Genomic DNA, 115343 nt, shown 5'->3' with positions numbered 1-115343 from the left:
CAAACTGCTAAAGCTCCTGTTGTTGGCCCATTGGTTTATCCTTTCAGCGCATTCGGTAACACCGAAGTGCCTAAAACCGAAACTACCTTATTTAAAAACGCTACCGTTTGGACCAACGAAAAAGAAGGCATTCTCCAGAACGCCGACGTGTTAATAGAAGGTGGTAAAATTAAAGCCGTAGGTAAAAACCTTGCAGCGGGTGGTGCCAAAGTGGTTGATGCCACAGGCAAGCACATCACCGCAGGTATTATTGACGAGCACTCGCACATTGCCGCATCAAACGGTATTAACGAGGGCACACAATCGGTAACATCAGAAGTGCGTATTGCCGATGTAATTGATGCCGAAGACGTGAACATTTACCGTCAGTTAGCCGGTGGTGTTACTACATCGCACATTTTGCATGGTTCGGCCAATGCTATTGGTGGCCAAACCCAGTTAATTAAACTGCGCTGGGGTGTAATGCCCGAGCAAATGAAATTTGCAGGAAGCGATGGCTTTATCAAATTTGCACTGGGCGAAAACGTAACGCAAAAAAATCGTACACAATCATTTGGCGATGCTAACGTACGTTTCCCGCAGAGCCGTATGGGTGTGGAGCAGGTTTATGTTGATGCATTTACCCGCGCTAAAGAATACAAAGCAGTCCGTGCCGTTAAAGGCAGCACCACTCGTCGTGACCTGGAGCTAGATGCACTGGTAGAAATTTTAGACGCCAAACGTTTTATTACCTGTCACTCTTACGTACAATCAGAAATTAACATGCTGATGCACGTAGCCGATTCAATGGGCTTCAAGATTAACACCTTTACCCACATTTTGGAAGGTTATAAAGTGGCCGATAAAATGAAGGCCCGTAAAATTGCAGGGTCAACATTTAGCGACTGGTGGGCTTACAAATACGAGGTGGCAGAAGCTATCCCGTACAACGGCAAGCTAATGCATGAGGTTGGCGTTGTAACCGGCTTTAACTCTGATGATGCCGAGATGGCGCGCCGTTTAAACCAGGAAGCTGCTAAAGCAATTACTTACGGTAAACTAAGCGAAGAGGACGCCCTGAAATTGGTTACCCTTAACCCGGCTAAAATGCTGCATATTGACAGTAAAGTAGGTAGCCTAAAACCAGGTAAAGATGCTGATGTGGTTGTATGGTCGGCCAACCCGCTTTCTATTTACGCCGTAGTTGAAAAAACATATGTTGATGGCGTACCCTACTGGGATTATGCAAAAGATGCCGAAAAGCAAAAAGCCATGAAAGCCGATGCAGGCCGTATTGTTCAAAAAATGATCGAGTCTAAAGGTCGTGGTGCTGCTACCCAGCGTCCGGCATTCCAACGCCCGCGTTTATACGAGTGTGAAAGTGTTGAAGATGCCGCCTACGTTATTGCCGATGACTATAACGGTATGAACAAACAGGTTTCAGCTAAAAATCATCAATAATCCAATCCATTCAAAGAAATCAACATGAAAAAGAAATTTATATTAGGTTTTGGAGGATTGATGTTAACTACAGTCCTCGCGTTTGGTCAGGCCACCATCATGCCGGCTAAACCGCAAGCTGGCCCTGTTGTAATTACCGGTGCTACCATACATGTGGGCAACGGCAAGGTAATTAACAACGGCTACATCGCTTTTGATAAAGGGAAAATTACAGCCGTAGGCGAAGGTTCGGCTCCTAACACCACCGGCGCTACCATAGTAAACGCCAGCGGCAAACAAGTATATCCTGGCTTTATTTGCCCCGTAACTTCATTAGGTTTGGTGGAGTTCGAATCTATCCGCGCTACCGATGATGAGACTGAAACAGGTGAAATGAACCCGCATGTGCGTTCGCTTATTGCATTCAATACCGATTCGAAGGTTATTCCAACCGTACGTTCAAACGGCGTTTTACTGGCTCAGCCAACACCGCAGGGTGGTACCATTTCAGGTCAGTCATCAGTGATGATGCTTGATGGCTGGAACTGGGAAGATGCAGCCTATAAAAAGGACATTGCCGTACACCTGACATGGCCTGTTGTTCGTAACGGTCGTGGCCGCAGAGGTGGTTTTGGCACAGGCGCTGCCGGGCAAGAATCACCTGCGGAGCGTGCTCAAAAAGCCATTGATGCTATTGTAAGTTTATTTGCAGAAGCTAAGGCCTACGCACAAGCAAAGCCAGCTATAACCAATGCACGTTTAGGTTCAATGGCCGGGTTATTCAATGGCAGCAAAAAGCTTTTTATAACTGCCGACGGGGCCAAAGAAATTATCCAAGCGGTAAACTTTGGCAAGCAAATGGGAGTGCAGGTAGTAATTGTAGGTGGTAAAGATTCCTACCTGGTTACCGACGTTTTAAAAGACAATAACGTGCCGGTAGTTATAAGAGAAACCCAAGCTTTGCCAGATAAGGACGAAGATGATGTTTACCTGCCATACAAGTTGCCTCACCTGCTGCAGCAAGCAGGCGTGTTATACGGCCTAACCGGCACCGGTTTTTGGCGTCAGCGCAATTTGCCTTTTGAGGCTGGTCAGGCAGTTGGTTACGGCTTAAGCAAAGAGCAGGCTTTATCAATGATTACTCTTAACAATGCCAAAATTTTAGGTATCGACAAAACAACCGGTACCCTGGAAACCGGTAAAGATGCCAACCTCTTTATTTCGGCAGGAGATGCACTTGACATGGTTACCCTTGACGTGGAAAATGCATACATACAAGGCAAAAGCATAAGCCTTGATAACCTGCACAAGCAGCTTTACAAACGTTACAGCGAAAAGTATAGCTTAAAATAACAGAGCATGTTTAACTATAAAAGGGGCGGAGATTCTGTCCCTTTTTTGTACTTGAAACATGAGGTCTATGGTTATATGTAGCAGACTATAAATCCGATTTGCAGGGCTTTTGCTTAGTATTGATATTAAAGGTAGTTATATAACCTCCACCGTTAGTTACATAGCTGGTCACATCCTCTTGCTTGGTTTGTTGGCCAATGGTGTAATTTATAGTAATACTGCAGTCGTTCGGAATTTTTATCCAAACGGTTTTACTTTGCCCGGTATTTAACTGTTGAATTAACTTATCGTCGCAGCCGCTTACTCTTAAGTTTTCTACTATTGCTTTGTTGGGATTAACAAAAGTTATCCTCACATAATTTGATAGTGTGATACCAATCCAGAGGTATAATATAGAAACCGGAACGTTTATTAATAAAATTTCGATGGCTTTTAATGCAGTTGGTAATGGTATGGCGTGGTAGTGGGCGCGCACTATAATTGCTGTTAATACAGCAAGGTTTATGAGCATAATAAGCTCCCCATATACTATGCCTAGTATTGCTGCACTTAAACTCATTGTAAGGTAGAAAGCAAGCAAAAACAGCGTTCCTCCTAAAAATGTAATTAAGGCGGTAATCTTAGTTACCTGTTTAATTGAAGGCAAAGCCATAATAAAATTCAATAGAATATTAACAGTGCTTAAATATTTACTCCCGTTTATCAGATGCTGATTTAATGTAGATGTTACAATGCTGAGGCTTGATAGCGGTTTTAATTCAATGAAATTCTAGGTTAAATAAATACGGCCGCCTTAATATTAAGGCGGCCGTTTTGTTGAGTTTAGAAGTGTTAATTACAATACTTTTTAATAGCGTCATATGCCTCGCGTAGGCCTAGTTCACCGGCTTTACTAAAGTCTAAACAGCCATTATTCTTCTCTGCAGAAACCTGAACCCGCACCATACCCCTACGGAAGTAAGCCATGCGCAGGCGGGTATCTAAAGCTATGGCCGAGGTGTAATCATCTATAGCGCCACGGTTATCTTTTTGGAATTCCTTAAGTTCGCCTCTGCGTAAAAAAGCCATTTTATTGGCAGCATTCATTTGAATGGCGTTGTTGTAATCCATCATTGCGCCACGGTAATCCTGCAACTTATACTTGGCCAAACCCCGGTATAAGTAAGCATCTGAATTATTAGGATTCATATCAATTGCCGTGTTGTATTCTTGTATGGCGTTAATGGAATCCTGCAATGCAAATTTGGCTAAACCACGGTATACAAAAACATCTTCATCCTGCGGGTCATTCTCATAAGCCTTTTTAAAATCATCCATGGCACCTAATGAGTCAGGAAGGTTAGCCTTCGAAAGACCGCGTAAATAATATGCTTTGGCGCTATTGGTATTAATGTCAAGTGCTTTGTTATAGCTGTCAATTGCGCCCAAATAATCGTTTAAACCTGCTTTTGCATTACCTAAAAACAAATACCCTTCTTCATTAGGCTTTTGCGACAGGGCTTTGTTAATATCAGCAAGCGCACCTTCATAGTCGCCGTAGCCTGCTTTAAGGTTGCCACGGTTTTGATAGGCTTCGGCCGAACCTGTATCTATACGCAAAACCTGGTTAAAATCACGGGCGGCACCTTGAGTATCACCAAGTTTGCTTTTTGATACCCCGCGACGGATGAGGAAGGCGGTGTTTTTAGGATTGATTTTAAAGCCTAAGTTATAAGTATCAATGGCGCCCTGGTAATCGCGAAAGAGTGCCCTCGCATCGCCAAGTTTTAAATAGGCTTCTTCGCTACGCGGCGAGTTATTTAAAACGCGTTGGTAATCCTGCGCTGCTGCTGAGAAGTTACGTGTGCGGGCATACATGTTACCACGCTCCAGGTAAGCATCCATGTAATCGGGCCTTATGGTTACGGCTTGCGTATAATCTTCAATAGCACCATGAAAATCGCGCGTATCGCGTTTAATATTACCACGCATGTAATGACTATAACTATTACGCGGGTTAAGTTGTATTGAGGTATTGAAGTCTGCTAGGGCGCCGGCAGTATCTTTCATTGCAGCTTTTGAAGCGCCGCGGGTTGCGTAAGCGCTTTCGTCACTGTCATTACTTTTAATGGCAAAGTCAGCATCATCAATTGCACCGCCATAGTCTTTATTGTCATAACGGATGCCTGCACGAGTGCGATAAGCCTCAGGGTATGCTTCGGGTTTAAGCTCAATAGCCTTATTCAAGTCTGTCAGGGCTTTAACCTTATCGCCTGTGTTGTAATACGCTACGCCACGACGCAGATAAAGCTCGCCGTTTTTAGGGTTTTGTGAAATAGCTTTGGTGTAATCAACAATGGCTCCTTTATTATCAGCTGCGTTTGTTTTGGCGTTTGCCAGATACTGGTAAAGTTCGGATAGCTTTGGGTTTAACCTTATTGCATTTTTGTAATCAATAATAGCTCCCTGGTTATTACCCATATTGCTTTTGGCATTTCCGCGGTAGTAGAAAGCCTCAGCGTTATTAGGATCAAGAGTAATAGCCTTATCAAAATCAAGTATTGCGCCGTTGTAGTTTTTTAAAGCCGCTTTGGCGTTGGCTCGATAATAATACAGTTCTGAGCTGTTGGGACGCCATTTAATAGCCTTGTCATAATCAATAATGGCGGCAGCGTTATCGCCCATATTGCTTTTGGCAACACCGCGATATATAAATAAGTCGGGATTGTTTGGGGTAAGCTCAATAGCTTTGGTAAAATCAGCAACGGCACCAACATTATCTTTTAAGTTGGCTTTCGCGTTAGCCCGGTAATGATAAATATCGGCATTGTTGGGCTTGTAACGCAGTGCGGTGGTATAGTCTTGCACGGCGCTTTCATACTGCTTTAAATTGCTGTAAGCATTGGCTCTGTAGTAATAAGCGTCGGGGTAATCGGCTTTAAGCCTTATAGTTTGGGTAAAATCGCTTACGGCGCCACTAAAATCCTGCACGTTTGAGCGTGCGTTTGCCCTAAAGTAATAGGCATTAGCATTAGTGCTATCAATACGGATGGCTCTGGTATAATCCTGAATGGCGCCGTTATAATTTTTTATTTTATCTTTTGAATTACCTGCCTGAATGTAAGTGTCGGCAGTTTGAGCGATTGCCCAAATGGGTAAAATAAGTGATAAAACAAGTAATAATTTCCCCATGTAGTAAAAGTAGTTTATCTGTTATTCTGATAAATGTTGTGCATACCCAATATTCCCAACAGTTAAGAACTGTTGTTTTCAAGCACCTCTTTAAACCATTGCTAAAGTACACAATTGCCTCTGATTTAAAATCATTATGATTGTTAGCAGGTACATAAGTGCATAAATCATGTTAATTTTGGCAGTTTTACTTCAATGTATTTATAAATCAAGTAAAATTATGCAGCTCAAAATAAATTCTTTGCAAATGTACGGTTTGCCATAAATCAAAATCTAAACCTGCAATTAAACCAATGGTTTAATTTGCCGCTTAAAGCATCATGCATTAATGTTGCAAAGCTGTAAACTGAGTTACAACTATCGTGCAAATAGTGCGTACTCATACAAGCCGGCTTACTACCCGGAAAAAAAGCATGCCAAAATCAAGGCTAGCTTTTTTCTTCCCAAATTGTACAAAGGTGTAATATAGTTTCCACAGCCTTTTGCATATCCTGAACTGATACCCATTCCTGCCGACCATGAAAGGCATGTTCGCCGGCAAAAATATTTGGCGTTGGTAATCCCATTAAAGATAAACGGGAGCCATCTGTTCCGCCGCGTATACTGCATAGTTTAGCCCTAAGCCCCGTGCGGTTAATGGCTTCCATACCATATTCCACAATTTGCGGATGCTGATCAAGCACCTGCTTCATATTGCGGTATTGTTCTTTTACTACAAGTTCATAGGTAGCTTCGGGGTAGTTTTGCAGTACTTGTTCTGCTACGTACTTAATGACGCCGGCATGCTGGGTTAGTAAGGCTTCATCAAAATCGCGGATAATGAAATCGATAGTAGCTTGTTCAACGTGGCCGCTTATGTTAACCGGGTGCACAAAGCCCTCCATTCCCTCGGTTCCTTCGGGCGAAAGCTCATAAGGCAGTGCGGCAATAATTTGCCCGGCTATTTTAATAGCACTTTGCATTTGTCCTTTGGCAAAGCCGGGATGTGCGCTTACACCCTTAATAATAAGTTTTGCACCATCGGCCGAAAATGTTTCATTCTCCATGTTTCCGGCTGTTTCACCGTCAATAGTGTAAGCGGCAAATGCACCCAGCTTTTCAAGGTCAACCTTGTCAACACCGCGGCCTATTTCTTCATCGGGCGTAAACAGTATGCGGATGTCACCATGTTTAATATCAGGTTTATTCATCAACTGGTAGCACGCGTCCATAATTTCAGCAACACCTGCTTTATTATCCGCACCCAAAAGGGTAGTGCCGCTGGCAGTTATAATATCGTTGCCTAACTGGTTCTTAAGTTCGGGATGATTTTTTGGTTTAAGCACCTGTGTAGTGTCATCAGGCAAGACTAAATCATCGCCATTATAATTGTGATGTATGATAGGTTTTACACCTTGGCCGCTACAATCAGGAGAGGTATCCATGTGCGAGCAAAAGCAAATTACAGGCACGTTTTTGTTAGTTTTTGATGGTATGGTGGCGTATACATAGCCATATTCATCAAGGTGGGCATCAGTAACGCCCATTTCCTGTAATTCCTGTACCAGTATACGACCCAGGTCTTTCTGTTTTTCGGTAGATGGGTAAGTTGCCGATTCGGGGTCAGATTGTGTATCGATAGTTACGTAACGTAAGAAACGCTCGGTAACGGTAAAGTTTAATGGCTTCATAAGCAATGCATGTTTGTTGCAAAAATGAAATTTTTATTTGGCTTGACCGTGCTAAGTGAGCAATTACTCCTTACGGAACCTGACGCGAAGCTTTACTGTTTCGGGCTTGCCATTGGCATTAGGCCGCCACCTCGGGCCGTTTTTAATTAAATCAATTGCCTTTTCATCCATAACAGCACCCATGCTTTTTAATACCTCGAAATCATTTAGCGTTCCATTAGTGCCAACAATGAAGCTTAAACGCACCACACCAGTTTGGCCGTTACTTACACGTGCTTCTTTATTCAGGTAATTGTAAAGGTTTTGCCAGCCATCGGCAGGGTGCGCTTCTTGTAATACCTCCTGAGGTTCACGCGGGCGCCCGTAGCCAATAGCCATAACTTCAGATAGTGATTGATGGTTTTGCTTCAATATAACGTTTAAGCTGTCTTTACTTCCCAGTTTAACTTGTTGTGTGTTGTATCCGATAAAGGCAATGCTAAGTTCATCTTTGTCGGTTGCGGCAATTTTAAAACGGCCTTGTGCATCGGTATTAACGCCCAAACCGCTCGAATTTACTTTCACTGTAACGCCAGCTAAGGGTTGCTTGCCATCTTCATCTAAAATTTGGCCGGTTATTATTTTTGCCTGGTTAGCCTGCTTATTATAACTCGACGTGCCCCTTAAAACTATTTGAGGCGATGTAATTGGTGCCGCTTTTACCTGTATGCCTGCAATTCTGCCGGCCAAAGCCTGAGGAAGCGTTTTTGATAGTAACGAATCGTTATGAGCATTCTGTAACTCTTTTTTGGCCTTAAAAACATCAGCGGTCAACAGTTTACTTTTCATTTTTGCCGAAGTATCCTTTCCCGGAACAAGAAATCTCATTTGCACATCGTCCTCAATTGCAGAGGATGCTACAGCCTCGTTGGCTTCTGTTACAGGTGATGGTTGTACAAAGCGTTGTGTAGCCGGGGCCGACGGTTTGATTACCGCAATAGGCTCTTGCTTAAATTGTTGAGGGGCCGAAGATACCGCTGGTTTATTTTTAACAACAGTTGTTTTGTCGGCAGCAGGGAGCTTTGGTTGATTAGCAGCAGGACGATAGTTGAGAAGCCACCAGCCCCCAATGCTTAAAAACACAAGTATTGATGCAGCAATGCTAAAGGCTGGCCACAAGCTTACGCGCTTTTGTTTCGGCTCAATGCGCTGTTGCAGGGTTCGCTGTAACTCGGCAAGATTTGACTCCTGACTTTTTTCAATTAACTGGTAACCTTCCAATGCTTCAGCCAGAAAAGGGTCATTTAGCGCGCGGCGTTCCAGCTCGTGCATGGCACGTGCGTCAAGTTCTCCGTTCAGGTACTTTTGTATCAGTAATATGTCGGGTGTTTTATTGCTCACGACTATTTTCCAGACAAATTTTTAAATTACGTTTTCCGTTTTGTATGTAACTCTTTACCTCGTTTAAGGTGTAGCCCGTTATGTCGGCTACCTCTTTATAACACTTTTCTTTTATATAAAATAAATCAACGCTCTGCTTTTGCTGGGGCGATAACTGCTGCATACACTTTTCTAATTGTTGTATACCGGCTTCATTATCCATTGCGTCATCATCATCATTATGATGCAAAACAAAAGGAAATTCCATAACCTCATCTATACTCAACGTTTGGTTTTTTTTGTTAGCGCGTAGCTGCATAAGGCAAAAGTTGCGGCTTAATACAAAAAGCCAGCTCCTGAACTGCTTTACATCGTGCTTGTGTATTTTGGTGATGAGCTCCTCAAATATCTGCATAACGGCATCTTTACTTTGCTCCTCATCCTGCAGATATTTTAAACACACACCGTAAACCAGCGGCATGTATTGTTGGTAAAGTTGGCCCAGCACGCTTAGGTCGCCCGTTTGGCGGTAGCGTTGCAGCAGCGCGTCATCGTCCACTGTGTCTGGCTTAATATTTTTACTGAACCAACTCATTAGTAATGGCTGTAAAATAATTTTTTTATCCGGCTTATGGAAATTGGTATGCAACTGCATCCTAAGTGCAAAACCATACTTAAACAGCCATGAAAAAAATTCTGTTACTATTTATTGCATTGGGTATTTTAAACAGCGCCCGTGCAACCGACCGCACTGTTACCGGCCATGTTAACGATGCAAACAGCCAGCAACCATTAATGGGGGTACAGGTAAAATTAGATGATACTAAAACGAGTGTTTTAACAAACGCTAAGGGTGCATTTTCCATCCAGGTTCCGCAGGGGGTACATAAACTTTCATTTACTTACCTGGGGTATAGCACAAAAACCATTGTGCTGAACAAGCAAAGTAAGATAACGGTGTACCTAAAATCACAAAGCGGTAACCTTAACGAGATAACAGTTATGTCACGGAATGCAGACCCTGCAGTAGTGTGTGCTGAGCCTGCAGCAATCCATAACCAGTTACAGGGCCGTGTTTACGGTTTAGCTGCTACGGCAAAAAGTAAAGTTGCATCATCGCAACGCTTTGTAACGCCAATTGTGGGCAATTACCCGGTTACTCAAGAACAGGAAAGCTATAAGGGTGTTGCTGAAAATGGTTTTCAAAACCCGAAAGATAACCCGCTTTCAACATTTTCTATTGATGTGGATGCTGCTTCATACAGTAATGTGCGCCGGTTTATTAATAACGGGCAAATGCCGCCAAAAGATGCTGTGCGTATTGAGGAGATGATTAATTATTTTAGTTACAACCTGCCCGCCCCTTCAAATGGAGAACCGGTTGCCATACATACCGAATTATCAACAGCACCATGGAATTCGCAGCACCGCCTGCTTCGCATTGGCTTAAAGGCACGGGTAGTGCAAACTGATAAGTTGCCGGCATCTAACTTAGTTTTCCTGGTTGATGTTTCGGGCTCAATGGATGCGCCTAACAAATTGCCGTTATTGCAATCGTCGCTTAAAATGCTGGTAGATCAGCTGCGCCCGCAAGATAAAGTAGCTATTGTAGTTTATGCGGGTGCTGCCGGTTTAATATTGCCATCAACGCCAGGCAATCAAAAAACTACCATCAAAGATGCTATTGACCGGTTACATGCCGGTGGCTCTACCGCAGGTGGCGAAGGTATAAAACTGGCTTACCGCACTGCAAAGCAAAACTTTTTAAAAGCAGGAAATAACCGTGTAATACTGGCAACCGACGGTGACTTTAACGTTGGTGCTTCAACCGATGAGGATATGGAAAAACTGATAGAGCAGGAGCGTAAAAGCGGTGTGTTTTTATCAGTACTAGGTTATGGTATGGGAAATTATAAGGACAGTAAAATGGAAACCCTTGCAGATAAAGGTAATGGTAATTATGCTTACATAGACAATATTACAGAAGCCCGCAAAACCTTGGTGAGCGAATTTGGAGGCACTTTATTTACCGTGGCCAAAGATGTAAAACTACAACTGGAATTTAACCCGGCTAAAGTAGCTTCCTACCGCCTTATTGGGTATGAAAACCGCATGCTGAATAAAGAAGATTTTAATAATGATTTGAAAGATGCTGGAGACATGGGCGCCGGGCACAATGTAACAGCACTTTATGAAATTATACCGGCGGGAGTACACGATAGATTTACCCACAGCGTAGACCCACTGAAGTATCAAAAACAGGAAGCCAAAGTAGATTATGTTTCTAACGACATGCTTACCATAAAGTTCCGTTATAAAGAGCCTAATGGATTGGTGAGTAAATTAAGCCAGGCAATAGTTTTAGATAAGCCTGTAAGCCTGCAAAGCACCTCTGTGGATTTTCGCTTTGCCGCTGCTGTAGCCGAAGTAGGTATGCTGTTGCGGGAATCGGAATTTAAGCAAAATTCAAAGTACGACGATGCTATTAAATTGGCCCGCGCCGCCAAAGGAGACGACCATGAAGGCTACCGCGCAGAATTCATAAAATTGGCCGAAAGCGCAAGGTTGTTAAGTAAAAGCTCTTTAGCGTCTGTTGAATAGATATCATAAAATCTCCTTCGAAATGCGGAGGAGATTTTTTTTAAACGGTTATAAAGATTCAAGCCTTCTTTGATACATTTGAAAGGAATGCAATTTAAGTCCCTCTTTATAGAGGGTATGGAGGCTTTATGAATATTGAAGACGTACGCAACTATTGCCTGCAAAAGCAAGGGGTAACTGAGAGTTTTCCGTTTGGCCCGGAAACGTTGGTTTTTAAAGTAGGCGAAAGGTTATTTTTATTGATTGGCCTGGATACGGCTAACCGTTTTAACGTGAAGTGCGACCCCGAACGGGCTGTTGAATTGCGTGAGCAATTTACTGAAGTGCAGCCCGGCTATCACATGAATAAGCGCCACTGGAACACCGTTTATACGGATGGGGCACTTAGCCGCAAGCAACTGTGTGAGATGATAGACCACTCATACACCCTTGTAGCTAACAGCCTGCCCAAAAAATTAAAGCAGGAGTTGTTTGGTAACCACCAGGCAAATGAAAATGCTTAGCTTAAACAATAGTTTTTTTGTTGTTAGCTACTACAACTACGTTGGCAACAACTAAAAGGGTAATTAGGGCAATCATCATGGCTTTATAAGTTAAATTAATTAATCAGGTTAAGGCAAAACGTATTCCACAATCAAAAAGTGTCTTTCACGAAGATTTACAATGATTTTGTACTATCAATAGTAAAAGCGTGAGGAAGGCTTGCCCCAAAGAGGGTAAGAATTGAGTAATCAAAATATGTGATGCCGTTACGGACGCTTGCGTCGGCGTGGCTTGACAGGTTCGGGCGTAGGCTCCATAGGCTCGTCAAAGTTCTCATGAGCATTGTAGGTACGGGCCATTTTAGCAACTCGTTCTTCCAGGCTTTCCATTGTAATTTTCTCGCGAAGACGATCAACCATAATAGGAAAGGCAAATGGCGTGGGCCGTTCAAGTACCTTGATAACTACGTCCTGTTTTTGAATACGTTGCAAGGCCTCACGCAACCTAAATTCTTCCAGCTGAAAGGCCAGTGCCTCATTAAATGCCTGCCTTACCAGCAGGTTGTCCGGCTCATACTCTCTGAAAACATCAAATAACAAACCGCTGCTTGCCTGTAAGTGCCGGTTCTTCAATGGCTGGCCAGGGTAACCGTTGAAAATCAATCCGCCAATTTGAGCAATGTCTCTAAAACGTCGCCTCGCCATTTCATTAGCGTTAAGGCTGTGTTGAATGTCATCTAGCAAATTATGAATGGTAAAAAGGTCATCTTCCAAAGCCTCCATTAACGGTATGGGTTCATCAGTAAGTAGCTCAAAGCCGTAATCGTTCATGGCAATGCTGTAAGTGGCCTTTCGTATTTTACCCATACGGTAAGCAATCAATGACGCCATGCCCTCGTGAACCAGTCGTCCTTCAAACGGATAAACAAAAAGGTGATACCCATCCCGCGATTCAAAAGATTCAATTAACAAATCAGTTTTGCGCGGAAGATGTGATAACTGCTCCTGCAGGTTAAATAATGAGCGTAGAGCAACCACCTCCTCATCTTTTTCTAAATGCTGGGCAACCTCGTCTAACTTGTCGCGCAGTACTGATGATAGTTGCGAAGAGAGGGGCATACGGCCGCCTGCCCAACTGGGTATAAGGCCCTTGGCCTTGCTTGACTTTCTTACAATGGCCGTCATGTCTTTAAGCTGTACAAATTCAAGACTACGGCCGGCAAACCAAAAGGTATCGCCTGGCTTAAGTTTGGCAACAAAGCCTTCTTCAATTGATCCTAATGAGCCGCCATGCAACATCTTTACCCTCAATGTTGCATAGCTGGTAATGGTGCCTATGCTAAATCTGTGACGCATAGCCACGCGTCGGCTGTTAACCTTGTACAATCCGTCCTCAACCTCAACCTTTAAAAATTCATCGTACTGTGACAGCGTAGCGCCGCCGGTTGTGATAAAGCCAAGTAGCTCATTAAACTCGGTACGGCGTAAGTCGGCGAAAGCGTAGGTGGATTTTATTTCTTCGTAAAGCTCGTCGGCCCTGAAGCCGTCTGATACGGCCAGGGTTACCATGTACTGAATAAGTACATCAATAGCCAGCAAAACCGGGTCGCGGCTTTCAAACTGCTGGTTGGCAATAGCTTGTTTGAGTGCTGCACCTTCCAGTAATTCAAGCGAATGCGTAGGAATATAGTACGCCCGTGAAACCGCCCCCGGATGGTGACCGCTGCGCCCGGCGCGTTGCATAAAGCGGGCCACACCTTTAGGGCTGCCCACCTGCACCACCGTGTCAACAGGCCTGAAATCCACCCCCAGGTCAAGGCTTGAAGTACAAACCACCAGTTTAAGCGTTCCCTCGTGCAGGGCTTGCTCTACCCAGTTGCGTAAATCATTATCTAACGATCCGTGGTGCATGGCCATTATGCCTGCATACTCAGGATAGCTGTTGAGGATGGCATGATACCATATTTCAGATTGAGCACGGGTGTTGGTAAATATGAGCGTAGTTTTACTGTTGGCTACAATTTCCATAACCTCGGGCAATAGTTTTAAGCCAATGTGCCCCGTCCACGAGTAATTTTCTACGTCCTGCGGAATGACTGATCGTATATCAAGTTTCTTTTCAATATGTGCACGCACCATCTTCATCCGTTCAGGCGGAAACCTGGTGCCAAGCAATACCTCGGCCGCTTGTTCGAGGTTGCCGATGGTAGCACTTATGCCCCATGTTTGGAGTTGCATTTGTCCTGTTGGCGGTTGCAGCTTTTCAGAAGTTGGATTTTTAGCTGTTAGTTTTTTTTCAGGCAGTTGAGTTCCGGTAACCGACAGATGGCGGAGTTTTGATAGCCCCAGTTCTATTTGTACACCGCGCTTGGTTCCGAGTAATTCATGCCACTCATCAATTACAACAACGTTCAGGTTTTTGAAAACACTTGGATAATCTTTTTGAGCCAGCATTAAGTGTAAGCTTTCAGGAGTAGTAAGCAACACTTCCGGAAGCTTCTTGCGCAGGGCCTGCTTTTCGGCAGCTGATGTATCGCCGGTGCGGGTACCTATGCGCCAGGGCAGGCCAACCTCATCGCACACCTCTTGCATGGCTTTGCGTATATCATTGGTTAACGCTCGCAAAGGTGTTATCCACAGCATTAGCAAGCCGTTGTTGGTACGGGTTTGGTACGTATCAGGGTATTGATTAATATAGCCAACCAAAAAAGGTAAAAACAGGGCAAAGGTTTTACCACTACCCGTAGGGGCATTAAGCAAACCCGAGTAGCCGGCAAGGTAGGAATCCTGCATTTCCTGTTGAAATGGAAACTGCCGCCAGCCCTTTTGCTTAAACCAGTTGCCTATTATTTGCTGCCCTTTGCTCTTCATTGCTGTAATAATACAAAGCAACCTTTATTTGGTTGCAATTGAACACTAACAGCCTCAAAATTGTATAACTATATTATGGCACGATTTACTGTTTTACTCCTCGCTGCTGTAAGCTTTATGGCTTGCAATCAGCCCGCTTCAAAAAATGTAAAAGCTGAGCAGACCACTGTTACGTCAAGCAGCACTAGTAGTGAGGTTGATAAGAGTTCGGTTTCCAACAACCAGCTCATTGTTCCGGGTAAATCCATTGGGCAAACTGCATTGAATGATAACGGTGCCGATGTTACGCGGCGCTTGGGCCGCCCTGATGCAGGTGATGCTGCCATGGGCAAATCAATGTCAATATGGTATGCTAATCATGATAGTACCAGTTACGAAACCATGATATTTACCTCGCGGCAAATGGGTACTGAGGATGAAACCAGTCGTGTAAAACAAATAAGGATTACATCGCCGTGGTTTGTTACTAAAGACAGCGTTAAGGTAGGATCAAGCTTTGAACAAATTGAAGATCTATATCAGCCTAAAAAGACAGCATGGTTTAAAAAAGACTTGAAAAAGTATGAAATTTACCAGGCCAACGGCATAGCCTTCGAAATAAATAACGAGCAAAAGTGTACGGCAATAATGGTGTTCACTCCTGATGTTAAACCGGGCGCCACCTACCTGCCGTTTTATGACAACCTAAATATTTACTGACCTGGAAAGGCTTTTTTAAGCTCTTCCTGAAACTCGGGCAAATGTGCCTGCATACGGCTTTGGCCTAACTGAATACCCCGTTGCATTAATGCTGATAGCTTTTGATTTACTTTCCTACCGGTTGGGGTTAAGTAAAATTTGGTAATGTCTTTAAGTTCCTGCTCGGTAAACTCTTCAGCATAAATTTTGGCAAGGTCATTCTTTAGCATGTCATAACTCATGTATTTCTTAAGAAAGCTTGTTAAAATAAGGCTGAACTTCTCCTTGTTTTCAGCCGGTATTTGAGTACTGCTGGCGTCAATCATGCTTTTATACATGCCATCCATTTGTGTTGAAAGTCCGGTTGCCGCCAACATGTCTGCTGCTGCCTGCAGCCTTGAAGCGGGTATGGTTGTATTAGTACCAGATGGTACAGGCGCTTGTTGTGCATTAGCCGTACTAATAAATGCGCATATTATGGTAACGAACAGTATTAGTTTTTTAGTGATCATAAGGCAGGTGTTTTAGGTATACTGATATAAAGAAATATGGACTGGTAAATTATTAAACATCCAGCTCAAGTAAAACCGGGCAATGGTCTGAGTGACGGGCCTCGGGTAATATGGCGGCGCGTTTGATAGCGCTTTGTAACTCGGCAGTAACCATATTATAATCAATGCGCCAGCCCAGGTTTTTTGCACGGGCGTTAGCTCTGAAACTCCACCAGGTGTAATTATGCGGCTCTTGGTTAAGATAACGGAAACTGTCTACAAATCCCATTTCTATAAAGCGATCCATCCAGGCGCGCTCCTCGGGTAAAAAGCCCGACGAATTTGCGTTTGATTTGGGGTTATGTATATCAATAGGTCTGTGGCAAATATTATAATCGCCGCAAACTACCAGTTTTGGGTAAGCCCATTTCAACTGGTTAAGGTATTCGCCAAACTCATCTAAAAACCGGTACTTAAATACCTGGCGCTCATCACCGCTTGAACCCGAGGGAAAGTATACGCTCATTACCGAGATGTCTTCAAAATCAACCCTTATGCAGCGACCTTCATTGTCAAAATCTTCAATACCGCAACCGTATTCAACATGCTTGGGGGTATGTTTAGTAAAAATTGCGGTACCGCTGTAACCCTTTTTTTGTGCCGGATACCAGTAATGCTGATAACCCAACTGCTCAACCAAAAACAAATCGGTAAGTACTTCGGGTGTAGCTTTAATTTCTTGTAAGCAAACAACATCGGCATCAGTAGCCTGCAGCCAGGTAAGCCAGCCTTTGGTTATGGCCGAACGGATGCCGTTTACATTATAAGTAACAATTTTCATATCAACTTAATGCTTGGTTGGGTTACAATACCAACCACCAACTAAAATATTTATAAAAAAGAATGTCATGTCGACGAAGGAGAAATCTTTTCGAAGCTATTAGCTTATCAATTCGAAAAGATCTCTCGCTGTCGTTCGAGATGACATGGTTTTATTGTTTTCTTCTTCAGCCTGATATCGGTGGCAACATCGGCCGTCACCATTTACTTCTTTACCCAGCCGTCTTTCAACGTAACGGTGCGGTTAAACACCAGCTTTTCATCGGTTGAAAGTTCATCTAAAGTAAAATAGCCTTTGCGGATAAATTGGTAGCCTTTACCTGGTAAGGCCTCAGCCAAATCGGGTTCAACAAAGGCGTTTATAATTTGCAAGCTGTTAGGGTTCAGGTCATCTTTAAAATCGCCTTCTTCCGCAGCCGGATTTTCTGATTTAAACAGGCGGTCGTACAAACGCACCTCGGCGGTTTTTGCGCCGGGTACGCTTACCCAATGTATGGTACCTTTAACGTTAATGCCGCTGGTATCATTACCTGATTTTGATTCGGGTATATAAGTACAATGCACCTCTGTTACGTTGCCGTCGGCATCTTTCACAAAGCTCTCACATTTTACAATGTAAGCGTGCTTTAAGCGTACCATAAGGCCAACACCGAGGCGGAAGAATTTTTTCGGTGGAACCTCCATAAAGTCTTCACGCTCAATATAAAGCTCATTGCTAAACGGAATATCGCGTCCGCCTTCGCCACCCTCAACCTCCGGATTGTTTTCGCCATGCAGGGTTTCGGTTTGCCCTTCAGGGTAGTTGGTGATAACCAGTTTAATTGGGTCCAAAACAGCCATACGGCGCCATGCAGTTTTGTTTAAATCCTCACGGATGCAAAACTCCAGTAAGCCTACGTCTATCAGATTTTCGCGCTTGGCTACGCCAATGCGCTCACAAAACTCGCGTATAGATGCCGGCGTATAACCACGGCGACGCAAGCCGCTTATAGTTGGCATGCGCGGATCGTCCCAATCTTCAACATGGCCTTCATTTACCAGTTGCAGTAACTTGCGCTTGCTCATTACTGTGTAGGTAAGGTTTAAGCGGGCAAACTCATACTGGCGAGAAGGAAAAATCTCTAACTTATCAATAAACCACTCGTAAAGCGGGCGGTGCGGAATAAATTCAAGCGTACAAATAGAGTGTGTGATTTCCTCAATAGCGTCTGACTGGCCGTGAGCAAAATCATACATTGGGTAAATGCACCATTTATCACCTGTACGGTGATGATGGGCATGACGTATGCGGTACATCAGCGGATCGCGCAGGTGCATGTTAGGTGAGGCCAGGTCAACCTTTGCACGCAGTACTTTAGCTCCATCAGGGTATTTACCCGCTTTCATTTCTTCAAAAAGCTGCACGTTTTCTTCAATACTGCGGCTGCGGTACTGGTTTGGGGTGCCGGGCTCGGTAGGCGTACCTTTCTGAGCCGCTATTTCTTCAGGAGTACTATCATCAACATAAGCTAAACCCTGTTTAACCAGGTTTAAGGCAAATGCGTACAGTACATCAAAATAATCAGATGCATACAGCTCATTAGCCCATTCAAAGCCAAGCCAGCGTACATCTTCTTTTATACTTTCTACGTACTCGGTGTCTTCGGTAACAGGGTTGGTATCATCAAACCGTAAATTGGTTTTACCGTTGTAACGCTGCGCAAGCCCAAAGTTTAAGCATATTGATTTAGCATGCCCAATGTGCAGGTATCCATTAGGCTCGGGAGGAAAACGCGTATGTATACGGCCATTGTTTTTGCCGGTTTGCAAGTCGTTCTCTACAATTTCTTCAATAAAATTAAGTGCTCTTTCTTCAGTCATACTTTGTATGTGTACTTAGGCAAATGTAGTAAAAAATAGCGCTTACAGGCTGTATGTAGCGTTGTGAGTTTGATTTATATGCCACACCGTTTAAACCTGTTTTGTTTATTGGAAAAAAAATATTAGTTGATAGTTAAAAATATGGGTGATGCTTGGGAAAAAACTACAAATTTTATCATTTTTGTAAGCAACGCTACCAGTGAAACTAACAGATTGCCTTTAATTGAGTAAATTGCCGCTATGAAAAAAATCCTCATCATTGATGATGAAGTAAATACCGCACTATTACTGTCTAAATTCTTAACCCGTAATGGTTTTGAAGTTACCACTGCCTCAAGCGGCAGTAACGGCATGGAGCAGTTAAAAAATAGTGAATATAATTTAGTGCTGTGCGATTACCGTTTGGAAGATACCGACGGCCGCGAGATGCTGAAGTATATTAAAAATAACTACCCTAAAACCGGTGTAATTATTATTACCGGCTACTCTGATATAAAAATGGCGGTCGAGCTCATTAAAATGGGCGCTTATGACTACATAACAAAACCGCTATACCCAGATGAAATTTTAACTACCATCAACAAGGCTATTGAAACTCACTATGCTTTGCTTGAAGCGGCCGACCAGGAAGCTTCTGCAACATCGGCAGCGGTGAGCAATACCAAAGCCGGTGGTAGCAGTAAGGACAAGGGTAAGCAAGTAATGTCTAACGAGTTTGTGAGCGGTAACAGCCGTGCATCAAAAGAGCTGTTAAGGCAAATTGAACTTGTAGCGCCAACTAACTACAGTGTGATTATTATGGGCGAAAGCGGTACCGGTAAAGAATCCGTTGCCAAAAGCATTCACCTTAATAGTTCACGCCGCGATCAGCCTTTTATTGCCATGGATTGTGGATCATTAACCAAAGAGCTTGCACAAAGTGAATTTTTTGGCCACGAAAAAGGTTCTTTTACCGGTGCGCTTTACACTAAAATTGGCCATTTTGAAATGGCTAACGGCGGTACGCTGTTTTTAGATGAAGTTGGTAACCTATCATACGATATTCAGGCGGCGCTCTTACGCACCGTGCAGGAACGCAAGGTGAAACGTATTGGCTCAACAAAAGAGATTGATCTTGATGTACGCTTAATTGTAGCCACAAACGAAAACCTTCAGGATTCTATTCAAAAAGGTCGTTTCAGGGAAGATTTGTACCATCGTTTTAACGAGTTTAGTATTTACATGCCTGCACTGCGCGAGCGTGGACATGATATAATTTTACTGGCTGAGCATTTTTTACGTAGTGCCAACCAGGAATTAGGCCGTAACGTGAGCCGCCTGTCGCCCGAAGTGGTTGAGTGCTTTATGAACTACAGATGGCAGGGAAATATTCGTGAGCTTAAAAATGTTATACGTCGCGCTACGCTATTAAGTGAGGGTGATGAAATACAAATGAAGGCGTTGCCGCTGGAAATGCTTGCTTACAGCAGGATGCCTATGGATGGGCCAACCAATTCGGCAACATTTGTGGGTATGCATCAAGATCAGTCTTCGGCTCCGGCACCGGTTAAAGAAGTACGCCACGACTTAAAAAATGCAGCCCTTGAAGCGGAGTATGAAACTATTTTAAAGGTTTTGCGCGAGGTCAATTTCAACAAAACCAAGGCGGCCGAAATTTTAAAGATAGACCGTAAAACGCTATACAATAAAATGAAGGCAATTAACTTAGGCAAGTAGCATGGCATTGGAGCACGACGAAGAACAGTATAATACAGTTGACGGCCCGGCTATACGCACGTTTAAGCATGATATTAAAAATCAACTGTCTAACATTCATTTAGCTGTTGAGCAATTGCGTTACGAAGTAGAAAATCCAACTGAGGATTTTGCTTTCTATATGGATACTATTAAAATGAGCTGCAATAAAATCAATGAAATGGTTAAAGAGCTTGGCGCATAGCACCAGCTTATAAAATTATTTAAAGCGCCCCGAACATTGTGGCGCTTTTTTGTTTTATAGTAGTTTCACATTTACTTCTCCCGAATGCCTGTTTTTAGTCATAAGCAACGTAATACCATTGTATTGGTAAGCATTATTGTGCTTGGCTGCTTTTTGCTATATGCACTAAGCGAGATTTTTAGTGCTATACTGGGCGCTATTGTGCTCTATGTACTATTCAGGCCTTTATACTTGTTTTTAACCGAAAAAAGGGGCTGGAATAAAGGTGTATCCGGTATCGTGATCATTTTGGTATCACTGGTAGTAATTGTAATCCCGTTTTTACTGATGAGTTTTATGGTGATCGAAAAGATCATCAGCTTTAATACCAAAGCGCTGCCAATAGATTCATGGGTAGATAAAATTGATATGTTTACTGCCGAACACTTTGGGCAGCCACGTTTTGCCGAAGACACGCTTCAAAAGCTGGGCAGCTACGCAGCCGAACTTTTTCCATCAATATTAGGTAGCGCAGCTAATATTATACTCACCCTGCTGGTAATGTATTTTATACTATACTTTATGTTTGCCGAGTTGCGCAAATTTGAAGCAGGTATGGTGAGGTATGCGCCTTTTAGCCAGCAGCACGCACTAAAGTTTGCAATGGCATTGCGTAATGCTACATATTCAAACGTGTTGGGGCAGGGAATCATATCATTGGTACAGGGTGTTTTACTGGCAAACGGCTTTTGGATTGTAGGTATACCCGATGCCGTTTTTTGGGGTGTAATAGCAACTTTTATCTCATTTTTACCTGTTGTTGGAGCCCCCACATTATCTATTCCGGCTGGTATATACCTGATGCTTTTGGGGCGTACCTGGGCAGGCGTTGGTATTATGGCGTACGGCCTGTTGTTTATTGGCAATCTTGACCATGTTTTGCGCATGCTAATTAATAAGCGCATTGCCAACACGCATCCGGTAATTTCTATTATAGGTGTGTTTATAGGTTTGCCTTTATTTGGTATTTTGGGCCTGGTTTTTGGACCGGTACTGTTGTCGTATTTTATACTCCTTACACAGGTTTATGAAACCAACCGTATGGCAGCCGACCGCCTTGAGCGGGTTCGTAAAATACCTAACGATATATAAATTTATAACTGCCTATAAACAAACGGCTGCTTAAGCCGTTAAATAATTGAAACCTGATAATAGTAAACATTAACTTATATCACCATGAATACAAAAGATGTAACCAATCTGATTAACAAAATACCTGGTTTAAAAAAAGATACCGGTATGGGCGATGGCGCTAAAGTAGCTATTGCATTGCTTGCAGGTATTGCTGCCGGTGCTGCTTTAGGGATTTTATTTGCACCTGATAAAGGTACCGAAACCCGCGATAAGCTATCAGAGTCATTAGCAAACCTTGGCGAAAGCATTAAAGAAACTGCTGCTGCCGAAATTGACCGTTTAGCCGGTTTAAAAACAAAGGTGGTTGATAACATCAAAACCAAGCTAAACGGCGAAGAAGCCGAATATCAGGACGACCTGGAACACGCATAATTAACATAACTTTACCGGCTGTACTACACAGCCGGTAACTATATACCGAGTTATAAATGGAAGAAGAAAAAAAAGCTGAACAAGCACCACAACCCAATATACTCGACCAGCTGAAAGATTACGCAGAAACGCGCTTTTTACTGGCCAAATACAAAACCATTGAGAAAAGCACCTCAGTTGCTGCAAGTTTGGTTACCGTTGTGGTACTCGTATTTAGCCTGTTGCTAACCTTCTTGTTTGCTACGTTTACACTGGCATTGTTTTTAGGTGATGTTTTAGGTGCGGCGTGGAAAGGATTTGGCATAGTGGCTTTGTTTTATCTGCTGATAGCAATTGTTGTTATCACCGCTAAAAAAAGCATCGAGAAGCCGATTGTTAACCTGCTGATCAGCAAAATATTTAAGTAAGATGGATGCCATAACCGTAAAAAGCATATTTGACCTGCAGTCAGAAATTATACGACTTGAGAAAAGCAGGCAGGAGCAGGAAATGGTTTTGAAGCAACGCTTCAGCAGTCCTTCGGCCATTTTTTCGTCTATCCGCTCTGCATTTCCAAAAGCTCCCGAAGGAGAGGGTGGAGGCATAGGGTCATTTATTTCGCCTGATGTAATTGGACTTATATCAAGATTTGTATTGCCTATTGCGCTCAATAAAACACTCTTTAAAAAATCTAACATCATCATTAAAACTGTTGTAGGCTTGCTATCTCAAAAGGCATCAACCTATATAAGTGAAGATTCGGTAACTTCAGTTTGGGGGCGTGTAAAATCTTTGTTCGGTAAAAAGCCGTCAACAGCCCGAAAGTCATCCACGGTAAAGCAGCCGTCGGTAAGACCAGTATAATTTAATAAGGCGCTTTAATAAGCGCCTTTATTATTTACAGGTTTACCATAATCTACTTCATTAAAATTTTTAGCGTAAATTTGCCCTATGGGAGCGTATCAATTACAGGTTGAAATTGACCAGGATTCGGGTTTTTGCTTTGGCGTGGTTTATGCCATTGATATGGCCGAAGAGATTTTGGCTGAAGATGGTTACCTGTACTGCCTTGGAGACATTGTTCACAATGACGAAGAGGTGGAACGCTTAAAGGCGAAAGGCCTTCGCATTATAGACCATACCCAGCTTGCTGATTTGTATAATGAGAAAGTTCTCATACGTGCACATGGTGAGGCTCCTGAAACTTACCGGCTTGCTTTAGAGCACAATATTACGTTGATTGATGCATCATGCCCTGTTGTGCTTAAACTGCAAAACCGCATCAAAACATCGCATGATAACAAGGAGAATATTGTAATATTTGGTAAGCATGGCCATGCCGAAGTAATTGGTTTGCAAGGGCAAACTAATAATGAAGCGTTAATTTTTCAGGATATTACTGAGCTTGATACGCTTGAGTTGCCGCAGCAAATTACCCTTTACAGTCAAACAACTAAAAGCACCGATAAATTTTACCAAATAAAGGAGCATTTGTTAGCTAAAGGATATGATATAAAGGCAAATGATACTATATGCCGCCAGGTTTCAAACCGCGACAAAGACTTGCCTGATTTTGCCAAACGCTTCAATAAAATTGTATTTGTGTCGGGCAAAAAGTCATCAAACGGGAAAGTGTTGTTTGAGGTATGCCGCAAACATAACCCCGATACTTACTTTGTATCGGCAGTTGATGAACTTTCACCCGAAATGTTTAACGCCGGCGATACTGTTGGCATTAGCGGTGCTACATCAACCCCAATGTGGCTTATGGAGCAGGTAAAAGCTGAGCTGGAAAGATATTAAGATTTACTACTTACCTAAAAGGGAACATTTCACTAATACCTACGTTAGTTTAATAATGGCACTCGAAACCCCTTTCGTTAAAAAAACTTATCCGGCAGGAGGAGTGGGGGTTGCTTTGGTTATAATCGGCCTTTGGCTTACATCAACCATACTGCTTATGCAATGGCAGGTAAGTTTCACCAACCCATTACTTTATATATTTATACTGGTGCAAATGCACTTATATACCGGGTTGTTTATTACCGCGCATGACGCCATGCATGGAACCGTATCTGCAAACAAGGCGGTGAATAATGCTGCCGGTTATATCACCACGTTTTTATACGCTGCTTTTTGGTATCCAACGCTTTTAAAAAAACACCACAAACACCATAGTCACGTTCACACCAATGATGATCCTGACTATCACCATGGTGGTTTTTGGGCTTGGTATATAAGGTTTATACGTAATTACTTATCCGTGTGGCAGGTGATATTTATGGCCGCCTTATTCAACTTGCTTAAGCTATGGATTGCGCAACCTAACCTTATTTTATTTTGGGTGGTGCCATCGTTACTTAGCACTTTACAGCTTTTTTACTTCGGTACATATAAGCCTCATAAAGGCGAACATGATAATCCGTATCATTCCACGTCGCAAAAGAAAAACCATGTAGTAGCATTCTTTTCGTGCTATTTTTTTGGTTATCATTATGAACATCACGCCTCGCCAGGCACACCCTGGTGGATGTTATGGAAGGCAAAGTCATGATGGTTTGTGTTCAGTTGCGTGACTAAAATCACAACCTGCAATGCCAGTATTGCTTTAGTTTGACAAAATAAATAGGATATTTGCAATCCTTAAAATGCTCTTTAAAAGGGTTTAGGACATATAGATGAAAAAAGGAGTTTTATTAGTTAATTTAGGTACGCCCGATAATCCCGAAACACCGGCGGTTAGACGTTACCTCGATCAGTTTTTAATGGATGAACGGGTTATAGACATTAATGCATTTAACCGTTTCCTGCTCATCAAAGGTATAATTGTGCCTTTTCGCGCTCCTAAGTCGGCTAAGTCTTACCGAGAGATATGGACCGAAGAAGGTTCGCCGTTAATGATTTATACTGTTAAAACTACTGAACTTTTAAAGCAACGTCTTGGTGACGAATATCATGTGGAGATGGCTATGCGCTATCAAAGCCCGTCAATTGAATCGGCCCTGGCTAAGTTGCGTGCAGCACAGGTAACATCAATACAGGTAATTCCATTGTTTCCACAGTACGCGTCTGCGTCAACAGGTTCAGTGCATCAAAAAGTAATGGAAATTGTAAGCAAGTGGCAAACTATACCTGCCATGAGCTTTGTAAATTCATATTATGATGACGACCTTATTATAGAGGCGTTTGCGCAAAATGGTGCAAAACATAAGCCCGAAGAGTACGATCATGTGCTTTTCAGCTTTCATGGCTTGCCGCAGCGGCAAATGATTAAGGCTGATGAAACCGGTAAGCACTGCCTTAAATCTGCCGATTGCTGCCAAACTATTACCGGCGCTAACCGCTTTTGCTACAGCGCGCAAAGCCATGCAACTGCCCGCCTTATTGCAGAGCGTTTGAACATTCCTAAAGAAAAATATACACTTACATTCCAATCGCGCCTGGGCCGCGACCCTTGGATGCAGCCTTACACCAGTGAGGTAATTGCCGAGTTAGCCAAGAAAGGCGTAAAGCGCTTGTTAGTGTTTTGCCCGGCCTTTGTGGCCGATTGTTTGGAAACAATTTTCGAGGTATCGGTTGAGTACGATGAAGAATTTAAGCACGCAGGTGGTGAGCACGTACAACTGGTAGAAAGCCTGAACGACTCACCTTTGTGGATTGACGCTCTTGAGCGCATGGTGCGGGAGAATTAGTTATAACTCCTGATAATGTTTTGATAGCTAGTGGCAGCTATCAAAACATTACGTAACTTTCGTTAAACAACATTTTTCATTCGTTAAAATTTAGTATTTTCAAACCCGAAACTACTTTAAGCTCAAATGAAAAATCTTATCCTGTCGGCCACGGCTTTGCTGTTGTCGGCTACTGCTTTAGCTCAAAGCGAAATATCTTATACCGTTTCTTTTCCAAACGCCATACACCACGAAGCTGAAATAAGCATGAGGGTGCCGCAAGTCCCTGCTGGTGTTATGCGCTTCAGAATGAGCCGATCATCGCCGGGGCGTTATGCCACGCACGAGTTTGGTAAAAACGTTTATAACGTAAAAGCTGTTGGCGAAAGCAATAAGCCGCTAAGCGTTAAGCAAATTGAAGGAGATGTTTGGGAAATTGCCAGCCACGGCAGCACGGTGATTGTTACCTATACTTTATTTGGCAATCACATGGACGGTACTTATGTTGGTATTGATGCTAGTAACGCGCATTTAAATATGCCCGCCGCTTTTATGTGGGTAGTTGGCATGGATAAGCGTCCATTAACTTTCAAGTTTAACGATTTGGATAAGTATGGCTGGAAGGTAGCAACGCAGCTTAAGCCCCAATCAGGCAATGTATACTCAGCACCAAATTTTCAGTACATGATGGATAGTCCAACATCGTTGGCGCCATACAAAAAGTACAGCTGGGACATTGTGAATGCCGACGGCAAAAAGCAGGCAATACATTTAACTTCGCATAGCGACGACGATCAGGCAACTATTGACGGCTTTGGTCAAATGGTAAAAAAAGTTACACTTGAGGCCCAAGCTGTTTTTGGCGAGTTGCCTGTATATGATTACGGTAATTACGTATTCCTACATGACGTAGCTTCGAGCAATGCAGGTGATGGTATGGAGCACCGCAACTCAACCAGTATTGTACAAACTACACCTAAAATTGCGGGTAATGAAGTGCGGTTGTTAGGTACATTTTCGCACGAGTATTTCCATAGCTGGAATGTGGAACGTATACGCCCAAAAACTTTAGAGCCCTTTAATTTTACGCATGCTAATATGAGTAATGAGCTTTGGTTTGCCGAAGGTTTCACTCAATACTATGGCGGCTTAATTTTAGAACGTGCCGGGCTGATGTCTTTAACCGATCATAACCGCACAATTGCGGGATTAGTAAACACGGTGCTGATATCACCTGCGGCCAATCACTATTCACCTGCCCAAATGAGCCGTTATGCTGTATTTGCCGATGCAGGTACATCAATTGATCAAAATAATAATGCCAATGTGTTTACCAGCTATTATACGTATGGTGGTGCAACAGCGCTAGCGCTTGACTTACGCCTGCGCAGCCAATTTAAGTTAACACTTGATGATTATATGCGTGCCATATGGTTAACACATGGTAAGCCCGAAAAGCCGTATACCATAGTTGATTTACAAAATGTATTGGCCGCTTTTACCAAGGATGCCGCTTTTGCTGCTGATTTTTTTAAACGGTACATAAACGGGTTTGAAAAAAACGATTACGCTAAGCTTTTAGATAATGCAGCACTCATTTTACGTAAAGCACAGGCCGGAAAGGCGTGGGCGGGTGCGCTTAGTGGTGCCGGAGGTCGTGGGCGGTCGGGACAGGCTATTGGTGTAGACAACAACGGACTGCTTATTGGTACAAGTTTGGCTATGAATACCCCGTTTTATAAAGCAGGCCTGGATGCCGGCGATGTGCTGTTAAATGTTGACGGTAACACCATACAAGCTAACGGCCAGGCTCTTGCCGATGCTATAAATGCAAAAAGGCCAGGTGATAAAATTACCGTGAATTATAAAAACAGGGCCGGCAATCACCAAACGGTGGTAACGCTGGAAGAAAACCCGGCTTTTGAGGTTGTTACTTACGAGGCTGCTGGTAAAGAACCTTCTGCTGCGCAAATGCAGTTTCGTAATAATTGGTTAAATTCGAAAATTAAATAAAGTGATGAGAAAGTATGTAGCAGCTATTGCGCTGCTGGCTGCCGGTTTTAGCAGTTATGCGCAAGATATCAATAAACTTATTGACGAAACCGATGTGCAGCGTCTCATCAAGACGCTATCGGCCGATGAGATGCAGGGACGTGGCACCTTTACGCCCGGAATAGATAAGGCCGCAACCTTTATTGAGGCGGAGTTTAAAAAGGCTGGTTTGCAGCCCTTAACCGGAGAGAAGGGTTTTAGACAAAACTTTACAGTTTACCGCACTGCACCTGTTGAAAGCAGCGCCACAATTGAGGGGCAAAGTATTGACGCACAAAATGTAGCCGTTTATGCGGGTAGCTCTTTTAATTGGGATAACAATGCCGATGTTGAAGTTGCGCGTATTGATGCCGACAAAAACTTCAGGACAGAGTACCGTACTTATCTCCGTGGTAATAAAAAAACGCTTGTTTTAGTTGATCAGGCACATAAGGATTTATTTAACCAGTTACGTCAGCGTTTTAACAGCGGTTCAATCTCAATGAGCAAGCCTGCAGAAGCGTCGGCGCAGCAGGTAGTGATGGTACTTGGCAGTTTTGGCGAAGTAAAAAACTTTAAGGCCAGCTACAAAACCGAGGTTCAAAATCCACCGATATTTAATGTTGCCGGTATGATTCCGGGAAAAAGCAAAAAAGATGAATATGTGGTGTTTTCGGGGCATTATGATCACTTAGGCATTTTACCTGCTATGCAAGGTGATAGTATTGCAAACGGTGCCGATGATGACGCATCAGGCACAACTGCCATGATAAGCTTGGCTAAATACTTTAACAAGCTTAAAAATAATGAGCGTACGCTGATATTCGTTGCCTTTACCGCTGAGGAAATTGGTGGTTACGGAGCCCGTTATTTTTCTCAACAGCTAAATCCCGACAAAGTAGTTGCCATGTTTAACATTGAAATGATTGGTAAAGAATCGAAGTTTGGAAAAAACACCGCGTTTATTACTGGTTATGAGCGCTCTGATTTTGGAAAAATTTTGCAAAGCAACCTGCAAGGTACAGCCTTCACTTTTCACCCGGACCCATACCCGGCGCAGGATTTATTTTACCGCAGCGATAATGCCACCCTGGCCCGTTTAGGAGTACCGGCGCATACCATATCAACCGATCAAATTGATACCGATAAATTGTATCACAGCGTTAAGGACGAATACAGCTCGTTGGATGTAAAAAATATCACCGCAACCATACATGCCATCGCTTTAAGCTCGCGCAGTATTGTAGCTGGTAAAGATACGCCTACACGCATACCAAAATTGGACAGATAGTTAAGTGTTGCATATAAATAAAAGCCACAGGACAATTTACCTGTGGCTTTTTGGTTAATAGAAAATTCAGCATAATGTCAATCATTCTTGAGACCGAAAGACTGGTATTAAGAAAATTCAGCATAAACGATGCTCCGTTTATTGTTGAACTGCTTAATACACCTACCTGGAAGCAATATATAGGAGACAGAGGTATACAAACTATTGCCGAAGCTAATAATTACCTGGTTAAGGTTATTTTAATGAATTACGCCATTAACGGCTTCGGCCTTTACATGATGGAGTCAAAGGAATCGGGGCAGGCCATTGGCATGTGTGGTTTGTTAAAACGTGAATACCTTGCTTATGCAGATTTAGGTTATGCCCTCCTTCCTCAATTTGAGGGTAACGGCTATGCCAGCGAAGCCGCATTGGCAACAATAAATTATGCATTTAATGTATTTGGCTGGCCTGTTGTGGCCGCTATAACGCAACCCGATAATCAACGATCAATAAAATTATTAACCAAACTTGGCTTTATTTATGCAAAGCCCGTATGGGTTGATGGCCGCGAGTTAGATTTATATACGAAAGCAAGCGACGCTTAAAGTTCTTTGCGCATTACATGGTCATTCATCCAGTAAGGGCCAATAGGAATGTCCTCATCGCGCAGTAGGGTGAAGCCTAATTTCTGATAAAAATCTTTTGCTTTGTTGTTGCGGTTTACGTTTAAATCCAACGTTTTAATTCCAGCCTGGCGTGTGGCTTCAACTACCGCATCAACTAATTTACGGCCATAACCTTTTCCTTGTGTAGTTGGGTGGCAGTATAGTTTATGCAGCTTAATAACATTTTCGTCATCATTGCGCAAACCGTATGACGCAAAGGCAACAGGAGTACCTTCTTCTTCCAGTAAAATGTATGTTTGTTCGCCTTCGTCAATTTGATGAGCAACCTTATCTGATACATACATGGCATCAAGCATGTAGGTAATTTGCTCTGTTGATAAAATTGAACGGTAGGTAGGCCACCAGGTTTGATGTGCTATTTTCACAATGATATCGGCATCGGCCAGGGTAGCGGGTCGAATATTGAGCATAGAAATAAATTAATTTAGCAACGGCAATATACATTATAAAGCCATCTTAAAAACAACGCTTTTAAGATGGCTTTATTTTTTAATTGGCTATTATGAGTTGGTTTCGTGTACGCCCTCACCAATTTCTTCAATGGTTTTTCTGTTAAACGCATCTAAATCGGCAGGTGTACGGCTGGTTACTAACCCGTTATCCGTTACCACTTCTTCATCCACCCATTCGGCACCTGCATTTTGCAAGTCGGTTTGTAATGATGGGTATGATGTTACTTTTCTGCCTTTAATTAAGCCTGTTTCAATTAGCATCTGGGGGCCATGGCATATAGCTGCTAATGGTTTTCCCTCATCTAAAAAGGCCGATACAAATGCTACCGCATCTTTATTCTGACGTAATTTATCGGGGTTTAATACACCGCCCGGTAATACCAGTGCATCATAATCATCCGGACTTGCATCGGTTAATAACTTGTCAACATTAACCTCAATACCCCAGTTGTCTTTATCCCAGGCTTTAATAGTTCCGCTTTGTGGCGATATGATATGTACCGTTGCACCTGCTGCTTCAAGCGCCTGTTTAGGGCTGGTTAACTCTACCTGCTCAAACCCTTCTTCTGTAAGGATGGCTACCTTACGGTTATTCAATGTTCCCATAGTAGTATGTTTTAATTCGTTTAATTGAACCTTTAATACTACAAGGTTAAAAATTTAAAGTTTCAAGAAATTTAAATTAATGTTCCAACGCATAATTGATAAAGTTGGTTGTAAGCCCATAGTCTTCGGTACCTTTGCGGCGTATAAAATAAAAGTTCCTTACTATTTTCAAGTCTTCAACTGGCACTTCCACAAGGTCGCCTTCGGCGAGTTCGCGTTTTATGGATGGGCGGGGCATAAACCCAAGGCACTGATCGGCTAATAGAAAATTTTTAAGTGCTTCAGTTCCTCCCAGTCGTATCTTAACTAACAAATCGGCCGGTTTTACATGATGCTCTGCTAGTGAACGCAGCAAGGCATTCAAAGTTCCGGAGCCTCGCTCGCGCAGGGCAAGCGGAGTTTTGGTGAGCTGCTTTAAGGTAAGCGATTTACCTGCCAGCGGGCTTTTTGCCGAACAAACGGGAATCACCTCATCTGCCATAAAGGGTTGATATGATACATTAGTGAGTTTATTGTCTACTTCAATAATGCCAATATCTACTTCGTGATTTAACAGCGCATTTAAAATATACTCCGAGTTACGGTTAACCAGTTGAACGCCAACATTGGCATGTTTACGCTGATAACCCGAAAGAATAGGCGGAAGTATGTATAAGGCTATAGTAGTACTTGCCCCTAAGCGCAAATGCCCCGCCGCGTAAGATTGATTGCTTAGCAAAGCCATATCATACTCTGCTTTACGTTCAATTTCAGTAGCCTGCAAAAGATACTCTTGTAGTTTTGTGCCTGCCTCGGTAAGTACAATGCTGTTTCCTTTTCGCTCAAACAAAGGGAGCTTATATTGATCTTCCAGTGCTTTTACATGCTTGCTTATGGCAGGTTGCGTTACAAACAATACCTGCGCTGCCTTTGAAAAACTCAAATTAGCCGCAACCTCTAAAAACACACGGTGAGAAAAAGAAATCATACCAATCAAAAGTAACTTTTTTATATCACCACTGATAATAACAATGTGTTGTCGGTTAAAAAAATACAAATACTTAGTTTTGAAGCGCCACATCTACCGGCGCATGCATGCATAACAAAAAAGTATACCTTGCTTTATTAACCGTAGTTACTATTGCCTTTGCTATAATATCGTTTAACAGAGGTATGCGAGCCGACGTTAAAGGCGATTACTACATTTATTGGGAGACCGGGAAAGCTTTTTTAGCAGGTAACAAATTGTATACTCCCGGTTTAATTGATGGTGGTTTTACCTATCCTCCCTTTGCTGCGCTATTTTTCAGCCTATTTTCACTTGTGCCGTTTCATGTATCGGCGTTCCTGTTTACCTTTTTTGTTAATTATGGTTTGTGGATAAGCTCATTTGTACTGGTACATAAAATTATGCAGCAGTATTACCCCGGTCAGCATTTTAAGTGGCCGTTAGGGCTGGCAATTGCACTTTCGGCCTGCTTTTACTGGCACAACTTCATTTGGATGAATTCGAATTTGCCGGTGCTATGCCTTACTTTACTTGGTGTATTGTATTATAAGCGTAAACAGTATGGATGGAGCTACGTGTTTTTTATGGCCGGAACCTTTTTCAAGATTACCCCTGTACTGTTCCTTGTTTTTGCAGCCATTAAACGAGGACCCAAACATTGGCCACAAATAGCTTTAACAGCGTTGCCTTTTATTGTGATTCCGGCACTGTTACGCGGGGTGCATACCGGCATTACCGACTGGAAGGATTACTATGAAGCCTTTGTGGCTCCATTTAGCAAAGGGCAAATTGATGAAAACATAATTAGTTTAGGTATACCGGCATTGCTCAATAAAATGAATACCGGTAATATGGCAGTAGGTATTAAGCCGCTATTTCACTTAAACAGTGTAACCTTAAAACACTTTATACTCGTGTTTCAAATTATAAGCATACTATTGCTTACGCTAAAGGTTGCTTATGACCGTTATGTTCGTAAAAATGAAGAGCTTTCATTAGCTGATATATCCCTCATATATATGATTACGCTGTTACTACCCGGGCGGGTGTGGGCGCATCACCATGTGTGTACCGGGTTTATTTATACCTATTTGTGCTTTATACTTTTAAAAGAACGGCAAACAGCATTATTGGTAATTATATGTGTACTTGGCATGCTCACCAACCTTATAACTAAAAATGTAATAGGCCAAACCCTCACTGACATATTAAAACATTACAGCTTTGTAACCTTATTAATGATTTTTGTAAGCGGAGTTATATTGTTTTATGAGGATAAGAGGAACGTGCTGGTTGAGCATAAACGATAATATTCAAAAAAGGGATAGTCCACAAAGACTATCCCTTTCAATATATTTCTCCAACTCCCCCTTCAGGGGGCTGGGGGGCTTAAGCTTCTACAGCCTGACCTACCAGGTTTTTAGCTACCAGGTACTCTGCAATTTGCACGGCATTGGTTGCAGCACCCTTGCGTAAGTTATCTGATACTATCCATGCGTTCAATGTGTTATCTTGTGTTTCGTCACGGCGTAAACGGCCCACAAACACTTCGTCTTTTTCGTGAGCATCTAAAGGCATTGGGTATTTCAGGTTGGCAACATCATCAACCACAACAATACCCGGCGACTCGCTCAGCAGTGTGCGTAACTCGTCCAAGTCAAAGTCGTTCTCAAATTCAATGTTAACAGATTCTGAGTGACCGCCCATTACCGGAATACGCACGGTTGTTGCTGTAACGCGGATGCTGTCATCGCCCATAATCTTTTTGGTTTCCAAGATCATTTTCATTTCTTCCTTGGTGTACCCATTCTCCGTAAACACGTCAATGTGTGGCAACACGTTCAGGTCAATTTGATAAGGGTAAGCTTTAGGGCCATCAATGCCTTTACGCTCATTAAACAACTGATCAACAGCTTTTACACCGGTACCGGTAACTGATTGGTAAGTTGATACCACTACGCGTTTAATTTTATATTTATCGTGCAGGGGCTTTAAGGCCACTACCATTTGTATGGTTGAACAGTTGGGGTTGGCAATGATTTTATCTTCGGCTGTTAATACATCTGCGTTAACCTCAGGTACAACCAGTTTTTTGGTTGGGTCCATGCGCCAGGCCGATGAATTGTCGATAACGGTGATGCCCGCTTCGGCAAATAAAGGTGCCTGCTCCAATGAAGTGCTTCCCCCTGCCGAAAATAAGGCAATATCGGGCTTCTGCTTTATCGCATCCTCAACAGTTACCACCTTATATGGCTTGCCCTTATAGGTAACTTCTTTACCTACACTTTTTGCTGATGCCACGGGGATTAATTCTGTTACCGGAAAGTTGCGTTCTTCAAGAATCTGCAACATTTTAGTGCCTACCAAACCGGTAGCACCTACTACTGCGACTTTCATTGTCTCTCGAATAAATTATGTAATTAATAAAAATGTTAATTTTCAAATGTAGGCTTTTTTAAACAAAAAAAGCCTTAAACGCTTTATTTATAAGGTTTTTGAAGACTGCAGCCTTGATAAACCATGTATTTTCAACCGAATTTAATTTGGCAGTAAAAAGGATCTTTATAACTATTTGTGAATGCTTTTTGATAAATCCGATAACAGCTAAACTTTTAAATCCATATTATAAAACGTTTACAAGCATTTTTGTAAATTTGTATACATCCAAATATTATATGGCAACAAGCGAAAAGGTATTGGTAATAGGAGCTAACGGGCAAATTGGCAGCGAACTGGTTTTAGCTTTGCGAAAAAAACATGGCGCAGATCATGTTATTGCTTCTGATATAAACGCACCGGTTGATGCCATACGCAATGGCGGCCCTTTTGAAATTGCAAACGTGCTTGACAAAAACAGCTTGCAACATATATTTGAACTGTACCGCCCCACACAGGTATACCTGCTGGCCGCCATACTTTCGGCCGTTGGCGAGCAAAAGCCAAAACTGGCCTGGGATTTAAACATGAACGGCCTTATCCACGTGCTCGATCTTGCTGTTGAATTTGAAGTAAAGAAAGTTTTCTGGCCAAGCTCTATTGCAGTATTTGGCCCGCACTCGCCAAAACAAAATACACCACAGTACTGCGTAATGGATCCTAACACAGTCTACGGTTTTAGTAAGCTGGCCGGCGAACGCTGGTGCGAGTACTACCACGCCAAATATGGGCTCGATGTACGCAGTATACGTTACCCCGGCCTTATCAGCTGGAAAACTAACCCAGGTGGAGGCACTACCGATTACGCCGTGCATATTTTTCACGAAGCGTTACAAAGCGGAACTTACCAAAGCTTCTTATCGGCCAATACGGCATTACCCATGATGTATATGGATGATGCCATCCGCGCTACGTTAAGTCTTATGGATGCACCTGACGAGTGCATTACCATACGCTCAAGCTACAACCTGGGTGGAATTAGCTTTACCCCTGAAGCTCTTGCCGCCGAAATAAAAAAACAAATACCAGAGTTCACACTTACCTATGCCGATAACGACCCTCGACAAGCTATTGCAGATAGTTGGCCGCAATCTATTGATGATACCTACGCAAAAACTGACTGGGATTGGAAACTGGAATATGATATTGAACGCCTTACCAGCGAAATGCTGAAAAATTTAAAGAATAGTTTAGTTTTGTAGTCTGTTTCCGATTGTTATTATCGAGTGACAATAAGAAATCCTGTTAAAGCTGCTTTTTGGCGTATAGGTTTTTTTTCGTTCGAATGACAGGCTGGGAATAATAACTAACAACAACTAACTATTTGCTATATAATGGGAAGAGCATTTGAGTTCCGAAAAGAAAGAAAATTTAAGCGCTGGGCCAAGATGGCCGTTCAGTTTACCCGTTTAGGTAAAGAGATTGTGATGGCCGTTAAAGATGGCGGTCCAAACCCCGAAAGCAACTCGCGCCTGCGTACCGCTATGCAAAACGCCAAGGCGGTAAACATGCCTAAAGACCGTGTTGAGGCTGCTATTAAGCGTGCATCCAGCAAAGACGAGAAAGACTACGAAGAATTAGTATACGAAGGTTATGCACCCCATGGCGTAGCCGTACTGGTTGAAACTGCAACCGATAACACTAACCGTACTGTGGCCAACGTACGCAGCTACTTCACTAAAGTTGGCGGCACACTAGGCAAAACCGGTTCATTAGATTTTATTTTCAGCCGTAAATCGGTTTTCCGTTTTGACCCGGGAGAGCGTGATTTGGAAGAACTGGAGTTTGAACTAATCGACGCAGGCTTGGAAGAACTTTTTGTGGAAACCGATGAAGAAGGCAAAGACGTTGCCGTAATTCACGCTGCTTACGAAGATTTTGGTAAAATGCAGAAGACTTTGGAAGGTTTAGGTATTGAACTAAAATCGGCCAAGTTGGAGCGTATTTCGTTATCAACTACTGAAATTAGCGAAGAAGCCGCTGCCGACGTACTTAAGCTTATAGACAAGCTGGAGGAAGACGATGACGTACAGGCGGTTTACCATAATATGGCGGAGTAGTTTTTTAGAGTCAAGAGCTAAGAACCAAGAGCCAAGACTTTTGGCTATGGCCTTACTCTTTAACCATACCTGTCATTGCGAACGACAGAGAGAAATCTTTTCTAGTTGATAAGTTACCCGCTCGAAAAGATTTCTCGTTCCTTGAAATGACATTGCTTGGCAAGCAAGAACAAATCCAAAGTCAAACATCCGAATTCCGAAATCCATCCATGTTATTCGAAGAGTTTTTTAAAAAGAAGAAAATAAATCTTGCTACCCTTGAACAAGGGCAGCCGGACTTGTTTTCGGAATTTAAAGAGCACTATGCGCAGATGGGCGAGAAAAGCTTTGACCATACTAAAAAGTACTGGTTTAATAAGTTACGCCATGAGTATCCACTACCTGTAGAGGTTAAGGAAGAGAAAGTTCGCCTTGAGAACCCAATTGCCGAACAAACCGTGGCCGACGCTTTAACCGAGCCAACACCACAGGGTGAACTTGATAAGTTAGGTTTCAAGCCCAAGTTTAAAGCAGGAACAACACCAGTACCCAAACCTGCTGAAAACGCTCCCTTACCGCAAACTACAGATCAGGCCAAACAAGAACCAGCCGAAGCACCAGCAACATCGAAACCTGCTGCCGAACCTGTAAAAATGGGTTTCAAGCCTCGTTTCAAAGCAGGAGTTACCAAACCGGCAGAAGAGGTAACGCCTACACCGGCATCTGAGGCAACCAATGACAATAGCACTTCTCCTGCTGCACAACCTGCCAAATTGGGCTTTAAGCCGAAATTTAAGGCTGGCGTTACAGGCAAACCGGTCAACGAGAATTCTATACCTGTTGAATCATCAACGGAAAGCAATAGTGCTATCACGGATACTGAAACTGCAAAAGAAAATGCTTCGGTTGATGCAGCTACAGATAAGCCTGCAAGCACAACTGTCAAACCCGGCTTTAAACCACGCTTTAAGGCTGGCATAACTACAAGTAAGCCTGTTGAAGAAAAGCCCGCTAATATTGCACTAGAAAACACAACGGCTGACACGGAAGACAAACCTGCTATTGATGTAGCAGTGGAGTCAGTAGAACAGCCTACGACGCCAAAATTAGGCTTTAAACCACGCTTTAAGGCTGGTATAACTACTACCAAACCGACAGAGGAAAAGCCTGCTGAGTCCATATCAGAAAGTAGCAAGGAAACAACGGAAGAGGCTTCAACAGAAGTGTCATCCAACGAAGATGAAAAACCGGAAGCACCTGCTGCACCTAAATTAGGTTTTAAGCCACGGTTTAAGGCCGGTGTAACTACTACCAAGTCGGCACCATCTGAAGAAGAGAAAACAAAAGAAACTGCTCAACCCACTGAAGCCGTAACTCCTGCACCTAAAGCAGAAGAAAGTACTGCTCCTGCGCCAACCACACCGCCCGCAAAGCAGCCATATAAGCCTCGCTTTAATCCAGGTATGATGAAGCCTAAGCCTCCTGCAGAAGGCGATAAGGAATAATTATTAATTTACGGTAATGGCTGCCTTAACCAAATAAGGCAAAATTTCTTTTTGAAAGGATACGAAATTCTTGCGTACATCAGCGTCACTTACCGAAGTAAAGGCAAAGCTAAAAACAATATTTTTACTGCACTTAATTAAAAACCTGATGCGCTGTTGATAGCTTTCATGCTTACGCATACCTGTAAGGCGCATAAACGAGCTTACCAAAAGATCTTCTAACTCATTTGAAAGGTTACGCAAAAATTCCTGAGAGTTAGTTGACTCACGGATGAAGTCCCAGCCTATGAACTCATTACACACGGTGTAAGATAAACGGCAGGTTTTCATGATAAGGTTAGTAAGGTGTGTTTCCTCATCCATATCGGGCGTATCGGTATGAATAAGTTCATCCACACTCACCTGTATGTAATCCATTAGCAGTGAGTGCAAAATGGCCTCCTTGCTTTCAAAATACTTATAAATGGTTGCCTTGGCTATTTTAGTCCTCTTGGCAATTTCATTAACACTGGTTTTATGGTAGCCAAATTTGCGAAACAGCTCCTGGGCCGAACGCTTTATGCTTTCTCTTATTTTATCGGCTTCCATGTATCAATTATACACAAATATGCTAACATTATTAACTGACACGCTGTACGTGCGCAGTGAGCGTGTTGCCGGTGCCTTAACCGGAGAGCCATCGCTCAATAAAAATTTTGAACCGCTGCAGGGGTCTGTAGCGGTAAGGCCGGTATCATCAATGGTTACGGCGCAGCGCCTTTCAGGCTGATAGCTGCTGCAGCGGTCAAACGCAACGTAGCTGCTGGCTGAGGCCCTGTAAATAATGATACCTGATACGCCGCCCGGAACGGTTACTGAGCCGCCTATTGCATTCAAGCGGCTTAAGCGAGGGTCGGTAAGTGGTGCCTGATAGTTGACCGCAACACTAGGTATATAGCTTTGGTCTTGTTTACCACATGCGGTAAGTGTTAGTATAAGCCCTATCAGGCAAACCAATATCCTCATTAATTACACTATTTCGGTTTTAAATTGCTTTAAAAAGCGCACATCATTTTCCGAGAACAGACGTAAATCGCGTATAACGTATTTAAGGTTGGTAATACGTTCAATGCCCATACCAAATGCAAAACCGGTATATTTTTTACTATCAATGCCACAGTTTTCAAGTACGTTAGGATCAACCATACCGCAACCTAAAATTTCAACCCAGCCACTATGTTTACACATATTACAGCCGGCACCTTTACAAATGGTGCATGATATATCCATTTCGGCCGATGGCTCGGTGAACGGGAAGTACGAAGGGCGGAAACGAACCTTGGTACCTTCGCCATAAAGCTCCTGCACAAAGTGAAAAAGCGTTTGCTTCAGGTCGGCAAATGATACGTTTTCATCCACATACAAGCCCTCAACCTGGTGAAAAAAGCAGTGAGCGCGTGCAGAGATAGCTTCATTACGGTATACACGGCCCGGCATAATGGCGCGGAACGGAGGTTTGCCGTTTTCCATCATCCGTACCTGCACCGATGAAGTGTGTGTGCGCAAGGCAATACTATCCTGACCACCATCTTTGGTGATAAAGAAAGTATCCTGCATATCACGGGCAGGGTGCTCCTCTGGGAAGTTAAGCGCAGAAAAATTATGCCAGTCATCTTCTATTTCAGGTCCTTCGGCTACAACAAAGCCTAAACGCTTGAAAATGTCAATAATTTCATTGCGAACCAGCGACAACGGATGGCGTGAACCCACAGCAAAACCTTCGCCGGGCAAAGTCAAATCCTGCTGGTTGGTGCTTGTAGTAAGCTGCGAATCAAATTGCTCTTTGAGTTCCTGGTGTTTTGCTTCAGTTAATTGCTTAAACTGGTTAAGCACTTTACCTAAGGTGCGTTTCTCTTCGGGTGTAGTGCTTTTGAACTGCTCAAAAAGGTCTTTAATTAAACCTTTGGTGCCTAAAAATTTAATACGGAAAGTCTCCAATTCGTCGGCATTTGCCGGTGAAAATGCCTCAACCTCCGCGGTATATTTATCAATTAATTCCTGCATTATAGTTAGCCTTACCTGGCAAAGATACGTCTTTTAAAAGCTTTATTTAATTACACCTAATTCCTTACCTACTTTGGTAAACGCAGCAATAGCTTTATCTAAATGCTCTTGCTCATGCCCTGCCGAAATTTGTACGCGGATACGTGCTTTGCCCTGTGGTACTACAGGGTAATAAAAACCTATTACGTAAACACCTTCTTCGAGCATACGGGCAGCAAATTGCTGCGATAGTTTGGCATCGTATAACATAACCGGCACAATTGGATGCACGCCCGGTTTAATGTCAAAGCCCGCTTCGGTCATTTTTCGGCGGAAGTATTGGGTGTTGGTCTCCAACTTATCGCGCAATGTTGTGGCTTCGCTTAGCATGTTCAAAACAGTGATTGATGCACCGGCAATTGAGGGAGCCAAAGTATTTGAGAACAAATACGGGCGCGAGCGCTGGCGCAGCATATCAATAATTTCCTTACGGCCTGATGTAAAACCGCCCGATGCACCGCCTAATGCCTTGCCCAAAGTACCTGTGATAATATCAATACGATTCATTACGTTGTGGTGCTCATGGGTACCACGACCGGTTTTACCCATAAAACCAGAGCAATGGCTTTCATCTATCATTACCAGGGCGTTGTATTTATCGGCCAGATCGCAAATTTTATCTAACTGCGCAATGGTACCATCCATGCTGAATGCCCCATCAGTTACAATTATGCGGTGGCGCAGTTGCTGGGTTGCTTTAAGTTTTTCTTCCAAATCGGCCATGTCATCGTGTTTGTAACGATGGCGCTGCGCTTTGCACAAACGTATACCGTCAATGATTGATGCATGGTTCAGTTCATCGGATATAATGGCATCCTGATCGTTAAACAATGGCTCAAAAACTCCGCCGTTGGCATCAAAAGCAGCAGCGTAAAGGATGGTGTCTTCCGTTCCTAAAAATTCTGAAAGTTTTGCTTCCAGCTCTTTGTGTACATCCTGCGTACCGCAAATAAAACGAACAGAGGATAAGCCATAGCCATGATCATCAATTGCTTTTTTTGCTGCCTCAATCACTTTGGGGTGTGATGACAGGCCTAGATAATTGTTAGCGCAAAAGTTTATAACCTCCTGCCCGCCCAGCACTTTTATATCGGCAGCCTGAGGAGAGGTAATAATACGCTCTTTTTTATATAGTCCGGCCTTTTCAATCTCGGCCAATTCCTGCTCTAAAACCGGTTTCAGGGTGTTATACATGGGTGTGAGTTTTTAAAATACAAAGTTACGCATTAATGATTTATTACTGATAACTGCTACTCATTAGAAATTAATTAGCTCTAAAACAAACATTTTCAGCACAAAAGATATATACATAAATATCTGATTCATGAAAGCACCTTTATTATTCGCCTTTTTTATTGCCGCTACGTTGCAGGTATGTGCTCAAACCTACCGTTTGTCGGGCAAAATTGTTGATGAAAAGAGAAACCCTGTCTCTTTTGCATCGGTTTATATACGCAATACCACTTACGGCACCACCGCCAACGAAGACGGGTTTTACGAGTTCAAGCTTACCCCGGGCACATACAATGTTGTGTTCAGGTATGTGGGCAACCTGGAGAGGACGGAGAAAATTACGGTAACCAGCCACGATGAGGAGTTGAACATGACCCTTGCCAACGAGCCATTTGCGTTACAGGCCGAAACCGGTACAGGTGACGAAAAGGATGCAGGTGACGACATTATCAGCAAAGTAATCGATAAGCGCGAGTATTATTTAAAGCAGGTTAATGAGTATTCATGCGTAGTTTTTGTAAAGGGTGTACAACGCCTTACCAAAGCTCCGCAAAATCTTATGACCCGTGATGTAAGGCGCATGCTGCAACTTGATGTAAACGGGAGAGGCATTTTATACCAGTCAGAATCGCTTTCGAAATACAATTTCAAAAACCCCGACTATGTAAAAGAGGAAATGATTGCCTCAAAAACAGCCGGACAAAATACTGCTTTTAGTTATAACAAAGCATCTGACTTGCAGGTTAACTTTTACAAAAACAACTTTGATATTGAGGGCCTAAGTGGCCGCGCATTTGTATCGCCGTTTGCATCAAATGCACAACGCTTTTATAACTACAAGCTAGTTGGCCGATCGGTAAAAAGCGGCAGGCGTATTGCCAAAATACAGGTGATACCAAAACGTAAAAACGAAGCTGTATACCAGGGAAATGTTTATGTAGTGGAAGGGGATTGGCGCATATACGGCGTTGACCTGAATTTAACCAAAGAGCAGGCTAACATTAACCTGGTTGATACCTTGAACATCAGTCAGCAGTATATTCCAATAAATGACAGTGTTTGGCTGCCAACATCTACCTTGTTTGATTTTCATGGCGATGTACTTGGCTTTAAATTTAAAGGATATTATTTAGCCATTTACAATAATTACAATGTTAATCCAAGCTTTCCAAAAGGATTTTTTAACGGGGAGGTAATGCGTGTGGATACACAAGCAAGTGCTAAAAATGGACGCTACTGGGCAAACAACCGGCCTGTTCCGTTAACCACACTTGAAGAGCGCGACTACAAGAAAAAGGACAGCATATTTGCCATTCAAAACACGCCTGAATATCTCGACTCATTAAATAAGAGCCGTAATGGCTTCAGTCCGTTGAGCTATCTGATATTCGGATATCAGAACTACAACCGCGAAAAGCGGCAATCATTTTACCTTGAACCTTTTTTACAAACTGTGTTTTATAATACGGTTGAGGGTTGGGGTATAAACGCCAAAGTTCATTACATAAAGGGCTTTGATAACGGACAGTCGTTTAGCGTTACGCCCGAATTGAGGTATGGCTTCGCAGCAAAAATGTTTAATGCCAATGTTGGCTTTACCTACAATTATAACCCTTCCACCCAATCGGTACTATCGGCAAGGTTTGGTAGCGATGTTCTTGATTTAAATAATGCAGGCACAAGGTCGCTGTTGTTTAATACGCTTAGCTCTTTACTATATGAAAATAACTACATTAAACTGTACCGTACACATTTTGGCGTAGTTGCGTGGCAACATGAGCTAACAAACGGCTTATTGCTGAATACGCAGGTGTCATATGCCGAGCGCCAGCAATTGTACAACACATCTTTTAACCATATTTTTGATAACAAAAACAAGCAATATACGGCCAACAATCCTTTAGCTAACCCGCCAACCGTAGAGTCAATGTTGTTCCCAACCAACCAGGCGCTTACTGCCAAGGCTTCGTTAACCTACACCTTCAGACAACAATATGTAGTAAGGCCCGATGGAAAGTACTTCGAGCCATCGTTATATCCAAAAATCAGGCTTAATTACCGTAAGGGCATCAACGGTGTGCTTGGGTCAGATGTAAATTATGATTTTGCATCGTTAGATGTGTTTGACGACCGCATGAAAATAGGACTTATAGGTTTCTCGGCTTTCAAGATAACCGCTGGTACATTCCTTAACCGCAAGAGCTTGTATTTTATGGATTACAACCACTTCTTTGGTAACCAGGGAACAACCTTTAATCCAACTATCGGCAGCTTCCATTTTCTTCCATTTTATGAATTTAGTACTAACCGCTCATTTATTGAGGCGCACTACGAACATAATTTTGCAGGCAACTTCCTGAGTAAAATACCATTGGTACGTAAGCTTAAACTGGAAGAACTGATAGGAGTAAATTATCTTGCCCAGGGTAAAAACAGCACTCCAATAAGTAATACCGGCCTTATGCAGCCTGTAAAAGGGAGTTATACCGAAGCTTACATTGGTATACAACGCTTTATATTCAGGGTTGATTACGGTATAGCGTTTGACGGAAACCGCAAGGCTATACAAGGCATAAGAATATTTTACGGCATAAGATAACACAATGTGTAGGTGAGTAATTGCAATGTGCAAACAGGTAACCGTTTGCATTAGTTGCTCATCTGCACATCCACTTGCACATCGGCGCTCAAAATCTTACCTTTGCAGCTCATTAAACGCTGTTTGCAGCAGTATCAATGTTTTATGGCAAAGTACAACACCTTACTTTACTATTGTTACTCAACAATAGCTGATGCGGAGCAATTTGCTGCCGATCATTTAAAATTTTGTAAAAGCTTAAATTTAACCGGGCGCATTATTGTAGCCGATGAAGGTTTAAATGGTACCGTATCGGGCACGCCCGTGGCTTGTAAAGCCTACATGGATGCCATCTACGCCGATGGTAGGTTTAACGCTACTGAGTTTAAAATTGATGAAGTAGATGAACCGTCTTTTGTGAAGATGCATGTTCGCTACAAGTCTGAAATCGTACACTCTGGCCTGCGTGATCCTAATATCATTGATCCTAAAAAGCAAACTGGTAAGCATTTAGAGCCTGCTGAGTTTTTAGCCATGAAGGATGATGAGGATGTGATTGTGTTGGATGTACGCTCTAACTATGAGCACTCAGTTGGTCGCTTCAAGAATGCCGTTACGCTGGATATTGAAAACTTTCGCGATTTCCCTTCAAAAATAAACGAGCTGGCAAAGTATAAGGACAAAAAAATACTTACCTATTGTACAGGAGGCATTAAGTGCGAAAAGGCTTCGGCTCTTTTGCTGCATGAAGGTTTTGAGAATGTTTACCAGTTGCATGGTGGCATTATTAAATATGGTAAAGAAGCCGGGGGTGAGGATTTTGACGGAAAGTGCTACGTGTTTGACAACCGCTTAACGGTTGATGTAAACAGCGTAAATCCAACGGTAGTATCAACCTGTTATAATTGCGGTAAGGCAACTGACAAAATGATTAATTGTGCTAACCCTGAGTGTAACGAGCACTTTACACAGTGTGACGAATGCGGCACGCAAATGGAAGGCTGTTGCTCTGCCAGTTGCCAAAGCCATCCACGTAAAAGGGTTTATGACGGTACGGGCTATTATGTTAAGGTTCCGCAGCCTGTTAACGTAACCAAAAAAAGTAAAATACAGTTAGCTTAATAATTATACAAGGGTCGCTTAAATAAGCGGCCCTTTTCTTTTTTTACCAGCTTTAAAGCTTGTTATCAAGACGGAGCAGGATGGCTAATAAAAACCTAAAAATTAGTTTTACCATGCCAATTAACCTGTATAATGAAAAACCGTCTATTCCTGTTTGTCCTCTTTTTACATGCCGCAATTTTGGGTTATGCAGCCACGGCACCAAAGCAATTGCTTGCAGCACCCGGAACCATTTCGGCTACATCGGCCACTATGGTTTGGGAAAACACCGCAGGCAGCACTCTTTATCACGTTATGCTTAATGGTAAAGAAGTTGGTACAACAAATAAAACCAATTACATCATTGCAGGTCTCAATCAGTTACAAACATATAGCTGTGCAATAAAAGCTGAAGATGCCGCCGGAAAACTATCAGCAGCGGGAAAAGCTGTTAAGTTTACCACAACACCACAGGGCAAAGTGATAACTGTTACTGATTTTGGTGCCAAAGGCGATGGTATTACCTTAAATACTAAAGCAATACAAAAAGCAATTGATGCTTGTGATGAGTATGGCACCGTAATTATACCTGAAGGAACTTTTGTAAGTGGCGCGCTGTTTTTAAAAAGCCGCATGACGTTGCAAATTAATAAAGGCGGTACACTTAAAGGAAGCGCTAATACCGAAGATTACGAGCCGTTTATTAACAACCGCTTTGAGGGCTGGGAAATGAAAACCTATGCAAGCCTTATTAACGCAGGTACAATGGACAGCAAGGGCAATTATACAACCAGCCAAATATCAATAAAGGGCGAGGGTACTATTAGTGGCGGAGGAGGAGCTTTAGGAAAGGCGATGATTGCGAAACATGGTATGCGCAGCCGAGGCCGCTTAATCATGCTGCTGAATTGTAAAGATGTTGAGTTACAGGGACTGCAAATAAAAGATTCGCCTTGCTGGACTATTCATTACATATATAGCAAAGGCATCACATGCCATGACATGAATATAGTGAGTAACGCTCACAACGGCGACGGATTAGACCCTGATTCATCTGATGATAGTTACATTTTCAACTGCTCGTTTTCAACCGGTGATGATTGCATTGCTATTAAGTCTGGCAAAAACCCTGAGGGCTATACTATTGGCCGGCCAACCCGTAATGTACAAATAACATACTGTGATTTTACTCGTGGGCATGGCATATCAATAGGTAGTGAAATGTCGGGAGGGGTAAGCGATGTGTTAGTTAGAGACTGTACCGCTGGGGCCCTTTTGCATGGCATGCAAATAAAAGGCACCAAAGAGCGGGGAGGCTACGTTAAAAACGTAACCGTAACTGATTGCCAGCTGCTGAAGATCACTATATTTTCGGCATTAAACTATAATAATGACGGCGCCGCGGCTCCCGAGCCACCTATGTTTGAAAACTTCAAATTCGCCAACATTGATTTAACTAAGGCTACGTTAAAAGATCCTGTCATTAACATTAACGGGTTTAAAGATGCGATGCATAAACTTAAAAACGTTAGGTTCAACAACATAATGCTGCCTGATGGTGCCAAGGTAGTAGTAAATGATGCGCAAAATGTAAGATTTGTAAATGTCAAAACCCTTAACGGAAACAAGCCGGAGTATACCTTAAACAATAGCACCGAAACTACTTATCAATAACCGTAAACAGTAGAGTTCAGGCTCAATTATAAAAAACGATAAATCAGTATATATGATCAGGAAAATACTTTTTATAGCCGGTTTGGCAACACTAGCGTTTGCTGCACATGCGCAGGATTATGTTATAACCAAATATGGTGTAAAAAACGGCGACAGCACTAAATTAAATACTAAAGCAATACAGGCGGTAATTGACAGGGCTGCAAAAAAAGGTGGCACAGTAGTCATTCCAAAAGGTACCTTTTTGAGCGGTGCCTTGTTTTTTAAGCCTAAAACCAAATTGCGGTTGGAGAACGGCGCAGTGCTTAAAGGATCAGACAACATTGCAAACTATCCGCTTATCCCATCGCGTATGGAAGGACGTTCGCAAAATTATTACGCAGCTTTGGTTAACGCTTATAAAGTACCTGGCTTTAGTATTACGGGTCCGGGTACTATTAACGGCAACGGTGCAAAGTTCTGGAACTACTTTTGGTTCTACCGCGATTCAATGAAACGTGTAGGCAAAGAGGCCACCAACCTTGAGGTTCATCGCCCGCGCCTTGTTTTTATCTGGGGAAGCAATAAAGTAAAAATCAAAAACGTTAAGCTGCATAACTCCGGTTTTTGGACAACTCACCTGTATCAAAGCAACAACGTTGTTATAGAGGATTGTGACATACGCTCGCCTTACAAGCCAGTGCCTGCTCCAAGCACCGATGGCGTTGATATTGACGTTTGTAAAAATGTAACCGTGCGCAATTGCTATATATCAGTAAATGATGATGGTGTTTGCATTAAAGGTGGTAAAGGGCCTACCGCCCATAAGCTGCCCGAAAATGGTATTGTTGAAAATGTGTTGGTAGAGGGCTGTACGTTTGGTGAATCGCACGCGGCGCTTACTTTTGGGAGCGAGAGTATACATGCCCGTAACGTGGTAATGCGTAACTGCAAAATCAATAGTACAACGCCGCTTTTTCGCTTTAAAATGCGCCCCGACACTTACCAGCATTTTGAGCAAATCACTGTTGAGAATATTACCGGCAAAGCCGGCGTAATATTTGAAATTGCGCCATGGAAACAGTTTTTTGACTTAGGTGGCAGCACCGAAAAACCATTTGGCACCGTAAATGATATTACCATCCGCAATATTAAAATTGAGTGCGACCAGGTAGCGCAAATACAAGGCAATCCCAATGATAAAGTATCGGGCATAACGTTTTCTAACATTGAGGCAACCGCTAAAAAGCCGGGTATTAAAACCGCGTATCAGGGTGTTAAGCTTGAGAATGTGGTGATTAACGGTCAACCCTACACTTTAAAATAAATTTGTAATTTGCGGGCTCACCAACCCAAAAATTACTTAATGAAACGTTTATTGCTAACTGCCATCCTAGCGCCGGCAGTGCTAACAATTAGTGCGTATAAGCTAAAGGCACAAGAACGCAAAGAATACCTGTTAGACAAAGGCTGGGCATTTACCCGTGGAGAGCAGGCTGATGCCGCTAACCCAACCTTTAATGATAAAAAGTGGGAAACGGTTACTATTCCGCATGATTGGGCTATTAAAGGGCCGTTTGATGGTAATAACGACATTCAGAAAGTAAAAATTGAACAAAACGGCGAGCAAACGGCATCGGTTAAGTCGGGCCGTACAGGTGGTTTGCCGTTTATTGGTATAGGCTGGTACAGGCTTAAGTTTAGTGCCCCTCAATTTGCTGCAGGTAAAAAGGCTTCACTAATTTTTGATGGAGCCATGAGCAATGCCAAAGTCTATGTAAACGGCAAAGAGGTTGGCATGTGGCCTTATGGTTACAACTCTTTTCACTTTGATGTAACCAATTACTTAAAACCCGGTGCTGATAACATTTTGGCTGTTCGTCTTGAAAACAAGCCACAGTCATCGCGCTGGTATCCGGGCGCAGGTTTGTACCGTAATGTACACCTGGTGGTTACAAACGATGCTCATATACCTGTTTGGGGAACATACATTACTACTCCTGTTATTGAAAAAGATTTTGCCCGCGTACAAATACAAACCAAGGTAACGGCAAATAATTTCAGTGCACTTAAGCTGGTAACATCTATTACCGACCCGCAGGGTAAACAAGTGGCCGAAGGTTCATCAACATTGGCTCAAACAGATTTAAATACATTTTCACAAAGCATTGCTGTTAAAAGCCCTCAGCTATGGTCGCCTGAAACACCGGTGCTTTACACTGCAACTTCAAAGGTTTATGATGGCAGCAAACTGGTTGATGAATACACTACCAAATTTGGTATACGCTCAATTAAGTTTGAAGCGGGCAACGGCTTTTTTTTGAACGGCAAAGTACGCAAGTTTAAAGGCGTATGTAATCATCATGATTTAGGGCCATTGGGTGCCGCCATTAATAAAGCTGCACTACGCAGGCAGCTGGCTATTTTAAAAGATATGGGTTGCGATGCCATCCGTACCTCACATAATATGCCTGCTCCGGAGCTGGTTGAGCTTTGCGATGAAATGGGCTTTATGATGATGGTTGAATCATTTGATGAGTGGAAGACACCCAAGGTGAAAAACGGCTACAGCAATTATTTTGATCAATGGGCCGAAAAAGATATGGTGAACATGATTCATCGCGACCGTAATCACCCCAGCGTTATCATGTGGAGCATTGGTAACGAAGTGCCCGATCAGCGTGCTGCAAACGGCCAGAAAATTGCCAAGTTTTTGCAAGACATTTGCCACCGCGAAGACCCAAGCCGTCCGGTAACTGTGGGTATGGATAAAATTGATGCCGCTCTTACCAACAACTTTGCAGCTGTAATGGATATTGCAGGGTTTAATTACAAACCCGCCCGCTACGAAGAAGCTAACCTGAAACTGCCTCAAGGATTTATTTTAGGTACAGAAACAGCCTCAACCGTTAGCTCAAGAGGTGTTTATAAATTCCCGGTTGAATTTTACAAAGAAAAGCAATACGATGATAATCAAAGCTCATCATATGACTTTGAGGCTTGCCCGTGGTCGCAGGTGCCTGATGATGAATTTGTAAAGCAGGATGACTTGAAATTTGTAATTGGTGAATTTGTATGGACGGGATTTGATTATTTAGGAGAACCTACACCTTATGATACCAAATGGCCGTCGCACAGCTCATATTTTGGTATTATTGATTTGGCCGGTTTACCTAAAGATCGCTTTTACTTATACCGTGCTAACTGGAATACCGAAAAACCAACCCTGCATGTACTTCCACACTGGACATTCCCGGGCCGGGAAGGGCAGGTTACCCCTGTTTTTTGCTACACAAGCTATCCATCGGCCGAGTTATTTGTAAATGGTAAAAGCATGGGCAAGCAGGAAAAAAGCAAGGCCAGCAATCAAAACCGCTACCGCTTAATGTGGAAAGATGTTGTTTATCAGCCCGGAAATATTAAGGTTGTCGCTTATGACGCTAACGGCAAAATTGCTGCCGAACAAACTATTAAAACAGCCGGCAAACCACATCACATTGAGTTAACGGCCGACCGCGCAACCATTGATGCCGATGGTAAAGATCTATCGTACATTACCGCAAAGGTTTGTGATGCCAATGGTAACCTATGCCCTGATGCAACTAATTTATTAAGCTTTAAAGTAGCTGGTGCAGGTAGTTACAAGGTAGTAGCCAATGGCGATGCTACCAACTTGCAACCCTTCCACAAGCCGCAAATGAATGCATTTAGTGGTATGTTGGTGGCAACCGTACAATCAGCCGAAAAGCTCGGAAAAATCACCTTTACAGCCTCAGGCAAAGGCCTGAAAAACGGCGTAATTACTTTAACAAGTAAATAGTTTCAGCATTGCTCTCAGGAGCAATGCTCCTTGTTTCTTCAAACGAATAATCAGTATTACATAATTTCCGATACCTTAAAATAAATGAGAATATTAAAAGCCGCTACAGTAGCTTTACTGATTTTTGCTGCTACATCAGCTTTTTCACAAAGCCAAACAGTTAACATATCAAGCCCGGATAAACGAATTGTATTAACCGTAACAAGTGCTGATAAAAAGCTGAGTTATGCGGTTAAGGCAGATAACCAATCCATCATCAACAAATCGGCGCTGGGTTTGGTAGCTGATGGTGAAAATTTGGGAGAAAATGCGAAAATAACGGGTAAAGCTATAGTAAGCATCATAAATGAAAGTTACCCTGTTATAGGCAGTCATACAAAAGCCGTTAATCATGCCAATGAAGCTCAAATTCCGTTTACGGCTCAGGGTAAATCAATGGCACTTATTGTAAGGGTTTATAATGATGGTGTTGCTATAAGATATATCATTGCATCTGCCCTGAAACATATTGACGCCGAATGCACTGCCTGGGCCTTGCCACAGAATGTAAAGAAGGTAGCCTGGGCTGATTTTCATCAGAGCTACGAGGGTGTAAATTATGTGACTCCACTTAATGAAGTGCCCGAAGGGAAGGTTATAATGCCGCCCGTAACTTTTCAGGCCGGGAATTATTACGTTGCTTTATCCGAAGCCGACTGTGAAAGCTTTGCCGATATGGCGCTCACCCGCACCGGTAATACCTTCAGCGTAGCCTATCCCTTTGCTGAAAAGGGATGGAATGTAATACAACCATCAAAGGATGTTTACTTAAACGGAACATATAAAGGCAAAATGGTGTCGCCTTGGCGTACAACGCTTATTGCGCGGTCATTAAACGAATTGGTTAACTCTGATTTAATTACCAACCTATGTCCGCCGCCTGCTAAAGGAAGCGACTTTTCATGGGTTAAGCCTGGTCGTAGCTTATGGCAGTGGTGGAGCGTAGGCGCACCAAAATTTGAAGATCAGCAAAACTGGTATAATGCCGCTGCAAAACTTACCTGGGAATATTACCTGGTTGACGATGGGTGGCGTAACTGGAGACAGCCCGGCAAAGATCAGTGGCAATTGCTGAAAGAAGTGATTGACTATGGGAAAACCGTAGGTGTAAAATCATTAGTTTGGGTTGATTCAAAAGAGTTTAGGAAAGCACCTGAGCGCCGTGCCTACCTACAAAAGGTTAAAGATGCCGGTGCCGTAGGTATCAAAATTGACTTTATTCCTGATGCTGATGCCGACATAATGCAGTGGTATGCGGAAACGCAGCAGGACTGTGCCAGGCTAAAGCTGTTGCTTAACTTTCATGGCAGCGTAAAGCCAACCGGCCTCAATCGTACTTATCCTAACGATATTACCCGTGAAGCCATACGCGGCAACGAATATCACATGACAAAGTACAAAAGGGTTATGCCTCCACAGCATGACGTAACTGTACCGTTCACCCGTTATCTTAATGGTCCGGCCGATTTTACATCAGTTATACTTAATCCCGATGAGTTGGCCACTACAAAGTTTACCTGGTCGCATGAATTTGCACAAGCTATAGTTTATACCTCGCCAATAATTCACTTTGCCGATAAATATCAATTATACCTTGAAAACCCTATGCTTGATTTATTTAAGCAGGTACCCACCACCTGGGATGAAACAAGGGTGCTATCATGCAGTAGCTTAGGTGACGTAGTTGCCTATGCACGCCGCAAAGGTACTTCATGGTGGATAGGGGTAATGAATGGTGGCAACGAACGTGAAGTTAAGATACCACTTAACTTCCTGACAAAACCTGTTAAAGGTATGCTGATATACGATGGAGAAACAAACACCAGTGTAAATAAAAACGAGCAAACCGTTACGCCGAAAGATGTACTTACTATAAAGCTGCGCCCCAGCGGTGGTTTTGTGGCTAAACTTTAATCAACAGTATTTCTATCGCATAATTAACAAAAAGAGCCGTCCTGCTAATAGCAAGACGGCTCTTTTTTATGGATACTAAACGGTATTAATTATTCAACAGTTACCGACTTAGCCAGGTTACGGGGCTGATCAACGTTACAACCGCGCATTACGGCAATGTGGTATGATAATAGTTGAAGTGGAATTGTAGCTAACAGCGGTACAAATGGTTCGGCTGTTTGAGGAATTTCAATGGCGTAGTCTGCCATGCCTTTTACCTCGGTATCACCTTCAGTTACAATTGCAATTATATGTCCGCCACGGGCTTTTACCTCCTGAATATTGCTGATAACCTTTTCGTAGGATGAGTGCTTGGTGGCAATTACTACTACCGGCATTTCATCATCAATAAGGGCAATTGGTCCATGCTTCATTTCAGCTGCAGGGTAGCCTTCGGCATGTATGTATGATATCTCTTTTAGCTTTAATGCACCTTCTAAAGCAACCGGGAAAGAGCTTCCACGCCCAAGGAAAAGGCAATTGCGGCTGTCTTTAAACTTCGCTGCAATGCTTTGTATATGGTCGTTAGCTTTAAGGGCTTTTTCAACAAGCTCAGGTATTTCGTTTAGCTCGGTTAAATACTCAATGAGTTTGTTACGGGCAATGGTGCCGCGTTGTTGTGCAATGTAAAAGGCAATAAGCGTTAAAACGCTCACTTGTGCGGTGAAGGCCTTGGTTGATGCTACACCAATTTCGGGGCCCGCATGTGTGTAAACCCCGGCATGCGTAGTACGCGGGATAGAAGCACCCACTACGTTACAAATACCAAAAATGGTAGCGCCCTTTTCTTTAGCCAGCTCAATGGCAGCCATGGTATCGGCCGTTTCGCCCGATTGTGATATGGCTATTACCACATCCTTTTCGCTGATGATAGGATTACGATACCGGAATTCAGATGCGTATTCAACCTCAACTGGTACACGTGCGTATTCTTCAATAAGGTATTCGCCTACTAAACCTGCATGCCATGATGTACCACACGCAACTATAATAATGCGGTCAACGTTTTTAAGCTTGTCGGCATACTCTTTTAAGCCACCCAGTTGCACCTTACCTTGCTGAGGGTATATACGGCCACGCATACAATCGCGTATTGAGCGGGGCTGTTCATATATCTCCTTTAGCATAAAGTGCTCGTAGCCGCCTTTTTCAAGCATCTCAAGCTGGATGTCTAACCGTTGAATGTATGGTACCTGAACGGTGTTGTCAATATTCTTGATAAGTAAATCATCGCGGCGTATATATGCAATTTCATTATCGTTAAGATAAATTACATTTTTGGTATACTCCACTATAGGCGTAGCATCAGAGGCTACAAAATATTCACCTTCACCAACGCCTATAACCATCGGGCTGCCTTTGCGGGCTGCAATGATCTGGTCGGGTTCGTCGGTGCTCATAATAACAATGGCATAAGCGCCTACAACTTTTGTTAAAGCTATGCGCACCGCCTCCCTTAATTCAAGGCCGGTTTCGTTTTGTATATCCTCAACAAAGTGAATCAAAACTTCGGTGTCGGTATCGCTCTTAAAAACGTGCCCTTTAGCCAGTAAAGCCTCTTTAATAACAGCGTAGTTCTCAATAATGCCGTTATGTATAATTGTCAGCTTACGGTTTCCTGATGAGTGGGGGTGTGAATTACGATCACTTGGAGCACCGTGTGTAGCCCAACGTGTATGACCCATGCCTAAAGTGGCCTGGGTGTTTATGCCCTTAACAAAGTTTTCTAAATCGCTTACTTTGCCGGCTTTTTTGTAAACCTTAAGTTCTTTATCTAGCAAAGCTACGCCGGCACTATCGTAACCACGATACTCTAACCGGTGTAAGCCTTTAATTATAATGGGATAGGCATCTCTGTGACCTATGTAACCTACAATTCCGCACATAATATGAAATTGAATTAAAATGTATTAAAACGAAAAAATGCTGTTAGCAGTATATACTATCTTACTAAGAAGTCCCAAATATACTATTGCAAAAAAAATCCCCGCTAGGCAGGGAATTTTTATTTAGTTATTTTTAGTATAAATGACATTCAGCTTGATTCTGGTTGGCGAGGATTTTTTGTTTCCTGTGGCAATAAGTCTTCCCGGCGATTGAAAGCTTGGGGCTACATCAACAAATGTTGCCCTGGCCAGTGTATCAATAGCGCCTATGTAAGTGCCGTAATCCTGCGTTTTGCCGCTAACCAAATCCTGCAAATACCCGGTTACCAAAAAGTGGTATTCTTTTTTTGATTTGATGTAATTGCCGCCAAATTCAAGAGAACTGAAAAAGCGCGGATCATATACCGAGCGGCCATCACTTGCGGCATCAGGCAATTGCTGGCGTTGCAAAGTATTAGCCAGCTTGTATAGCGTTAATTGTGGTGATGGCAAAAACGGTGGCAAATCAGTACCGGGCTCTGGTGAAACAACCAATTCGGCACGGTTAATGGCGATGGTTTTCAAATCAACGTTGCCAAACATATTTTTAACATTCGGGATGCTTACCTTAGTACGTAATCCTAATAAGCCCTGAATGTAAAATAAATCGTTTGATGTGGCGGTGCTGTTTAAAGCCGATTGTACCTCACTTGAAAATGCTCTTGATATTTCAGCCACATGAGTGCCCATTCCTAACGATACTACACCTGTATCAATAGTACCACCATTGTTAGCGCGGTAATAAACCTTTATGGCGCTGTTATCAAGGTTAAACATCAGGTTTGCGCCGGTTTCAGATGGCTGATTGCGTTGCAGGGTTATGTATAACCCTCTGATGCTGTTTTGAAAGGTAGAATTACCCGTTACAGTTGCTGCATTGAACAGGTACTGCGTTACTTTTGATGGCTGTAACGATACTCTTAAATGCGGAGCAGCATTACGCACCGTATCAGCTTTGCCAACAACGGCGTCTGTTACCTTCACGTTGGTGTTTGGCCTTGCATTATATGGGCCGGCTTTACTTGGGTTTACCCAATTATCACTTTCGGTAGTCCAGTGCTTGTTAGCCTGGTAGTTTTGATTTAAGGGCTTTTCCTTTAACTGGAATACGTTTACCTTAAATTTTGAGTTTAATGAATCACCGTAAAAGCCTTGCGTATAATAAAGCTCCAATACAACAGAGTCGGCAGTAATTGTTCCGGTAGGAATGGTGTAAGCAGAGCGGCCAGGCAAGTAAATACCAGTGGCTATATTGGAGGTAATTTCACCCAATCGCGGATCTCGTAAAGATGCCAATGGCGTTTTAGCCACCGGATTTGATTGCCCTAAATCAACTCTTGCTGTAGAAACAACATTCTCTGTATCAGTTTTAACCTGTATATCATCATAAACAAGCAAAGTTCCATTAATTTCCTGGTCGCCAATTGGCAAGCCAATATCATTTTGGTTTTTGCAACTGTTTAAAATAAAAAGACTTATCAACAGGGTTAATAAGTCTAATCTCATAAATTTCATATATCTATTCAAATCTTTATGCAACGTTTACCAACTCATCATTGGTTATTTCGTCGTAAAAATTGTAATAATTTTCGAAATCAGCGGTCTGTTCGAATTCTAAAACAGGTTTTTGGCTGTTTTTAACATAATTTAACACATCTGCATCAACGGTTTCGGTAGCAAGTACAACAGCGTCGCTGTATTGTACTGCACCCTCATGAAGTGCATTGTTAGTGCCCGCTTTAAATATTTCAGTATGGCTTTCAGTCATATCGCTCATTACTGCTTTTTGAGCAAAATCTGCAGCAAGTGACTCATTGAACTCGTTGTTATAAATTGAGTAAACCACCTTTGAGTGTTTAAAGGTTGGATCATCTTTATAAGTAGTTTTCAAATAAGTAGGTACCAGTGCGCTCATCCAGCCGTGGCAATGTACAATATCAGGCGACCAGCCTAACTTTTTAACAGTTTCCAATGCGCCCTTGCAGAAGAAGATCATGCGCTCATCGTTATCGGCATAAAACTTTCCGTCTTTGTCGTTAAATACGTGTTTGCGTTGAAAGTACTCTTCGTTGTCCAGAAAATATACCTGCATGCGTGCTGCCGGTATAGAGGCCACTTTAATAATTAGCGGATTGTCATTGTCATTAATAATGATATTCATTCCCGACAAACGAATTACCTCATGAAGCCTGTTCCGGCGCTCATTAATATTTCCAAACCTCGGCATCAAAATACGAATTTCAAAACCTTTGTCCTGCATGGCTTGCGGCAGCTGGCGGGTTATTTCAGAAATTTTTGTGAGCTCAAGGAAGGGAGACATTTCGTGAGTTATGAACAGAAGCTTAGATTTACCCATCTCTATATCAATATTAAGTTTTATGTAAGACCTCAAATAAAATTTGAGTGTGCAAATATACACATTATCTTATGAACTATCAACGATTTATGCAAGTTTGTTTTGGTAATAACAAACTTATTATACACCTTTGCCCACTTTTTTAATTAGTTTTTAGTTGAAAGTATTTAACACCAAAAACGCCCTTAAAGAGCATCTCAATGCCCTTCGCGCTGCCGGAAAAACCGTTGGTTTTGTACCCACAATGGGTGCCTTGCACCAGGGGCATTTATCATTGCTTGAACGTGCACGCCAGGAGTGTGACGTAACTGTTTGCAGCATATTTGTGAACCCCACCCAATTTAACGACCCTAAAGATCTGGAAAAATATCCGCGACCTATTGAGGCCGATATTGAGAAACTTGAGGCGGCAGGTTGCGATGTTTTGTTTAACCCAGAAGTAAATGAAATGTATGCCGGCAATGAAAATTGGCATTTAGATATTGGTGAACTGGAAACTTTGCTTGAAGGAAAATTCAGGCCTGGGCATTACCAGGGTGTTACCCAGGTTGTAAACAAGCTGTTTAGCATAGTGGAACCCAATAAAGCTTTCTTTGGTCAGAAGGACTACCAGCAGGTAATGGTTATACGCCGTATGATACAGTTACTTGATGCGCCTGTAGAATTAGTGATGTGCCCTATAGAGCGTGAACCCGACGGGCTTGCCATGAGTTCACGTAATATCCATTTAACAGAAACTGATCGCCGTCATGCACTTGTTCTTTCACAGGCATTATTTGAAGCTAAATCCTCCTTTGAAAAAGGCGCTACCTTAAATGATGTTCAAAGCCATGCAGCTGAATTAATTAGCAATGAAGGGGATACCCAACTTGAATATTTTGAACTTGCCGACGGTAATACCCTTAAACCGGCACAGGCAGGCAGTGACAGTATTGTTGCTTTGGTGGCTGCCCAGGTAGGTAAAACGCGCCTTATTGATAATGTGATAATACGGTGATATCACGCCTTCGTATTTAATTACTAACTTTGCTTTATGATTATTGAGGTTTTAAAATCCAAAATCCATCGCGCCAAGATAACTCAGGCCGAACTGAATTACGTAGGCAGTATAACGATTGATGAGGATTTAATAGAGGCGGCCAACATTATCCCGAATGAAAAGGTGCAGATTGTAAATAACAACAATGGCGCACGCTTTGAAACTTACGTAATAAAGGGAGAACGCGGTAGCGGTACTGTATGCTTAAACGGGGCAACAGCTAGGCTGGCACAGGTGGGCGATATTGTTATTATTATGTCTTACGCCAGTATGGATATGGATGAAGCACGTAAATACGAACCAATTTTAATTTTCCCTGATACAGATAATAAATTAATTCGATAGATTAGGCCCGCCTGATTAATCGGATTATATGATGAAGTATCTTTTAGCTATATGCTTTTTGTTTGCCGCTGCATATTGTAACGCGCAAGCTCCTGCAAAAAGCAAAACTCAATCGGTTTTTTATTTTAAGTACGATGGTACCAAAGTGCCGGTTGTTGACAGTTCTGACTACATTCGTGTAATAAGCCTGCCCGACTCGGGCTCTACCTTGTTTGGTATCAGTGATTATTACCGCAACAGCAAGCCCAAATTTATTGGTAAAACCAGCTCAATTGACCCGCCTGTTTTTCAAGAGCAATGCGTTAGTTACTATGTTAACGGTAAGCGCGAATCAGTAGTAAGTTATGCTGACGGAAAGCCACTCGGCACAGCATTTTTATTTCACCCTAACGGAAAAATACATTTAACGCTTGAGTATGATACTGCCGCAAGTGTAGCGGCTGATGGTCCTCGTATTATCACCTGTGTTGATTCTGCTGGAAAGGAACTTGTTACCAATGGAAACGGTCACTTTATTGACTATCATTCAAGTTCAGGTGTTGTAAGCGAAGAAGGTGATATAAAAAACGGCAGGCCTGATGGTACCTGGCGTGGTAATTACCCGCAGCAAAAAGTAACCTATGTAGATACTTATAAAGATGGCAAATTTGTTTCGGGGGTTACCACTAATGCCGCCGGGGTAAAGTATACTTATACAAAAAGACGCCAGTCGCCCGAGTTTAAAGGTGGCGATGAGGCATTTGTTGCTTATATTAAAAAGAAATTCAAGTACCCGGCTGCGTTGAAGCAAAAAAGCACCCAAAGCGTATTAACCTTTGTGGTTGATGAAAACGGAAAAGTAAGTCAGGGCCGCATGTTGGGTAACATAACGCCCGAGATAAATAAAACAATAGTTGCCGCCATAAACGCATCACCAATGTGGAAACCTGCCATACAAAATGGTTTACCGGTAGCCAGCTCGTGGGTAGTGTCGGCTACGTTTGGTACGCCGGTTAAGGCGCCGGCCAAGTAAGCTTAATTACAGCTAGTTATTTATGAAGCAATGGATTGTTGTTTGCTTGGTGCTATTTTCAGGTTCATTAGCAACTGCACAAAGCGGGTTAAAAACGTTTTACTTAGATTCAAAACATAAGGAAGTATCAGCTATTGATAGCGCAAGCTACATCAGAAAAATAGGGCAGATTGATAGTTTAACCAACTTATACCCCGTAATAGAATACTACCGCGACAGTAGTATAAAGTGCATAGGGCAATCACTATCATCAAAAACTTTTTACAGAACCGGTCTTTGCACAGATTACTATCCTGGCAATACAGTAAAACGTTCAGGAAGTTACAGTAAGGGCCGGGCAGTAGGTGAACACATTTTTTATTACCCAAACGGCAATTTACAATTAACGCTCGTTTATGCTGAGCCTGAAAAAGATATTCCTAACATTGGCCGCAATTTTTTGATTCAGGCCAGTTATGATACATTGGGTAACCAAACTGTAAAAAATGGTTTTGGTTATTGTAAGATGATCAATGAGGCCATAGGCAACTTGTATGAAGAAGGACGGGTGGTAAATGGCATGAGAGACAGCTTGTGGAGGTGTCATACAGATAGCAATAAGGTTGTATTAACCGAAATGTATAAAGATGGCGTGCTACTATCAGGTACGTCAGTATTTAGAAATGGGGAAAGCTACCGCTACCAAAAGCGGGAGGTTGATCCGCAATTTAAACAAGGTTTGTTTGGTGGGTTCGATTGGTTTATGAGATCAAACATAAGGTACCCTAAGCAGGCTTACAGAAACAAAATACACGGCAGGGTAACAATTACCTTCGTAATTACTAAGGATGGTGCTGTAAGCAATGCCTATGCTGCTGCTTCGCCCGGGAAAGAACTGAGCGACGAAGGTATCAGGCTTATTAACAAAACAAGTGGTCATTGGATACCAGGCGTTCAGTATGGTAAAAAAGTTAACGTACAGTACACAATTCCACTTTCATTTTCAATTAATGAAGGCAAGTAGCTTCAGGTTGTAATAAGTGATTATTAAATATCAAATATTTCACATTCGTAAGCTCCAATCTCCTATCTTTGCATCCCGATGCTGAAGTCGGGTTTTGACATCCTCAGCGCATAGAATTAGAAGCTCATGGTTAATGGCTGATAGTTCATAGTAAATAGCTAAAGTGCTATGAACCATGGTCCATCAACTATGAACTAAACATAAAACTGCTAAATACTGCTATGCCCAAAGATACCTCCATTAAATCGGTACTGATCATTGGCTCTGGTCCAATCATTATCGGTCAGGCCTGCGAGTTTGACTACGCCGGTTCACAAGCCGCTCTTTCGCTAAAAGACGAAGGAATTACCGTTTCTATTATCAACAGCAACCCGGCTACCATCATGACCGATAAGGTTATTGCCGACCATGTTTACCTGTTGCCGCTTACCTGCGAAAGCATCGAGCAAATTTTAACCGAGCAAAAGATTGATGCCGTACTGCCTACCATGGGTGGCCAAACTGCATTAAACCTTTGTATCGAAGCTTCGGAACGCGGTATTTGGGAAAAATATGGTGTTAAAGTGGTTGGTGTAGATGTTGCCGCCATTGAAAAAACCGAGAACCGCGAAGCTTTCCGCCAGCTGATGGTTGAGATTGGCGTGGGTGTGGCAAAATCAAAAATTGCCAACTCGTTTTTAGAAGGTAAAGAAGGCGCGCAAGAGATCGGCTTTCCGCTGGTTATACGCCCAAGCTACACGCTGGGTGGTAAAGGTGCAGGCTTTGTACATAAAAAAGAAGATTTTGACGCAGCATTAAGTCGCGGCTTACAGGCATCACCAACCCATGAGGTATTGGTAGAGCAAGCCGTATTAGGCTGGAAAGAATATGAGCTGGAGTTACTGCGCGATAACCGCGATAACGTAATCATCATCTGTTCTATTGAGAACTTTGACCCGATGGGCATCCACACCGGCGACTCGATTACCGTGGCCCCGGCCATGACCCTGAGCGACCGCTGCTACCAGGAAATGCGTAACCAGGCCATCAAAATGATGCGCGCCATTGGTAACTTTGCAGGTGGCTGTAACGTGCAATTTTCGGTTAACCCGGCTAACGAGGAAATCATCGCTATCGAGATTAACCCACGTGTATCGCGTTCATCGGCCCTGGCATCAAAAGCAACCGGTTACCCAATTGCTAAAATTGCTGCCAAGCTGGCTATAGGATATAACCTTGATGAGGTAGAAAACCAAATTACCAAAACCACTTCAGCTTACTTCGAACCAACGCTGGATTACGTTATCGTAAAAATTCCTCGCTGGAACTTTGATAAATTTAAAGGTGCCAACAGGGAGTTGGGCCTGCAAATGAAATCGGTAGGTGAGGTAATGGGTATTGGCCGCAGCTTTATTGAGGCTTTGCAGAAAGCTTGTCAGAGCTTGGAGATTGGTCGTGCGGGTTTAGGTGCCGATGGTCGCCAGAGCCGCAACCTTGATGAAATTATGCACAGCCTGGAGCATCCAAGCTGGGACAGGTTGTTCCACGTTTATGATGCCCTAAGCCTGGGTGTGCCAATTGAATCGGTACGCAAAGTAACCAAGATTGACCGCTGGTTCCTGAACCAGATACAAGAGATTGTTAACCTGGAGAACGAATTACGTCGTTACTCTGTCAACAATATTCCTGAAGATATATTCCTGACCGTTAAGCAAAAAGGTTTCTCGGACGTGCAGATAGCCTGGATACTGGGTGCTAACACCACCGAAGAAGATGTTTACCAGCGCCGCAAAGCACTGGGCATTAACCGGGTTTATAAAATGGTTGACACCTGTGCTGCTGAGTTTCAGGCACAAACACCATACTACTACTCTACTTACGAGGGCGAAAACGAATCTATCCCGTCAGACAGGAAAAAGATCATTGTATTGGGCTCAGGTCCAAACCGCATTGGGCAAGGTATAGAGTTTGATTACAGCTGTGTGCACGGTTTACTGGCTGCTAAAGAGTCGGGTTATGAAGCAATCATGATTAACTGTAACCCAGAGACTGTATCTACCGACTTTAACATGGCTGATAAGCTGTACTTTGAACCGGTATTTTGGGAGCATGTGCGCGAGATTATCGACCTGGAAAAACCTGAAGGTGTGATTGTTCAGCTTGGTGGTCAAACTGCCCTTAAAATGGCAGAAAAACTGCATGAGCATGGCATCAAAATCATTGGTACCTCTTACAATGACATGGATATTGCCGAAGACCGCGGCCGTTTCTCTGATTTGCTAAAGGACCTTGATATTCCGTACCCATTATATGGCGTAGCAGAAACTGCCGAAGAGGCTTTGGAAGTTGCCCACAAAGTAGGTTACCCGGTACTGGTACGTCCAAGTTACGTATTAGGTGGGCAGGGTATGAGCATTGTAATTAACGATGAAGACCTTGAACGTGCCGTAGTTAATTTGTTAAAAGCACTACCGGGCAACCGCGTGTTGATTGACCACTTCCTTGACCGTGCTGCCGAGGCCGAGTCTGACTCTATATGCGACGGCGAGAACGTACACATTGTTGGTATGATGGAGCATATCGAACCTGCCGGTATCCACTCGGGCGACTCATATGCCGTGCTTCCACCGTTTGACCTGAGCGAAACTGTGTTACAGCAGATGGAAGAGTACTCAAAGAAAATTGCTAAAGCGCTTAACGTAAGAGGATTACTGAATATTCAGTTTGCCATTAAAAACGATAAGGTTTACGTAATTGAGGCCAACCCGCGTGCATCGCGTACGGTTCCGTTTATTGCAAAGGCTTATGATGTGCCTTACATTAACATTGCCGCCAAGGTAATGATGGGCGTAAACAAACTTACCGACTTTACCATTGAGCGCAAACCCAAAGGCTACGCCATTAAAGAACCGGTATTCTCTTTTGATAAATTCCCTGAGGTAAACAAGGAGCTTGGCCCTGAGATGAAATCGACCGGCGAAGCCATCCGTTTTATCCCTAACCTGGAAGACCCTTACTTCCGCCACCTGTACAAAGAGAAATCGATGTACCTGAGCAAGTAAGACTTGATATAGAAAACGGCGCTGGTGACAGCGCCGTTTTTTTATTGTGTATATGCCGCCTTAATGATTAAATTGGTGCTCTATCACAAATTATAAAAACCAATAAACCATGAGAGCAATTAATCCCTGGATAAATTTTAATGGTAATGCCGAAGAAGCATTTGCTTTTTACCAATCAGTTTTTGGTGGCGAGTTTACCAAAGTCGTGCGTTTTAAAGATTTGTCGGGCCCCGATTACCGGGTAGCAGAAGACGAGGCAGACAAGATAATGTACATTGGCTTGCCCTTGGGAAAAAATAATGTGTTAATTGCTAACGATGTTCCTGGTGTTTTAGGGAGTGTAAGCGAAAGTGAGAACCGTTCTAAAATACATGTGAATGCCGAAAGCCGCCAAGAGGCAGAAAATATATTCAACGGCCTTTCTGCAGGCGGAGACGTGGAGGGGCCTATTGACGATAGCCCCTGGGGAACCTACGCCGGAATGTTCAGAGACAAGTACGGTATTGAATGGATTATAGAATTTGATGCCGACTACAAAGGATAGCTATAGCCTTTTAAACGGGTAGCGTGGCAGGCAATAGAAATTGCTTAAGCGTATATAAACAAAAGCGACCTTGCAATTAGTACAAGGCCGCTTTTTGTCTTTAAGGGTTAAAGCTTATTTAATGAAAGGTAACTTCACAACCTTTGCTTTTACTTTATTATCACGAATTTTAATGTAAACCTCGCTGCCTTCTTTAGCTAAAGATTGATCAATATAACCCAAGCCAATTGCTTTTTGTAATGATGGCGATTGCGTGCCCGATGTAACCCGGCCAATGCTGTTACCCTCTGCATCCACAATTTCATAATCATGGCGTGGAATGCCGCGTTCAGTCATTTCAAAGCCAACCAATTTTTTATTGATACCTTGTTGTTTTTGCTGTTGTAACGCCTCTGAGTTGGTAAACGGCTTGCTAAACTTGGTAATCCATCCTAAACCGGCTTCTAAAGGCGATGTGGTATCGTCGATGTCATTTCCGTAAAGACAAAAGCCCATTTCAAGACGCAGCGTATCACGTGCGCCTAAGCCAATAGGCTTAATACCATAAGGCTCACCTGCTTTAAAAACAGCGTTCCATATCTCTTCGGCGTGCTCGTTATCAAAATATATTTCAAAGCCGCCTGCACCCGTGTAACCGGTTGCCGAAACCAATACATTCTCAACACCCGCAAATTTTCCTTTTTTAAAGGTATAGTATTCCATTGATCCCAGGTCAATATCGGTAAGGCTTTGTAAAGCCTCGGTTGCCTTAGGGCCTTGTATAGCCAGCAATGAGGTACGGTCTGATATATCTTTCATATCAACACCATAAATGTTGAATTTGCTTATCCAGTTCCAGTCTTTCTCAATATTTGAGGCGTTTACTACCAGCATGTAAGTTTTCTCATCAATACGGTAAACCAGTAAATCGTCAACTATGCCACCGTTTTCATTGGGAAGGCAAGAGTACTGCACTTTGCCATCATATAACTTTGAGGCATCGTTGCTGGTTACTTGTTGTATTAAATCAAGCGCTTTGTCACCTTTTAAAATAAACTCGCCCATGTGGCTTACATCAAAAACACCTACGGCTTTCCGCACGGTTTCATGTTCAGCGTTTATGCCTGCATATTGTACGGGCATGTTGTAACCGGCAAAAGGAACCATTTTGGCACCCTCGCGAATATGTACATCGGTTAAAGCGGTATTTTTCATGAAAAAACAGTAATAGTATTTATGGCGGCAAAAGTACTAAAAAAAGCCTGTAATCAGCCATTTAGCATTTGCTCGTAGAAGTCGGTAAGGCGATTATTAATCTTAAGCGTATCATGTTGCTGCTCTACCAGTTTGCGGGCGCTAAGCCCAATACGCCGGCAAAAATGCTCATCCTGAATGCAGCGCTTTATTGCTCGTTTAAATTCTTGCGGAGTATTAGCAATTAAAATATTTTCGCCATGTGAGTAATTAATTCCTTCGGCGCCAAGCGAGGTAGATATAATGCATTTTTGCATAGCCATGCCTTCAACTATTTTTACGCGCATGCCCCCGCCCGATAGTAGCGGCACAATCATTACTGCTTTGCTGTTTACAAACTCTAAGGCATCATCAACTTCACCGTGTATAAATATCTTGCCAACGCGCTCATAATCGTCAAATCGCTCAGGTATGTCGTTCCCGGCAACGTAAAAGGGTGCTTTAAGGTCACCTTCGGTCAGGTCGTTGGAAAAATTCTCTAGAAACCACTCAATGCCTTCGCGGTTAGGCAGCCAATCCATTGCACCTAAAAAAAACAGGCTGGGGAAGCGGGTATATTTATGATTAGGCTTATATCTGCTCAAATCAAGCCCCACCGGTACAATTTCAACCGGTAAATTACTGCTGCAATGCTGTTGAACAGTCTCTTTATCCTGGTTGGTGAATACGGTTACAGCATCAAACAAGGCAAACTGCTTTACTTCAAACGCCTTAATGCGGCGTGCATTCAACCCAAGGTAAAACCTTTTAAAAGGATCGCTTTTTTGCCGGGCCATTCGCTCCCAAACCAAATACTCAATATGGTGGGCCCTGTAAATTAGCTTTGCTTTGGTATGTTTACGTATAGCAGATAAGTAAGGCGTAACAAACAGTCCTTCAAACTGAATGATATCGTAATTGCTTTGCTTAATATCCTGCACAAGCTTACGCTCAAAATCGGCATCGTAAAAACGCTCAACTGTGTACAGTTTGCCTGTAAACAAGCTTAAAAAAGCATGACTTGCCGATACACTGGTATCAACATCATGAGCATAATAACTTGAAGGTACAGCTTGTTCGGCCGTGTGATTATTATTATAAACCTTGTTTTTTTTAGGATTGAGTGAAAATAAAGAAACCTCATGTCCCGAGCTGATTAGCCCCTTAATGGTGTTACCTACCACAATAGGATATCCGCTGTTTTGCGGAAACGGAGTAAGGTGTGTAACTATAAGTATTTTCACGAGGGCTAATTGGTTATTAGCAAATGTATCAACCCCGTGTTGGTTCTCAAAATTAAAAAATGCTTAGTTGCGGATTTGTGACATTAAAAGTACGCCTGTGATGTGGAGTAAACCCAAGCTGCAAAACTGTATTGCGGTGTTTAATGGTTGGATAGCCCTTGTTAGTGTGCCAGTCATACTCAGGATGTTCAAGTGCCAGTTGCATCATGTAATCATCGCGGTAAGTTTTGGCTAATACTGATGCTGCCGCAATACTGAAGTACTTGCCGTCGCCCTGTATAACACATTGGTGAGGTATGCCTTCATATTTGTTAAAACGGTTGCCGTCAATAATTAAAAATTCAGGGCGGATGTGCAGCGCATCAATAGCCCGGTGCATAGCTAAAAAGGATGCATTGAGAATGTTGATTTCATCAATTTCAGTGTTGCTTACCGATGCCACAGCAAATGCCAGCGCTTTTTGTTCAATTTCGGTACGTAGCAAATACCTGTCAGCCTCACACATTTGCTTAGAATCATTGAGCAGGCTATGTTCAAAATCAGCAGGAAGTATTACCGCAGCCGCAAACACCGGACCGGCCAAACAGCCTCTGCCGGCTTCGTCGCAACCGGCCTCAATAAAATCATGCTGATAACGCGCTAATAAAGCTACCCTTTCGGGTGCAGGAAGTTTTACTTTAATAACCGGTGGTCTTTTGACTTTAGCCATTACCGCTTTAACGATTTTGTGATTATTATGGTATGACTGCTACCATATTAAACCTTCAAATTTCTTGAAAAAGCAACAGGTAAACAAGTTTTTGGGAATGAAATTAGCTGATTTTACTGGAAAGCATGAGGAAGGGAACGCAAATTGATTGCTAAGAATTCTTTTAAACAGGTATGTTATATTACGATTAACTAATGCGCAATGTTAATAAGGTAATATCATCAATGCGTTTGCCTTTAATTATCCGGCCAAGATAGTCCATTAGATTTTGATTGAATTTATCGGGGGCGAGGTGCCCGTTTTCACTAATGTAACTTAGCAGCTTACCCTCGTTCCAGCGCATGTCCTGCTCTAGTTCGTAATCCATCAGTCCGTCGGTGTAATTAAATATCATACTGCCCGGGTCAATGGTTACTTCTCCTAAATTGAGGAAAGGCAGTTCATCAAAAACACCAATCATTGTAGTGCCGGTTTTTAGCAATTGTGTGGCGTTACCGTTAAATAAAATGGTTGGGTTGTGCCCGGCGTTTACGTAGCAAAGCTTGCGGGTACGCTCATTGTACTTGGCAACAAAGAGTGTGATAAAACGCTCGCCTTTGGTATTTAAAATAACAATTTGGTTAAGCTTTTTAACTACTGTTGATAAATCGTCCTCTACGGTAGCCCAGGCGCGCAAACTGGCCTGAAAGTTTGCCATAAGTAAAGCGGCCGATATTCCTTTGCCAGATACGTCGGCTATACACCAGAGGAACTCCTCCTTATTAAGTCTGAAAAAGTCAAAGTAATCTCCCCCAATATCCTGATGCGGTAAATATTTGGCGCTGGCTTCAACGGCATGATCTTTATGTATTTTAACCGGTATGAGCATGTTTTGCACCTCAACGGCTAATTCCATTTCCCGCTGAAAACGCTCTGCCTGTAACCGCTCCCGAAATAGTTTTTTGTTTTCGAGCGCAACCACAATAACGTTGATTAGCGTTTGCATAAAGTTAAGGTCATTGCTCATCATTTCACCCGATAGGGTAAAATCTCCTATGAGAGCATAAGCCAACGGCCTGTTTTTGTGGTAAATGGGAATAAAGTAATTGTAATTACTCAAAACAGCATCGGTATAGCCGTTTAGAGCGGTAGGCGTTTTAACCTTTTTGAGCAGGCTGCACGCCTTATGTAGCACCGATACGCCCTCAAACTCACCACCATATTTAGAAACGCAAACATAGCTTCCCTGCTTCTCGATTAAAAAACGCAGCTTGCCAACCTGCAGGTAATTTTTTAAAATCACTTCCAGCATTTGCAGTAACACAGGTGCCGCCGTATTTTTATTAATGGCTTGTGTTACCTCCAGTAAAGAGTTTAATTCCCACTGCCTTTTCAGGAGCAGCTTAATTAACTCATCTTCGCCCGAGCCTTCGTCGATATTGTGCATTTGTAGTTCTGTAGACGTTCTAAATTAGAAAAATATTTTTATAACCTAACGTTTTGCGATTTTATATCAAAAGCATCGCGCAAACCGGTAGTTACCAGGTTAAACGCATACACCATTATCATTATAGCCAAACCAGGTATAATAGCCAGGTAGGCGGCATCCATAATTATATAACCGTAATGTTCTCTGATCATTCCTCCCCAAGTTGGTACCGGTGGTTGAGCGCCAAAACCTAAAAAGCTCAACCCGGCTTCTAGCAGTATTGCCGATGCAAAATTTGATGCTGCAATAACCATTACCGGTCCGGCCATGTTAGGTAAAATGTGCCTGGTAATTATGCGCGAGTTAGTATAACCTAAAGCACGGGCTGCCTCAATATATTCCGCTTGTTTTAAGCTTATTACCTGCCCGCGTACCAAACGCGCCGCTTCAACCCACATTGATAGTCCTACGGCAATAAATATTTGCCAAAGGCCTTTGCCCAGCGCAAATGACAACGCAATAACCAGCAGCAATGCCGGCAACGACCATAGAATATTCATTACCCAGCTTAGCACTGCATCGGTTTTACCCCCGTAATACCCGGCAACGGCGCCAATGGTAACACCAACCACCAAACTAATCAACACAGCCATAATACCAACAGCTAAGGATATACGTGTGCCTAAAATTACTCTGCTCAATAAATCGCGGCCGTAAATATCGCTGCCGAGCCAAAACGTTTTATTTTCAATGAATTGATTAGCGAAGCTACTTTTATTGGTTGTTAACGCAGGTTTGCTGAAAGTACTTAATGCGAATGCCCTGCGCTCGGGCTTGTCTTCACTGCTTACATACTCATCAACAATAACCGAATCAGCTTTTATTTGATAGGAGGTGATAGGAACTTGTCTATACACCAGGGGTTTTCCCGAAAAAAAAGCGGATAAAACGCCAGGGCGTTCTTGCTTGTCTTGATTGGGTATAAGCAACACCTTAAAGCTTGCCCCCGGTTTTTTCAGACTTAACGGTAGCGACATGCTGTTGGCATTGGGCGAGTCATCTGGCATAAGCATGTAGGCAAACACCGCGGTAAAAAAGGCTAATGCAATTAATAGCAAACCGGCCATGGCCGCCCTGTTTTTTTTGAACACGTGCCAGGCTCTCTGTCCGGGTGTTAAATCATTCAAAATAGCGTGGGGTATTTTTTAAATCAATATAGCTTAATTATTTGTTATCGTGTGTTTGAAGTTGAATAAGGATGCTTTTGTTACACTTATGCGCTTGTATTTTAGTTCAATTACACCAAATTAAGTACACTAAGCAAACACCTGCTTAGCAGCTTGTTTTGTTTACAAATTAAACTTTTTAATTCAAGAGTGTCAAACACTGACAGCCGAGTTAATAAAGCAAAATTCTTAAACACTTTGGCAAGAGATTTGTAATCTTGAGGCACAATAATTTTACATACATCAAAAAATGAAAACCATAAAATTCAAAACAGCTATAGTGGCTGTAGGTTTAGCTACTGTCAGCTTAATTGGTTCGGGTTGTAACTCGTTAACCAAAACTCAAAAAGGTGCTGCTATTGGTGCCGGCGCAGGTGGCACAATTGGTGCAATTATAGGTAAAAGTGCTGGTAACACCGCATTGGGCGCTATTATAGGTGGTGCCGTAGGTGGTACAGCAGGTGCATTTATTGGCCGTAAAATGGACAGGCAAGCAGCCGAAATTAAACAAACAGTACCAGGCGCCACTGTTGAACGCCAAGGCGAGGGTATATTGGTGAAATTTGATTCGGGTATATTATTCGATGTTAATAAAACTGCGTTAAAGTCAGCAGCTCAAACAAACTTGAGCAACCTGGCCACTTCATTAACCAACAATCCGCAAACCAATATTTTAATTGTTGGCCATACCGACAATACCGGTAGTGCCGAGCTTAACCAGGATCTTTCAGTACGCCGCGCCGAATCAGTTAAGTCTTATATCAGTTCACATGGTGTAAGCGGATCGCGCTTAACTACTTCGGGTAAAGGTTTTAATGAGCCTATTGCAGATAACAGTACCGAAGCGGGTCGTGCTCAAAACCGTCGTGTGGAGATTGTGATTGTAGCAAACGATCAATTAAAACAAGAAGCTAAACAGGCAGGTAACTAATACCGTATAAAAAGCATATAAATAACAAAGGCTGCCCTTAATAAAAGGCAGCCTTTGTTATTTTAAAGTTATCCTAAATACACGGCATCTTCATCGCCGGTTTCGGTTAATGAAACATATACGTGCTGCTTAATTACAGTTGAAAGCGCCATCCCCGAAAAGTCGGTACTTACCGGGAAGCTTTTATGATTACGATCAACCAGTACAACGGTACGTAGTTTTTTAAGCGGAACATCTAAAAACACCCCAAAACCGTAAGCAAGCGTTTTTCCGCTGTTAAGCACATCATCAACTAAAATAACCACCTTATTAGCGCATATATTTATATCAGCATCAAGGTTGGCCTCAAGGTGGCTGGCATTTTTATCAATTTCAATATTGATCATTGTGCATTTAAAGGGAGCTATATTTTCGAGCACTGCCTTAATGCGTTTGGCAATTACACTGCCTTGCGTAAGTATACCCGCAATTACAATTTCCTGTTCTTCAAAGTTGTCTTCAAGAATTTGGTAAGCAATACGGTCAATTCTTTGCTGTATTTGCTGCTTGTTGAGTATTAAAAGCTTTTCGGCCATATTAATGAGTTGTAAGTACGCTGTGGCTGTTTATACTGCCAAATGGAACAGTCCACTTAAGCACAGCAAATATAAAAGTATTTCCTATGGTAGCAGGATAATTACTTCCTTACTTCTCTGCCAGCAAAGCATCAGTAAGGCGCTCAAATTCGTTAACAAATTCAGTATAATAGCTGCCTGTTCCGGGGCCGCTAAACCCCGTATAAATTTTTCGAACTTCGCCCTTTTTATCAATAATAATAGTGGTTGGAAAAGCCATTACGTTATTAAGCATAGGTAGGCTTTTGGCTGCCTCTTTTTTATTGCTGGTAAAGCCCGTAATAAGCAACGGATACGGTACGCCAAGATGTTGTCGTTCCTGCAACACAGCTTTTTTAGATTTTTCGAAGTCGGTAGTCCTTTCATAAGCTAATCCCAAAACTTCAACACCCTTGCTTTGATACTTTTTATAGTAATTAACAAGGTAAGCGGTTTCGTCCATACAGTTTGGGCACCATGAACCCATTATTTGTATTATTACAACCTTATTTTTAAACCGGGCACCTGAAAGTGATACTTTTTGGCCGTTTACATCAGGAAATGAAAAATCTATTTCTTTATAACCCGGCTTCAATGCCGTAAGAGAGTAGGCATCGGGTAGTTTTGCCTTTACATCTCTAACGGCCGTCCATGGCGTACGGCCAAAGGTGCCGTTTGTGATAGTTTTGTCACTTGCTATATCAGCCTTAAAAAGAAAAGCATGCCCGCCGTCAAAGCACGATAAGTATAGCTTATTGCCACTTACCGTGCCTTCCAGGTAGCGGTAGTCGCCGGTGGTGGTCAAAAAGGTGCCTGTAACGCGGTTGCCGGTTTGGTTAAACTCTCCTACTGTAGTATCTCGTTCGGCACCATCGCCAAAAATTGCACGCCATCTGCCACTCACATTATATACCGGTGCTTCCGGTTTCTCAGAAAAGCGCCACTTTTGCCCGTACTGGGCATTAAATGGTGTTGCGGCATCTCTTTCTCCAAGGTGTTTGATGAATTGGCCGCTAAGTTGATTTCCCTCCTGTTTAAGGCGAAACTCCGAATCGAACAAAGGCATACGTATAAAAAGCGAATCGGCCTTGGTTTGAATGTTATTTACTTTAAAGCGTTCAGACGCGTTTATAATGTACATTACCTTTTTGCCGGCCTCCTGGGCAACTTCAAAATTAAATGGCACCTCACCGGTTGCTGATTTGATAGCGCCCCGCCAAATGCCCGTTTTAAAATTTGTTTGCGCTGAAACTGAAAGTGCGCATAAAATCAGATATATTAAGAAATGTAATTTTTTCATTGTTTACTAGTAGTGTACAAAGTAAACAAACATTTAAAATTAAGTCTATGGATTTTGTAGAATATGATGATTGCCTTGCAAAAGTTGCATTCGCGCGTTCAAACTCATCTAAAATTGAATTAAATTAGTAGTTCTTTATAAAATGACTATTTCAATGGAAATAAAATATATTTTACTTGTGTTCCTGTTAGTTGGCTGTTTTAGTGTGTTAAAAGCGCAAAGTAAAAAGCCTGCAAGCAACGCCAAACCCGCAGTTGCAGCAGCTTTAAAAGGTTCTGTACAACGCGGTCAGGCAGTGTACGCTGCAAACTGCCTTTCATGCCATCAGGTTGATGGTGGTGGTATACCCGGAATGAATGCACCGCTTATTAAAACATCTTATGTACTGGGCAGCAGTGATAAGTTGGTGAACATTTTGTTGAAAGGTATGCAGGGTGTTGAGATAGACGGGGAGGAGTACAAAAATATTATGCCCGCATTTACGCATCTTACCAACCAGCAAATTGCCGATGTACTTACTTATGTACGCAATAATTTTGGCAATAAAGCACCTGCTGTAACGGTAAAAGAAGTTGCCGCATTGCGTAAATAAAAAGCGCAAACCTAACTTCCGTATTTTATCAACAGTTTATTTAACGGCTACGTCCCACACTTTTGACATACGCGAGCTGCCTGCAGGCCCATCAATATTAAGCACCACAATGTACTTACCGGCGTTTTTGTATTGATGTACCGGGCTTTGTTCGGTAGAGAAGGTGCCATCGCCAAAGTCCCATTTCCATGAGGCTATTTTACCAATGCTTTCGTCCTTAAAAGTTACTGAGCGTTTATTCATATCTGTAATAATGAATGACCAACGGGCATCAATGGCTTTTTGATATTTAGCATCTAATGGCATAAGGGTAAATACAGTACCCAAACTAGTATTGCCATACATTTTATGATTTTTAGATAGGTTCCAGAAGCCTTTTTTTGATTCATCGTTAACATCGTCATAATCAATAACGGCCCAAGTAAGGCCAATTTTCTTGTTATCGCTCAATACCGACTCAACAGCTCTTTGCGGACCTTCGGCGCCGGCATAATCAAACGGAGTTATCCAAAATTCGGCAATCAGTTTGCCTGGCTGGCCTGGTTTAAAATTATATGAATAAGCAATGTTTGAATAAGGCAGGTTTTTGATCCAAGGTTGGCTTCCCCAGGCAAGTGCCCAGTCTTTACCTACAGCCGGGGTAAAAATGTGGTAGTTTTGAGCATGCACACCATGGTATGAAAAGTAAATGTCCCATGGGTTAAGGCTTTGGTTTGGATGCCAGTCGGTAATAAGCGGCCCGCCCGATAGGTCACCGTCTACCACTATCTCAAACGTGTCGTTATGCAAATCGGGCCGGCTAAAATCCCAGTAGTTATCATAAGCCTCGTACAAAAAGTATAGCCGGTTTAGTCCTTTAACCCATGCAACACGTACTTTGACGTCCAGGTTTTTAGGATCGATTGAAGGATAATGTTTAGAATCATCCCAAAGCTGGTCTGTACCAACAATATACTCTTTAGGAAAACTATCCCAGTCGTCAGTCTTTCCATCTATCCTTGGTATCATATTGGCCGGAAACTGATATATTTTATAACCCCGGTCGTCTTGCGCAAATGCGCCGACGCTTAGTAATACAATCAAACCAGATAGAATACTTTTACGCATGTGCTTAATATTGGATGCCACTGCTGTGGTTTTACAATATTAATTATTCAGCCGGATTTTTCTCTGCAACTTGTTTTAATAGGTTTAACGCCGCAGGCCACGTGTTTACAAAGAATGTTTTGAATTCGTCGGGGAGGCCATCGCCTTCCAGCTCTATAATAAGTTCAGTTTTGCCGTTAACCTCCTTTAATGTATAATTTTCATGTGCGCCAGCCCAGGCCTTCACAGCTTCGCTTTCCGTGTCTTCAATACCTTCTTTTACCTCGCCTAAATGTTTAAACGACATAAATTCGGGCTCAATTCGTTTGGCTATTACTGATACCATTCCATTCTGCTGCTGATCGAGAAACAATACCTTACTGCCTTCCCTCCAGTTTGTAACTGCGTGCGAGCCTTCACAAAACGCAGCTGTCCATTGCGGGTAAGTTTCATTGCTCCATAAAGTTTTCCAAACCTGCTGGCGCGATTCATTAATGGTAACATTGAACGTTAGCTTTTCCATAGTTGTAATTGTTTAATACAAATATGCCTGCTTGCTTCCCTAGTTAAGCGGTGTGTTTGCGACATTTTATAAGGCTGATTATGCAATTTAAGCCCATGTTTTGCTTTTACACTAAATGCAGCTTATATTTAAGATTATGAAGAGTAACTTAACCATGCGGCAAAAACTAATAGTGCCTTTTATAATCATAGGAGGAATGATTGTAGTAGGCGTTCGCAGTATTTATAAAGGGATGTTACTGCATCAAAACTGGCGGGTTGCTTTGGCTATATTAGGCGTTGTTTGCTTCACTACTTTACTTGGTGCCATGGTTATAGCAGTAACCAAGCACGAAAAAGCTCAAAAAAAATCTTAACTGAAAGCCTCACGAAAGGCAACCAAAATAGCCAGCTTGGTGTCACGGTCCAAATCAGGTTCCTCGGGCATTTCAGGGCGTTGAGGCATGTCGTCCTTATACTCAATCGGGAATAAGGCTATAAATTTTTGCAAAGGCAATTCATACTGTAGCCATTCAGTACGGTTATATATCTCCTCCAGCTTAAATTCAAACAACCGCATTTGGTGTGCATCCATATAGTATTCTTAACCCTCCTGAAGGGAAATCCAAAGTTATGGCGCAAGATACCAAATGTTAACTTGTTCTCCCCCTTCAGGGAGCATTGTTGGCTTTCATATTTGCCAAAATATCCTCAATTTCGCAATCCCGAAAAAGCATAGTGATACATGATAGATCATCATTTAAAAATTGCCCAGGAGCTATCCGTAGCTTCAAAACAAGTTACCGCTACGGTAAGCTTGTTAGATGAGGGCGCCACCGTTCCCTTTATTTCAAGATACCGCAAGGAGCTTACCGGCAGCCTTGACGAAGTACAGATTACCGCCATACGCGATAGAATACAACAACTAAGAGACTTAGATAAACGCCGCGAAGCTATTCTGAAATCGCTTAACGATATGGGCAAACTAACGCCGGAGTTACAAGAACAAATTGATGCTGCCGAAACCATGGTAGCATTAGAGGATTTGTATTTGCCATACCGCCCTAAACGTAAAACGCGTGCAACTGCTGCCCGCGAAAAGGGCTTACAACCTTTGGCTGATCTTATTTTTATACAAAATAAAGTTGACCTTTTGTTAGAGGCTGATAAATACGTTGATGCAGAAAAAGGCGTAAACAGCCCTGAAGAAGCCCTTTCAGGCGCCCGTGATATTATTGCCGAAACCATTAGCGAAAATGCCGAGGTGCGCGCCAAAATGCGCGATTTGTTTATTGAGAGAGGTGAGTTTCAATCGAAAGTGGCACCGGGTAAAGAAGAGGCGGGTATTAAGTACAAAGACTATTTTGATTGGAAGGAAGCTGTTAAATCAGCACCATCGCACCGTATACTGGCTATGCGCCGCGGCGAAAAGGAAGAGATATTGTATTTAGATATTTTACCGCCTGAAGACGATGCCATTGCCATGCTCGACCGTACGTTTGTTACGGCCAATAATTCATCAAGCGACCAAATAAGGTTGGCTATAGCCGATGGTTATAAACGATTGCTTAAACCATCAATGGAAACCGAGGCCCGCCTTATTACTAAGAAAAAGGCAGATGAAGAAGCTATAAGGGTATTTGCTGAAAATGCACGCCAGTTATTGCTTGCTGCACCGCTGGGTCAAAAGCGTGTTATGGCTATTGACCCCGGCTTTCGTACCGGTTGTAAAGTAGTTTGCTTAGATGAGCAGGGTAAGCTTTTAGAATACACAGCTATTTTTCCGCATACCGGCGCAGGACAAGCCCGTGAAGCTGAAAAAACTGTTCAGCACTTGTTTGAGACCTATAAGATTGAGGCTATTGCTATTGGCAATGGTACCGCTGGCAGAGAAACCGAAACTTTTGTACGCAACCTTAACCTGCCGGGCGTAACTATGGTTATGGTAAACGAGAGTGGCGCATCAATTTACTCAGCATCAGAAGTAGCTCGTGAAGAATTCCCGGATAAGGATGTTACTGTGCGCGGCGCGGTATCGATTGGTCGTCGTTTAATGGACCCACTGGCAGAATTGGTTAAAATTGATCCAAAATCAATTGGAGTAGGACAATACCAGCATGATGTTGACCAAAGCAAACTGCAAACATCTTTGGATGATACCGTAGTTAGTTGTGTAAATGCGGTAGGGGTAGAGCTTAACACTGCCTCAAAGCAAATTTTGGCATATGTGTCAGGCCTTGGTCCTCAATTGGCCCAAAACATTGTGGAGTACCGAAATCAAAACGGCGCATTTAAAACCCGCGAACAATTAAAAAAGGTGCCCCGTTTAGGAGAAAAAGCATTTGAGCAGGCAGCTGGCTTTTTGCGTATTCAGGGCTCCGAAAATCCGTTAGAAGCAAGCGGTGTTCACCCGGAGCGGTATACGTTAGTGCAACAAATGGCTAAAGATAGCAACGCTACCATTCGCGACCTGATGACTAATGAAAAGTTGCGTAAAAGCATCCCGCTGCAAAAATATACATCAGATAAAGTAGGCTTACCTACACTGAACGATATTATGGCCGAACTGGCTAAACCAGGCCGCGACCCGCGCGAAAAGTTCGAAGCGTTTAGCTTTACCGAAGGTGTTAATGCTATTAGCGATTTAAAAGTTGGCATGAAACTGCCTGGCATTATAACCAACATTACGGCCTTTGGTGCCTTTGTTGATATTGGTGTTCATCAGGATGGGTTGGTGCATTTAAGTCAGATTACCAACCGTTACATTAAAGACCCTAATGAGGTATTGAAAGTACACCAGCAGGTTGAGGTAACCGTAACTGAGGTAGATGTAAACCGTAAGCGTATATCACTTAGCATGAAAGGGGAAGAAAAAGCGGGTAATGGTGCTAACCGCAAGCAAGCTCCTGTGGCTGGCAACAGCAACCAAAACCGCAACAAAAAGGAACCGGAAACCGATATGCAAAGTAAACTGGCGGCACTTAAAGCCAGGTTTAAATAGGCTGTTTTGCCAGGTTTGAACAAATGCCCTGTTGTATTTTACAGCAGGGCATTTGCTTTATCAGGGCCGCAACAAAATTACTCTAATGTAATCTGGCGTTTAATTGATTCTTCGAGAGATATAAACGTTTCGGTACGTGAAATACCTGGTACGCTTTGAATGTTTTCGTTAAGTACCTCACGCAGGTGGTTTGTATCATGGCAAACAATTTTTGCAAAAATACTCCACTCGCCTGTGGTGTAATGTAACTCCACAATTTCATTAATTTCTTTTAGCTTTTTAACAGCTTCGTGGTATTGAGAGCCTTTTTCAAGGTATATGCCTAAGAATGCAGTAACGTCAAAACCCAGCTTTTGAGGGTTAACTTCGAGGCTGGCACCCTTAATAACGCCCATTTCCTCAAGTTTCTTCATACGTACGTGTATAGTGCCACCCGATACAATAAGATCTTTTGCAATTTCAGTATAAGGAGTGGTTGCATTCTTCATAAGAATGGACAGAATTTGAATATCTAAATTATCAATTTCTAAATTTTGGGCTTTTCTGTGCGGCATAAATTCGTATTAATATATTTATACACAAGGATAATTAAAATTTGAATAAAAATGCAAATATTTTATTGAAATATTTGCAAGAAATTGATAAGCCCCTTAACTTTGTATTAAGCGATACGGAAAAATATCTCTTGTTCTTTAATAAAATAATACTGTTGGGTGGTGAAATTTTTGGCAGACACACCTCCTTGTCCCGGTGGCGGAGATAATGGGAAACCTTCGGGCTAACCACTCTGTGAAGGTTCGAATCCTTCCCCAACAGCTCTTCTCATAATTTAGGTTTATAATTGGTTAGTAAAAGTCCCCCTGCCCATCAGGGGGCTTTGCTTTTTATAAGGATTTTATTTAGCCTAATGCTTAAAGAAAACTTATTTGATCATCCAATGCAGCTTTAAATAAAAGGCGCGAATATGTTGTGCCTATATTCAGATGTAAGGCATAAGCTACCGTACAGCACAATAGATGCAATGTAAGGGAAGAATTGGAGAGATGTTTGGGCTAGGGTATGTCAAATACCTAAAGCTTCACAGGCTTTTTCAGCAGCCAGTTTTTCGGCATTCTTTTTACTAAATTCTTTACCCAGGCCCATTATCTCGCCATCAATGTTCACCTGAATGGTGAATAGCTTATTACTTTCTCCATCCTGATTGAGGGTGAGTTCAAATAATACATCCTTACCGTGACGCTGGCACCATTCAATCAACTTGCTTTTAAAGTTGGTTTCGGTTTGCTCAAGAGTGTGGATATCAATATGGGCTTTGATAATGCGGTTGATGAGAAAACCGCGGGTAAAATCGTAACCTTTATCAAGATAAACCGCGCCGATAAGTGCTTCAAAGGCATCGCCCAGCAATGATCCCTGCCGGGTTGAGTTAACCATGCGGTTATCATACTGTATAAGCGCATCTAAGCCCAGTTTACGGGCAAGCTGGTTAAGATTATTGCGGCTTACAATTTTTGAGCGCAGTTCTGTTAAAAAGCCTTCGTCTTGATAGGGGTACATTTTAAAAAGCACCTCGGCCACTACGCTGCCCAAAACGGCATCGCCCAAAAACTCTAAACGCTCGTTACTGTTTTTAACACCTTTTTTTACAGCTTGCGCTACAGATTTATGCCTGAAAGCCAAACGGTATAAAGACAAATTGCCCGGCACAAAGCCGAGCAAATTCTTTAAAGTTTTGACGTATTTACGGTGCGGAGATAAGTATAGCTTATATAAGCGGCTTACAGGCATGTAAAACGATTTTATTATTCTTCGTATTTTTTGAAGATAACTGATGCATTGTGGCCTCCAAAGCCAAAACCATTGCTTTGAGCAGCACGTACTACGCGCTTTTGAGCCTGGTTAAACGTAAAGTTTATACGGGAATCAAAAGCCGGATCGTCTGTAAAATGGTTAATAGTTGGCGGTACAATGTCATTTTTAACAGCCAAAATAGCTGCAATTGCTTCAACAGCACCAGCTGCACCTAATAAGTGACCGGTCATGGATTTGGTTGAGCTGATATTAACGCGGAAGGCATCATCGCCGTATGCGTCTTGTATAGCTTTAACCTCCTGAGGGTCGCCTATCGGGGTTGATGTACCGTGAACATTTACATAGTCAATGTCGGCAGGTGTCATGCCGGCATCTTCAAGTGCTGCCTTCATTACCAGGGCAGCGCCCATACCCTCAGGGTGTGGAGCTGTCATGTGATAAGCGTCGGCACTCATGCCACCGCCCATCATTTCGGCATAAATTTTAGCTCCGCGGGCTTTGGCATGCTCTAACTCTTCAAGTATAATGGTACCTGCGCCTTCACCTGCAACAAAACCGTCGCGGTCGAGATCAAACGGCCTTGATGCCGTTGCCGGGTCTTCATTACGTGTACTTAAAGCGTGCATAGCATTAAAACCACCAATACCAGCTTCGTTAATGATAGCTTCAGAACCACCACTGATAAACATATTTGCTTTACCTAACCTGATGTAGTTAAAAGCATCTATCAATGAGTTGTTTGATGAAGCACATGCCGAAACTGTGGTAAAGTTTGGTCCGCGTAAGCCATATTTGATAGAGATATGCCCTGGGGCAATATCAGCTATCATTTTAGGAATAAAGAACGGGTTAAAACGCGGCGTACCGTCACCTTTGGCAAAGTTTACCACTTCATCCAAAAATGTTTTTAAACCGCCAATACCCGAGCCCCATATCACACCGATACGGTTGGTATCCAGCTTTTCAAAATCTAACGCTGCATCTTTAACCGCCTCTTCGGTGGAGTATAAAGCGTACTGAACAAAAGGATCGAGCTTACGGGCATCTTTGCGGCCCAGAAAAGCGTCGGCATCAAAATTTTTAACCTCGCACGCAAATTTTGTTTTGAAATGCGTTACGTCAAAACTTTTGATAAAATCAGCGCCGCTTACTCCGTTAATTAATCCGTTCCAGTATTCTGAAACCGAATTACCTATCGGAGTAAGCGCACCAAGTCCGGTTACAACTACTCGTTTAAACTCCATTAAATATTATTGAGGAGTGCTTATTTAACGTTTTTTTCCAGGTAAGCAATAGCTTGGCCTACAGTACCGATAGTTTCGGCCTGATCATCAGGAATAGCTACGTTAAACTCTTTTTCAAACTCCATGATTAATTCCACGGTGTCTAATGAGTCAGCACCTAAATCGTTGGTGAAGCTAGCCTCAGGTGTAACTTCACTTTCGTCAACACCTAATTTTTCCACGATGATTGCTTTTACTCTTGAAGCGATATCAGACATAATAATCTATGTTAAATGATTAAATAAAAATTCTGTGCAAAGAAAAATAAATTTAGTTAAATATCAAATCTAAAATCTTCGCACTTGATACAACAAAATTTTAATGCAACGGTTTCAGTTAGTAGTTTTGCAACTCAAAATATTTAATATATAGTTTTGACAAAAAAGGTTTTAAAGTTTGAGATAGAACTGGACTTCGTGCTGATTGCTATCAACACCCCTTTGAAAGACTACCGGGTTTGTCACTTTATCAATAAATATCTCAACTTCGATTTTAAAAAACAACCCGACCTGGCCGTTGATATTTACCAGGGAATTACCGAGCCGGCACTGTTTTCTATTTACCATTACGTTTGGGAAAATACCGAAACTGATTTTTATTTTATTGCAAATAAAGGCTCTGATGGCCTCTTAATACCCGAAATGCGCGAGGTTGACTACTTTTTTATGATCAAGAATTTTATTGATGATACTGACCTTAATAATGTAATAAGCCAGCTAAACCGCATACCAGAAATTATGGCCGCGGTAAAGATTGAACCTAAAAAGATAAAATCACGGGAAAATCTGTTATTTTAGCGGCGTTTTAAAAGTGTAATATTTACACACTAACATTAATTTAACACGACCAGATAAAACCAACATATGAAATTATCGTATAACCGAACTAAGATTGTGGCCACCATGGGCCCGGCATCTGCAAAAAAAGATGTTTTATTAGCTATGGTGAAAGCGGGTGTAAACGTTTGCCGACTTAATTTTTCGCACGGTAAGCCCGAAGATCACCAAAAAACCATTAATCTCATTCGCGAGATTAACGAGCAATACAAAACCAACATTGCTATGCTGGCCGATTTACAAGGCCCTAAAATTCGCATAGGCCTGGTTAAAGATGGCGGTATTCATCTTATTAATGGTAAGCATATCAATATGACTACCAATGAGTGTATTGGCGACGAAAATAACATTTACATTACTTACGAAACCTTCCCGCAGGATGTACAGGCTAACGAAATTATTTTGTTAGATGATGGAAAATTACAGTTGCGTGTTATTGAAACCAACCGTAAAGATAACGTTTTATGCGAAGTTGTACACGGTGGAATCTTAACGTCACGTAAAGGTGTAAACCTGCCAAACACTAAAGTATCAATCCCAAGCTTAACCGAGGAAGATTTGGTTAACCTGCAGTTTGTTTTACAAAATGATGTAGAGTGGATTGGTCTTTCTTTCGTTCGTAAAGCCGAAGACATTATTGATCTTAAACGCATCATTCGTGAAAACGGTAAAGCTTCACGCGTTATTGCTAAGATTGAGAAGCCTGAAGCTATCGAAAATATCGACGAGATTATTGCAGCTACCGACGGCGTAATGGTTGCCCGTGGTGACCTGGGTGTTGAAATGCCGATGGAAGAAGTTCCGTTATTGCAAAAAATGATTGCGAGCAAATGTCGCGCAGCTTCAAAACCGGTAATTGTAGCCACCCAAATGCTGGAAAGCATGATTACCACCCCGCGCCCAACCCGTGCCGAGGTGAACGACGTAGCTAACTCGGTACTAGACGGTGCTGATGCAGTTATGCTTAGCGGTGAAACATCGGTAGGCGAGTTTCCGGTTATTGTTATCGAAACAATGGCTAAAATTGTTCGTAACGTTGAAGAGCTTGGCTATCCGTTCAATAAAACTAAAGATGTATACGAGGAAAACGTAACTGCTAATGGTTTAAGCAATGCTGTTTGCGAATCGGCAGTGCATTTATCAGAGCATACCGGCGCTGTTGGTATCGTATCAATGACTTTTTCGGGTTACACTGCTTTTGAAATTTCAAGCCATCGTCCTAAAGCCAGTACCTACATCTTTACGTCAAACAGGCAGTTGCTTAATTCTTTGAGCCTTGTATGGGGCGTTAAGGCTTTCTATTACGATGAATTAGAGAGTACTGATAAAACCATTGCCGATGTTAACAACATCCTTAAATCAGAGAATTTGGTTGAAGTAGGCGATGTGGTTATCAACACTGCTGCTACGCCAATATCAGCTCAGGGTAAAACCAACATGATTAAAGTAAGCGTTATTGAATAGTTGTTAACGTTTAACAAACATAAAAAGGCCGTTCTGCTAAAAGAACGGCCTTTTTTTATAAACAACATTTTTGCAACTTGAGCATTTAATACTCAACTTATGAGAGCAGTACTACAACGAGTTACCGAAGCTGCCTGCCGCGTTGATGGCCAGGTTACCGGCGAAATAAAAACCGGATTTCTGGTTTTACTAGGCATTGAAGATGCCGACACTATAGATGATGCCCAATGGCTTGCTCAAAAAATTGTGGGTATGCGTGTATTTGGTGATGATAATGGTCTCATGAATAAAGCATTAGCCGATGTGGATGGCCGCATACTGCTGGTATCGCAGTTTACGCTGTTTGCACAAACTAAGAAAGGTAACCGCCCGTCGTTTATACGTGCTGCACGGCCAGATAAGGCTATACCGCTTTACGAGCAAATGATAAGCATACTCAATAACCTTACAGGCCATTTAACCCAAACCGGCGTATTTGGTGCCGATATGAAAATAAGCCTTAATAACGATGGACCGGTAACTATTGTGATGGACACCAAAGACAGGGACAACTTTTAATAATGCTTATAAACATCAAATGAAGCAAATACTGCTACTTTTAAACCATGACAATTAAAGAGGCCCAGGAACTTGTTGATAGGTGGATAAACACTACCGGTATACGTTATTTTAACGAGCTAACTAATACCGCTATGCTAATGGAAGAGGTTGGTGAGGTTGCCCGTATTATGGCCAGGCAGTATGGTGAGCAATCATTTAAAAAATCGGACACCGAGGTTAATTTGGCTGATGAAATGGCCGATGTGCTTTTTGTATTAATTTGCCTGGCCAATCAAACCGGTATTGACCTGACCGAGGCCTTGGAAAAAAACCTGGACAAAAAAACAATACGCGATACCGAGCGCCATCGTAATAACGAGAAACTTAAACCATAGATATATGAGACAGTTAATTTGGAGTTTGTTTTTAATAAGCACTTTGTTTGCTTGTAAAAACAACAGTAAACAAGCTGATTTTCAAACTCAGGAAATGGCTTTAGCGGCTCCTCCACCGGCAAGCTCCCCTCTTAGCGAGGCCGATAGGGTTGATGCGGTAAAGATGCCTCCCGAAGTTAATAGTGCTAGTGTCATAGATAAAAAGATTATCAAAGAAGGCTCAATTGTTTTTGAAACCAACGATATACAAGCTACACGTAAGATTATTACTGATAGCTTGAAAAGATTGGGTGGTTATGTAGGGGAAGAAAGAGAAAGCAACAACAGCGAGGTAAACCGTAAAGAATACACGTTGAGCGTACGTATACCGGCGCAAAACTTTGAAAAGTTTTTAAACACCGTATCAACCTCAGCTGACCGCATTGAGTCAAAAAATATATCGTCGAGAGATGTAACCACTGAGTATATTGATGTTACTACGCGTCTTAACAACCAAAAATTGTTGGAGAACCGGTATAAAGACCTGCTGCAAAAAGCCTCTAAAATGGCCGATGTACTGGAAGTTGAGAACAAACTGAGCGAAATTCGCACCAATATTGAAGCTACGCAAGGACAATTAAACTACCTCAATAAACAAGTTGCTTACAGCTCATTAGATGTTACTTTTTTTACAGAGACAGCCGTTAAGGGTGGTGATGGCAATGGTTTTAGCTATAAGTTTAAACGTGCCCTTGGCGATAGTTGGGAGTTACTTGAAAGCTTGTTCTTTGGCATAATAACGTTATGGCCTGTATTATTAATTATTGGTGTAATTGTATGGCTAGCGCGCATTTGGTTACGCAAAAGGAGAAGCAAAAAAGTTATTACTTCAGCGCCATAAAGCAACGTATTGATGTAAAACATTGATGCCGGTGAAACCGGCATCATATTCTTCTATATACTAAGTTTTACTAGTTTTTCCTCCTCTAATACCGGGATAGCGGTAGTTAAATCTATCTGCAAACAAAAGGCAATATCTTTTTCAATGCCTAGCTTTTTAAGGCGTTCGCCATGAGAGGTTTTTTTGAGGTATTGGGTTATATCTTCTTTACCTAGCTGGAACAGGTCATTGGCAGCAATGGCTGGGTCATCAAGTTTAAACTGCAAATCTTTAAGTTGATCTACAACCGCACCGGCAAACAGGGTGTCTTCCAGGTTGAAATTATTTTTCCAGCCCGAGCACACCAGCAGTATATTTTCATTCTGTGTTCGTAACCAGTTGCAAAGTGCTGTTAGGTTAAGGAAAGAGCCAATAACCACACGCTTGGCTTTGCGCGATAAATGCAGGGCGTGAGTGCCGTTAGTTGTTGTTAACACAACAGTTTTACCGTTAACCTTTTCGGGCGTGTAGGCAAAAGGCGAGTTCCCGAAATCAAAACCTGAAACAACCTCGCCGTTACGTTCGGCAGCCAGTAAGTAGCCTAAACCTTTTTCGCGGTAAGCAGCACATTCCTCTACCTCGGCAACAGGTATAATAGCTTCGGCACCATTTTCAATACCGTAGCAAATAGACGTGGTAGCACGAAATATATCAATGATAACCACAATTGAGTTTTCAACCTTGTACAGTGGTATTAAAGCCGGTGTTAAGCAAACTTCTAATTGTGGTGCAGTTTGATGTTGATGGTTGTCCTGTTCGTTATTCAATTTCTATTATGTTTTTAATTAAAAAAGCGGTAGCCCGCAAAGATATTTATCTCTATGATAATTTGCCAGTCTACCGCTTTTATAACATTGCTAAAGCAACGTTAATTATAGCTCGATGCTTTCACCAATTGCCGGAAGCTTTAGGTTAAGGCCGGCTTTGAGGAATTTTTCCTTTGCTTCATCCTTGTCAATTTTAATTACCGGGAAAGTGTCATAGTGTACGCCTACTACATCTTTACAAGCAATAAAATCACATGCTTTAACGGCATCTTCGATGCCCATTGTGTAATTATCACCAATAGGTAATATTGCCCAGTCAAGCTCTTCTTCGGCCAGCAATTTCATATCAAAGGTAAGGGCGGTGTCACCGGCAAAGTAAATCTTCTTGCCCTCGGCGTAAATTACAAAGCCTGCAGGTACGCCTGCATAGCTGCCATCGGGCATTGAGCTGGAGTGCAGGGCATATACCATTTTCACTTTGCCAAAATCAAAATTAAAGCTGCCGCCAATGTTCATGCCATGGGCATCGGGCACACCGTTATTTCCAAGCCAGCCGGCTATTTCGGCAATGCAAATTACTTTGGCACCGCTTTGCTTTTGTATAGGAAGCAAGTCGGCAACATGGTCGCCGTGCCCGTGCGATACCAGTATATAATCTGGCTTCAAGGCGTTAACATCAATATGCTTAGCCAAATCATTAGGCGTTATAAACGGATCAAATAACAGGGTTTTACCACCGGTTTGAATTTCAACCGTTGAGTGGCCGTAATAGGTAAGTTTCATAGTTAGCTTGTTTAATGTTTAAAGCAAAAAAATAGCGTAGTTGTTTAAGCACAAAATTTATTGTAATTATTGGCCAAACATGCCACCTAAATCGCCAAACATGTTTTTCGTCATGGCGGCCATCTCAGTTTGGCTAACGTTTTCTGCTTGCTCTAATGCCTTGTTAACGGCTAATACCATTAACTCTTCAAGCTCTTCTTTATCGGCTTCTTTCATAAAAGCCTCGTCAATGGTAATGTTTTGTATCACTTTGTTTGCGTTGGCAGTTACGGTTATTTTGCCACCTTCAACACTACCGCTTACGGTAACACCATCCAGGCGTTTTTTCATTTCGCCAGCTTTTTGCTGGGCCTCAAATAGTTTATCGAACATATGGTTTGAATTATAAGTTGATTGTAGAGTGGTTGGCTAAGTTAACATTGCTAATAATTAAAGCTTATAACTGATCAACCACTCACTAATGTTAATCTTCTGCTGTTTCGCCGGTACCTTTGTAGGCATCTTTACGCACAACGGGCATGCCTGTAGCTTTAAATAAGTCATCTAAATGCAGCAAGCTGCCGTTTACTAAGTTTCCTAACAAAACAATGGTGACATCGTTTTTGAGGTCGCGCAGAAATATATGCCTGAAGCCATGCCACCAACCCGTATGGTATACTACTTTGTCTTTAGAGCTTTCAAATATCCTCCAGCCGTATCCGTAACTAAAATGACCACGAATTAGTGGTTGTACCTGAGCTTTATAAGCTGAATCTTGTGTTGCAGGTTTTAATAGCCTGCCCGCCCTTAGCGCCCGGTCAAATAAATATAAATCGCCGATGGTGCTGTAAATGCCTTTATCGCCAACAGGGCCATCTAAAAAGTTTTGTGCTACCGAGTAACGCCAGCTATTACGGTCATGGCCCACAACATCTGCCGGAATTTTGTCATAAACAGCTTTAGAGTAAACCGCTGTATGCGTCATGCCCGATGGTTTGAAAATGTTTTCCTGCATAAATTGGGCGTATGGCATACCGGTAACTTTTTCAATAATGGCACCCAACACCATGTAATTGGAGTTGTTATACAAAAAACGCACGTTGGGCTTATTAAACGGTGCAGGTTTATACTCAGCAATTAAATCCATCACCTGCTGGTTTGTAATGCCTTTTTTTTGATCGCGGTGCTCTTTACGGTACAGGCCATCAATAAAATAAACATAGTTCATCATGCCCGAGCGGTGCGTAAGCAGCAGGCGTATGGTTACACCCTCATAAGGAAAGTTAGGATAAAAATTGCGCACATCCTGGTCAAGCTTTAGCTTTCCTTGCTCCCAAAGCATCATAATGGCTGTGCCGGTCATGGTTTTTGAAACGGATGCCAGTTCAAACTTAGAGTCTAGCTTTAAGCTGTCGCGGGTGAGGTGGTTTGCCCAGCCAAAAGCACCTTCATAAATAATTTTACCTTTTTTAGCTACCAAAACGTTGCCGTTAAAGGCACTCTTTTTATGCAGGCGTTGCATAAATGCATCCACTTCTTTGTCTGCATCTTTTGGGTCGTATTTAAGAAGCTTTTGGGGCTCAAAGGGTTTGTCGGTATTTTTTACACCATTTTTTGAGGAAGAATTGGAACACGACGCCAATACGCTAATGGCAAGTGTACCGGCCAGGACAATTTTGTGCAATATCATTATCTAAAGAAGGCTTCGCATTTAAACGATGGCGAAAATCAGAAATTATAATCCGGTTAAAAAGTAAAAGTTTTAATTATTTTATTTTAAGTATTTGTTAGCTCTGCATTAACTCAGCAATCCTTTAAAATTAAGAGTTGTAACTCGTTTGATCCAAGCTGTCACTGAAATTCACAAATTATCATTAATACCTGCACGTTGAAGAAAGTTACGCTGTATTGAGTGACCTTGATTGCCAAATTAATAATGCAAGCATGATGTGTAATTAATGATGTCTTAACATGCTAGGGGCATTTTTGTGATGGTAAATATTAACATACGAACTCAAGCATGTACCTGCAATTAAGCGATGAGGAATTAGTGGGCCTTTTAAAGGTAGACGACCATTTGGCTCTTGAAAATTTATTTAATCGTTACTACAAAAGCTTATGCCAGCTAAGTGCCGTTTACACCAAAGATTTTGAGATAGCAGAGGAAGTAGTTGCTAATATGTTTATGAAATTATGGGATACACGCAACGACCTGAATTTGCAAAACGTTAAGGGCTATTTATCGGTTTCAATACGTAACGCCTCCATTAACCAATTACAAAGAAAGAAACTTGTTGTTGAATCGATTGATGAGGTTGCTCATCAGTTAAGCAACATAGCAGATGAACTTACGCCACTCAATATTATCACCGGGCGCGAATCATACAACAGAATACTGAAACTCATTGATACCTTACCTGCGTCACAGCGGGAAGTGTTGCTGATGAGTCATGTTGATAATTTAAGCAAGCACGAGATAGCAGCCATTTCAGATATTTCGGTGCGTACTGTTGAAACCACCCTTTATCAATCAGTAAAAAAACTCAGGCTGTTATTAAAAGATTTTTACAATTCGGCTGCGAGTAATTAACCATTTCTTAACGCATTCATAACGTAATCCGCTACGTATAGGCGCTGCTTAAATCTGTCTTTAGTGTAGAAACAGATTAATGGAAGAGCAAAGCTATCGTTTAATTACAGCTTATTTTGAAAAGACCATCAGCGATGAAGGCCTGACGCAATTGCGCGAGTGGATTGAGGAAAGTCCTGCCAATCTTGCGCAATTCAGTGAAACCATTCAAATACTTGAAGCTTCAAAAGCTTATACCGCTCAGCCGCTTAACCAACAAAAAAGCTGGGTTGGCATACAGCAATATATAAATCAACCTTTAAAAGCTAAAAACACCCGCATACTAAGGTACAAGTGGCTTGCAGCTGCGGCAATCCTGCTGGCTGTTTGTAGTACTACATTAGCTTGGTATAAGCACATGCTTAATGCCTTAACATCAATTGAGTATGCTGAAGTAAGTAATGTTAACGGCCGCCATACTAAGGTTTACCTGCCCGATAGTTCTGTAGTTTACCTTAGCGGTGGTAGTAAAATTAAGTTTGCCAAAGGCTTTGATGGCAAAACCCGCAATGTACAGTTGAACGGTGAAGCTTTTTTTGATGTTGTGCATCAAGCCAAACCATTTGTAGTAAGCAGCGGCAAAATTTCAACCGTGGTACTTGGTACCTCATTTAATGTAAAAGCTTATAGCAGCCAGCAAAAAGTAACAGTTACCGTTAAAAGTGGCAAGGTTGGGGTTTTGGCCACAGTAAACGGAAAAAGAAAGCTGGTAAAGTACCTTACTCCTGATGAGCAGATAGAAATAAACACGCTTAACGGTTTATATGCATTTGGGCAAACCGATGCACATGCTGTAAGCGGCTGGATAAATAACGATTTAAGCTTTTACAATACTGCCCTAACAGATATTGCACAATCAATTGAGCATCATTACGGCGTACATATTGATTTTACCGACCCTGAGCAAGGGCACGTTAAGCTTACAACAAAATTCGATAATGTTTCGCTAAAACAGGTAATGCAAACCCTAAGTGAGCTTTCAGGCCTTGCTTATACGCAAAAGGGTAATCAGTTTTTCTTTACAAACACCAATCAAAAAGGAGGAAGCATAATGAGATAGACTTTTCCTTTATCCCTTTTTTAAATAAAAAAGCCAGGCGGTTGCTGGTAACAACTCCCGGCTCCAAAAAATTTAAATTCACGACTAAATAAGTATAAATTAAGTAAATATATGAAAAAATCATGGTTATTGGCCATTGTGGTTTTTTTTCAAATGGCATTTGCGCTTGCTAATGTGTATGCACAAACCATTAACAAAAAGATAACTTTCGGGGCGGGCGGCATCACACTCAAAGCAGCCTTCAACCAAATCGAAAAGTTGGGTGGCGTAACAATCAGCTACAGCAACTCGGCTTTTAATGATAAACGTACCGTTACGTTAAACCGTGCTGAGCGCACCGTGCAGGAAACACTCAACCTGCTGCTTAGGGGTACAAACTTTACTATTAAACCATCAGGATCAAATATTTTATTGGTTGCTGCCGAGAGCCGCAATAACGTGGTAATAAGAGGAACCGTAATTGATGATGACGACCAGCAACCGCTTATAGGTGTAACTATCAGTAACGATCAAAAACGTACACTGTCAGTAACCAACACAGCCGGGCAGTTCAGCATCAACGTTCCGGCGGGAAGTGCAGTTACCATTGGTTACATAGGCTACACCTCACAAACTGCAAAATATAACACCAGCCAAAATAATATGGTTGTACGCCTAAAACGCGGAGCTAGCGAATTACAAGAAGTTGTAGTAACGGCTTTAGGTATAAAACGCGAAGAGAAATCTTTAGGCTATGCGGCAACTGTTGTGAAAAGCGAGCAGCTGACGGATGCACTTTCTAATAACTGGACCGATGCATTATCGGGTAAAGTAGCAGGCTTAAACCTGGTAAGATCAAACAGCGGACCAACGGGATCAAACAAAATTATATTACGCGGCGAAAACAACATCACCGGTGATAATGAAGCATTGATTGTGGTAGATGGTGTGGTAATAAACCAGGGTAGCGGAAGGCGTACAGGTAACGCAGGCGAGTCGGTTTACGCCACATCGAGCGATAACCTGCCTGCCGACTACGGAAGTAATATTAATGACATAAACCCTGAAGATATTGAAACAGTTACCGTGCTTAAAGGCCCGGGTGCCTCGGCTTTGTACGGTCAGCGCGGTGCTAACGGTGCTATTATCATAACTACAAAATCGGGCAATCCTAAACGCAAGGGTTTGGGTATAACCATTAATTCAAACTTAAGCCTTGAAACAGTTAACCGCTGGCCCGATTTGCAGTATGAATATGGGCAAGGAACTGCCGGCTTAAACTATTACTCATTCGGTGCCGGGCCCGATGGTGCAAGTACCAGTGCAACAAGTTCGGCTTACGGGCCAAAGTTTGATGGTCAGATGTTCTATCAACTTGATCCGGTAACGCAGGCACAGTCAACCGTGCGTACGCCCTGGGTGCCTTACAAAAACCAAAGCCGCCAGTTTTTCGAAACTGCACATACGTATACCAACTCGGTAAGTATTGATGGCGGTAACGATAAAACATCAGCCCGTTTCTCGGCAACCAACGTGCGTAACAGCTGGATTACACCAAACACCGGTTACGGCCGTAACACCATTGCATTATCTGTAAATACAAAGGTAAATGATAAGCTTACCATATCATCAAAAGTAAATTATAACAACAAATCGAGTGATAATTTGCCGGGTGCAGGTTATGGTAACCAGTCGTTAATGTACTGGTACATATTCTGGCAGCCAAATGCCGATTTAAACTGGTTAAAAAATTACTGGCGCAACGGACAAACCGGTCGTCAAATATTTTATCCTTTCAGCTCCTTCCCTGAAAACCCTTATGCGGTGTCATATGAGTTCATCAACCGCTCAAACCGTAACTCAATTACAGGCAACCTGCAGGGGACTTACAACTTTACCAAAGAGTTAAGCTTAAGCTTGAGGGCAACGCTTGATATGGGTTACGAGATGCGTGCCCAGGAGCGCCCGTATGATGCCGGAAGTAAATATCCTAAAGGTTCATTCCGTACTCAAAACATATTCTCGCAAGAAGCCGGCGGCGATTTCTTATTACGTTATAACAAAAAAGTAAATAAGGATTTAACCGTAACTGCAACGGCGGGGGGTAGTATGTTGCGTAACACTTACAACCGTGATGAGATACGTGCCGACTCATTGGTTTATCCTGGACTGTATACTATGGCTAACGCTAAAGGAGGTACCCGCATTGCGCTTCCGTATAAAGAGCGTTATGCGCTTAACAGCTTTTACGGGCTATTATCAACCAGCTATAAAGAATACCTCTTTTTAGATTTAACTGCCCGCCAGGACTGGAACAGTACACTGGCTACCAGAACGCGTACCAGTAATGTTGGGTTCTTCTATCCATCGGCCAGTGTAAGCTTCCTGCCTTCTGAAGCATTTAAACTGCCATCAGCTTTCAACTACGCTAAAGTAAGGGCATCGTTTGCACAGGTAGGCAGCGGTGGTACTACACCTTACCAAACTGTGTTTAACTACGCTACTTCAACAGGTTACCCGGGCACGGTTAATCCGGGTTCATTAACCAATCCTGATCTTAAGCCGTTACGCACTACAACTTTTGAGGTAGGTGCCGAAGCTAAATTATTTAATAACCGCTTTGGTTTTGATATAGCATTATACAGCGGTAACACAAAAGATCAGATTCTTACCCGCCGTTTAGACAGGGCATCGGGCTATGAAAATGCTGTAGTAAACCTTGGAAGGGTAAACAACCAGGGTATAGAAATTTCATTGAACGGTACACCGGTTAAAAACTCAAAATCATTCAGCTGGACGGTATTTGGTACTTTCTCAGCAAATAAAAACACCATAAAAGAAGTTGATAGTGCATTTGTTATACGCTACGGACCTGTAGGCGGCGGACAAATTGTAGCAAATATTGGCGGCAGTATGGGCGATATGTGGGGCCGTGGTTATGTACGTGCACCTGACGGGCAAATAGTTTACGATCCTGCTACCGGCTATGCCAAATTATCAAGCGAGGTTTTATACCTGGGTAACACCATTCCAAAATGGCGTGCAAGCATGGGCCAAACTTTTAAATATAAACGTTTTAGTCTTAATGTATTATTTGATGCACAGTACGGTGCTGTAGCATATTCATTAACGAATTATAAGCTTACAGAGCAGGGTAAAACTACCAACACGCTTCCGGGCCGTTATAACGGTATTATTGGCAACGGTGTAATTCAAAACGCCGATGGTAGCTACCGTCCTAATAACGTAGTTGCTAATGATATTGACAACTACTACCGCTCGCATTACGGTATTGACAATGCTGAAGGTAATACCTTCTCAACCGACTTCCTTAAGTTTCGCGAGGCCAGGCTTGATTATACTTTCTCGCCCAAATTCACATCAAGGCTGGGCATACAGCGCCTTACTGCAGGTGTTTACGGCCGTAACCTGTTTATATGGACCAAGTGGCCGGTTTTTGATCCTGAGTTTGGTACCCTGTCTGGTACTGACATTGTGCAGGGCTTCGAAACGGCACAATTCCCATCAACACGAACCTTTGGTTTCAATTTAGTTATTGGCTTATAATTTTTTTAAGATGAAAAGATATACACACTTTATTAAGCTGATGATTGCCTGTGTTGCAATTGCTGCTACATCGTGTAAAAAAGACTTTATCGATATTAACACCAATCCTAACGGATTAACAAACGTATTACCCGAGCAGTTATTAGGGCCATCGTTAGTAAACACGGTATCATACAATATGCTGCGCAGTCGTACGGTAAACAACGAGCTAATGCAGGTTACTGTTGACCAGGGCGATAGCGAAGGGCGTATTTTCAGGTATGATATACGCAACAGCGTTGGTGATTATACGTGGAATGGCTGGTACTCACAGCTGGTAAATTTTAAAGATATATATAGCGTTGCCAGTGTTGAACCAAATTACAACGAAACCTATATGGGCATATCACTTATATGCCAGTCGTGGATATCATCACTGCTTACGGATACCTATGGTGATGTGCCTTATTTTCAAGCCGGAAAGGCGCGCGACAGCGTGATTTTCACCCCACGATTTGACAGGCAGAAAGACATTTACCTTGACATTTTTACCAAGCTTGAAGAGGCTAATACCCGACTTGGTAAAGGCGCAAATATATCAGGAGGTGCTATTGACCCGGTTTATGGTGGTAATGCCGCTAAATGGCGCCGCTTTGGAAATAGCTTATACCTGCGTTTATTGATGCGCCTTTCAGGCAAAACAGAAGTATCAGCACAGTGCATAGCTAAAATCAAAGAGATTGTTGATACTAAAGCTACTGACTACCCTATTATGGCCAGCAATGATGATGCAGCGGTGTTAAGGTGGACAGGTACTAACTTTTTAACATCACCTTTTGTTGGTAATAATATAGGTAACGTTAGAGCTCAGGATTTTAGAGCACAGCCAATTACAGAGTTTTTTATTGGCAACCTCACTACCTGGAATGATCCGCGTATAGCACAAAACCGTTGGTCAATAGCACCTTATCAGGGAGCGTTTGTAGGTATCCCGAGTGGTTATGCACCCGGTCAGGGCATGGTTGGTAAGTCATACTTTTACGCTACCGACAGTAATTTTCCAACAACCCTCATGACAGAACCTTTGATGGGTAATATCATGAACTTTTCGGAATTGCAATTTTTACTGGCCGAGGCTGCTGCCAAAGGCTGGATAAGCAATGCTGCCGAAACTTACTATAAAAACGGTGTAACTGCAGGTATAACATTTTGGCTTCCAACATATGTTTTTAATGTTGATACCTATTTGCAGGGAGCAGACATTGCCTGGAAGAATGATGCTACCATCGATCAAAAAATGGAGCTTATACATCTGCAAAAATATTACTCCATGTTTTACACCGATTTTCAGCAGTGGTTTGAGTACCGCCGTACCGGTCACCCCATTTTGCCTAAAGGCAACGGGCTGCGTAATAACGGTGTAATGCCTGCAAGGTTAACCTACCCGGTTTACCTGCAATCAGCCAACCCTGTTAATTACAAGCTTGCTGTAGCGGCACAAGGTGCTGATGTGATAAGCACACAGGTATGGTGGCAAAAGCCCTAATCATTTATTCAAGTAATTACAAATATCAAGACACAATGAAAAAGATACATTTGTTTATGATTGTAATTGCAGCGGCAGTTTTTGCCGGTTGCAAAAAAGACAATTATCCCGGCGGTGTACCGGGGCCTACCATAGCTGTATTAGATTTACGGGCAGTTTACAAGGGTAGTGATGTTATATTAAGCGAAGAGAACCTTGGCGGCGCCAAACAGTTTGTAGGCGTAGTGATATCTGACCCTGCACAGGGTAACCAACCATCAGGTAACGTAGTGATACAAAACTATGGCCGTAATAAGCTTTTAAGGGGCATAAGCGTAGTTATGGGTGCTGCGGCAACTAATTACCAGGCCGGTGATTCGGTACAGGTTGTTATTACTGGTTCAACTTTAACCCGGGTAAATGGTACTCTAGCAGTTACCAATGTTCCCGAAGCTAACGTAACCAAGCTTGGACGTGTAAACTCTTATAACGTACGTGCGGCAAACTCTGCAGCCATTGCAGCTGCTCCTGATAGTTATGAAAGTACACTAATTTCAATTAGCAATGCCATAACCGAACCGGAACCTGTAGCAGGTGATACCTATGCGGGCGATAAAGTTATAAACGACGGTTTCGCAAAAATGACTTTGCATACCGAAGCTAATGCAAAATTTGCCACTACCCAATTACCGGCCAACGCAAACTTTATAGGTATAGCAGTTACCGGTACTGATGGTAAAATACAACTGTGGCCACGCCGTATAAACGAAATTCGTCCATTGCCGCTTATAAGGCCATCAGCAGTAATCATAACCGGCTACCTAACAAATCCAACGGGGGCCGATAATAATTATGAGTATGTTCAACTCAAAGCCACGCGCGATATTGATTTTGCCGTAACTAACTTTTCGTTGGTTACCTGTAATAACGCAGGTTCGGGTCCGGTACCGGTTAACGGTTGGGCTATTGGTGGCACGCGTTCTTATAAATTCAACCTTACATCCGGAACGGTTAAAAAAGGGCAGTATTTTTATGTAGGCGGCAACAAAAATATTTTTGGAGCAAATTCAACTGATATGAGCAGTTCTGTTTGGGCAAACAGCACATTATACTCCAATGTGAACGGTGCCGATTTTGGTACGGCAACAACTAACCTGCTTGCTAACAGCGGTAACATTGCCGGTATAGCTGTGTTTCAAGGAACTACTGTTGATGGGTCGACGGTGCCGTTAGATGTTATTATGTACGGTGGTGCCGGTAACTTTTACTCGGCTGGTCCGCCCGAAATTGGCTACCGTGTTACCAATACCGATTACTATGGCACTATTAACCCTATAAGCGGAGCTCTACAAAACTTTTACGGTTCAGGTACCAACACGCAAAAATTAGGACTGCCTGCAAACGAAAACTTTGTACAGTTGGGTGGCGTGTACGATGCCGTATCAGGCAGGTGGACTACACCACGAACTTTAACCAGTATACCATTAACCCCTACATCGCCGGTTACCACTTTAGAGGTTGGCGATACCTTCACTAAAATTGTAAATTAATACGTTCAGCCAGGCAAATTTGTAAAGGTTTGCCTGGTTTAATTATTCACTATGAACCGCAGATTATTCATACAACGGTCGCTGGTTATTACCGGCGCGTTAACCCTTCGTTTTAGAAATACTTTTGGCTTTAACCGCCCCGCAGCGGTTACAGGTAAGGTAACTGCTAACGGAAAGCCATTGGCTAATGTGTTAATATCAGATGGGTTTAGCATTGTACCTACCGGCGCTGATGGCAGCTATCAGCTCACTCCTGCTCCAAAGGCCGAATTTGTTTTCATCAGCATACCTTCGGGTTACGAGTTTCCGCACGAAAAATTTATTGCCCGCCATTACCGCCGTTTGAGCGAGGGTAACAACCTGAACTTTGAGCTGGTGCCGTTAAAGCAAAATGATAACAAACATACCTTCATTGTTTGGGCCGATCCGCAGGTGCGTAACAAAAAAGACGTTGCTCAAATGATGGCGCAATCAGTACCCGATACCCGTAAAACAGTTAAATCATTAGCCGGTCAGTTGGTGCATGGTATAGGTGTGGGCGATTTGGCCTGGGACAACCTGGAGTTTTTCAATGATTATGATAAAGCCATCGGCCAAATTGGAGTGCCATTTTTTCAGGGCTTAGGTAATCATGATATGGACTACCGCCAGGGCGGAGATGAAACTTCAGACCGTACTTTCAAAAAGCAATACGGGCCTACTTACTATTCATTTAACCGTGGCCGGGCTCACTACGTAATGATTGATGATGTACGCTACCTGGGCCGCGAACGCGAGTATGATGGCTATATAACTGAAGAGCAGCTAGAGTGGCTTGAAAAAGATTTGCAGTACGTTAAAAAAGACGCCCTTCTCATTATTTGCCTGCATATACCGGTTTACAATCAGGTAAAAAATAATAAAGCTTTGTACCGCTTATTAAGGCCGTTCAAAAACGTGCATATCATGTCGGGTCATACCCATTACAACGAAAACAACGTTGACGGTAATATTTACGAGCATAATCATGGTACCGTATGTGGGGCATGGTGGACCGGCCCTGTTTGCGAAGACGGTTGTCCGCGCGGTTACGCTGTTTACAGCGTTGAGGGTAATGACATGAAGTGGTATTATAAGAGCATGGATACCGATAAATCGAACCAGTTATCGTTATACATTGACGAAGAAGGAAAAGCATTTGCCAATGTGTATAACTGGGATCCGAAATGGAAGGTGGAATATTGGATAGACGGGCAATATAAAGGTGTGATGAAAAACGAGCCCGGCCTTGATCCAATAGCTACCAAGCTGTACCTGGGCGATAAATTACCGGCCGGCCGCACCTTCCCTGAGCCACGCGAAACCAAGCACCTTTTTGTTGCTAAGATGAAAGAAGGCAAGAAAATAAAAGTAGTGGCTACTGACCGCTTTGGCGATAAGTATGAGCGCGAAATGGAAGCGTAGAAACTTTTACAGCTCATAAATATTCCCGCATTGTCATTTCGAGCGATAGCGAGAAATCTTGTTCAAATGTATCGCATCCTCGAACGAGATTCCTCGCTGTCTTTCGGAATGACATTTTTTATTACCAGTTTATACATATCTATATGAAAAAGCATCTAGCCAGCATAGCCTTTATTTCACTCGCCTGCCTAAGCGCCTTTGCGCAAAAAGCAACCCAGAAATTTCCAAAATTTGATACCGAAGCTCACCGCGGTGGCCGCGGATTAATGCCTGAAAACACCATTCCGGCTATGTTGAACGCTATTGACCTGGGCGTTACCACGCTTGAAATGGATACGCACATAACAGCCGATGGCAAGGTGATTCTATCACATGATGATACATTAAACCCATTGTTTACCCTTACACCTGATGGTAAGGAGATGAGTAAGGATGAAGCGCATAAACAGGCACTGCTAAAAATGAATTATGCCGATATTGCAAAGTTTGATGTTGGCAGCAAACCTTACAGCAAATTTCCGGAGCAAAAGAAAGTTAAGGTGCATATTCCGCTGTTGGAAGCCGTAATCGATAGTGTTCAACAATACCTTAAAGCCAAAGGCAAGCCACAGGTTTATTATAACATTGAAACCAAAAGTAAACCTGGTGGTGATAATATTTACCATCCTGCGCCCGCTGAATTTGTAAAACAATTAATGGAGGTTATTGAGCGCAAAGAGATAATACATTATGTAATTATACAATCGTTTGATAAGCGTACCATACAATTTCTCCATAAAAAATATCCGCAGGTAAAAACCGCTTATTTGGTTGATATTCAAAAATCAGTTAATGAGTATGTAACCGAACTTGGTTACAAGCCTTACATCATTAGCCCTGCTTATAAGCTGGTTACGGCCAATATGATACAACAATGCCATGCCCAAGGCATTAAAATAGTACCATGGACCGTAAACACTTCTGAAGAAATTGCTGCATTGAAAGCTTTGGGTGTTGACGGAATTATTTCTGATTACCCTGATTTACTGGAGAAGTAATTACAGTAATTTTATTATTCCTAAATCAAAATCAATTATAAATACGTTTGCATTGTTTAAGCAGTATACATTTATAATATTTGCTCGCAATGATACGTCTCTCAGTAAACATCAATAAAGTAGCCACGCTCCGTAATTCTCGCGGAGGTAACAACCCCGATCTTTTACAGGTAGCTAAAGACTGTGAACGCTTTGGTGCACAAGGCATCACAGTACATCCGCGCCCCGATGAGCGCCATATACGTTATGATGATGTTTACGCCCTGAAAGACATTGTAACCACCGAATTTAATATTGAAGGCAATTGCGACGAAAAGAAATTTGTCGATCTTGTACTGGCCGTTAAGCCTCACCAGGTAACCTTAGTTCCTGATGCTACCGACCAACTTACCTCTAACCACGGTTGGGACACCATAACCCACAAGCGCTATTTGCAGGATATGGTAAAATGCTTCAAGGATGAAGGCATCAGGGTATCCTTATTTGTGGATCCGCTGAACGATATGGTTGAAGCTGCCGCTGAAACCGGGACAGACCGTATTGAACTTTATACCGAAGCCTATGCCAGCCATTATCATCAGGGTATTGAACTGGCCGCGGCCCCGTACATACAAGCTGCTGAAATGGCTAAAAAAGTTGGTTTAGGTATCAATGCCGGTCATGACCTCGACCTTAAAAACCTTAAATACTTTGCCGAGCATGTTCCGGGTTTGCAGGAGGTAAGCATAGGACATGCGCTGATTAGTGATGCATTATACTTTGGTTTAGAAAATACTATACAGATGTATTTGCAGCGGTTAGGTTCTTGATGAACTAGATATATAAATATTTGTCAACCCACTCTCCAATTTTAATGACAATTAAATGGTACGGTGTTTAAAAATACATTTTATCTTTGTTTAACACTGTTAAATAATTTAATGCCTTACTAAGATGGCCAGCAAAGACAGGATTTTGAGATTGAAGGAAGAGACCAGGATTAACATTCTGGATGCTGCGTTGCTGATTGGTAAGCAAGAAGGTTGGCAGGCTTTGAGTATGCGTAAAATTGCTGATATCATAGAATATACAGCGCCTATTATTTACGAGTACTTTGCCAACAAGGAAGCCATTATGATGGAGCTTACCAAAAAGGGGTACTGCATATTGGCGAAGGCAATGAAAGCTGCTAAAGAAGTCCAGGAAACACCAGCTAAACAGTTAGAAGCTCTTTGGATTACCTACTGGAACTTTGCCTTTACCGAAAAGGAGTTGTACCAGCTTATGTTTGGTATTGAGGTGAACTGTTGTGTTTTCGAAAAATCAATACCGGAAATAGAAGGACCAGCAAATATGCTTACCGCGTCAATTAAGGAGGTAATGGGTAACAAAAACCCAACCGAAGACGAGGTTTGTAAATGGTATTATACTTTTTGGTCAATTGTGCATGGACTAATATCAATTAATCATGTGCGCCAGAGCGTTCCGGATGGTATCAATGAGCAGGTTTTAAAAGATGCTATTGCTGGAATTATCCAGGCAATAAAGGAATAATATATTTTTTCAACTTTACTTAACACTGTTAAATAACTAAACATCATTATATAATGACAACCTTCTTTATAGCCCACTTAACGTCAACATAGCTTAACACTGTTAAATAAATTAACGATGTTATATGTCACCATTTTTCTTATGGGTGGCAACAAAGTTACAAATCAAAAACACTACTAAGCACAAATCCAAATTCTATAATATCATGAAATCCTTAGCAATTATCTTATCACTGGCTGTTTTGTACGGATGTGCAGAAAAGCCGGCACAACAGCAGGCTGCACCTCCGCAAGCCTTGCCTGTTACTGAAATAAAAGTTGATACGGCAACCACTTATCAGGATTATCCTGCTTCAATTGAAGGAGCTGTAAACGTAGAAATACGTCCGCAGGTGGCCGGTACCTTAGACCGCCTGTATGCCGACGAAGGCGCCTATGTAACCAAAGGTCAACCTTTATTTAAAATCAACGAAAATCCATTCCGTGAGGCATTAAATAACGCAAAGGCCAGCCAGCAAGCCGCTGAAGGTGCTATGGCCAATGCCAAACTGGAAGTTGAAAAACTTACACCACTGGTTCAAAACAAAGTAGTGTCCGACTATCAGTTAAAAGCTGCTAAAGCAGCCTTGCAGGTTGCACAGGCACAAGTGGCACAGGCCAAAGCACAGGTTGGTACCGCGCAAATAAACTTAGGTTACACTGTAATAAAAGCTCCTGTTAGCGGGTACATTGGCCGCCTGGTTAAAAAACAAGGAAGTTTGGTGTCGCCATCAGATGCCGAGGCATTAACCCAACTTTCGGACGTGCATGATGTGCATGTATACTTTTCGCTTGGCGAAACCGACTTTGTGAACTTTAAAGCGCAGTACGCAGGAAAAAACCTGCAAGATAAAATTAGTCACCTGCCACCGGTAGCACTGGTACTGTCTGACAAGAGCAGCTATACCCTGCCGGGTAAAATTGATATGATCGACGGTCAGTTTGATAAAACAACCGGTGCAATTACTGTAAGGGCAACTTTCCCTAATGCCGATGGGCTGTTACGTTCGGGCAATACCGGCAAAGTGCGCCTTAGCCTGCAACATAACAATGTGGCTCGCGTACCGCAGGATGCCACCCTCGAACTGCAAGACAAAGTGTTTGTATATGCCGTGGGCGACAGCAATAAAGTTGCTAAACAACCTATAGTAATTGAAGGTAAAAGCGGCAGCGACTATTTGGTTAAAAGCGGCTTAAAGCCGGGTCAGCAAATTGTATTAAGCGGTGTTGACCACCTGCAAGACGGTATGAAGATCGCCCCACAAAAGGCGGTTGACAAAGCCAACGCCGTAGCTAAAAACTAAACATCAATCCTTTTAAAGTAAAACGTCATGTTTCAACGATTTATAGAAAGGCCGGTACTGTCAACCGTGATCTCCATCCTATTGGTGATCCTGGGTGTATTGGGCCTTACCAAACTGCCCTTGCAGCAGTTCCCTGATATTGCGCCTCCGGCGGTGTTGGTAACTGCCATTTATCCGGGTGCCAATGCCGAAACGGTATTACGTTCAGTAGCGCCTTCATTAGAAGAATCAATTAACGGTGTGGAAAACATGAGCTACATGAGCTCAACCGCCAGCAATGACGGTTCGTTAGCCATCACCGTATATTTCAAACAAGGTACCGACCCCGATCAGGCTGCCGTGAACGTGCAAAACCGTGTGGCACAGGCACAAAGCCAGTTACCTGCCGAGGTTATACAGCAGGGTATCACTACTGTTAAGCAGCAAAACAGCTTAATTGGCGCGGTAGGTATTTACACTACCGATCCTAAAAAGTACGACCAAACCTTCGTAGCTAACTATGCGCAAATCAACATTATTCCCGAGTTAAAACGTATACCGGGTGTAGGTTCGGCAACCATATTTGGTGGTGTTAAAGATTACTCGATGCGGGTATGGCTTAACCCAACACAAATGGCAGCTTACAAAATTACACCTGCCGAGGTAATGGCTGCCATTCAGGATAAAAATCTGGAAGCTGCTCCTGGTAAATTAGGTGAGCGCAGCAACGAAGCCTTTGAGTATGTAATTAAATATAAAGGCAAGCTGAACAAGCCCGATGAGTACGAAAACATTGCCATTCGCGCCAATGCCGATGGTTCTATACTTCACCTAAAAGATGTAGCACGTGTTGAACTGGGTGCATACTCTTACAGCAGCATGAGCCACCTTAACGGTAACGATGGTGTTGCCGTGGGTGTTATTCAATTAGCCGGATCAAACGCAAACGAAATACAGATTGCGGTTGATAAACTAATGGAAAAAGCCGCCAAAGACTTTCCTAAAGGTATTGAATACAACAACTTCTATCGTACCAAAACCGCATTGGATGAATCCATAAGCCAGGTTGAGCACACTCTTGTAGAAGCCTTTATACTGGTATTCGTAGTGGTGTTCATCTTTTTGCAGGATTTCCGCTCTACATTAATTCCGGCTATTGCAGTTCCGGTAGCTATTCTGGGTACGTTCTTCTTCCTTAACTTGTTTGGTTTTTCTATAAACCTGCTTACACTGTTCGCATTAGTACTTGCTATCGGTATAGTAGTGGATGATGCCATTGTGGTTGTGGAGGCAGTACACTCCAAAATGGAAACCGATCACCTGTCACCCCGTGAGGCTACCAATACCGCCATGCACGAAATTACAGGTGCCATCATTTCCATTACCCTGGTAATGGCCGCGGTGTTCCTTCCTGTTGGTTTTATGACCGGTTCTACAGGTATATTTTACCGCCAGTTTGCCTTTACTATGGCCATAGCCATTGTTATATCGGCTATTAATGCATTGACACTTAGTCCGGCACTGGCTGCATTGTTTTTGAAAAACAATCATGCAGGCAACGGTACAGCCGGCGAAAAAGCAGGCTTTGCGCAAAAATTCTACGCAGGCTTTAACCGCAGCTTTAACTCATTAACCAACCGTTATGTTGGCGGTATTAAGTTCCTTATTAATCATAAATGGTTAAGTATGGGAGCCTTAGCCTTGGTAACTGCCATTACCGTATATATGGTAAGCAATACTAAATCGGGCTTTATCCCAACTGAAGACCAGGGTTTTGTTGCTATATCGGTATCAACCCCATCGGGTACATCATTAGGTAAAACCACTAAAGTAATTGAGCAGGCCGAGAAAGAGTTACGTGCCATGCCATCGGCAAGGTTTGTAACCACTATATCGGGCTTCAACCTGTTAACCAACTCCAGCAGTCCATCGGCAGCAGTAATGTTCGTGCTGTTAAAAGATAACAAGGAACGTGGAGAGGTTAAGAACATTGATGATATACAAAACGTAATTCGAGGAAAACTGGGCGCTATAAGCCGTGGCACTTTCTTCGTGTTCAGTTTCCCTACCGTACCAGGCTTTAGTAACGTGGAAGCATTGGATATGGTACTGCAAGATAAAACCGGCGGCAAGCTGGATAAATTTAGTGGTGTAGCCAACAACTTTATTGGCAAGCTTATGCAGCAACCCGCTATTGCTTTTGCCTTTACCTCTTTTAAGGCCGATTATCCGCAACTGCAATTAGAAGTTGATGATGATAAAGCCAACCAATTGGGTGTAAACGTACGTGATGTATTGCAAACCATGCAGGCTTACTTTGGTAGCGCTCAGGCATCAGATTTTAACCGCTTTGGTAAATACTACCGGGTTATTGTTCAGGCTGACGTTGCCGACAAAACCGACCCTTCATCTATCGACCGCGTATACGTACGCAACAAAACCGGCGAAATGGTGCCTATTAAAACACTGGTAAAATTAAGCCGTGTATATGGTTCAGAAACCGCTTCACGTTACAACCTATTCAACTCAATTCAGATCAACGCCATCCCTAAACCGGGCTACAGCTCGGGTGATGCCATCAAGGCCATACAGGATGTAGCTGCTAAAGAATTGCCGCAAGGTTTTGCTTACGAGTTTTCGGGCCAAACCCGTGAGGAAATCTCATCGGGCGGACAGTCGGCCGTAATATTTGCACTGTGTCTGGTGTTTGTATACTTCCTGCTTTCGGCACAGTATGAGAGCTATATATTGCCGCTGGCCGTTATCCTGTCAATACCTACCGGTATATTCGGTGTGTTTGTGGCTATTGGCTGGGCCGGTATTGATAACAACATTTATGTACAGGTTGCCCTTATCATGCTAATTGGTTTGCTGGCTAAAAACGCCATTCTTATTGTTGAGTTTGCCCTGCAACGCCGCCGTAACCGCGAGGGCCTGGTAGCCGCTGCCCTTGAAGGTGCCCGCTCACGCTTGCGCCCAATCATCATGACCTCGCTGGCTTTCATAGCTGGTATGATTCCGATGATGAGCGCTACGGGTCCTTCAGCACAAGGTAACCATTCCATTAGTATTGGTGCCGCAGGCGGTATGTTGAGCGGTGTAGTGCTGGGGGTAATGATTATTCCGGTGTTGTTTGTCATTTTCCAACATTTACAGGAACGTGTGAGCGGTGTGCCGGTAATTGTTAAACATAATGATGGTCACGGTCATGCTGTGACTCATCATGAGGAGTTAAGCCACTAAAGCCCCCCTCTAAATCTCCCCCCGGGAGGGGGAGACTTTTGAATGAAAGTCGTTTGAATTTAAAATATATGCTCTTCAAAAAGCCCTCCCTCCCGGGGAGGGTTTGGGAGGGGCTCTTACAAACATGAAAAATTACCTAACCATAGCAGCGCTGCTCATACTGAGCGCCTGTAAGGTATCGAAAGACGTGCAGGTGCCCGATCAGCAGCTGCCTAACGCCTACCGTACCTCAACCACTACCGATACTGCTTCGATAGCCCGTTTGCCCTGGAAAAGTTTCTTCACCGAAACTACCCTGCAAAACCTGATCGATAGCGCAATAACCCGCAATAACGATTTGCAAATTGCCGTAAAGAATATTGAACAGGCACAACTTACTTTAAAACAAGCTAAATTAGGCTACCTGCCAAGCGTGGGTTTAGGTGTAACAGCGGGTATAAACCGCCCGTCAGACAATAGTTTGAACGGCTTGAGCCTGAGCCAGTTTTTAGGCAGCAAGCATATTGAAGATTACAATGCCTCGGCAAACCTATCATGGGAAGCCGATATATGGGGCAAAATTCGTAGCCGCAAAGCTGCTGCCCTTGCTACTTACCTGCAAACCGAGGAGGCACGCAAGGCAGTTCAAACCCAATTGGTGGCCAACGTATCATCGGGGTACTATAACCTGCTGATGCTGGATGCACAACTGGAAATTGCTCGCAAAAATTTGCGTTTAAACGATAGTACCCTGCGCATTATACGTTTGCAATTTGATGCCGGTCAAGTTACTTCACTGGCCGTACAACAGGCCGAAGCACAGCAACTGGCCGCTGCGCGTTTAATCCCTCAATTTGAGCAGGATGTTACCATTCAGGAAAATGCTTTAAGCATACTGGCCGGCAAACTGCCTTCGGCGGTTATACGTAACCAAACATTGGAATCGGTACCCGTATCGCAAACCTTATCGGCCGGATTACCCTCAACCCTGTTAAGCCTGCGCCCTGATGTACGCAGTGCTGAATTAGCTGTGGAGCGTGCCAACGCCGATGTTGGTGTGGCGAAAGCCAGTATGTACCCATCATTGGTAATTACGGCGCAGGGCGGTGTAAACTCGTTCCGTGCAAGTAACTGGTTCAACATTCCGGCCTCGTTGTTTGGTACCGCGGCAGCAGGTTTAACCCAGCCGTTGTTTCAGCGCGGACAGTTAAAAACCCAGTACCAGGTAGCCAAAGTTGAGCGCGAAAAGACCGTGCTACAGTTCCGTCAGCAGGTTTTACTGGCTGTGGGCGAAGTATCGGATGCGTTGGTACGTTTAGATAAACTTAACCAGCAACGCCAAGCAGCGGCTACACGTGCCAATACGCTTCGCCAGGCAACCGGTAATGCAAGTATGCTTTTTAAAAACGGCATGGCAAATTATCTTGAAGTTATAACCGCGCAAAGCAATGTATTGCAAAGCGAACTGGAGCTGGCTTCCATTAAAAAAGCACAATTAGATGCCACCGTTGAGCTTTACCGCTCGGTAGGCGGCGGCTGGAGATAATCTTTTGGATTGTGATAGTAGAAGGGAGAATAACCGTAAGGTTGTCTCCTTTTATCTTTATTGATTTTTTAATATATTTACTATCAAAAAGATAGTAAGATAGCAAACATATGTCTAAACTTCCCGATAGTGAGCGTAATCATAGTCCTGAATCATGCAAGGCCAGCGTTGATGCCGTGCGTGATGCACTATATGTATTAAACGGAAAATGGAAGTTTCCGTTAATGGTTGCCCTGTCAAACGGGCCGCAGCGGTTTAAAGATATACAGCGCGTTTTGGGCGATATTACGCCTAAAATACTTTCAAAGGAATTGAAAGAATTAGAGTTGAACGAGTTTGTAAAACGAAACGTGTTTGCAACAACACCCGTAACAATAACTTACGAACTTACGGCCTACAGCCGCACGCTTGACAGCGTTTTAAAAGAACTCGGAACCTGGGGCCGTGAACATCGCGAGCATATTAAACAAAGTATGAAAGCTAAACCTACAGCTAAAGCCCAAGCAATTGATCAAAGCCAGGAGCTTTAATAAAGCTATAGCTCAACCACGTATTCGGGTATTACCTTAACATTCTTGAGTACCGGTGCTGTGTCATTTTGCAATAATTCTTTGATACCTTTCTCAAAATAAATTTGCCTTTCATTGGTAAGCGGCACAACCTGCAGCAAGATATTACTTTCGTTGGATGATTTGTTAATAAGCATTTGCATGGTTTTTCCGAAGTAAAAGTCGTCGGCCACCAGTTTACCATTTATGTAAGCGGCGCCGGTATCGCCCCTGAAGTCAATATCCAATAATGCATTGCCAGCCATTGGCGGCACTTTTAGCACCCAGTATTTAGCTCTTTCAACTGGTGTAAAGTTTGTTTGGTACTGTGGCCCCGGGCTCGCAGCAGTATTCTTGCTGTTACGGTCATCTTCCGGGAGCTTGATTCCTTTACTTTCATACATTACTAAGTCACTCACCTCAGCAACCTTAACTGCAACTTTTTTTGCAGGCAAGGTTTTACTGAATCTTGTAAATATCCCATCGTTTTGCTTTTTAAAGCCCAAAGCTGGGTAATTGCTTACAACAGGAAAAACCGAAATGCTGAATTGATTATTGCCCGGGCTTTGCATTTTAACCTTCCCGTTTGCAAAAATTACATTTTGCTCGGAAATACATAAATGTTCATTACCAAAAGCATATCCTTTCCAGCTGTTTAAAGCCTGACGATTAGTTAGGGTAATGATGTTTGCTTGTTTACCATCTTTCATTTTAATGGTAATTATACTGCCAGTTCCGGGTTTAAGCTCATTAACCTGGTAGGTGTCAGATATACTGTTAATCTTTGCCTGGTTAGTTACTAAGCTGGCTATACCAGCTTTGCTAAAAACATATTCGGGCCTGATACCATCAGGTGCAAAAAATACATAGGTTGGTGTTTTGCCTTTTATAATGCACAACGGTTGAACAGTTGCATATTTCAGTTTACAGCTTTCAATAGCCATGTTAAACGGTAAAATAGCCAAGGTGCCTGTTTTAACATCTATAGGTTTTTCGGGAAACGTAATGTGATGATCATTACTTAATTTAAGTTTGAACTGTATGCCGTTATGATCTTTCAACCTTAATTGTCGTTGATAATTGCTGATGAATAAGAAGCCGCTTTCTCCCTTAGATCTTACAGCAAACCTAAGTGTTGTGCTATCAGCTGCACCCTCTGCTTTCTTATCGGCAAAAGATGGATAGTATTGTACCAGTTGCTCTCCAAAGCTGTTTAAAAACATATGTAATGTTTTAAAATCATAATAGGATGGTCGTATTTGTCCAAACTCACCCAGCGGAGCCTGAAAGTCATAGTTGAGTATTGGATAGTCGTTTGGATAGTTTGTCGCTTTAGACTCTTGCAGGGTAGTTAGTTTGCCAATTTCATTATGACCCCCATGAAACATGTAGTACCCCATTAGGTTAGCACCTGCACCAATTTTAGTATAGGCTAATGCAGCCACATCTACCGGTTCAATTATTGGCCGGCGGTGATAAGTGATTTGTATGCCACCGCCCATTTCGGCAGTAGCATACGGATAACGGTACCCGGCGTAAGCCGTTGCATCTTCTTCGTGTTTACCCAAAAGATCGCTGCCAATGGCCGGATCATTGCGTAATGTGCTGAAGGTGTAGTTTTCTGATAAGGGCAGTTGGGTTGTTCTTTTATCCCATGGCGCTTCGGGGTAGGCTCCCCAAACCGGTATCAATTCGTCCTGTTTAAGGTTGGAGCCCGGCCAGCCGGTAGCCGTGTAAAACGGTACATCAATACCAGCCTTTATAGCCATTTGTTTTAAAGTAAACATATGCTCTAACCCTGCCGGATTATTAAAACGAAATTCGTTTTCAATTTGCGTTCCAACTATTGGGCCACCATCTTTAAAGTAAAGCCCCTTTAACTGTTCTGCAATAGCGTTATATAGCTTTTGTACTGATGCCAGGTATTCCGCATTGTTTTTACGCATATTGCCACGCTTAACAATCCATTCTGGAAAGCCGCCATTTCGTACTTCACCATGGCACCATGGACCTATACGTGTAATTACATTTATGTTATGTTTTTTACATAATGCTATAAAGTACCGTACATCATGATTGTTGCTCCAGTTAAAAATGCCCTCTTCCTCTTCGTGGTAAATCCAAAAAATATAGGTTGCTATTACATCTATACCATTTGCCTTCATCCTAAGTATCGCTTCTTCCCACTTATCCCTTGGATACCTCGAAAAGTGAAATTCACCCATTACCGGGTACCAGGGCTTGCCATCTTTAACAAAGTAAAGGCTATTAGCATCAACACTACGGCCGTTAGCGTCAACGTGTGTTCCTAATTTAAGGTGACCGCTTATTACAGGAGTTTGCGTTTTACTGATATCGGCAGTATAAAGGGTTTGGGAGTAAGCACTCACAGCTGCCAACAATATACCTGCCCATAAGCCCAATAACTTGACTAATAATTTCTTTGATATGATTTTTACTGGTGATAACTCTCTCAAAAATGACGAGCTTTTCATATTGCTACTCATTTGTTTTGGACTTATTTTGGTTTGAGTTAGGCTTTAACTCATCAGGACTATCCTTGGTGAACGTGTTAAATTGGTATTTGGTAGGGCTTACTAAAATATCTTTTACTACATCAAAGCTTACCTGACCGGTTGGATTAAACTTGTCTGAGGCCATGTATTGCATTAAACTATTAAAAAGTTGGCGGGCGGCTGGCTTATCATCACCTAATGCGGGTGAGAGAGCTGCGCTTGATACGATGATTTTGCCGTTGCCAACTTTGGCTTCATAAATTAAAGCTAACCGGCGGTTTAAAAACCAGGTATCAATAGGCTGAACAAGTGGTTTAAATTCTGCCGGAAAATCTTCCAGTACCATAACCTGCGCACGGTTAGCAATTTCCCACCATTGCAAATTGCTATGATACTCGGTTGGGAAACCGGCAAACGCCGCACTTTTATCCTGAATAAGCATGCCGGTTACATGCGGTGGGCGCATTTTAAACCACGATGTATTCCAAAATACGGGTAAAAAGTGCATGGCTACTTCTTTGCCTTTTACTACCTGGCCGGCAACGTTCAAAAATACCTTGCCGCCTTTATCTAAAACAGCTTTGGCCTTATCATCAAGCGATGTAGTGTAGTAAACCTCAGTTTTTACCTCACTTGCTTTAACCGGGTACACCCATATTTCCCAATCATTAGCGAAAGGAGTGTTGGCAATGCTTACTTCAATTTTTAATTTGGTTGCCTCTTTAATGTTGTTAAGCGGCCAGGTAATTTGTCCTACAGGTATACCGTTACCGTTGTCAATATATTTTGGCTGGAAAGCTCCTTGCGCTATTACACTGCCCGAGGCGGTTTTAATACTCCAATTGAAAATAGCGTTTTGTAAAGGTGCTTTGCCTGAATGGGCAACCATAACACCGGCGTTAAGCGTTTCATTATTGTTGAAAACAAACTTTGGTAACTGTACAAGCGGAACCGTGGTGTTACAAAAGCGTGCAAACTCGGCAGGTGCAACGTAACCCTTTTGTTTCCAAAAAGCGTTGAGCACACCTACCAGTGCAGTGCCCTGTCCGGGAAAGTCTTGCAGGCCCAGTAGTTGGAAACCGGCATAACCGGGTGTACGCAAAGTTTTTTCAATTTCGTTTTTGTAACAAAGCGTTTGTAGTTTTCCTGATGCCATCATAAAATCATGTGCCTGGCTACCCATGCCCTGATCTTTCAGGTCTTGCTGAAACAGCTCAAAATTCTTTGCACGGTAAACACCCGTATATTCTTTTATCTCATCAAAATCAGGGAACACGCACCACTGGCCCATTTCATGAGCTACAAACGGGACATTGAATTTGGCAATACCGGCACTAAAGTCTGATTGGCTTTCGGGTTGCTTATCCCATGCTAAGCCACGTACGCCACCCCTTACTTGATATTGTGCATCGGGTACTACCGGCCAGCTGCCCCCAACCGACATGCCGGTGTACACCTTACGAGTATCTTTCTTTTTCCAGTAATCTATGAACGCATTAAGGTACTGCACCTGGTTACCCGCAGGTTCATTACCGGCCGAAAGCATGCAAAAGGATGCGTAGTTACCATAATAGTTATCCATGCGGTTAGTTTCATCATACAGATACTTATCAATGGGCAGGTTGCGACCAATTGATGAGCCATGGTTGGGCCAGCTTGGCCCTTCGGGCTGCAGGTAAAAACCGGTACGGTCGGCTGCCTTAAAGGCTGCCTCGGGTGGGCACCATGAGTGAAAACGCATATGGTTGAGGCCATGTGCCCGGGCAATCTTAAAAATCCTCAACCAGTCATCAACTGATGTTGCAGGGTACCCTGTAAGCGGAAACTCGCAATTGTTTACTGTTCCGCGTAAAAATACCGGACGCCCGTTTATAAGAAAAGTGTTGTCCTTTATTGTAAATTCACGCATGCCAAATTCAGTGGTTTGGCTGGCTATTGATTTGCCGTTAGTATTAACCGAAACTGTTAAATTGTATAGCGAGGGCGAAAATTCATCCCAAAGCTGTACACCAGTACCCATGGGCACTGTAAGTCCTAGTTCTTTGCTCGCGCCTGCGTTAATAGTAAACGGCGTGTTTTTTATAGGTGTTTGATGAACTGTTTTTGAATTAAAGCTTTTAGCTGATATGCCTATTTGCCCGCTAAAGTTGTGTTTATTATTGTTTTGAACTTGTAGCTTAACTACGGCTGTTTTGTTTTTAACGTTAGGATATATCTGCAGGTTTGTAATGTAAACAGGTGCATATGCCTGTAGCTCCATTTTACCTATAATGCCGTTCCAGTTACCCTGTGTATGATCGGTTAAGCTGTGCGAATCAGGGCCGACGTTAATTTCTTTAATACGATTGTCAATGCGTATGCTAATACGGTGCAAACCCGGCGTTAAGTAGGGGGTAAGGTCATACTCGTGAGGGGCTACCAGGCTGTTTTGCATTCCGGCTTCTTTACCGTCAATAAACACACGTGTTTCTATATGCGCCCGTTCTAAAAACAGGTTTATGCGTTGCCTCGCCCATGTTTTAGGGATATTAACCTCTTTTTGATACCAGGCCACACCTACGTAGTGTTTGGCAGGGGTTAGCCAAAATGGAATGTGGATGTTTCCGGGCTGGCGGTACTTTGCCAAATGCGGATTGTAATAGAACGAACTATCGTAAATGCTGCCTGTCCACCTGGTTTTTAAAGTGATATCGTCGCCTTTTAAATTTTGCGCCATTGAGCCCGGTAACTTTACCTCATCGCTTAATTTGTTTAAATACCATTTTTCGGTAACACCCTTGTCATCATGATCAATTTGAAACAGCCAGGTGCCGCTAAGCGGTATACTTTGCTGCGGTTTAAACGCCGAAAAGGTGACCAGCAATAGCAGTAGTAAGGCGTTTATAGGTAAGCTTTTTTTAAGCATAGTTTGCGGTTATTAAGTTCTTTTTATTTGATATAAGGTCCTGATGTATTTGCGCACCAAAATGCATGGCATCGTACTTCAGCACCTTATCGAGTGCCAGTAATGCTTCATAGGTTTCATTTAGGCCGGCCAATCCTAGGCCTGTAATGTAATAGCAATGAAGCTTGTTACGTAAATTTAGGTCGTCGTCAAAAATAAGTAAGTTGGGTAGTGAAACGGCAAAGTAATCAATCTTTACATCATCGTTTTGATGCTGCTTTCCATACCGTACCAGGTTTTCAAATATGGTTTGTGCTTGTTCTTTGTCACCTAACTTTTGCCATGCCAAACCTTGATAAAATATTTTATCGGGTTGCTGGTCGTTATAAAACATGGCTGCTCCGGGCTCGCTTAAACCTACAGTTGCCTGCTTAAAAAATTGCTGCGCTTCGGCATAACGGGTTAAACCTTCGTGCGCAACACCAAGCCAATAAAATAGGTCGTTTTCCTGTGCGCCGTATAGTTTCCCCTCGCCAAGGTTGTGCGGAAAGTACTGCGCGCTTTGTAATTGTTGAATAGCTCGTTCAAATTTACCTTTTGCAATGTTTTGTTTAGCAAGTTCGGTAAGGCTAAGTACATACTGGCCCGACACCTTACCCTCGCCGCCCTCCCAAGGGTGAAATTTGCGTTCCATAATAAGGTCATATGCCTTCTGGAAATTTCCAAGGAAGTTATATAAAGCAGCCCTTTCCAAGTAAAGATCATCCCGCTCAAGTACGGTGGCTAAGTTGCTTTCCAAAAACTTCAGCCGTTCCTGAGGCTTTTTGTTAAGCCTTTTATATAACTGATCGAGCTCCATAAGCACCCGGGCATCAGACCTATCGAGCGCAAATGCTTTTTCGAGCCTGATGAGTGCCTTTTTGCTGTCGTTAAGCTTATTGAAATAGGCTATACCCAAGTTGCGGTGCACAGTTGGAAACGTTTTGTCAATGCCCGCTGATTGTTCCCAACATTGAATAGCGCTGCTGTACTGGCGCTTATCATACCATAAATTACCTAAGTAGTATGGCGCTTTTGCATCTTTAGGGTTTTGCACCATGGCAAATTCCAATGCCTCAATATCTTCCAGTTTATTTGGAAAGCACAGGTATGGATTGGCTGTTGCTGCCTCATTCAGGAACTGCTCCGCTGCTGAACTATTTTTGGTTTTTGATGCAAATAAAGCCAAGTAGTAATACACCATGGGTGATGTGGCTGAGCCGTTTTCACCAATCAATAACAACTCTGACGCTTCACTATACAAACCGGCTGCTGAATAATCAAGTGCATATTCAATAAGGTTATGATCAGTTTTGCGCGATAGTCGTTTTAATTCATCAAGGTTTTCACCAGCAATATCATTATTACCTAATGCACGGTATGAAAGCACCTTTTCAAATAAGGCTGCCAGGTTAAATCCGTCCCGCTCCAAGGCCTCAATGGCGGTGATAATAGCATGTTCAAACTCACCAAGGTTACGTAATATGGCCGCTTTAAGTGCCCAGGCCTTACTGTTGCGGGCATTTCGGTCAATGGCATGGTCAATATGATCAAGCGCAGCATCATAATTAGCACGGCTTACATCAATTTGTGCTATGGAAAAGTAGCCTGTATCCTGCCAGGCGTTGTTCCAGGTAGCTTTGTAAAAAGAAGTGTAAGCCTCATTAACGTTTTGCCGATATTTTAGGCATAACCCCAAATTATAATATACCTCGCCATCGTAAGGGTTAGGGTTACGTGCCGTAGCGGTTTCAACGGCTTTGCGCAAGTAAGGCTCGGCCAACGCAAATCTTCCGCGGCGCATGTACCAGGCCCCAAGTGCATTATTGCTGCGAATATCGCCTGCATCACGTAGCAAAGCTTCTTCGTAATATGGCACCGGACTGTAAGTGGCGTGGCGGTATTGCTCCAGGTGCTGTGCCGTTAAAAACAATTGCTCGTTATTTTCAATTTCTTTTGGCGGCAAAGCCGGTTTTGCAGCTTGAGGTATGTCGTTTTGCTTATTACGTGCCGGCTCGTACCGCAAAATTTCTTTACCATGTGCGTTAGTAATGCTTACAATCCATAACTGTTCATCAGTATTAGTAGGTAAGGTAACTAAACGCTCAAAAACTGTTTCAGGAGTTAAGTCGGTCGTTTCATCAAAAATAATTGCCCCGGCAGTACTTAACTGCATACGCAAAAATGGTTGAACCGAAGTAACCATTACTTTAAGCAATGCTTTGTCACCCTGCTTTTCAATGTTTAGTAAAATGTCTTTACTTGCATTCTTTACTAAACCTAATTGGCGGTAAGGTAAAAAATACTGGGTAAAGCTTTTCTCTTCATACGGCATCAGCCAACTAAAATCGGGTTGATTGTCGGTAAATACGCCGGTCATTAGTTCTATGTACGGGCCATCTTCATCTGTTAAATTACGGTCCCAGGCCTGACCGAAGTCACTGTGGCCCCAGGTCCATTGTTTTTTGCCGGGCGATACATGATGATTGGCTACATGCAGTAATCCAGCTTGCGTATCATGCTCATATCCGCCTACAAAATCATAGTCGGAATTTATGGCCATGTACGATGTAGGTACAGGTATATTTTTGTAGCGTGATATATCTGTGCCTGGTGAGTAATCAACTTTATAATAAGTGCCCGTTGCTATGGGAAAAGTAGATACATCGCGCTTGCCGTGATCAAATACAGCATTAACATCAGGCGGGAAAACAG

Annotated in this window: 96 protein-coding genes and 1 tRNA gene (2 of these 97 only partly in view); 56 read left to right on the top strand and 41 right to left on the bottom strand. The window is 42.7% G+C overall.

The genetic code is table 11. From position 1 onward, the window contains the following. Both GO816_RS13920 and GO816_RS13915 read left to right on the top strand, forming a co-directional pair. Positions 1–1440: the final stretch of an amidohydrolase family protein gene (locus tag GO816_RS13920; protein ID WP_157542543.1), read on the top strand. 1656 nt of this gene lie to the left of the window's left edge; only the last 1440 of its 3096 coding nucleotides appear in the window; its start codon lies off the left edge, out of view; it ends in the stop codon at positions 1438–1440. 24 nt (positions 1441–1464) lie between these two features. Then, a complete protein-coding gene (locus GO816_RS13915) occupies positions 1465–2772 on the top strand; it encodes an amidohydrolase family protein (RefSeq protein ID WP_232336575.1) in 1308 nt (435 codons plus the stop codon). A gap of 85 nt (positions 2773–2857) precedes the next feature. Here GO816_RS13915 and GO816_RS13910 read toward each other — a convergent pair whose 3' ends face one another. The 5 genes from GO816_RS13910 to GO816_RS13890 form a co-directional block, all read right to left on the bottom strand. Beyond that, a complete protein-coding gene (locus tag GO816_RS13910) occupies positions 2858–3424 on the bottom strand; it encodes a hypothetical protein (RefSeq protein WP_157542542.1) in 567 nt (188 codons plus the stop codon). 179 nt (positions 3425–3603) lie between these two features. Beyond that, positions 3604–5943: a tetratricopeptide repeat protein gene (locus tag GO816_RS13905; RefSeq protein WP_157542541.1), complete on the bottom strand. Its 2340-nt coding sequence runs from the start codon at positions 5941–5943 to the stop codon at positions 3604–3606. Positions 5944–6371: 428 nt separating this feature from the next. Next, entirely contained in the window at positions 6372–7613 is a 1242-nt protein-coding gene (gene pepT, locus GO816_RS13900) for a peptidase T (RefSeq protein ID WP_157542540.1), read from the bottom strand. Between the two features lie 63 nt (positions 7614–7676). Beyond that, positions 7677–8993, bottom strand: a complete 1317-nt coding sequence (locus GO816_RS18985) for a TonB family protein (protein WP_157542539.1) — start codon at positions 8991–8993, stop codon at positions 7677–7679. Continuing rightward, the gene (locus tag GO816_RS13890; RefSeq protein WP_157542538.1) at positions 8983–9567 is read right to left on the bottom strand and encodes an RNA polymerase sigma factor; all 585 of its coding nucleotides are present in this window, start codon (positions 9565–9567) and stop codon (positions 8983–8985) included. The genes GO816_RS18985 and GO816_RS13890 overlap by 11 nt, the downstream gene beginning before the upstream one ends. Before the next feature lie 89 nt (positions 9568–9656). On the opposite strand from GO816_RS13890, the gene GO816_RS13885 reads away from it, so the two are divergent. Beyond that, positions 9657–11573 (top strand): YfbK domain-containing protein, encoded by a 1917-nt coding sequence (locus tag GO816_RS13885; protein WP_157542537.1) that lies wholly within the window; start codon positions 9657–9659, stop codon positions 11571–11573. 128 nt (positions 11574–11701) lie between these two features. Then, positions 11702–12076: an MmcQ/YjbR family DNA-binding protein gene (locus tag GO816_RS13880; protein ID WP_157542536.1), complete on the top strand. Its 375-nt coding sequence runs from the start codon at positions 11702–11704 to the stop codon at positions 12074–12076. Between the two features lie 246 nt (positions 12077–12322). Here GO816_RS13880 and GO816_RS13875 read toward each other — a convergent pair whose 3' ends face one another. Then, positions 12323–14926 carry a ligase-associated DNA damage response DEXH box helicase gene (locus GO816_RS13875; RefSeq protein WP_157542535.1) on the bottom strand — a complete coding sequence of 868 codons (2604 nt, stop codon included), beginning with the start codon at positions 14924–14926 and terminating at the stop codon, positions 12323–12325. A 75-nt stretch (positions 14927–15001) separates the two neighbouring features. Here GO816_RS13875 and GO816_RS13870 point away from each other — a divergent pair, with 75 nt between their 5' ends. Continuing rightward, complete coding sequence (locus tag GO816_RS13870) at positions 15002–15625, top strand: hypothetical protein (RefSeq protein ID WP_157542534.1); 624 nt, start codon at positions 15002–15004, stop codon at positions 15623–15625. On the opposite strand, the gene GO816_RS13865 is transcribed toward GO816_RS13870, so the two are convergent. From GO816_RS13865 to GO816_RS13855, 3 genes are all read right to left on the bottom strand, one after another. Beyond that, a complete protein-coding gene (locus GO816_RS13865) occupies positions 15619–16116 on the bottom strand; it encodes a DUF2059 domain-containing protein (RefSeq protein ID WP_157542533.1) in 498 nt (165 codons plus the stop codon). The two genes, GO816_RS13870 and GO816_RS13865, sit on opposite strands and share 7 nt — an antisense overlap. 52 nt (positions 16117–16168) lie before the next feature. Further along, the gene (locus GO816_RS13860; protein WP_157542532.1) at positions 16169–16936 is read right to left on the bottom strand and encodes an exodeoxyribonuclease III; all 768 of its coding nucleotides are present in this window, start codon (positions 16934–16936) and stop codon (positions 16169–16171) included. A gap of 203 nt (positions 16937–17139) precedes the next feature. Beyond that, positions 17140–18795: a glutamine--tRNA ligase/YqeY domain fusion protein gene (locus tag GO816_RS13855; RefSeq protein ID WP_157542531.1), complete on the bottom strand. Its 1656-nt coding sequence runs from the start codon at positions 18793–18795 to the stop codon at positions 17140–17142. Between the two features lie 240 nt (positions 18796–19035). On the opposite strand from GO816_RS13855, the gene GO816_RS13850 reads away from it, so the two are divergent. From GO816_RS13850 to GO816_RS13795, 12 genes are all read left to right on the top strand, one after another. Beyond that, positions 19036–20511 (top strand): sigma-54-dependent transcriptional regulator, encoded by a 1476-nt coding sequence (locus GO816_RS13850; protein WP_157542530.1) that lies wholly within the window; start codon positions 19036–19038, stop codon positions 20509–20511. Position 20512: 1 nt separating this feature from the next. Continuing rightward, entirely contained in the window at positions 20513–20734 is a 222-nt protein-coding gene (locus tag GO816_RS13845; protein WP_157542529.1) for a hypothetical protein, read from the top strand. Between the two features lie 84 nt (positions 20735–20818). Next, the gene (locus GO816_RS13840) at positions 20819–21865 is read left to right on the top strand and encodes an AI-2E family transporter (RefSeq protein WP_157542528.1); all 1047 of its coding nucleotides are present in this window, start codon (positions 20819–20821) and stop codon (positions 21863–21865) included. Between the two features lie 147 nt (positions 21866–22012). After that, on the top strand, positions 22013–22279 hold the full coding sequence (locus tag GO816_RS13835; RefSeq protein WP_157542631.1) for a YtxH domain-containing protein: 267 nt from the start codon (positions 22013–22015) through the stop codon (positions 22277–22279). Between the two features lie 56 nt (positions 22280–22335). Next, positions 22336–22686 carry a phage holin family protein gene (locus GO816_RS13830; protein WP_157542527.1) on the top strand — a complete coding sequence of 117 codons (351 nt, stop codon included), beginning with the start codon at positions 22336–22338 and terminating at the stop codon, positions 22684–22686. A gap of 1 nt (position 22687) precedes the next feature. After that, complete coding sequence (locus GO816_RS13825; RefSeq protein WP_157542526.1) at positions 22688–23122, top strand: hypothetical protein; 435 nt, start codon at positions 22688–22690, stop codon at positions 23120–23122. Between the two features lie 87 nt (positions 23123–23209). Continuing rightward, positions 23210–24061 (top strand): 4-hydroxy-3-methylbut-2-enyl diphosphate reductase, encoded by an 852-nt coding sequence (locus tag GO816_RS13820; RefSeq protein ID WP_157542525.1) that lies wholly within the window; start codon positions 23210–23212, stop codon positions 24059–24061. A 55-nt stretch (positions 24062–24116) separates the two neighbouring features. Then, positions 24117–24812 (top strand): fatty acid desaturase, encoded by a 696-nt coding sequence (locus GO816_RS13815; RefSeq protein ID WP_157542524.1) that lies wholly within the window; start codon positions 24117–24119, stop codon positions 24810–24812. Between the two features lie 124 nt (positions 24813–24936). Then, complete coding sequence (gene hemH, locus GO816_RS13810) at positions 24937–25950, top strand: ferrochelatase (protein WP_157542523.1); 1014 nt, start codon at positions 24937–24939, stop codon at positions 25948–25950. 126 nt (positions 25951–26076) lie between these two features. Next, complete coding sequence (locus GO816_RS13805; protein ID WP_157542522.1) at positions 26077–27942, top strand: M61 family metallopeptidase; 1866 nt, start codon at positions 26077–26079, stop codon at positions 27940–27942. Between the two features lie 4 nt (positions 27943–27946). Continuing rightward, positions 27947–29251, top strand: a complete 1305-nt coding sequence (locus GO816_RS13800; protein WP_157542521.1) for a M20/M25/M40 family metallo-hydrolase — start codon at positions 27947–27949, stop codon at positions 29249–29251. 74 nt (positions 29252–29325) lie between these two features. Beyond that, complete coding sequence (locus GO816_RS13795; RefSeq protein WP_157542520.1) at positions 29326–29838, top strand: GNAT family N-acetyltransferase; 513 nt, start codon at positions 29326–29328, stop codon at positions 29836–29838. Here GO816_RS13795 and GO816_RS13790 read toward each other — a convergent pair. From GO816_RS13790 to GO816_RS13780, 3 genes are all read right to left on the bottom strand, one after another. After that, positions 29835–30329, bottom strand: a complete 495-nt coding sequence (locus GO816_RS13790; RefSeq protein ID WP_157542519.1) for a GNAT family N-acetyltransferase — start codon at positions 30327–30329, stop codon at positions 29835–29837. The genes GO816_RS13795 and GO816_RS13790 overlap by 4 nt on opposite strands. Before the next feature lie 90 nt (positions 30330–30419). Further along, positions 30420–30977 carry a type 1 glutamine amidotransferase domain-containing protein gene (locus GO816_RS13785; protein WP_157542518.1) on the bottom strand — a complete coding sequence of 186 codons (558 nt, stop codon included), beginning with the start codon at positions 30975–30977 and terminating at the stop codon, positions 30420–30422. 76 nt (positions 30978–31053) lie between these two features. After that, positions 31054–31944 carry a LysR family transcriptional regulator gene (locus tag GO816_RS13780; RefSeq protein ID WP_157542517.1) on the bottom strand — a complete coding sequence of 297 codons (891 nt, stop codon included), beginning with the start codon at positions 31942–31944 and terminating at the stop codon, positions 31054–31056. A gap of 107 nt (positions 31945–32051) precedes the next feature. Here GO816_RS13780 and GO816_RS13775 point away from each other — a divergent pair, with 107 nt between their 5' ends. After that, entirely contained in the window at positions 32052–33275 is a 1224-nt protein-coding gene (locus GO816_RS13775) for a glycosyltransferase family 87 protein (RefSeq protein ID WP_157542516.1), read from the top strand. A gap of 79 nt (positions 33276–33354) precedes the next feature. On the opposite strand, the gene GO816_RS13770 is transcribed toward GO816_RS13775, so the two are convergent. Beyond that, on the bottom strand, positions 33355–34362 hold the full coding sequence (locus tag GO816_RS13770) for an aspartate-semialdehyde dehydrogenase (RefSeq protein WP_157542515.1): 1008 nt from the start codon (positions 34360–34362) through the stop codon (positions 33355–33357). A gap of 278 nt (positions 34363–34640) precedes the next feature. Here GO816_RS13770 and GO816_RS13765 point away from each other — a divergent pair, with 278 nt between their 5' ends. The 3 genes from GO816_RS13765 (at position 34641) to GO816_RS13755 (ending at position 37945) form a co-directional block, all read left to right on the top strand. Continuing rightward, on the top strand, positions 34641–35603 hold the full coding sequence (locus GO816_RS13765; RefSeq protein WP_157542514.1) for an NAD-dependent epimerase/dehydratase family protein: 963 nt from the start codon (positions 34641–34643) through the stop codon (positions 35601–35603). A gap of 132 nt (positions 35604–35735) precedes the next feature. Next, positions 35736–36461: a YebC/PmpR family DNA-binding transcriptional regulator gene (locus GO816_RS13760; RefSeq protein WP_157542513.1), complete on the top strand. Its 726-nt coding sequence runs from the start codon at positions 35736–35738 to the stop codon at positions 36459–36461. 209 nt (positions 36462–36670) lie between these two features. Continuing rightward, entirely contained in the window at positions 36671–37945 is a 1275-nt protein-coding gene (locus GO816_RS13755; protein ID WP_157542512.1) for a hypothetical protein, read from the top strand. 3 nt (positions 37946–37948) lie between these two features. Here GO816_RS13755 and GO816_RS13750 read toward each other — a convergent pair whose 3' ends face one another. The 4 genes from GO816_RS13750 to kbl are packed head-to-tail and all read right to left on the bottom strand — an operon-like array spanning position 37949 to position 41221. Then, positions 37949–38533 (bottom strand): TetR/AcrR family transcriptional regulator, encoded by a 585-nt coding sequence (locus GO816_RS13750; RefSeq protein WP_157542511.1) that lies wholly within the window; start codon positions 38531–38533, stop codon positions 37949–37951. A 3-nt stretch (positions 38534–38536) separates the two neighbouring features. Then, the gene (locus GO816_RS13745) at positions 38537–38950 is read right to left on the bottom strand and encodes a Rieske (2Fe-2S) protein (protein ID WP_157542510.1); all 414 of its coding nucleotides are present in this window, start codon (positions 38948–38950) and stop codon (positions 38537–38539) included. Between the two features lie 3 nt (positions 38951–38953). After that, the gene (gene pheS, locus GO816_RS13740; RefSeq protein ID WP_157542509.1) at positions 38954–39988 is read right to left on the bottom strand and encodes a phenylalanine--tRNA ligase subunit alpha; all 1035 of its coding nucleotides are present in this window, start codon (positions 39986–39988) and stop codon (positions 38954–38956) included. Positions 39989–40030: 42 nt separating this feature from the next. Then, positions 40031–41221 (bottom strand): glycine C-acetyltransferase, encoded by a 1191-nt coding sequence (gene kbl / locus GO816_RS13735; protein ID WP_157542508.1) that lies wholly within the window; start codon positions 41219–41221, stop codon positions 40031–40033. 130 nt (positions 41222–41351) lie between these two features. On the opposite strand from kbl, the gene GO816_RS13730 reads away from it, so the two are divergent. The 6 genes from GO816_RS13730 (at position 41352) to GO816_RS13705 (ending at position 52365) form a co-directional block, all read left to right on the top strand. Then, positions 41352–43859, top strand: a complete 2508-nt coding sequence (locus GO816_RS13730) for a DUF5686 family protein (RefSeq protein WP_157542507.1) — start codon at positions 41352–41354, stop codon at positions 43857–43859. Between the two features lie 144 nt (positions 43860–44003). Next, positions 44004–44960: an oxygen-dependent tRNA uridine(34) hydroxylase TrhO gene (gene trhO, locus GO816_RS13725; RefSeq protein WP_157542506.1), complete on the top strand. Its 957-nt coding sequence runs from the start codon at positions 44004–44006 to the stop codon at positions 44958–44960. Positions 44961–45092: 132 nt separating this feature from the next. Further along, positions 45093–46613, top strand: coding sequence for a glycoside hydrolase family 28 protein (locus tag GO816_RS13720; RefSeq protein ID WP_157542505.1), 1521 nt, complete (start codon positions 45093–45095; stop codon positions 46611–46613). 52 nt (positions 46614–46665) lie between these two features. Beyond that, the gene (locus tag GO816_RS13715) at positions 46666–47919 is read left to right on the top strand and encodes a glycoside hydrolase family 28 protein (RefSeq protein WP_157542504.1); all 1254 of its coding nucleotides are present in this window, start codon (positions 46666–46668) and stop codon (positions 47917–47919) included. A gap of 39 nt (positions 47920–47958) precedes the next feature. Further along, positions 47959–50412, top strand: coding sequence for a beta-galactosidase GalB (gene galB / locus GO816_RS13710; RefSeq protein ID WP_157542503.1), 2454 nt, complete (start codon positions 47959–47961; stop codon positions 50410–50412). Positions 50413–50496: 84 nt separating this feature from the next. Next, positions 50497–52365 (top strand): glycoside hydrolase family 97 protein, encoded by a 1869-nt coding sequence (locus GO816_RS13705; RefSeq protein ID WP_157542502.1) that lies wholly within the window; start codon positions 50497–50499, stop codon positions 52363–52365. Positions 52366–52454: 89 nt separating this feature from the next. Here the strand turns inward: GO816_RS13705 and glmS are convergent, their stop codons facing one another. The 3 genes from glmS to GO816_RS13690 form a co-directional block, all read right to left on the bottom strand. After that, positions 52455–54290, bottom strand: coding sequence for a glutamine--fructose-6-phosphate transaminase (isomerizing) (gene glmS, locus GO816_RS13700; RefSeq protein WP_157542501.1), 1836 nt, complete (start codon positions 54288–54290; stop codon positions 52455–52457). Between the two features lie 123 nt (positions 54291–54413). Then, the gene (locus GO816_RS13695; RefSeq protein WP_157542500.1) at positions 54414–55844 is read right to left on the bottom strand and encodes a DUF4270 family protein; all 1431 of its coding nucleotides are present in this window, start codon (positions 55842–55844) and stop codon (positions 54414–54416) included. Positions 55845–55860: 16 nt separating this feature from the next. Beyond that, complete coding sequence (locus GO816_RS13690; protein WP_157542499.1) at positions 55861–56685, bottom strand: glycogen/starch synthase; 825 nt, start codon at positions 56683–56685, stop codon at positions 55861–55863. Between the two features lie 157 nt (positions 56686–56842). Here GO816_RS13690 and panC point away from each other — a divergent pair, with 157 nt between their 5' ends. The 6 genes from panC (at position 56843) to GO816_RS13660 (ending at position 63669) form a co-directional block, all read left to right on the top strand. Further along, the gene (gene panC / locus GO816_RS13685; RefSeq protein WP_157542498.1) at positions 56843–57682 is read left to right on the top strand and encodes a pantoate--beta-alanine ligase; all 840 of its coding nucleotides are present in this window, start codon (positions 56843–56845) and stop codon (positions 57680–57682) included. A 36-nt stretch (positions 57683–57718) separates the two neighbouring features. After that, positions 57719–58069 carry an aspartate 1-decarboxylase gene (panD, locus tag GO816_RS13680; RefSeq protein WP_157542497.1) on the top strand — a complete coding sequence of 117 codons (351 nt, stop codon included), beginning with the start codon at positions 57719–57721 and terminating at the stop codon, positions 58067–58069. 28 nt (positions 58070–58097) lie between these two features. Beyond that, positions 58098–59081, top strand: coding sequence for a toxin-antitoxin system YwqK family antitoxin (locus GO816_RS13675; RefSeq protein ID WP_157542496.1), 984 nt, complete (start codon positions 58098–58100; stop codon positions 59079–59081). 22 nt (positions 59082–59103) lie between these two features. Beyond that, positions 59104–60084 carry an energy transducer TonB gene (locus GO816_RS13670; RefSeq protein WP_157542495.1) on the top strand — a complete coding sequence of 327 codons (981 nt, stop codon included), beginning with the start codon at positions 59104–59106 and terminating at the stop codon, positions 60082–60084. Positions 60085–60305: 221 nt separating this feature from the next. Further along, positions 60306–63125 carry a carbamoyl-phosphate synthase large subunit gene (gene carB / locus GO816_RS13665; protein ID WP_157542494.1) on the top strand — a complete coding sequence of 940 codons (2820 nt, stop codon included), beginning with the start codon at positions 60306–60308 and terminating at the stop codon, positions 63123–63125. A 109-nt stretch (positions 63126–63234) separates the two neighbouring features. Continuing rightward, entirely contained in the window at positions 63235–63669 is a 435-nt protein-coding gene (locus tag GO816_RS13660) for a VOC family protein (protein WP_157542493.1), read from the top strand. A 114-nt stretch (positions 63670–63783) separates the two neighbouring features. Here GO816_RS13660 and gcvT read toward each other — a convergent pair whose 3' ends face one another. From gcvT to GO816_RS13635, 5 genes are all read right to left on the bottom strand, one after another. Next, the gene (gene gcvT, locus GO816_RS13655) at positions 63784–64863 is read right to left on the bottom strand and encodes a glycine cleavage system aminomethyltransferase GcvT (protein WP_157542492.1); all 1080 of its coding nucleotides are present in this window, start codon (positions 64861–64863) and stop codon (positions 63784–63786) included. 53 nt (positions 64864–64916) lie between these two features. Next, entirely contained in the window at positions 64917–66125 is a 1209-nt protein-coding gene (locus GO816_RS18980; protein ID WP_157542491.1) for a glycosyltransferase family 4 protein, read from the bottom strand. A gap of 52 nt (positions 66126–66177) precedes the next feature. After that, positions 66178–66834, bottom strand: coding sequence for a ribonuclease HII (locus GO816_RS13645; RefSeq protein ID WP_157542490.1), 657 nt, complete (start codon positions 66832–66834; stop codon positions 66178–66180). Positions 66835–67021: 187 nt separating this feature from the next. Then, positions 67022–68260, bottom strand: coding sequence for a PP2C family protein-serine/threonine phosphatase (locus tag GO816_RS13640; protein ID WP_157542489.1), 1239 nt, complete (start codon positions 68258–68260; stop codon positions 67022–67024). Between the two features lie 38 nt (positions 68261–68298). Next, entirely contained in the window at positions 68299–69429 is a 1131-nt protein-coding gene (locus GO816_RS13635) for an ABC transporter permease (RefSeq protein ID WP_232336574.1), read from the bottom strand. A gap of 289 nt (positions 69430–69718) precedes the next feature. Between GO816_RS13635 and GO816_RS13630 the strand changes: the two genes are divergently transcribed. Then, a complete protein-coding gene (locus GO816_RS13630) occupies positions 69719–70399 on the top strand; it encodes an OmpA family protein (RefSeq protein ID WP_157542488.1) in 681 nt (226 codons plus the stop codon). Positions 70400–70467: 68 nt separating this feature from the next. Here the strand turns inward: GO816_RS13630 and GO816_RS13625 are convergent, their stop codons facing one another. Continuing rightward, positions 70468–70974 carry a phosphoribosyltransferase family protein gene (locus tag GO816_RS13625; RefSeq protein WP_157542487.1) on the bottom strand — a complete coding sequence of 169 codons (507 nt, stop codon included), beginning with the start codon at positions 70972–70974 and terminating at the stop codon, positions 70468–70470. 109 nt (positions 70975–71083) lie between these two features. After that, the gene (locus tag GO816_RS13620) at positions 71084–72292 is read right to left on the bottom strand and encodes a peroxiredoxin family protein (RefSeq protein ID WP_157542486.1); all 1209 of its coding nucleotides are present in this window, start codon (positions 72290–72292) and stop codon (positions 71084–71086) included. Between the two features lie 154 nt (positions 72293–72446). On the opposite strand from GO816_RS13620, the gene GO816_RS13615 reads away from it, so the two are divergent. After that, positions 72447–72884, top strand: a complete 438-nt coding sequence (locus GO816_RS13615) for a c-type cytochrome (RefSeq protein WP_157542485.1) — start codon at positions 72447–72449, stop codon at positions 72882–72884. Between the two features lie 36 nt (positions 72885–72920). On the opposite strand, the gene GO816_RS13610 is transcribed toward GO816_RS13615, so the two are convergent. Together GO816_RS13610 and GO816_RS13605 are read right to left on the bottom strand one after the other, a co-directional pair. Then, the gene (locus GO816_RS13610; protein ID WP_157542484.1) at positions 72921–73991 is read right to left on the bottom strand and encodes a PKD domain-containing protein; all 1071 of its coding nucleotides are present in this window, start codon (positions 73989–73991) and stop codon (positions 72921–72923) included. A 43-nt stretch (positions 73992–74034) separates the two neighbouring features. Beyond that, on the bottom strand, positions 74035–74493 hold the full coding sequence (locus tag GO816_RS13605) for an SRPBCC family protein (protein WP_157542483.1): 459 nt from the start codon (positions 74491–74493) through the stop codon (positions 74035–74037). Positions 74494–74629: 136 nt separating this feature from the next. Between GO816_RS13605 and GO816_RS13600 the strand changes: the two genes are divergently transcribed. After that, positions 74630–74848 (top strand): hypothetical protein, encoded by a 219-nt coding sequence (locus GO816_RS13600; RefSeq protein WP_157542482.1) that lies wholly within the window; start codon positions 74630–74632, stop codon positions 74846–74848. On the opposite strand, the gene GO816_RS13595 is transcribed toward GO816_RS13600, so the two are convergent. Beyond that, positions 74845–75066 carry a hypothetical protein gene (locus GO816_RS13595; protein ID WP_157542481.1) on the bottom strand — a complete coding sequence of 74 codons (222 nt, stop codon included), beginning with the start codon at positions 75064–75066 and terminating at the stop codon, positions 74845–74847. The two genes, GO816_RS13600 and GO816_RS13595, sit on opposite strands and share 4 nt — an antisense overlap. Before the next feature lie 150 nt (positions 75067–75216). Here GO816_RS13595 and GO816_RS13590 point away from each other — a divergent pair, with 150 nt between their 5' ends. Further along, positions 75217–77472, top strand: a complete 2256-nt coding sequence (locus GO816_RS13590) for a Tex family protein (RefSeq protein ID WP_157542480.1) — start codon at positions 75217–75219, stop codon at positions 77470–77472. A 77-nt stretch (positions 77473–77549) separates the two neighbouring features. On the opposite strand, the gene GO816_RS13585 is transcribed toward GO816_RS13590, so the two are convergent. Beyond that, positions 77550–78026: an Lrp/AsnC ligand binding domain-containing protein gene (locus GO816_RS13585; protein ID WP_157542479.1), complete on the bottom strand. Its 477-nt coding sequence runs from the start codon at positions 78024–78026 to the stop codon at positions 77550–77552. Between the two features lie 153 nt (positions 78027–78179). Between GO816_RS13585 and GO816_RS13580 the strand changes: the two genes are divergently transcribed. Beyond that, a tRNA-Asp gene (locus GO816_RS13580) sits at positions 78180–78288 on the top strand. A 246-nt stretch (positions 78289–78534) separates the two neighbouring features. On the opposite strand, the gene rnc is transcribed toward GO816_RS13580, so the two are convergent. The 3 genes from rnc to GO816_RS13565 are packed head-to-tail and all read right to left on the bottom strand — an operon-like array spanning position 78535 to position 80785. Continuing rightward, positions 78535–79260, bottom strand: a complete 726-nt coding sequence (gene rnc / locus GO816_RS13575; RefSeq protein ID WP_157542478.1) for a ribonuclease III — start codon at positions 79258–79260, stop codon at positions 78535–78537. Positions 79261–79274: 14 nt separating this feature from the next. Beyond that, entirely contained in the window at positions 79275–80528 is a 1254-nt protein-coding gene (fabF, locus tag GO816_RS13570) for a beta-ketoacyl-ACP synthase II (RefSeq protein WP_157542477.1), read from the bottom strand. A gap of 20 nt (positions 80529–80548) precedes the next feature. Continuing rightward, the gene (locus GO816_RS13565) at positions 80549–80785 is read right to left on the bottom strand and encodes an acyl carrier protein (RefSeq protein ID WP_008508386.1); all 237 of its coding nucleotides are present in this window, start codon (positions 80783–80785) and stop codon (positions 80549–80551) included. A 156-nt stretch (positions 80786–80941) separates the two neighbouring features. Between GO816_RS13565 and GO816_RS13560 the strand changes: the two genes are divergently transcribed. The 5 genes from GO816_RS13560 (at position 80942) to GO816_RS13540 (ending at position 84682) form a co-directional block, all read left to right on the top strand. Next, the gene (locus GO816_RS13560; protein WP_157542476.1) at positions 80942–81364 is read left to right on the top strand and encodes an IPExxxVDY family protein; all 423 of its coding nucleotides are present in this window, start codon (positions 80942–80944) and stop codon (positions 81362–81364) included. A gap of 66 nt (positions 81365–81430) precedes the next feature. Beyond that, the gene (gene pyk / locus GO816_RS13555; RefSeq protein WP_157542475.1) at positions 81431–82867 is read left to right on the top strand and encodes a pyruvate kinase; all 1437 of its coding nucleotides are present in this window, start codon (positions 81431–81433) and stop codon (positions 82865–82867) included. Between the two features lie 99 nt (positions 82868–82966). Next, entirely contained in the window at positions 82967–83425 is a 459-nt protein-coding gene (gene dtd / locus GO816_RS13550) for a D-aminoacyl-tRNA deacylase (RefSeq protein WP_157542474.1), read from the top strand. 47 nt (positions 83426–83472) lie between these two features. After that, a complete protein-coding gene (locus GO816_RS13545; RefSeq protein WP_157542473.1) occupies positions 83473–83802 on the top strand; it encodes a nucleotide pyrophosphohydrolase in 330 nt (109 codons plus the stop codon). Between the two features lie 4 nt (positions 83803–83806). Next, entirely contained in the window at positions 83807–84682 is an 876-nt protein-coding gene (locus GO816_RS13540; RefSeq protein ID WP_157542472.1) for a DUF4349 domain-containing protein, read from the top strand. Positions 84683–84735: 53 nt separating this feature from the next. Here GO816_RS13540 and GO816_RS13535 read toward each other — a convergent pair whose 3' ends face one another. The 4 genes from GO816_RS13535 to GO816_RS13520 all read right to left on the bottom strand — a co-directional run bounded on the left by GO816_RS13535 (position 84736) and on the right by GO816_RS13520 (position 87940). Beyond that, positions 84736–85488: a 2-phosphosulfolactate phosphatase gene (locus GO816_RS13535; protein ID WP_157542471.1), complete on the bottom strand. Its 753-nt coding sequence runs from the start codon at positions 85486–85488 to the stop codon at positions 84736–84738. Between the two features lie 105 nt (positions 85489–85593). Then, positions 85594–86271, bottom strand: a complete 678-nt coding sequence (locus GO816_RS13530; protein ID WP_157542470.1) for a metal-dependent hydrolase — start codon at positions 86269–86271, stop codon at positions 85594–85596. 66 nt (positions 86272–86337) lie between these two features. Beyond that, entirely contained in the window at positions 86338–86643 is a 306-nt protein-coding gene (locus GO816_RS13525; RefSeq protein ID WP_157542469.1) for a YbaB/EbfC family nucleoid-associated protein, read from the bottom strand. A gap of 91 nt (positions 86644–86734) precedes the next feature. Next, the gene (locus GO816_RS13520) at positions 86735–87940 is read right to left on the bottom strand and encodes a serine hydrolase domain-containing protein (RefSeq protein WP_157542468.1); all 1206 of its coding nucleotides are present in this window, start codon (positions 87938–87940) and stop codon (positions 86735–86737) included. Positions 87941–88270: 330 nt separating this feature from the next. Between GO816_RS13520 and GO816_RS13515 the strand changes: the two genes are divergently transcribed. The 13 genes from GO816_RS13515 to GO816_RS13455 all read left to right on the top strand — a co-directional run bounded on the left by GO816_RS13515 (position 88271) and on the right by GO816_RS13455 (position 107171). Beyond that, positions 88271–88840, top strand: a complete 570-nt coding sequence (locus GO816_RS13515) for an RNA polymerase sigma factor (RefSeq protein ID WP_157542467.1) — start codon at positions 88271–88273, stop codon at positions 88838–88840. A 79-nt stretch (positions 88841–88919) separates the two neighbouring features. Beyond that, positions 88920–89939 (top strand): FecR family protein, encoded by a 1020-nt coding sequence (locus GO816_RS13510; protein ID WP_157542466.1) that lies wholly within the window; start codon positions 88920–88922, stop codon positions 89937–89939. 111 nt (positions 89940–90050) lie between these two features. Continuing rightward, positions 90051–93485 carry a SusC/RagA family TonB-linked outer membrane protein gene (locus GO816_RS13505; protein WP_232336573.1) on the top strand — a complete coding sequence of 1145 codons (3435 nt, stop codon included), beginning with the start codon at positions 90051–90053 and terminating at the stop codon, positions 93483–93485. 10 nt (positions 93486–93495) lie between these two features. After that, positions 93496–95010 (top strand): SusD/RagB family nutrient-binding outer membrane lipoprotein, encoded by a 1515-nt coding sequence (locus GO816_RS13500; protein WP_157542465.1) that lies wholly within the window; start codon positions 93496–93498, stop codon positions 95008–95010. A 35-nt stretch (positions 95011–95045) separates the two neighbouring features. After that, positions 95046–96539, top strand: a complete 1494-nt coding sequence (locus GO816_RS13495; RefSeq protein WP_157542464.1) for a DUF5689 domain-containing protein — start codon at positions 95046–95048, stop codon at positions 96537–96539. 51 nt (positions 96540–96590) lie between these two features. After that, the gene (locus GO816_RS13490) at positions 96591–97982 is read left to right on the top strand and encodes a calcineurin-like phosphoesterase C-terminal domain-containing protein (protein ID WP_157542463.1); all 1392 of its coding nucleotides are present in this window, start codon (positions 96591–96593) and stop codon (positions 97980–97982) included. Positions 97983–98125: 143 nt separating this feature from the next. Next, positions 98126–99019 (top strand): glycerophosphodiester phosphodiesterase family protein, encoded by an 894-nt coding sequence (locus GO816_RS13485; RefSeq protein WP_157542462.1) that lies wholly within the window; start codon positions 98126–98128, stop codon positions 99017–99019. An 89-nt stretch (positions 99020–99108) separates the two neighbouring features. Next, a complete protein-coding gene (locus GO816_RS13480) occupies positions 99109–99828 on the top strand; it encodes a pyridoxine 5'-phosphate synthase (protein WP_157542461.1) in 720 nt (239 codons plus the stop codon). Between the two features lie 124 nt (positions 99829–99952). Further along, positions 99953–100552 carry a TetR/AcrR family transcriptional regulator gene (locus tag GO816_RS13475; protein ID WP_157542460.1) on the top strand — a complete coding sequence of 200 codons (600 nt, stop codon included), beginning with the start codon at positions 99953–99955 and terminating at the stop codon, positions 100550–100552. 205 nt (positions 100553–100757) lie between these two features. Next, the gene (locus GO816_RS13470) at positions 100758–101894 is read left to right on the top strand and encodes an efflux RND transporter periplasmic adaptor subunit (protein ID WP_157542459.1); all 1137 of its coding nucleotides are present in this window, start codon (positions 100758–100760) and stop codon (positions 101892–101894) included. A 27-nt stretch (positions 101895–101921) separates the two neighbouring features. After that, positions 101922–105116, top strand: coding sequence for an efflux RND transporter permease subunit (locus GO816_RS13465; RefSeq protein ID WP_157542458.1), 3195 nt, complete (start codon positions 101922–101924; stop codon positions 105114–105116). Between the two features lie 124 nt (positions 105117–105240). Continuing rightward, positions 105241–106641: a TolC family protein gene (locus GO816_RS13460; RefSeq protein ID WP_157542457.1), complete on the top strand. Its 1401-nt coding sequence runs from the start codon at positions 105241–105243 to the stop codon at positions 106639–106641. Between the two features lie 110 nt (positions 106642–106751). Continuing rightward, positions 106752–107171, top strand: coding sequence for a winged helix-turn-helix transcriptional regulator (locus tag GO816_RS13455; protein WP_157542456.1), 420 nt, complete (start codon positions 106752–106754; stop codon positions 107169–107171). 5 nt (positions 107172–107176) lie between these two features. Here the strand turns inward: GO816_RS13455 and GO816_RS13450 are convergent, their stop codons facing one another. The 3 genes in view from GO816_RS13450 to GO816_RS13440 are tightly spaced (at most 4 nt apart) and all read right to left on the bottom strand, a layout consistent with a single transcriptional unit that may run on beyond the window. Then, a complete protein-coding gene (locus GO816_RS13450; RefSeq protein WP_198171520.1) occupies positions 107177–109684 on the bottom strand; it encodes a beta-galactosidase in 2508 nt (835 codons plus the stop codon). Positions 109685–109688: 4 nt separating this feature from the next. Next, entirely contained in the window at positions 109689–112610 is a 2922-nt protein-coding gene (locus GO816_RS13445; RefSeq protein WP_157542454.1) for an exo-beta-1,4-galactosidase, read from the bottom strand. After that, on the bottom strand, positions 112603–115343 hold the 3' portion of the coding sequence (locus GO816_RS13440; protein WP_157542453.1) for a DUF5107 domain-containing protein. The gene runs 613 nt beyond the window's last position; 2741 of the gene's 3354 nt are visible here — the last part of the coding sequence; its start codon lies beyond the right edge, outside the window — the gene reads right to left on this strand; it ends in the stop codon at positions 112603–112605. The genes GO816_RS13445 and GO816_RS13440 overlap by 8 nt, the downstream gene beginning before the upstream one ends.

This window comes from Mucilaginibacter aquatilis (genome assembly GCF_009755275.1).
Classification (GTDB): domain Bacteria; phylum Bacteroidota; class Bacteroidia; order Sphingobacteriales; family Sphingobacteriaceae; genus Mucilaginibacter; species Mucilaginibacter aquatilis.
Note: the sequence above shows the minus strand (reverse complement) of the source record. Positions and strands in the feature narration are given on the sequence as shown.

Excerpts from the sequence above, each read along its gene's own strand:
- GO816_RS13445 (WP_157542454.1), bottom strand. The coding sequence starts at position 112,610 with ATGCTTAAAAAAAGCTTACCTATAAACGCCTTACTACTGCTATTGCTG.
- GO816_RS13620 (WP_157542486.1), bottom strand. The coding sequence starts at position 72,292 with ATGAAAAAATTACATTTCTTAATATATCTGATTTTATGCGCACTTTCA.
- GO816_RS13645 (WP_157542490.1), bottom strand. The coding sequence starts at position 66,834 with ATGGCTAAAGTCAAAAGACCACCGGTTATTAAAGTAAAACTTCCTGCA.
- GO816_RS13865 (WP_157542533.1), bottom strand. The coding sequence starts at position 16,116 with ATGATCACTAAAAAACTAATACTGTTCGTTACCATAATATGCGCATTT.
- GO816_RS13835 (WP_157542631.1), top strand. The coding sequence starts at position 22,013 with ATGGGCGATGGCGCTAAAGTAGCTATTGCATTGCTTGCAGGTATTGCT.
- GO816_RS13495 (WP_157542464.1), top strand. The coding sequence starts at position 95,046 with ATGAAAAAGATACATTTGTTTATGATTGTAATTGCAGCGGCAGTTTTT.
- GO816_RS13455 (WP_157542456.1), top strand. The coding sequence starts at position 106,752 with ATGTCTAAACTTCCCGATAGTGAGCGTAATCATAGTCCTGAATCATGC.
- dtd (WP_157542474.1), top strand. The coding sequence starts at position 82,967 with ATGAGAGCAGTACTACAACGAGTTACCGAAGCTGCCTGCCGCGTTGAT.
- GO816_RS13715 (WP_157542504.1), top strand. The coding sequence starts at position 46,666 with ATGATCAGGAAAATACTTTTTATAGCCGGTTTGGCAACACTAGCGTTT.
- GO816_RS13890 (WP_157542538.1), bottom strand. The coding sequence starts at position 9,567 with ATGAGTTGGTTCAGTAAAAATATTAAGCCAGACACAGTGGACGATGAC.
- GO816_RS13695 (WP_157542500.1), bottom strand. The coding sequence starts at position 55,844 with ATGAAATTTATGAGATTAGACTTATTAACCCTGTTGATAAGTCTTTTT.
- GO816_RS13500 (WP_157542465.1), top strand. The coding sequence starts at position 93,496 with ATGAAAAGATATACACACTTTATTAAGCTGATGATTGCCTGTGTTGCA.
- GO816_RS13480 (WP_157542461.1), top strand. The coding sequence starts at position 99,109 with ATGATACGTCTCTCAGTAAACATCAATAAAGTAGCCACGCTCCGTAAT.
- GO816_RS13825 (WP_157542526.1), top strand. The coding sequence starts at position 22,688 with ATGGATGCCATAACCGTAAAAAGCATATTTGACCTGCAGTCAGAAATT.
- GO816_RS13790 (WP_157542519.1), bottom strand. The coding sequence starts at position 30,329 with ATGCTCAATATTCGACCCGCTACCCTGGCCGATGCCGATATCATTGTG.
- GO816_RS13530 (WP_157542470.1), bottom strand. The coding sequence starts at position 86,271 with ATGAAACTTACCTATTACGGCCACTCAACGGTTGAAATTCAAACCGGT.
- GO816_RS13705 (WP_157542502.1), top strand. The coding sequence starts at position 50,497 with ATGAGAATATTAAAAGCCGCTACAGTAGCTTTACTGATTTTTGCTGCT.
- GO816_RS13545 (WP_157542473.1), top strand. The coding sequence starts at position 83,473 with ATGACAATTAAAGAGGCCCAGGAACTTGTTGATAGGTGGATAAACACT.
- pepT (WP_157542540.1), bottom strand. The coding sequence starts at position 7,613 with ATGAAGCCATTAAACTTTACCGTTACCGAGCGTTTCTTACGTTACGTA.
- hemH (WP_157542523.1), top strand. The coding sequence starts at position 24,937 with ATGAAAAAAGGAGTTTTATTAGTTAATTTAGGTACGCCCGATAATCCC.
- GO816_RS13450 (WP_198171520.1), bottom strand. The coding sequence starts at position 109,684 with ATGAAAAGCTCGTCATTTTTGAGAGAGTTATCACCAGTAAAAATCATA.
- GO816_RS13595 (WP_157542481.1), bottom strand. The coding sequence starts at position 75,066 with ATGGATGCACACCAAATGCGGTTGTTTGAATTTAAGCTGGAGGAGATA.
- GO816_RS13470 (WP_157542459.1), top strand. The coding sequence starts at position 100,758 with ATGAAATCCTTAGCAATTATCTTATCACTGGCTGTTTTGTACGGATGT.
- GO816_RS13670 (WP_157542495.1), top strand. The coding sequence starts at position 59,104 with ATGAAGCAATGGATTGTTGTTTGCTTGGTGCTATTTTCAGGTTCATTA.
- fabF (WP_157542477.1), bottom strand. The coding sequence starts at position 80,528 with ATGGAGTTTAAACGAGTAGTTGTAACCGGACTTGGTGCGCTTACTCCG.
- kbl (WP_157542508.1), bottom strand. The coding sequence starts at position 41,221 with ATGTATAACACCCTGAAACCGGTTTTAGAGCAGGAATTGGCCGAGATT.
- GO816_RS13730 (WP_157542507.1), top strand. The coding sequence starts at position 41,352 with ATGAAAGCACCTTTATTATTCGCCTTTTTTATTGCCGCTACGTTGCAG.
- GO816_RS13860 (WP_157542532.1), bottom strand. The coding sequence starts at position 16,936 with ATGAAAATTGTTACTTATAATGTAAACGGCATCCGTTCGGCCATAACC.
- GO816_RS13845 (WP_157542529.1), top strand. The coding sequence starts at position 20,513 with ATGGCATTGGAGCACGACGAAGAACAGTATAATACAGTTGACGGCCCG.
- GO816_RS13460 (WP_157542457.1), top strand. The coding sequence starts at position 105,241 with ATGAAAAATTACCTAACCATAGCAGCGCTGCTCATACTGAGCGCCTGT.
- GO816_RS13820 (WP_157542525.1), top strand. The coding sequence starts at position 23,210 with ATGGGAGCGTATCAATTACAGGTTGAAATTGACCAGGATTCGGGTTTT.
- GO816_RS13600 (WP_157542482.1), top strand. The coding sequence starts at position 74,630 with ATGAAGAGTAACTTAACCATGCGGCAAAAACTAATAGTGCCTTTTATA.
- GO816_RS13675 (WP_157542496.1), top strand. The coding sequence starts at position 58,098 with ATGATGAAGTATCTTTTAGCTATATGCTTTTTGTTTGCCGCTGCATAT.
- GO816_RS13745 (WP_157542510.1), bottom strand. The coding sequence starts at position 38,950 with ATGAGGATATTGGTTTGCCTGATAGGGCTTATACTAACACTTACCGCA.
- GO816_RS13610 (WP_157542484.1), bottom strand. The coding sequence starts at position 73,991 with ATGCGTAAAAGTATTCTATCTGGTTTGATTGTATTACTAAGCGTCGGC.
- GO816_RS13905 (WP_157542541.1), bottom strand. The coding sequence starts at position 5,943 with ATGGGGAAATTATTACTTGTTTTATCACTTATTTTACCCATTTGGGCA.
- GO816_RS13465 (WP_157542458.1), top strand. The coding sequence starts at position 101,922 with ATGTTTCAACGATTTATAGAAAGGCCGGTACTGTCAACCGTGATCTCC.
- GO816_RS13855 (WP_157542531.1), bottom strand. The coding sequence starts at position 18,795 with ATGACTGAAGAAAGAGCACTTAATTTTATTGAAGAAATTGTAGAGAAC.
- GO816_RS13615 (WP_157542485.1), top strand. The coding sequence starts at position 72,447 with ATGGAAATAAAATATATTTTACTTGTGTTCCTGTTAGTTGGCTGTTTT.
- GO816_RS13840 (WP_157542528.1), top strand. The coding sequence starts at position 20,819 with ATGCCTGTTTTTAGTCATAAGCAACGTAATACCATTGTATTGGTAAGC.
- GO816_RS13510 (WP_157542466.1), top strand. The coding sequence starts at position 88,920 with ATGGAAGAGCAAAGCTATCGTTTAATTACAGCTTATTTTGAAAAGACC.
- rnc (WP_157542478.1), bottom strand. The coding sequence starts at position 79,260 with ATGCCTGTAAGCCGCTTATATAAGCTATACTTATCTCCGCACCGTAAA.
- panD (WP_157542497.1), top strand. The coding sequence starts at position 57,719 with ATGATTATTGAGGTTTTAAAATCCAAAATCCATCGCGCCAAGATAACT.
- GO816_RS13885 (WP_157542537.1), top strand. The coding sequence starts at position 9,657 with ATGAAAAAAATTCTGTTACTATTTATTGCATTGGGTATTTTAAACAGC.
- GO816_RS13760 (WP_157542513.1), top strand. The coding sequence starts at position 35,736 with ATGGGAAGAGCATTTGAGTTCCGAAAAGAAAGAAAATTTAAGCGCTGG.
- GO816_RS13660 (WP_157542493.1), top strand. The coding sequence starts at position 63,235 with ATGAGAGCAATTAATCCCTGGATAAATTTTAATGGTAATGCCGAAGAA.
- GO816_RS13750 (WP_157542511.1), bottom strand. The coding sequence starts at position 38,533 with ATGGAAGCCGATAAAATAAGAGAAAGCATAAAGCGTTCGGCCCAGGAG.
- GO816_RS13755 (WP_157542512.1), top strand. The coding sequence starts at position 36,671 with ATGTTATTCGAAGAGTTTTTTAAAAAGAAGAAAATAAATCTTGCTACC.
- GO816_RS13800 (WP_157542521.1), top strand. The coding sequence starts at position 27,947 with ATGAGAAAGTATGTAGCAGCTATTGCGCTGCTGGCTGCCGGTTTTAGC.
- GO816_RS13525 (WP_157542469.1), bottom strand. The coding sequence starts at position 86,643 with ATGTTCGATAAACTATTTGAGGCCCAGCAAAAAGCTGGCGAAATGAAA.
- trhO (WP_157542506.1), top strand. The coding sequence starts at position 44,004 with ATGGCAAAGTACAACACCTTACTTTACTATTGTTACTCAACAATAGCT.
- GO816_RS13910 (WP_157542542.1), bottom strand. The coding sequence starts at position 3,424 with ATGGCTTTGCCTTCAATTAAACAGGTAACTAAGATTACCGCCTTAATT.
- GO816_RS13815 (WP_157542524.1), top strand. The coding sequence starts at position 24,117 with ATGGCACTCGAAACCCCTTTCGTTAAAAAAACTTATCCGGCAGGAGGA.
- GO816_RS13830 (WP_157542527.1), top strand. The coding sequence starts at position 22,336 with ATGGAAGAAGAAAAAAAAGCTGAACAAGCACCACAACCCAATATACTC.
- GO816_RS13590 (WP_157542480.1), top strand. The coding sequence starts at position 75,217 with ATGATAGATCATCATTTAAAAATTGCCCAGGAGCTATCCGTAGCTTCA.
- GO816_RS13640 (WP_157542489.1), bottom strand. The coding sequence starts at position 68,260 with ATGCACAATATCGACGAAGGCTCGGGCGAAGATGAGTTAATTAAGCTG.
- GO816_RS13805 (WP_157542522.1), top strand. The coding sequence starts at position 26,077 with ATGAAAAATCTTATCCTGTCGGCCACGGCTTTGCTGTTGTCGGCTACT.
- glmS (WP_157542501.1), bottom strand. The coding sequence starts at position 54,290 with ATGTGCGGAATTGTAGGTTACATAGGTCACAGAGATGCCTATCCCATT.
- carB (WP_157542494.1), top strand. The coding sequence starts at position 60,306 with ATGCCCAAAGATACCTCCATTAAATCGGTACTGATCATTGGCTCTGGT.
- GO816_RS13720 (WP_157542505.1), top strand. The coding sequence starts at position 45,093 with ATGAAAAACCGTCTATTCCTGTTTGTCCTCTTTTTACATGCCGCAATT.
- GO816_RS13795 (WP_157542520.1), top strand. The coding sequence starts at position 29,326 with ATGTCAATCATTCTTGAGACCGAAAGACTGGTATTAAGAAAATTCAGC.
- GO816_RS13785 (WP_157542518.1), bottom strand. The coding sequence starts at position 30,977 with ATGGGAACATTGAATAACCGTAAGGTAGCCATCCTTACAGAAGAAGGG.
- GO816_RS13515 (WP_157542467.1), top strand. The coding sequence starts at position 88,271 with ATGTACCTGCAATTAAGCGATGAGGAATTAGTGGGCCTTTTAAAGGTA.
- GO816_RS13505 (WP_232336573.1), top strand. The coding sequence starts at position 90,051 with ATGAAAAAATCATGGTTATTGGCCATTGTGGTTTTTTTTCAAATGGCA.
- GO816_RS13485 (WP_157542462.1), top strand. The coding sequence starts at position 98,126 with ATGAAAAAGCATCTAGCCAGCATAGCCTTTATTTCACTCGCCTGCCTA.
- galB (WP_157542503.1), top strand. The coding sequence starts at position 47,959 with ATGAAACGTTTATTGCTAACTGCCATCCTAGCGCCGGCAGTGCTAACA.
- GO816_RS13475 (WP_157542460.1), top strand. The coding sequence starts at position 99,953 with ATGGCCAGCAAAGACAGGATTTTGAGATTGAAGGAAGAGACCAGGATT.
- pyk (WP_157542475.1), top strand. The coding sequence starts at position 81,431 with ATGAAATTATCGTATAACCGAACTAAGATTGTGGCCACCATGGGCCCG.
- GO816_RS13585 (WP_157542479.1), bottom strand. The coding sequence starts at position 78,026 with ATGCCGCACAGAAAAGCCCAAAATTTAGAAATTGATAATTTAGATATT.
- GO816_RS13870 (WP_157542534.1), top strand. The coding sequence starts at position 15,002 with ATGGCACGATTTACTGTTTTACTCCTCGCTGCTGTAAGCTTTATGGCT.
- GO816_RS13780 (WP_157542517.1), bottom strand. The coding sequence starts at position 31,944 with ATGATTTCTTTTTCTCACCGTGTGTTTTTAGAGGTTGCGGCTAATTTG.
- GO816_RS13540 (WP_157542472.1), top strand. The coding sequence starts at position 83,807 with ATGAGACAGTTAATTTGGAGTTTGTTTTTAATAAGCACTTTGTTTGCT.
- GO816_RS13490 (WP_157542463.1), top strand. The coding sequence starts at position 96,591 with ATGAACCGCAGATTATTCATACAACGGTCGCTGGTTATTACCGGCGCG.
- GO816_RS13880 (WP_157542536.1), top strand. The coding sequence starts at position 11,702 with ATGAATATTGAAGACGTACGCAACTATTGCCTGCAAAAGCAAGGGGTA.
- GO816_RS13850 (WP_157542530.1), top strand. The coding sequence starts at position 19,036 with ATGAAAAAAATCCTCATCATTGATGATGAAGTAAATACCGCACTATTA.
- GO816_RS13775 (WP_157542516.1), top strand. The coding sequence starts at position 32,052 with ATGCATAACAAAAAAGTATACCTTGCTTTATTAACCGTAGTTACTATT.
- GO816_RS13520 (WP_157542468.1), bottom strand. The coding sequence starts at position 87,940 with ATGATATTGCACAAAATTGTCCTGGCCGGTACACTTGCCATTAGCGTA.
- GO816_RS13690 (WP_157542499.1), bottom strand. The coding sequence starts at position 56,685 with ATGGGTAAATCTAAGCTTCTGTTCATAACTCACGAAATGTCTCCCTTC.
- pheS (WP_157542509.1), bottom strand. The coding sequence starts at position 39,988 with ATGCAGGAATTAATTGATAAATATACCGCGGAGGTTGAGGCATTTTCA.
- GO816_RS13605 (WP_157542483.1), bottom strand. The coding sequence starts at position 74,493 with ATGGAAAAGCTAACGTTCAATGTTACCATTAATGAATCGCGCCAGCAG.
- GO816_RS13915 (WP_232336575.1), top strand. The coding sequence starts at position 1,465 with ATGAAAAAGAAATTTATATTAGGTTTTGGAGGATTGATGTTAACTACA.
- GO816_RS13565 (WP_008508386.1), bottom strand. The coding sequence starts at position 80,785 with ATGTCTGATATCGCTTCAAGAGTAAAAGCAATCATCGTGGAAAAATTA.
- GO816_RS13625 (WP_157542487.1), bottom strand. The coding sequence starts at position 70,974 with ATGGCCGAAAAGCTTTTAATACTCAACAAGCAGCAAATACAGCAAAGA.
- GO816_RS13765 (WP_157542514.1), top strand. The coding sequence starts at position 34,641 with ATGGCAACAAGCGAAAAGGTATTGGTAATAGGAGCTAACGGGCAAATT.
- GO816_RS13770 (WP_157542515.1), bottom strand. The coding sequence starts at position 34,362 with ATGAAAGTCGCAGTAGTAGGTGCTACCGGTTTGGTAGGCACTAAAATG.
- GO816_RS13875 (WP_157542535.1), bottom strand. The coding sequence starts at position 14,926 with ATGAAGAGCAAAGGGCAGCAAATAATAGGCAACTGGTTTAAGCAAAAG.
- GO816_RS13630 (WP_157542488.1), top strand. The coding sequence starts at position 69,719 with ATGAAAACCATAAAATTCAAAACAGCTATAGTGGCTGTAGGTTTAGCT.
- gcvT (WP_157542492.1), bottom strand. The coding sequence starts at position 64,863 with ATGAAAAATACCGCTTTAACCGATGTACATATTCGCGAGGGTGCCAAA.